Source organism: Brevibacillus borstelensis (genome assembly GCF_003710865.1).
GTDB lineage: Bacteria > Bacillota > Bacilli > Brevibacillales > Brevibacillaceae > Brevibacillus > Brevibacillus borstelensis.
Map to the genome: position 1 here is coordinate 1 of NZ_RHHO01000001.1, position 115343 is coordinate 115343.

Here is a 115343-nt window from a genome sequence, read left to right on the forward strand (position 1 = left end):
GACGAATACTAATCGGTCGAGGACTTATCCACACAATCCTTACAGCATGCATATCCAGTTTTGAAGGCGCGAAGCTGCATGAATTGCGTTAGTGCCTTTATCATTGTTCCTCGGTAGCTCAGTTGGTAGAGCAATCGGCTGTTAACCGATCGGTCGGGGGTTCGAGTCCCTCCCGAGGAGCCATATACGGAGAGTTACCCAAGAGGCCGAAGGGGACGGTTTGCTAAACCGTTAGTATGCGTAAGCGTAGCGAGGGTTCGAATCCCTCACTCTCCGCCATGTTTAACCTTTATAAATAGTGGCGGTGTAGCTCAGATGGCTAGAGCGTTCGGTTCATACCCGAAAGGTCGGGGGTTCGATCCCCTCCGCCGCTACCAACCTAAGTTGCGGTCGTGGTGGAATTGGCAGACACACCATCTTGAGGGGGTGGCGGGGCGACCCGTGCGAGTTCGAGTCTCGCCGACCGCACCATGAAAAAATATGGCCCGTTGGTGAAGCGGTTTAACACAGCAGCCTTTCACGCTGTCATTCAGGGGTTCGAATCCCCTACGGGTCACCATACAAGTGCTTCGCAAATTTTCGGTAACATCCGGGAGTTTTGCGAAGGATTCTGGAGGCTTAGCTCAGCTGGGAGAGCATCTGCCTTACAAGCAGAGGGTCGGCGGTTCGATCCCGTCAGCCTCCACCATATGCTTTATTCGTTGCTATCGGTTACGGGATCTCACCGTGCCGGTTCACCCTCGAAGAAGTTCAAAGGAGTATTGCTCGGGTACTTCAGATCTTGCTCGCATGTGAAGAGTAATCGACGCAGCGTCGCAAGTGGAAGCGATCCCGTCAGCCTCCACCATTTATTTATTAAAATCGTCGCGGGATGGAGCAGTCTGGCAGCTCGTCGGGCTCATAACCCGAAGGTCGCAGGTTCAAATCCTGCTCCCGCAACCAAATTTTCTACTTGTACTACCTCGATATACTTTCCGTTCAAGTAGGATCAAAGTGCTCTTGGGTGCAACCAAATATGGAGCTGTGGTGAAGTTGGAGTTCACGCCGGTCTGTCACACCGGAGGTCGCGGGTTCGAGTCCCGTCAGCTCCGCCATTTTATCCCTAGCGGATATCATTTGCGGATTAGCATTTTTTGGCTCGGTAGCTCAGTCGGTAGAGCAGAGGACTGAAAATCCTCGTGTCGGCGGTTCGATTCCGTCCCGAGCCACCATTATTGCCAACAATATCATGCCGGTGTAGCTCAATTGGTAGAGCACCTGACTTGTAATCAGGGGGTTGTGGGTTCAAGTCCTATCGCCGGCACCACTTTTGGGGTATAGCCAAGCGGTAAGGCAACGGACTTTGACTCCGTCATTCCTAGGTTCGAATCCTAGTACCCCAGCCACTTGTTTGAGCCATTAGCTCAGTTGGTAGAGCATCTGACTTTTAATCAGAGGGTCGAAGGTTCGAGTCCTTCATGGCTCACCAGTTTTTCAAAAATAACAGTTTCTCAATGTGCATGCGGGTGTGGCGGAATGGCAGACGCACCAGATTTAGGTTCTGGCGGGAGACCGTGGGGGTTCAAGTCCCTTCACCCGCACCATAGTGACCTTGAGACTGTTTATACGTTTTATATGTAATCACGATTATGCGGACGTAGCTCAATTGGTAGAGCGTCGCCTTGCCAAGGCGAAGGTCGCGGGTTCGAGCCCCGTCGTCCGCTCCATTTTGTGCCCTTAGCTCAGCTGGATAGAGCGTTTGACTACGAATCAAAAGGTCGGGAGTTCGAATCTCTCAGGGCACGCCATATGTGTAGATTACGACAACAGGGTAGGAATGCATCCTACCCTTTTTTTCATAGTTCATTTCACAATTTTACAAATATTAACGATTTTTTCCTTGTAACTTCAAGCGCATTATCTTACTTTAGGAATAGGTTTCCTCTCCACTGGATGAAGGTATCAGATAAAATGAAGAGAGAGTCGACCATCGGCCGTTCCTATTTGATGAAAAGGCCCTTATTACACGTGATTGCCGAAAAGGTAGAATACGTTGGAACAGGAGTTGTCATCCATGAACTCGATTAAACTCGATCATCCACATCCCTCTGTGGAAAAGTTGATTGCTAATATTGAAAAAGTACTGATTGGAAAGCGCTCCATTATTGAACTATGCGTGGCAGCCATATTGGCAAATGGCCATGTTTTGCTGGAAGATGTCCCTGGAGTCGGTAAAACCATGCTGGTTCGGTCTTTGGCGAGATCGATTGGCGGCGAATTTAAACGAATCCAGTTTACTCCCGACCTGCTGCCGACAGATGTAACAGGCGTAGCGATTTTCAATCAAAAAACGATGGAATTCGAGTTCCGTCCCGGACCGATCTTTGCCAATGTTATTTTGGCTGACGAGATCAACCGTACCTCTCCAAAGACACAGTCATCGCTGCTTGAGGCAATGGAGGAGCGTTCCGTTACCGTTGACGGCAATACCTACCGATTAAACAGCCCGTTTTTTGTAATGGCAACCCAAAACCCTTTGGAGTACGAGGGTACGTTTCCTTTGCCGGAAGCGCAGTTAGACCGCTTTTTGATGCAGCTGCGTCTTGGCTATCCGACCTTGGAGGAAGAGGTGCGGATGTTAAACAGGTTCTCCGGGGAAAACCCGCTCGACAGCCTGGAGCCCGTCGTTACAACAGAAGAGCTGTCTCAAATCCAAAAGCAGGTCGCCACTGTCCGAGTGTCTGAAGGCGTTCAGGAGTACTTGGTACGCTTGTGCATGCGGACGAGAGAACACCATCAGGTGTACCTGGGCGTCAGCCCACGCGGGTCACTTGCCCTTTTCCGTGCGGTCCAGGCGTTGGCTTTCGTGCGTGGGCGAGATTATGTGATTCCGGATGACATCAAAGAACTGGTGCCGGTGACATTTGCTCATCGGATTATTTTGAAACCGGAGGCTCGGCTGGAGGGAGCTACGATCGACCGGATCCTATCGGCGATTCTATCGGAAACGCGTGTTCCGGTTAGCTGAGGCGGTGAACGTGCATGAAACAACAACGCTATGGGAAGATCAAAACCGCTGCACTTGTCCTCATTACGTTTGTGTTTGCCATGTTCCAGGGCGGGTTTGCCAGTTGGTTTTTGTTTTACAGCAGCCTGGTGTTTCTGGCTTATGAATTGTGTGTGTTTTTCATGATGTTCCGCTCGCTAGAGGTCGTCAGGGAAATCGACCGAAACCGCCTTCAGGAAGGCGAAGACGTCGTTGTAACGGTGCGTTTGCGCCGCCGTTTCTGGTTTCCTTTGGGCTGGAACGTAGTGATAGAACCGCTGCCAGACCGGCTGGCTGGTGTATTTGAGCCGCATCGGCAATTAATCTTTCCTTGGTTTAAAAGAGAAATAGAGTTTAAATACGTCATACCCGGACTGCCGCGGGGTTATTATTGTTTGACCGAATGTGTGTTGGGCGGGGGAGACTTCTTTGGATTTGTTGAAAGGAAAAAGACGGTCTCGGTCTTCAATGATTTCCTCGTTTACCCGTCCTATCAGGAGATGACGCATTGGGCACTGGGTGACGGGAGCTTCAGCGGGACTGTACACGTCGCTCATCGCCGTTCTGATGACGTAGCGGCAGTGCGAGGTGTCCGTGAATATCACCGTGGAGACAGACTGAGCCAAATTCATTGGCGCGCATCGGCACGCGGGACCGGTCTCAAGACAAAAGAATTTGAACACCAGGCGATGAACCAGGTGGTCTTTTTTCTGGATGTAGAAAAGGCTCACTACCAGGATCAAACGCCGCAATTGTTCGAGGCCGCCGTAAAACTGACCGCAAGTCTCGTCGCTTATGCCAATCGCAATCAGTATCATTACGGTTTGACGTACAAGCAAAAAGAGCGAATCGCGATACAACCAGCCTGTTCGCATACGCATTTTATCCGGATTTTTGACCAACTGGCACGGGTGATGGCGGAAGGTGTGGACAGCTTTGCCCGGATTGTGGGGCGGGAAGCGTTGGAGCAGCCTCCAGGCGTCACACTGGTCGTGATCACGCCACGCGTCGACAAGGAACTGGTAGCCAGGTTGGTACAGTTGTCTCAAAAAGGGCGGCATGTCCATCTACTGCGGATTCATGCACATGCGGTTCCGGCACCGGAGGAGAAGCAAGCTATTCAAATGCTGATGGCGAGCAAGGTAACGTGCAAATCGGTGCACCTGGATGATGTGGAAGACGGGAAGCGGATAGGAGGTGCCTCGTAATGAGTGTTTGGAGACGCCCCAAAGGAATGGAATGGCTTGCTGCCTTGTTTCTTTTTCTCATGCTGAGGGAGTGGCTGCTGCCTTTAAGCGAGCTGACCGATACCGGAACACTTTGGCCATTCTACATGATCGTTGCAGGTGTTTTGTTACTCGATCTGGTCGTTCCATACCGATGGCTGACCTTTCCTTTCAAGCTGCTCGGTATTTTATGGATCATTCATTCCGACTTTTTCACATCGTCGTTTTTGAGTACGGAATGGCTTTACAACATGTATGCAAGCCTGGTGCGCGATGTGCCGTTGGCTTTTCAGCAGGATTGGATTTCGATGTCTCTGATCTCCCGCAACCTGCTATTTGATCTCATGCTGGCCATACTGATTTCGATGGTCACCTATCTAGTTTTGGAACAGCGGCAGGGCCTTTGGTTTGTCTTTTTGACAGAGCTGTACTTGGCAGTGCTGGATACGTTTTTGCCTTATGAGGCGGACGGTGCGATCATCCGAACGCTGATCTACGGGTTTATGCTGCTGGCTGTCGCCCATCTGACAGCCATATCCAAGCGGGCCCCGATTGCGGGCAAAAAGCGTTGGACGCTGTGGAATACGTTGATCGCCCCGGTATTGATTCTGGCCATCGTAGTAAGTGTCGCCTACGCCGGCCCGAAAAAAGATGCCGTCTGGCCGGATCCGATCGCCTTTTTAACCGGAGGCGAGGAAGGGCCAGTTGGCACCATGAAAAAGGTCGGCTACGACAATAATGACGAAAACCTCGGTGGCCCCTTCCAACAGGATGAGGCGCTAGTCTTTGTTGCTATCACCAATGAGCGGACGTACTGGCGCGGCGACTCCAAGGATATTTACACAGGACGCGGCTGGCAAAAGGGAGAGCGGGAGTATGAGCCTATTTTGAACCTGCAAACCCATCAGTGGAAGCAAATGCTGTTTCATGGAACGGAAACAAAGGAAGTGCGGGCTACAATGGATTTTTCCAGAGGGGAACCGTATTTTACGATGTTTTATCCAGGGCAGTTGAAAAAGGTTGTAAGCATCGAGCCTGATAACGCCACGATGGTTTATGACAGAGCAAGCCAGCAAGTGGAGGTACGGGCCGGCAGAGTAGATATGAGAGCTCCGAGGGAGGAAGCCGAGCCAGAAGAGGGAGGCGTGCCACACCCGGGAGAAGCTCCGACCGGGCAGCCTGCAAGTGGCCAGGCAGTACAGCCGGGAGGAGCTCCGACCGGGCAGCCTGCAAGTGGTCAGGCAGTACAGCCGACAGAAGAACAGGGTGAACAAGCGACAGAATCTCAAAGCACAGGACAGAAGCGATCACTGCCGAGCCGTTTTCTGCTGAAGCCGGAGAAATATGAATTGGAAGCGGAAGTGCCGATTGTCAGCGAAAAGGCAATCATGCAAGCAGGTTCCACCTATCCGATTGACATCAAGCAACGCTACCTGCAGCTTCCTGGCGAGTTGCCCGACAGAGTGAAGGAGCTGGCTCTGGATGTCACCAAGAACGCAAACACTCCGTATGAAAAAGTGCGCGCGATCGAGAATTACCTCCGTACGAGAGGAGATTATAAATACGAGACCAAGGATGTGCCCGTACCGGCACCGGGGCAGGACTTCGTAGACCACTTTCTGTTTGACAGCCGCAGGGGCTACTGCGACCATTTCTCGACCTCGATGGCGGTCATGCTGCGATCGATCGGGATACCGGCACGCTGGGTCAAGGGATTTGCTCCGGGCAGCCGCGTAGGCACTGACAGCAATGGCAACGATGTCATCGAAGTTCGAAACAAGGACGCTCACTCCTGGGTAGAGGTCTACTTCCCTGGACAAGGCTGGATTCCGTTTGAAGCGACCAGCACTTTCTTGTCCCCTGTTCGCATCAAATACGATCTGAACTCATCGGAACAATCGGTAACCCTGCCGGTTCCGAATCTGCAAGAAAATACGGCAGCCGAACGGAGAAACAACCGACTAGACGAGCTTGAGGGCGCCGACAGCCCCACACAGGCAAGCTGGAAAATGCCGTGGCAAGCAAAAGCGGCAGCGCTTGTGTTGCTGGCAGCCGGTGCTTATCTGGCCTGGAGGAAGAAACGGGTTATCACGTATTGGTGGCTTCAGCGTCAAATGAGAAGTCATCCAAACGAGCACTACTCGGATCGATATAAACTGCTGCTTCAGATGATTCAGCATCTGCATTCACGCCGGGAACCGGGTGAGACTTTGCGGGAGTACGTGAAGAGAATTGCTCTGACCGGTGACAAACGTCAAGACCTGCAGTACCTCACTCACCTGTATGAGCGTCTCTATTATGGGTGCAGGGAAATGGAGGAAAAGGCCCGTTCGATTGCACAGCAACTGATTGATCGGCTTACCCAGCAATTGAAGCCTTGAACTATTACCTTCAGTCTGCTAGAATTTCCTTCGAATACTCGTATAGTATCAGGAATTGGCCTGACAGTTTCTACCGCTCGACCGTAAATCGGGCGACTACGAGGTGAGGACTTCGGATTTTTGTACATGCAACCGCAAAAGTGTACACAAACTGGGACTCTGCCTCCGTTTTGTTTTATCGGAGGCAATGGTCCCGGTTTTTTTACAACCTTGGACGGTTGGGAAACGAAAATGCGTTTACGTTCCCAATCTCGCGGTGCATGAGCTTGGCCAAGGTGAAATTATCGGTAACAACCTGGCGGAAACAGGAGAAGGAGGATCACATGAGCAAGCCAATGGAAATGGTCGTCGTACTGGATTTCGGGGGACAATACAACCAGTTGATCGCCCGTCGCGTACGGGATCTTGGGGTGTACAGCGAGCTGGTCGCTTACAATACACCTGTTGAAAAAATCAAGGAAATGCAGCCAAAGGGGATTATTTTCTCCGGCGGACCTGCCAGTGTGTATGAGGAAGGCGCACCGAAAGTAGATCCGGCTATTTTTGATCTGGATGTGCCGGTACTGGGGATTTGCTACGGCATGCAGCTGATGAGCCACATGCTGGAAGGAAAAGTGGAGCGCGCCGGCAAACGGGAATACGGAAAAGCCGAGCTTCGTCTGCAGCAACCGCACAGCCTGTACGAAAAATGGGGAGAAAATGAAGTGGTCTGGATGAGCCACTCCGACAAGGTCGTGGAGCTGCCGGCCGGTTTCCGGATCGATGCAGTCAGCGACAGCTGTCCCGTGGCAGCCATCAGCCATCCTGAGCGCAAGCTGTACGGGGTACAGTTCCATCCGGAAGTGCGCCATACGGTAAAAGGAAACGAGTTCATCGCCAACTTCCTGTTTGAGATTTGCGGTTGCGAAGGCAACTGGAGCATGACCACGTTTATCGACGATGAGATCAAAAAGATCCGCGAGACGGTTGGAGACAAAAAGGTTCTGTGCGCTTTGAGCGGCGGGGTCGACTCCTCGGTCGTAGCGGCTTTGATTCACAAGGCGATCGGCGATCAACTGACTTGCATGTTCGTAGACCATGGCTTGCTCCGCAAGGGAGAAGCGGAAGGCGTCATGGAGACATTCGCGAATAAATTCTCGATGAATGTCATCAAAATTGACGCTCGCGAACGTTTCCTAAACAAATTGAAAGGCGTAACCGATCCAGAGCAAAAACGCAAAATCATCGGTAACGAATTTATTTACGTGTTTGACGAGGAAGCAAGCAAGCTGAAAGACATGGATTTCCTTGCCCAGGGCACACTCTATACCGACATCGTGGAAAGCGGTACGGCTACTGCCCACACCATCAAGTCTCACCACAACGTTGGCGGGCTGCCAGAGGATATGACCTTCACCTTGATCGAGCCGTTGAAAACACTGTTTAAGGACGAAGTCCGCAAGCTGGGAACAGAACTCGGATTGCCGGATGAAATCGTATGGCGTCAGCCGTTCCCGGGACCAGGTCTTGGCATTCGTGTATTGGGCGAAGTTACAGAAGAAAAACTGGAGATCGTTCGTGAATCGGATGCTATCCTGCGCGAAGAGATCGCGAAAGCAGGTCTGGATCGAGAAATTTGGCAATACTTCACGGCACTGCCGGATATGAAAAGTGTCGGAGTAATGGGTGACGTTCGTACGTATTCCTACACAGTCGGGATTCGGGCCGTTACCTCCATTGATGGAATGACTGCAGACTGGGCTCGGATTCCGTGGGATCTGCTGGAGAAAATCTCCACCCGGATTGTCAATGAAGTGGAGAACGTGAACCGAGTCGTGTACGACATCACGTCCAAACCGCCAGCAACTATCGAGTGGGAGTAAATTTTCGTTCGGAATTGGGGACAAGCTGTGAGAATGGCAGGAAGGTCCTCATCTGAAATGCAATAAAACCGGATATTGATTGATCAGAGATTTTTATCGTTCGTATTTTCCGTTGACAACCTCTTTTCTTCCTGCTAAACTTTTCGTTGTGAAAAGGTAAATAAGGAAGGTTCGTATATTCTCGGGAATAGGGCTCGGGAGTTTCTACGAGGTCGCCGCAAACGACCTGGCTACGAACAAGACATCAACGGGGATATTGAAACGTTAAGGTACTCATTTTATTTATGGTTTCCCGTCTGTTTTGTTCGGTAGTCGAGGTGTATGGTTGCGCCTCGGCTTTTTATTTACCGAAAAATATCTGGGGGGACATTCCGGTGCGGAAGTACTTCGAATTTGACAAGCTAGGCACCAATTATCGTCGTGAAACGATTGCAGGTATCACTACATTTCTCGCAATGGCCTACATTTTGGCTGTCAATCCGTTCATCCTCAGCGGGGCCGATCTGCCGCCTGAGCTGAAAGCGAACTATCCGGAATTTGGAGCCATTTTTACAGCCACAGCGCTGGCAGCAGCGATTGGTACACTCGTCATGGCGTTTGTCGGCCGTTTGCCGATCGCCCAGGCGCCGGGGATGGGACTCAACGCGTTCTTTACGTATACAGCTGTTCTGACGATGGGGATTCCCTGGCAGCAGGCCTTGGCGGGGGTTTTTGTCTCCTGTACGATTTTTTTGCTCCTGTCGCTCACTGGCATTCGGGAAGCGATTGTAAACTCCATCCCTCAGGGGCTAAAGTACGCGGTGTCCGCTGGGATTGGGCTGTTTATCGCATTTATCGGTTTGAAAAACGCGGGTATTATTATCGCCAGTGACGCGACAGTCGTGACACTCGGCCATTTGACCTTCCATCCGGATATGGATGCCGCGCAGGTATTGGCTGTGAAAAATGCTTTGCTGGCTGTTTTCGGTCTGGTTTTGACGGCAGTCCTGATGGCTCGCCGGGTAAATGCCGCGATTTTCGTCGGGATGGTTGTGACGGCGATCGTGGGGATGATTTTCGGGATTGTGGAACTTCCGAAACAGGTCGTCGACACGCCGCCAAGCCTTGCTCCAACCTTTGGTGCAGCTTTCCAGTATCTTGGCGATTTTTCTACGTTGTTTAGCGCGAAAATGCTGATTGTCGTTTTCACTTTCCTGTTTGTTGACTTTTTCGATGCGACAGGAACACTGCTTGGAGTAGCGAGCCAGGCAGGCTTGCTGAAGGATGGCAAGCTGCCTCGTCCGGGAAGCGCACTGGCTTCCGACGCGATTGCCGGTATGGCGGGAGCGATCCTCGGAACGTCGACTACGACCAGCTACGTCGAATCGACGGCAGGCGTCGCAGCGGGCGGCCGGACAGGCTTTGCCTCAGTTGTAACCGGGATCATGTTTCTTCTGGCTCTGTTCTTTTTCCCTCTGCTCTCCGTCGTGACGGAAGCTGTGACAGCGCCAGCGCTCGTGATCGTAGGTGTACTGATGGCGTCTCACATGGCCCAGATCGCGTGGAGCGAAATGGACGAAGCGTTCCCGGCGTTCCTGACGGTCCTGATGATGCCGCTGACCTACAGCATCGCTTCCGGAATCGCGGCAGGCTTCATCACTTACCCGGTGATCAAGGTGTTGAAGGGCAAAGGTCGCGAGGTTCATCCAGTCATGTACGCGCTGTTCTTCGTCTTCCTGGCGTATTTTATCTTCCTGAGAGAATAGATGGACAAAAGGTCAACCGGTTGTCGCCTGAGTGGCGGCAGCCGGTTTTTTATTGTGCAGGGGACAAGCTTGATTCTTGCGCCGCGGCTACTGCGTGTTGTATGATAGGAAAAATTCTGCTCAGGAGGGATGGACCGATGATCGGTCTTCGCACATTCCTTCAACTGCATCACCATCATTAGAGCGTTTGTATCTACGGAAATGAAATTTTCCGCAGGTGCAAGCGCTGTTTGTGCTTGGTGCCTGCGGTGGCAGAAGGAAAGCCATGCGGGCATTTGATGTCTCCGCATGGCTTTTTTGCCGTTTCCGGAGAAGGAAAAGAAGCAGACTGGGAAGCAAATGAAAAGGAGGAACAGTTTATGGAAGGGATTTTGCGCAATGTCAAAGGGACAAGGGATTTTATGCCGGAGGAACAGGGGCTTCGCAATACGATCCGGAGGACGCTGGAGGAAGTATTTGCCTCGCACGGCTGCAAGCCGCTGGAGACGCCGATGCTGCAGCATTACGATCTGCTCGCTTCGAAATACGGGGGAGGGGCGGAAATCCTCAAAGAGGTGTACAGGCTGACCGATCAGGGGGAACGCGATTTGGCGCTGCGCTATGATTTGACCGTCCCTCTCGCCAAAGTCGTCGGGATGAATCCTGAAATGCGGCTGCCGTTTAAACGGTATGAAATCGGCAAGGTGTTTCGCGACGGTCCGGTCAAGCCGGGGCGGTTCCGCGAGTTCATCCAGTGTGATGTAGATATCATCGGGACGACCTCCATGCTGGCGGAAGCCGAGTTGATCAGCATGACATTTGAGGCTTTTGCGCGGCTCGGTTTGGACGTGTACATCCAGGTGAACAACCGCAAGCTGTTGTCCGGCTTGCTTCAGGTGATGGGGATCGCGGAGGAGCAGGCAGCAGATGTGATGCTATCGCTTGACAAGCTGGAAAAAATCGGCGTAGATGGCGTCTGCGACGATTTGCGGGAGCGGCAAATCGAGGAGCCGGTAATAGCGAAGATCGCCGATTTTTTGCGCAATGGGGAACGGAGTCTCGATGGATTGGCAAACAGGTACGACGAGCAATTGGTACAGGAGGGCGCAGCCGAGCTGCAGGAGCTGTTTGCCCTTTTGCAAGAAGCGGGTGTGGCCGGAGAGGTTCGGTTTACCCCCTTTTTGGCCCGGGGCCTTAGCATCTACACGGGTACGGTGTACGAAATCTTTTTGAAGGACGGCAGAATCACCTCCAGCATTGGCAGCGGGGGGAGGTACGACAAGATTATCGGCCAGTTTCTGGGGGACGGACGGGAGTATCCGGCCGTGGGCATCTCATATGGACTGGACGTCATTTTGACGGCACTCACGATGGGCGACAGCCCTTTTGAAGCCCGCAGTGCAGATGTCTTTGTCATTCCGCTCGGGACAGAAGCAGAGGCGTTGGGACTGGCAAACCTCATTCGCAAATCGACCAGTCTGCGGATAGAGGTAGAGCTCATGGGACGCCGCTTGAAAAAAGCGCTGGACTACGCCAACAAGGAGCGAATCCCGTATGTGCTGATTTTCGGGGAAAATGAGCGGGCTGCCGGGACGGTGGTCGTCAAGAATATGATCAGCGGCGAGGAGCGGACAATTCGCATCAAAGATGAAAAGGACTGGCCCTCCATTTTTACCCAAATGCAGGCTTAGCGAAACAGTGGAGATCGTGTAGGATAGAAGACAAGAAAAGGGGGAGATGCGGTGAGAAGCCGGGTGGAGAGGCTCGTTTCGGTGAAAGCTGTCTATGTGGTATTGGTCGTCAGTATGAGTTTTGTGGGGATTTTTCCTGCCGGAGGAGCGGCTTTTGCAAAGCGGGCCGCGGCTTCGGCAGGTGCGGGAGATACTCCTGGAGGCACCAGGCTTGCTGCGGCAAAAAATAGCGGTATGAGCGAGAGCGAGAATGCTGCCGACAGCTTGGAAAAGAGCGTTGCCGTGTCCCCGACGGCGGGGCAAGCGACGGAGGACATGACTTCTTATGCGGCTGATGTGAAAATCGATCCGGCAAGCAAGACAGCAACCGGCAGCGTCCACATCCGGTTTGCGCCGAGAGACCCGGATTATGTGTATTTGCACCTGTATCCTTTGGCGTTTACCGAGAAAAAATCAGGGGGGCTTTGGCTAGAAATTTTAGGAAAAAATGCCGTGCCCGGAACGTATCATATTACCAAACTGGTCGTCCAAGGAAAGCCTGCTTCCTATCAGATCGACGGAACGGTCGTGAAGGTAGGGCTCGGAAAGGCTGTCAGCGCTAAAGAAGGCGAACTACAATACGCACAAGCAAGTACACAAGCAGGTTTACAAGCGACTGCCCAAGCGACTGCCCAAGCAACTACCCAACCAATCGACCTGGAGCTGGATTTCGAGATGACGCTGCCCCTCAACATGGGGCGGATGTCGTATGACGAGCATGCGATCTGGCTCGGAAATTGGCTGCCGGTACTGGCGGTGTACGATGCCTCTGGCTGGCATCTGGACCCTTATGGACCGGTGGGTGATCCTTTTTATACGGAAACGGCGAATTACCAGGTACAACTGACGATCCCTGCCGGGTACCAATTCGTCAGTACGGCGACGGACCGGAATATAGCGGGAAAAGAGCTTCAGACGGGTGAAATCACCTACAGCTTGCAGGCAAAGCGGGTTCGAGACTTTTCGCTCGTCATTATGGACAACACCTATCAGCATGCGGAGACGCCTGTAGGGAATACATGGGTACGCAGCTGGTGGCGTCAGGGTGATTCGGCGGGACAAGTGAAGCGGAACCACGAAGCGGCGGTGAAAGCCCTCGCATACTTTCAGGCTCAGTTTGGCGCCTATCCGTATCCGGAGTACGATACGGTGAGAATCGGCGGCAATATCAATGGCATGGAGTATCCAGGCATCGTTTTTCTGGACGGCTCCCACTACCAAGGCGATCACCTGTCATCGATCCCCACAGTTGTTCACGAGACGGCCCATCAGTGGTTTTATGGTCTCGTGGGGAACAATCAGGTAGAAGAGGCATGGCTTGACGAAGGCTTGGCAGAATACGCCTCCCTCGCCTTTATGGTAAATGCCTATCCGGAGCTGGCCGGCGAGCAGGTAGGCCGAATGGTCAGAGGGACGACAGGCTTTTATGACAAAAAAGGGCTCAAGCCGTGGATGGCGCTGTCCCGTTTCCCTGATAACGAGAGCTACAGCAATCTGGTCTATTCCCGGACGACGACCATGCTCTGGCTGCTCCGGGAAGCGTGGGGAGAACAGCGTCTTCACGCAATGCTGAGGCGCTTTGTGGCTGCCCATCAGCACGGGATCGCGACGGGGAAAGGATGGGTGGAAGCGCTGACGGCAGAAGCCGGTGAAGATGCCAGCCCATTTATCAAATACTGGCTGCTGCTGGACAGAAGTCAAGAACAGGCGGCGGAGGCCTGGCTGGATCGGCAGCGGGCAGCAAAGCGGTAAGATATGAGGGGGATCGCTCATGAGACGGAAGGGATGGATGCTCCTGGCAGCAGCAGGGGCAGGTTTGACGGCTCTTCTGTTGGCACAGCCGTGGAAGGATCAGGCGAGGGCCGATACCGTGAAGCCGGAGCAGATTCCGGCGCATACGACGTACACCGGAGACGTCCGGATTGATCCGAAAAATCACACCGTTTCCGGGAAGCTGTCTGTTCGATTTTTTTCAACGGACAGTCAGGCGATGTTTCACCTGTACCCCAATGCGTTTCATCCCCAGGCAGATTTGAGCGATCCCAACTGGCAGCAGATTCTCGGAAAGCAGACAGAACCGGGAAGAATGCGGATCATGGATGTCCGTGCAGATGGAAAGACTGCTGCATTTCGGACGGCGGGACCGACGGAGAACATTTTGCAGGTAGCGTTGCCTGAGACTTTGCAGACCAATGGCGGGCAGACGAATGAAAAGCGGCTGACCAATGAAGAGCAGCAAAGCAATGAAGAGCAGCAAAGCAATGAAGAGCAGCAAAGCAATGAAGAGCAGCAAAGCAATGAAGAGCAGACCAACGCCAGGCAGACCAGCGATAAGCAAATTACACAAGAGCAAGTAAACCCGAACCAGTCCGATGTCAGGTCCGCTGGAACGGTTCAATCCGGCAAGCAAACCTCCCGCCTGAGGGAAGTAGAGATTGAATTTCAGCTCAAACTCCCTCGCAACAATGGGCGCCTGTCCTACAACGGTCACGCCATGTGGCTGGGCAATTGGCTGCCGATGCTGGCAGTGCGCGAAAAGGGAGAATGGCGGTTGGACCCGTACTATCCGATGGGCGACCCGTTCTATAGCGAGATGGCTCATTACCATCTGAAGGTCCATCTGCCGGAGGGCTACCTTTTGGCGACGAGCGGGACGGAAAGCCAGGCTGTCGTCACGCGGAAACGTCCGCAAAAAGAAGCAGCCTACGAGATTGATGCGTGGAATATCAGGGATTTTGCATTGGTCGTGATGGATGACAGCTACAGGCAGACGACCAGTCAGGTGAACGGGACCACCATCCGGACATGGTGGCAGGAGGGGGACGATCCGGAAACAGTAGCCCGTCTTCACGAGACAGCGGCCGAGTCAATCCGCTATTTTGGCCAGCAGTTTGGCAGGTACCCGTATTCGGAATACGACGTGGTCAAGACAGGAGGCTTTTTCGGAGGGATGGAGTATCCCGGGATTTCCTTTATCCAGGGGGACTTTTTTGCTTCACAATATGGTCCAAACGGGATGGGGACAGCGGTAGTGGCGCACGAAACGGCCCATCAGTGGTTCTACGGTCTGGTCGGGAGCGACGAGATTCGCGAGGCATGGGTAGACGAAAGCCTCGCCGATTATGCCACGATGGCGTTCCTGGAGGATGGTCCGGTGTCTGGCGGCGGAAGCTATTTGGCCTACCGGAGGGAACGGGCCAGGCAGTCGGATGCCTACGCAAAACAAGGATTGGATGTCTGGCTGCCGCTGGACCGTTTTCCCGACTGGAAGAGCTACAGCGATCTGGTCTATGCCAGAGGCGGGATGATGTGGTGGACGCTGCGGTCGGAGTGGGGGAAAGACCGGCTGCATCAAATGTTGCGCGAGTACGTCCAAAACCATCAATACAGCCAGGCAACTGGAGGGGAGCTTGTCAAAATGCTCTCAGAAGCTGCCGGAGAGAATGCGGCGCCGTTTGTCGACTACTGGCTCAGGCTGGATTTGGAAAAAAAGAGCGAGGCGGATGCCTGGATGAAAAGAGGAAGGCTTTCTCGGATGTTCTAAAGGCGAATGTTATTTCATTTACCATTGTTTATCGTTCGGTTTGTCTGTTGACAGTCCAGCTTTTCCCCTGTTACACTAAACATGTTGAAAAAGATAGCAAGCCCAGGCGCTCCTGTTCATGATTGTGAAAGGATCGGTTGGGTTTTGTCGTTGAATGGGCGTGAAACGAGTGGCCAAAGTTCATTTCTATGTGAAGCAGTGGCCCCGTTTTCTATGATAAGATAGGACATTGACGGAAGAGGGGCGAAGTAGACAATGGTCAAACCGTTGGTTGGTGTCATCATGGGCAGTACGTCGGATTGGGAAACGATGCAGGATGCCTGCGCTATTCTGGAGGAGCTGCAGGTTCCGTATGAAAAGAAAGTGGTATCCGCTCACAGAACGCCTGACTTGATGTTTGCCTATGCCGAAGGGGCGAAGCAGCGGGGGCTGGAAGTCATTATCGCGGGAGCGGGCGGTGCGGCCCATCTGCCCGGCATGGTGGCAGCGAAGACCGAACTCCCTGTCATCGGCGTTCCGGTCAAATCGTCTACCTTGAACGGACTAGATTCTCTGCTCTCGATCGTCCAGATGCCGGGCGGTGTACCAGTGGCTACCGTTGCCATCGGCAAAGCCGGTGCAGTCAACGCGGGACTGCTGGCCGCGCAAATTCTCGGGATCAAGTACCCCGAAATTCAGGAGCGCTTCGTGGCCAGAAGAGAGGCCGTGCGCGACAAGGTATTGGGGGATAGTGATCTGGCATGATGAAACGAACCGAGACACTACCGAAACAGAACAATCCGATAAAGCCCGGAGCGACCATTGGCATTTTGGGCGGAGGTCAATTGGGACGCATGATCGCACTTGCTGGACGAGCCATGGGCTATCGATTCGTTACGCTGGACCCGACGGAGGATGCGCCGTGCGGACAGACCGCAGACAGACAAATTGTCGCCCGCTACGACGATGTGGAGGCGGCTTTGGAGCTTGCCCAGGCGAGCGATGTCATCAGCTACGAATTTGAAAACGTGGACGCGCAGGTGGCCGAGGTGCTGGAATCCCGTTCCTATGTGCCACAGGGAAGCCGCCTGCTGCGCATTACGCAGCATCGCATTCGCGAGAAGACAGCGATCCGCGATCTGGGCATCCCGGTCGCGCCGTTTCGCGTCGTCGACAGCGCAGACAGCCTGCGGCAGGCCGTAGGGGAACTGGGCTTGCCAGCGGTGATGAAGACGGCAACCGGCGGATACGACGGGAAAGGACAGTGGGTATTGCGGTCCATGGACGAGATTGACACAGCGTACGAAACGCTTTCCAAAGCAGGGACAGAGCTGATCGTGGAAAAATTCGTCCCCTTTGTCATGGAGCTGTCCGTCATCGCCGCCCGCAATCCATCCGGCGAGCTGGCTGTATTCCCGGCGGCGGAAAACGTGCATGTGGACAATATTCTGCACCTCTCCATCGTACCGGCCCGCGTTCCCGAAGAGGTGCGCGTACGGGCTGAAGAGATCGCCCGCACCATCGCGGAAAAGCTCGACGTGGTCGGACTGATCGCCGTCGAGATGTTTCTTTCAGCAAACGGGGAACTCTATGTAAATGAACTGGCGCCTCGCCCGCATAATTCCGGACACTATACGATGGACGCCTGCGTCACATCGCAATTCGAGCAGCATGTGCGGGCCGTCTGCAATCTGCCGCTGGGATCGACGGAGCTCTTGTCACCGGTGGTCATGGCCAATATACTGGGAGAGCACCTGGAGCCTGTGCTGGAGCGGATCGAACGCCTGCCCCGTACCGCCAAGCTGCATCTGTACGGCAAAGCGGACAGCAAGCCCAAGCGGAAAATGGGCCATATCAACGTACTGGCGCCCACAGTGGAAGAGGCGCTGGCAGAAATCGAACGGCTGGAAATATGGACGAATAAAGCGGAGGGACAACAATGATCGAACGTTATTCAAGACCGGAGATGCGTGCCATCTGGACAGAGGAAAACAAATTCAAGGCATGGCTGGAAGTAGAGATTCTCGCTTGCGAAGCGTGGTCCAAGCTGGGCGTCATCCCCGCCGAAGACGTGAAAAAGCTGCGTGAAAACGCCGGCTTTGACATCAAGCGTATTTATGAAATCGAAGAAGAAACCCGTCACGACGTGGTGGCCTTTACCCGTGCGGTGTCGGAGACGCTGGGCGAGGAGAAAAAATGGGTCCACTACGGCCTGACCTCTACCGATGTCGTCGATACGGCACTCTCCTATCTGATTCGCCAGGCAAACGAGATTCTGGAAAAGGACCTGGAGGACTTCATTCAGATTTTGGCAGACAAGGCCCGGGAGCACAAGGATACCGTCATGATGGGCCGCACCCACGGCGTCCACGCGGAGCCGACTACGTTCGGGCTGAAGCTGGCGCTCTGGCACGAGGAAATGAAGCGGAACCTCGCCCGTTTCCGCTCGGCGAAAAAAGAAATCGCGTACGGCAAAATCTCCGGCGCTGTCGGCACCTACGCCAACATCGACCCGTTCGTCGAGAAGTACGTATGCGAGCAGCTTGGCCTGGAACCGGCGCCAATCTCCACCCAGACCCTGCAGCGCGACCGTCATGCGGAGTACATGGCGACACTGGCTTTGATCGCCACCTCGCTGGACAAGTTTGCCACCGAGATTCGCGGTTTGCAAAAAAGCGAGATGCGCGAGGTGGAGGAGGCTTTCGCCAAGGGCCAAAAAGGCTCTTCCGCGATGCCGCACAAGCGCAACCCGATCGGCTGCGAGAACATCTCCGGTCTGGCCCGCGTGATTCGCGGACATATGCTCTCCGCCTACGAGAACGTTCCGCTCTGGCATGAGCGCGACATCTCCCATTCGTCGGTCGAGCGCGTCATTTTGCCGGATGCAACACAACTTCTGAACTACATGCTGCGCCGCTTCATGAACATCGTGAAAAACCTGACTGTATTCCCGGAAAACATGAAGCGCAACATGGACCGCACATTTGGCCTGATCTACTCGCAGCAAGTAATGCTGAAGCTGATCGAAAAGGGCATGAGCCGCGAACAGGCTTACGACACCGTACAGCCGCGGGCGATGCAGGCATGGGAAGAGCAGCGTTCCTTCCAAGCGATTTTGGAGGAGGACGAGACCGTGACCTCGACGCTGAGCAAGGAAGAGCTGGATGATTGTTTCGATTACCGCTACCATTTGAAGCATGTGGATACGATTTTCCAGCGGTTAGGCTTGATTTGAAAAAGAACAAAGTGATTTGAAGACCTGACATAATAAAGAAGAAGGATAAAGACACTCCTGATCAGCAGCCATTGGGTAACCAGTAAGCCACTGCTGCGTTAAGGGGTGTTTTTCATGTTTTAAACGTTCTCTGGCAAAAGGATTTCATCCCGTACATGGTGGGATGATTAAAATCTAGCAAGGATATGTCGAAAAATGATAGAAATTGTAAATAGATGAATAGATTCAATTTATTTACAATTCAGTATTTTTGTACTAGTATAAAAATCAGGGAGGTGAATCATCATGTTCCAAAAAATTTCCAATCTGTTTGGCGTGTCGCCAATGTACGTGCCTTGCGCTGACTCCGGCTTCATTGCTGGCCCGAAGTATGTTTGCGAGTATGTCACTTGGTCCGGTTGCCAAACTACGGGAAACAAAACCTACATCAAGTACACATACGACACCAGAAATGGCGAACGGTGTTCGGAGTCAAAGGTAAGATGCTGCTAGATTTGATTGGATGAGCAAGAGTTGACAGATTTGCTTTCATAGGGAAATTTCATAAGTTGCATTGCTGATGAAAAGGAGAGCCTTCAGATGTGGCCTCCTTTTCATCATTGGCAAGTGGCAACAGCCATTCTTTTGGGGGTAGACATGATCGCTGCGTATATAGGTTTAGCCTTGGGATGGACTCTTTTATCGCTGAATATCTTAAACTATGTAAAAAGATTGAAGCTGGAGATTTCCTACCTTCCGGAACCTGCACAGCAAACGAAAACCGTGAATCACTCTGTAGGCATGCCGATCCATGACGCGATTGAGCTGCCTGATGTCGTAAAAGATACGTACGCGGTCCTTTTGGTTTCATCGCCTACCTGCCATCCTTGTCATGAGGCGTTGGCTGAATTTTTGAAAGAGAATCGGAGTCTGCAAATTCCGTTTGTCTGCCTGGCGGAAGCAGATCAGGCTGATTACTTTGAAAAATTCCGGGCCGACTATAGCAAATGGGCCGAGATTGTTCCGGTCAAGGAAGCGGTTCTAAAAAGATTGGGCATCACGAGGTTTCCCACTTTCTTTGTCATCGATCCAAAAGGGGTTATACAGCGCGAGTTTCTGCTGGTTCATTTTTTGGTGAAGTATGTCGAACAAATTCGCGTCAGCCTTGAGACAGGTGGAAAAGATGGACAATAAATATCTTGCCAAGGCATTACGGTACGTGTGGCAAAAAGGAAAGTGGTGGCTCTTCCTATCTGTCACACTGAGCGTCGTAACCGGTTGTTTCCCGTTTCTCACCTTATGGGTGTCAAAGGAACTGATCAACGAGGTCACACGGTTTATTCAAAGCAGCACGAAGGAATACGCACTTTTGCTCTTGTTGTTGGTTGGACAATTCATGCTGAGTATTCTATCATCAGCAGTTAAAAATATTCGGGAATACCTGGATAAGAAAATGGAATGCACGTTGGATTTCGACGTGCAGCAGATGATTTTGGACAAAACCTCGTCTGTTCCGGTCATGTATTTTGACCTGCCCGACTACCATGATCATCTGCAGCGCATCTCGGGCGGGGGAGCCAGATTTTTATCTCCGGTGCGAAGTGTCATTGATATGTTGCAAGCCGGCATCAGCTTGTTTTCCTACGCGCTTTTTTTGATTGTGATCGATTGGCGCCTGGTGATCCTGAGTCTGGTGGCTACGATCCCTATCTTTTATATCCAGGCGAAGTTCGGCCAGAGGAGATATCGCCTGCATCTCAAGCAAAGCCCGGTAGCCCGTGCGGCAGATTACTACAAGTATCTGTTGCAGGATCGCAAGTCGGCAAAGGAAATCAGATTGTTCGGCCTGGCTTCTTTTTTTCGCGAGAGATGGGCGGAAAAATTTATGCAGAACACGGGAGAAACGCTTCGCCTGGAAAAGAAGCAGCAGGGCTCCGAAGTGGGCTTGGAGGCGTTTTCCGCTTTCTTTTACATGGGAATTGCTGTCTCGGTCATATGGCTGGCCCGGACAGCAAAAATGAACATTGGCGAATTCGTCGCAATCATACAGGCGGTCCAGGGGGCGCAGGAAACGTTCACGAGAATTTCCATGCTGTTTGCCAAACTATATGAAGAAAAGCTGTTTATCAAGGACTTCTATCAATTTTTTGAGCGCGAGGATGAGAGAATCCTGATTGCTGCCGGAAACGAGCCTTTTCCGTCCACGATCCGGCAGGGGATCACATTCAATCAGGTCTCCTTTCGCTATGTACAGGGTGATAAAGAGGTTCTTTCCGACATTTCCTTTCATATCCACCCGCATGAAAAAATTGCGATTGTCGGTCAGAATGGCTCGGGGAAAACCACATTGGTAAAGTGCCTGATGGGGCTTTATCCTCCTACGAGCGGGCAAATCAAAATCGATGGCAGAAGCATTGCGGACATCGACGAAAATGAGCTGCATAAAAATATCACTGTAATTTTCCAGGATTTTATTCGCTATGATGTGTCGGTTCGCGAAAATATCGCGATTGGCAACATCGCGGGGATAGATGATCTGGACCGCATCCGAAAAGTTGCAGAGCTGAGCGGGGCGGACGCCTTCATTCGCCAGCTTCCGGAAGGGTATGAGACTTACTTGGGCAGGCTGCTCGCCGACGGGGAAGACCTCTCCGGCGGGCAATGGCAGAAGGTGGCGCTGTCGCGGGCGCTTTTTCGTGACAGTCAAGTAGTCATTCTGGACGAACCGACAGCGGCGCTGGACCCGATCGCGGAAATGGATATTTTCAGCAAGTTCAAGCTGCTTACGGAAAACAAAATCGCGATTTTTATTTCCCACCGGATGGCCGCCTCGAGGATGGCAGACCGAATCATCGTCATGAAGGAAGGGAAAATCGTCGAAATGGGCACCCACGAGGAATTGATGGCGCTTGGACAGGAGTATTACCAGATGTACCAGATGCAGGCGCAATGGTTCTCATCGGAAAGGGAAGGGGAAAGGGAGGCAGTCGGGTGGACGAGCTGACATTTGTGTTGCGAGTGTTTCTTGGCACGCTTTTTTTAAGTACAGGCATGAGCAAGTGGAAAAACATGCAGGAGCATAGCGTGATCGTGAAAGAGTATCGCATTCTTCCCGCCTCTTCCATCCATTTATTCGTTCGTGCGGAGACAGCGGTAGAGCTTTTGGCGGGGGTATTGCTGTTTTTGGGGTTGTTCCAAACGTTTGGCGCTTCTCTTGCCGTTCTGTTGCTGATCCTCTATTCGTTTGCGATTGCCCTGAATTTGTTTCGCGGACGAAGAGAGATTTCATGCGGCTGCGGCGGTGTGGCTGGCAATCATCGCATTTCGTGGCTTTTGGTTGTTCGCAATCTGCTGTTGATGCTGCTGGCAGGGTGGGTGTTTTTTTCACCGTCCCAATGGGGCAGCATCGAAAGCTTGTGGATAGGCGAGGTTAGCCGGTTATTCAACCTCTCCGTTATCCAAAATGTGCTGATGGCGTGGGTGGCCTTGTTGTTTCTTGCGATGATCAACGGGGTTTGGGAAATATATGTCAAGGTTCGGCTCTTTTTGCGGAGGCAGTAAGCAGAGAAGGGGGATCAAAATGAATAGTCTGGCGATCTCGAATGTATTGCTGTGGGTTGTTGTGTTTGTTCAATCCATCATCTTGCTTTTCTTTATTCGGTTGGTCGTTCAATTTTTAAACCGGTTTCGAATCAGCGACAAACAGGTGGAAATGGCGTCCTTATCCATTGGCGGTTCAGCGCCGTTCTTTCGGGAAAAAAATCAGCAGGGAGACATCGTCGAACTGAATGATCAACAGATAGCACAAACGTTGCTGCTTTTTACCAACGATCATTGCGGGACCTGCAAGGCTGTCATATCGGAGCTGCAGCATGCAAGAAACCAGTACCCGCATGTGAGGATTATTGTGGTCGCAAACCCGATCTACTATGAAAAGGGCATGGAGATTCCGGAGGGTATTCATCTCATCCGTTCAGAGGAGATCATGCAGAAATACCAGATTCATACCGTTCCGACTGCTATTTTGGTCGGTGAAAACAGAATGATCCGTGACATCAAGCAAGTGAAAGACTATCGGGATATCGAATCCATGTTCAATATGCCAGTCGTTAAAGTGGGTTAGGAAGAACGGTCGCGGACTTATCCGGCTGTTGCATGGATCAAAGGAAACCAGGTGGATCAACCTTCCATACATAAGAGGCGCTCCCGACTGTTCTCGGGAGCGTTCACCATTTCTGCCACAAGAGCAGGACGAATAAGGTATTTACAATTTCTGGGGATTGGACTACTCTGCTATTACATGGAAATGAAACAGATGGAAAACAGGTTCCGTATGTGAGCAGTACCTTTGCTTACCGCAATGACCCGATGAAGAGCAATCCGCACGATAAAACCGCATCGGCTTTCCGGAAAATGCGGCCTGAAAGCTACAGATGAAAAAGCAGAGGAGTGTGACGCCATGACCATGACCATCCAAATCAAAAACCTTGCCAAAACCTATAGCGGTGACGGAGTAGCAACCACCGCGCTCCGCGATGTAAATCTTACCCTGCATCATAAAGAGTTTACGGCCATCGTCGGTCCGTCAGGCTCCGGAAAATCCACCTTGCTGCAACTGATCGGAACGCTCGACGTGCCTACTGCAGGGACTATTTTCTACGACGATGTGGATGTCAGCAAGCTGAGAGGAAATGCGCTGGCCGACTTTCGTTTTGCCCAGATCGGCTTTATATTCCAGCACTTTCATCTGCTCCCGACGCTAACGGCTTTGGAGAATGTCATGTCCCCCTTGTTTCCGCGAAAAGTCGGCTACGACAAAAAGGGCAGGGCACAGGAGCTGCTTGATTGGGTGGGCCTATCGCATAAACAGAATGCCTTGCCCTCTCAATTGTCCGGTGGCGAGCAGCAGCGTGTGGCAATCGCCCGGGCTTTGGTCAATCGGCCGAAATGGCTGCTGGCCGACGAACCGACAGGCAATCTCGATTCGAACAACGGGGAGATGGTCTTTCAACTGTTGCGAAAATATCAGCAGGAGCATGGAAGCGGGATTGTCTTTGTCACCCATGACGAGCATTTGGCTGGCCGGACCGACCGGAGGATCGAAATGCGGGATGGCAGTATGATAGCCGACACGATGAGGTGAGCTCATGATTCGTTATATATGGAAAAACTGGTGGCGCCACCCGGAGCGCTTTCTTTTGCTGCTCGTCGGCATGCTCATCATCAGCTCGACGCTCAGCTATTTTGTGGGCGTCACCGAGAGCAACAACGGGACAACCCAGGAAATTTTGCAAAAGCGCTGGAAGGCCGCGTACCATATCGTGGTTCGGCCGGAAGGGACACGCAGCGTGACGGAACAGGACCAACTGCTGGAGCCGAATTATTTGAACGGGTTGTACGGGGGGATCAGTCTTGACGACTACGCCTGGATCAAGAGTTTGCCGGACGTGGAGGTTGCCGCTCCGCTTGCGCCGATTGGCTATTCGGGGACCACATTTACGTATGGAAAAGTAATTGAAAAGCCAAAAGAGCCGGGGATTTATCGCCACGTTATGGTAACCTACAGTAACGACGGAGTGCATGTCATTCCTTCAGTTGAACGTACCCGATATTATACAAATGGACTTTGGAGTATGCCCGGTGACGAAGAAGAAACACGCCGACTTTATGGTGTAGAGTCATGGATCCTCGATCTCTGGGGATTTTTCAATCAACTTCTGGTGGGCATTGATCCCGTGGAAGAAGCGCGTTTGGTCGGATTAGACCAGGCTGTCATGCCAATCGGGGAAAGCCGCTATTTCACAGAGAAAGACAAAGCGGAGACGGACGATGCCGGGGAAGGGCAGAAGGTGACCAAGCTCCCTATTTTGATGAGCAACCGGATAGACGCCGATTTCAGTTTTGTGAGCAGATATGAACGATTGAAGCTGCCGTTTTCCACCAGGGAAGAGGCCGACCAGACCATGAAGGAGGTCGCAAGCAAGGGCGGCGCGTCGTATCTGGATCAGTTAGAGACGGAAGGAGAGCCGATCGAATACGCCTTCGGTTCTAAAGAAGCCCATGCACTGCTGTTCGCAAGTCTTTCGGGAGTTGACATCCAAACGGGAAAACCGTTTCTCCGCTATCAAAATAACAATCGCTGGGCCTACATGAGCAACACGCTAAATGATAAGCCAGGCCCGCTTGCATTTGAAAAGACAGCCAGTCCCTATCCGGAGCGCTGGAACTACGCTTATGGCGTAAAAGCTGTCAAGCCGGAGATTCCCAAGGACATACAAGAGTTTTACGGGTACATGCCGGACGATTTCCGCTATTCCTTTCGCCCTTTCCGGTTCGTGGACAATTGGAACTGGAGCCACCTGATCGAGCCGTATTGGGTAGGCTTTTACGACCCGGAGAAGCTGGCCATTTCCAAAGATCCGATTGACGAGCTGCCGATGGAAACGTATCGGCCTGCGGAGGCTCGCCTGGTCCTGGACAAAGACGGAAGGCCGGTGAATCCGCCTGTTTCCGTTCGTCCTTCGCTCAACCCGTTTGGTTTGCTCACCAATCCGCCCCTGATGCTCACGACCATTGATGCAGCGGCACAGCTGATGGGAGACAAGCCGATCGCATCGATTCGGATCAAGGTAAAGGGAGTGGAGGGTGTCAGCGAAGCCAGCCAGCAAAAGCTGGAGGAAGTGGCCAGGGAGATTGAGCAGCGAACCGGGCTGATCGCCGACATTACGCTTGGTTCCTCGCCGCAGCCTGTCCTTGTGCATGTTCCCGCCAACGGCAGCTATCCGGCAATGGGCTGGATCGAGCAATTTTTTGTGAAGCTGGGCAGCGTGTTTACGCTCTTTCGCGAGGTTTCGCTTGGCTTCTCCGGCATCATGGGCATTGTCATGCTGATGGCTGTCACCTACGTTTTTGCGACTAACCTGGTGACGCTGTACGCCCGTACCAACGAATTCGGACTGTGGCTGGCAGTCGGGTGGCGTCCCGGGCACGTGGCAGGAATCCTGTTTCTGGAGGCTTGCCTCTTGGGAGGCATTGTGACTCTCATCAGTTGGGCCATTGTCGGGATGATTGTTCTGCAGCAGGGAGCAAACGTTCCATTAGAGCGTGTGATCGGCATCGGTTTGTGCGGGATCGTTATTTACGTACTGGCCGCAATTCCGGCTGCTTTTTTCGTGAGCAGAGTTTCCCCGTTGGTGCTCATGCGGACGGGAGAGCTAAAGCCGGGTTCACGCCGCCTGATTCGGGTGCAAAGCAGCTTCTCGCTGGCGCTTGGCCAATTGCTGCTTCGCTTTCGCCGCAGCCTCCTTTCCGTGTTTGCCATCGCGGTGCCGACCGGTCTTTTGGTGTTTTTCGGCTTCGTCACTTTCCGCCTGCAAGGGATGATGTATACGTCATGGCTCGGGCAATATGTGGCAGTGGAGATCGGGCAGGAGCATTACGTGGCGATGGTGCTCGCGCTGGTGATCGCCGTGTTGACGACAGCGGAAATCATTTGGCAGAACGTCATGGATCGAAAAGCGGAGCTGCTGCTGCTCAAAGCGATGGGCTGGCGCAATGGAGCAATATTCCGCCTGATTCTATCGGAAGGGCTGCTCTGCGGGCTATTGGCTGCTATCGGCGGGATCGGGCTGGGAGTGCTCGTGATCGCTATGCTGTACCGTCAGTTTCCGGCGGAAGACATGTGGCTCTTGCTGAGTGCCGGGCTGATTCCCGTCCTCGTAGGGTTGCTCGGGGCGATATTCCCAGCCGTCATGGCCGTGCGGTTCCGCCCGGCAGAAGGGCTGCGCGGTTCTCAGAAAAACCGCAGGCGGACAGAGCGTGTGCTGCGCGCCATGATGGCAGTGCTCCTCATCGGCTGTGTGGCCGGGGCGACGATCAGCGCGATTCGGCTGTGGCAAGCGTCTTCGACTGAGCAAGGGGCAGAGCCCGGGCAAGCACCCGGTGAACAGCCAGTGCCATCTGCAAATCCAGACCCGGCACAGGGAGGGTCCAATCAGGGGAAAGAGGGAACGGGGACGCCGCCTAAGCAGGAGAAAGCAGCTGGCGACCTGACCGGCTTTGCTCCCGAGCCCGTACCGGAGGGCAGCAAGGCCAGCTACCAATTGTTTTTCCGCATGGACAAATCAGGAAGGTTTGCGGCGAAAGCGGACATACGGGTGGAGAACCTCTCCAAAGATAACTGGGATCAGCTGGTGTTTTACTTTATCCCCAACGTTTTTACGAAACAAAACAAGCCTGAAGCGGTGAAGGGCACTGCCGATGTGAACATTGACAAGGTCGAGCTGGATCAAAAGCAGGCGGCATACCAGCTTTCCTCCGATACACTGGCGATCCCGCTGGATAAGAAAATGGCTCCGGGCGAAGTCAGGACGGTGCACGTATCGTACTCGTTTACTGTGCCGGAAGAAGGACTGCGCTTCGACAAAATGGGGCAGCGCTATTTTCTGGCCCAGGCTTATCCGATGCTCGCCACGTACCGCAATGGCTGGAACAAGCAAGAGTACCGGATCAACGGGGAGTCTTATCATACAGGCTACTCCGACTTCACCGTTTCCTACGAACTGCCGCCCGGCTATCAGTTCGTCAGCTCCTCGGACGAAGACCCGGCGGAAGCGCGGCAAAGCGGCGAGGTTGCCATTTCACGCGTCCGGGAAGCATTTGCTGCCGTGGTCAAAGATGTCACGTCCATTTCGGAAACGGTAGATGGCATACAGATACGCGTCATCGGCGAGGAGGCAAATCGGCAGAAAATGGAGGAAGCCCTGCGGACAGCGGCGGAAGCGGTTCCGTTTTTCTCAGAGAAAATCGGCAAGTACCCGCACAAGCAGCTGGACATTCTGCTCGATGGCAGGGTGGATATGGAGTATCCCGGAGTGGTCGCGGTAGCCGCGAACAAGACCGGCTCGTCGCTGGAGCATACCGTCGTCCACGAGATCGGGCACCAGTGGTTCTACGGCATGATCGCCAATGACGCCTATCATGACAGATGGCTGGATGAAGGCTTGACCGAGCTGGCTTCCGCGATGTTTTTCCTCGACTACCGGAAGCAATCGGAGGAGGAAGTGTTTGCCGGCATCAAACAAGCTGCCCGAACTGCCATTGATAAACCGTCAAATTTGCCGCTCGACCAATACGAAGGCGAAACCTATGCTTATTTCTACTCCGTGCCGCCCCTGCGTCTATGGGAGCTGATCTCCACCTATGGCACTGCAGAGGACGGCTGGCGTTTTCTGAAGGCCTACTGCGAGCGGTATTCCTACCAAGAGGTGGATACAAAGGAGTTTGTCCGGTTCGCCACAGCGTATTTTCCGGTGACGGAGACGTATTTTGCGGAGTGGCTCAAGCTTTGAGAAGGTTGTCTTAAGGCAATGTGAAGGAATAAAAGAAAAATATAAACACCCCCGGCAAATGTCGGGGGTAATGTTGACGTTAATACCAGTATGCTTTGCAATTGTTGGAGGTGTCTTTGGTACCAAGGGACACCTCCTTTGCTTTACATTCTGGCGTTGCTATGACAGCTCAAAAAATTGGTTGCAGGCACTAATCTGTATTGTTCTAAAAGGGTGCCTCTTCTACAACAAACCAGTTATCTTTGCCTAGTATCTGTAAAATCGGCTCAATAGACTCTTCTGTAAATTCCTCCAGATTCAACTCCTTCACTACTTCAAAGGGCTTGACATAGAATCGGCCATTCTCATCTTGAACGTATGCTAGGTATTTTCTATCTACTACCTGTTTGCCAATTTGATATTCGAAGTCATACCATCCAATCTTCTTAATCTTTTGAGTAAGAGTAGTAATTTCTGTGGCTGTTTCCAACCATTGGAGCATACTTTTTTTCTCATTTTCTTCAAACCATATCGCGGCTAATTCCGGCTGGGCTTTTATAGAGTCTGAATTGTAAATATGCTCCTGTATGGCGTGTAAGTTTGTCCCCGGAAATTGACTTGCCAAGGATTGGGCGGGTGTCTCTTGTGGGGCATTATTTGGTGTAGTTTCTTGGGAAGTGCAGCCCGATAGGAACAGTACGAATATGAAAATTAGCAAGAGCTTACTTTTCACAGATATTACCTCCCTCATATTGAAAACACCCCTCGCTTATAGCGAAGGGCATGCCTTATTAACTCAATCCCAGTCTGCTCCCCAATATGATTTGAAGAGACTCTGGAACAAATAGTTTCCTCCTTTAATATTTGGAAGTTGCTTAATATCCAGGGTATGAGGCGTGTATTTATAGAGAGCCCATGTTCCATAATTTTTAACCCAGATGTAGTTTTTATAAGTGACACCATTGGAGGTTTTGGTGCTTCCGTAATTGATGTTTTCAAACAGAACGGGGTAACTACCGCCTGGAGATTGATACCACAAATCCTTAAACAGTTTTGTTCCTTTATCGATCTGAACATCAAAACCGCTGGTTCCCTTCAAATCTCCACCATCCGTGGCACCGTACCCCATCGCGTAGTAAAAACGGCGAGACGAGTATGGTTCGCTTCCGGGCTTTGCGGAAACAAGGCTTTGCTCTTTTTGGAGGGTGACAATAACCACTTTCGGATTCATTCTGTGTGTTTGCGCAGCGTCGTAGATAGCTTTGGATGGAAGGATGGTTTTGTTGGTATTATAAACTTTTCCGTTGGAATCTTTCCTCCAAATTTGCACAGGATCCTTCAAAATGGAACCCTTCTCTTCAAAAAACGACTGAATCTCCCTTTCTGTCATAGAGTTATGGTTGATAAATTTGTCTGATGCACCTGATGAGCAGGGGCAAGAACCAGGAACTAGGTTGTTCATAAGGACTCCATTCACAAAATAATCTTCGTAGGTGGTTTTACTTTCGATATGTAAGGAGTCTTCATCGTTTGGTTTGTTTTCCAGATTGATCTGGTTGTCCAATTTTTCTTTCTCACGGTCTTCGTAATCGAGGGTTGTAAATTCCGGAAAATTATAATCGCTCTGAGAAAGACTATGAGTAAAAAGTTCCTTTCCGTTTTCATACTCGGTTATTTCGACGAAGTTGTCCCGCTTTTTGTATCTTTGTGTTCTCCCTTTGTTATCCACGGATTCAGTCATGATCCCGTTTTGATAATGATAAGTCACTTCAAGCCCATCGGCATGAAACTCTTTTTCGATTTTTCCGTCTTCATCGTAAAGCATAATATTTACGCTTTGTTTCGTTGCGAATTGTGGGAGATCCTCAAATGTTGAGGGGGTATCTTTGGCTAGAATCGGTGTACTGCTAAACAAGGAGCTTGCGGAAAGGCCCACTGCTAGTAAAGAGAGTAACGATGCTTTCAAAAAGTTATTTCTCATTAGTACCATCCTTTCAAATATTTTACAAAAATAAATTAACATATTTGCATCATAAAAGAATGTCGCTTTTTGTCATTCACACAGATTTCACGTTTGCGTTTTTAAGCTTCCTCAGCTTAACAGTGATTTCTTTAAGCCCCATGCAAGCGAGTGTCCAAGGAGAATCCCAGTTTGTGAAGTGGAATAACTCTCCGGCCTTCAACGCAGCTCCCACCTTACAAAACTGTAAGGAAGATGAAATGTAACTCGATGGTTCCAATCTCCCGGGCCTTTTACAATAAAGACAATTCATACGAACCTTCATACAGGAAAAAACGAACATACGGGAGCAAGGACCATGAATACTGTGAGAAAACTTGAGTCAACCGACCACGGGCACATATATGAAGAATATTCGGCGAAAATTTACCGCTATTTCCGCTACCGCGTTCGCAATGTTTGGGACGTGGAGGACTTGACGACGACTGTGTTTGTCAAGGTGTACTCCAAGCTCGACCAGTACGACGGACGCCATCCTTTCGGGGCATGGATTTTCCGGATCGCCCACAATACATTGATCGACTACCTGCGCAAAAAACGGGAATATCCGGCGGACCAAGAGGTGTTCTCCAGCCTGGTCACAAGCGAAAAGCTGCCGGAGGAACGGGTATTGAACCAAGAGTCTCATGAAGACCTGTGGAAAAACGTTAAGACGCTGACAGCCGACCAGCGAAATGTAATTTCACTTCGGTACCTGGCCGATTTGAGGATGAACGAAATTGCCGAGATTCTCGGAAAGACGGAAGCGTCAGTAAAAATTCTGCATTTCCGCGGGATCAAAAAGCTGCAAAAAATGATGTCTCGTGTATGAGAGAACGGGAGGCAGCATAGAAAAAACGGGATGGATCACAGGATCTGTCCCGTTTTTTGGAGTTTTTTAAAAAAGGCTGGGATCGGATGGGAGTCGATTCTCGCAACCCATACAGTTGGCTTCGTTCATTGGGGGCTCATCCGATTTTTTGGTATAGTAAAAATAGAGATGACGGAAGTGAGGCGGATGATCAATGTCGACAATCATGATCGTGGAAGACGATCCGAAGATTAACCAGCTGCTTCAAGGGCAGTTGGAAAAATACGGGTACCAAACGATAAACGTGGACCATTTTGACCGGGTGATGGATGTATTTTCCCAGGGCCAGCCTGATTTGGTCCTGCTGGATGTCAATTTGCCCAAGTTTGACGGGTTTTACTGGTGCCGCCAGATTCGCCAGGTGTCGAACTGTCCGATCCTGTTCATTTCCGCGCGGGAAAGCAAGATGGATCAGGTGATGGCATTGGAGAATGGAGCGGACGACTACATTACCAAGCCGTTTGATTACGATGTCGTACTGGCGAAGATTCGCAGTCAGCTGCGGCGCGCTTACGGGATGTACGCTCCCCAGGAAACGGAGCGAACCGTTGAGGTAGCAGGCTTGCGGCTGTTTTTGGAGCGGATGGAATTGATGATGGGGGACGAAAAAGTAGAGCTGAGCAAAAAGGAAGCACTGCTTCTGGAGGCGCTGCTCAATCAATATCCCCGGGTGGTCAGCCGCGAGCGCCTGTTGGAAAAGCTGTGGGATGAGCAGTTCGTCGATGAAAATACGCTCAACGTCTACATCACGCGTGTGCGCGGCAAGCTGAAGGAGCTGGGGCTGGACGGGGCGATTGAAACTGTCCGCGGCTCCGGGTACCGCCTGAAGGTCACGTGGGAGGATGCGGAATGAAGCTGTTCTTGCGCGACCAATGGGCATTTCTGGCGATGTTTTTCATTCAGCTCTTCCTCTTGATCCTGATTTTCGGCCTGGACGGCTACTGGAATCCTTCTTTGATCAGCTATGCGATTTTCCTGTGCGTTTTTTTCGCCGGGTGCTTTTTAGTGATCCGCTATCTGGCCAACCGGTACGTATACAAGCGGCTGAGCACGCCAATTCGAAACCTCGAGGAACTGACGCTGACGCATGGCAATGCTCCGCTCGGACAGGCGATGGATCAAACGTTCCAAAACCAGTACCGGCTCTTCAAAGAGCAGCTCCATACGTATGAGACCAAGCAGCGGGACCATACGACCTTTATCCAGCAGTGGGTCCATCAGATGAAAACCCCGATTTCTGTCATTCACCTCCTGCTGCAGGACGATGACGATCCGCGGATTGAAAGCGTGCGTGAAGAAGTGGACAGGATCAAAAGGGGGCTGGAGACGGTTCTGTACAGCGCCAGGTTGGACCGTTTTGAGCAGGATTACCTGATCGAGCCGGTGTCTCTCAGAAAGCTGGCGCAAAGCGTTGTGTCGGAGAACAAGCGGCTGTTTATACGCAATCAGGTGTATCCCGAGCTGGCTGTAGATGAACACTTGGTGGTAGAGTCGGATGAAAAATGGCTCTCCTTTGTGCTAAACCAGCTGTTGACGAATGCAGTGCGCTACTCGGACAAAAAGGGCAGCAAGGTGACGATCCGCTCGTATACCAGGGGACAGCTTGCAGTCCTGGAGGTAGAGGACAGCGGTATCGGCATTCCGCCGGAGGATATCCAGCGCGTGTATCAACCGTACTTCACCGGAGAAAACGGCCGCAAGTACGCGGAGTCGACCGGTATGGGGCTTTACTTGGTGAAGGAGATCTGCGGACGCCTTCATCATTCCGTAGAGCTGGAGTCGGAGGTTGGTGTGGGAACAAAAGTCCGCATCGTCTTTTCGGCTGTTGTGCCAACCTTACAAGAACGTAAGCTGGATGAAAGCTAATTCGATGGATGAACATGCGCGCTTTCCGTATAGTGGTAAGCAGTAAAGGATGCTACCTAATCTATAAGATCAGGCATGAAATGAAAGGAGAAGCGCACATGGATATGCTGCATGTAAAGCGCCTCAGCAAAATATACGGCGGCAGGGTCACGTATCGGGCGTTGACCGACATCGACTTTACAATTAAAAAAGGGGAGTTCGTCGGCATCATGGGTCCGTCCGGAAGCGGGAAAACCACGCTTCTGAACATGATTTCGACGATTGACTCCCCGACGTCGGGCGAGGTGCTGCTCAATGGCACCAATCCGCATGAATTGAAACGGAACCAGCTCGCCTTGTTCCGCAGAAGAGAGCTGGGATTTGTCTTTCAGGACTTCAATCTGCTCGATACGCTGACAGTTGGCGAAAACATCGTGCTGCCGCTGACCCTCGACGGCAAAAGCGTCGCTGAAATGGACGAAAAGCTTCAGACCGTCGCGGAAAAGCTCGGGATCGTGGACATTCTGGAAAAGCGGACGTACGAAATATCGGGAGGCCAGCGTCAGCGGACAGCCATCGCCCGGGCGATTATTCATACGCCCTCCCTCCTGCTGGCTGACGAGCCGACCGGCAACCTAGACTCCAAAGCATCCCGCAACGTGATGGAAACATTGGAGACGATCAACAAAAACGACGGCACGACGATGATGATGGTCACGCATGACCCGCTTGCGGCCAGCTATTGCCACCGCGTCATCTTTATCAAGGACGGCCAGCTACACAACGAGATGTATCGCGGAGAAAGCAGACAGGCATTCTTCCAGAAAATCATCGATGCGCTGTCGCTTCTGGGAGGGAATACGCATGACCTTTCGTCAATTCGCGTTTAACAACGTTTCCCGGAACAAGCGAACCTATGCCGCATTTTTTCTGAGCAGTGTGTTTTCGGTGATGATTTTTTTCATCTACGCGATGTTCATCTACCATCCTGGCGTTGAAAACGGCGAGATTCACCGCTTTGTCGCCCAAGGGATGGTGGCGGCGGAGTACATTATTTTTCTGTTTGCCTTCTTCTTTCTCTTCTATTGTGTCGGAGCGTTTTTGAAAAGAAGGGAAAAAGAGTTCGGCATTTTAATGATGCACGGCATGACGCAAGGCCAGAGGAACAGGCTGATCTTTATGGAAAACATGATGATCGGATCGCTGTCCATTGTGTTTGGAATCGGGCTCGGGATGGTTCTGGGGAAACTGTTTTTCCAATTTGCCGGGTTCCTGCTCGATGTGGAACCGCTGCCCTTTTATCTTCCGTTGGACGCCATGGTGCTGACCATTGTTTGCTTCTTGTGCCTGTTTGTGGCGATCTCCGTCTTTACGGTGCTGTTTTTGAAACGAAGCAACCTGCTGGAGCTTTTGCAAGGAAGCCAGCGTCCGAAGCAGGAACCAAAAGCATCGGTTTTCTTGTCTCTGCTCGCAGCTGCTCTCCTCGTGATGGCGTATGCGCTGGCGATCTGGGCCAAAGGCGCGTTTGTGATGGTCCTGATGTTTCCAGTCATCGCGCTGACGATCGCCGGGACCTATTTGCTGTTCACGCAGCTCAGTGTATTTTTGATCAGGCTGATGAAGCGCAACCGACATTTTTACTGGAACAAGACCAACCTGGTCACCTTGTCTGACCTGGCTTATCGGATGAAAGACAACGCCCGCATGTTTTTCCTCGTCTGCATCGTCTCTACCGTGGCGTTTTGCGCGATCGGGACACTGGCTGCACTGGCCTCCTCGATCACGGAGACGACAGTGAGGACGAATCCGTATGCGTTTGAATATCTGACCACCGCAGACGCGAAACAGCGGGAAGCGACAACGGCCAGGATTGAGAAAGCGCTGCAAGACGCCGGCTTTCCGTTTGAAAAATGGGAGGTAACAACAAAGTACCTGTCCGTTAACAAAGAAGAGCATCAAGGGGTATCGATTGTCGGGGTCACCGAGTACAATCGCGCGGCCCGTGCCGCGGACGCGGATGAGGTGCAGGTAGGCGACGGAGAAGCTGTCTACTATCAACGCTGGCCGGGCGAGGATGTAAGCGGTGCAGAAGACGGCTCGTTGACAGTCGCCGGTCAACAATTGAAGCCCAGAGGTATCGAAGGGTTTTCGGTAATAAGATCCTTGAGCGGCAATCAGTTGGTGATTGTGGCAGACAGCGTTTATGCCCAAGCAAAAGAGAGCAATTTTGAACACAACTATTTCTACCAAGTGGACAGATGGAAAGAGACGAAAGAACTGAGTGAAAAGCTGGAAGCAGAAATTTCCGAGGAGCATGACGGGGCGTATTCCTTCGGAGCCCGCGCTCCGATCTATCAAGAGTTGAAGCAAATGGCCAACACGAGCTTGTTCATCGGATTGTTTGTCGGCGTTCTGTTTTTCGTAGCGGCAGGAAGCTTCTTGTACTTCCGTTTGTACACTGATCTGGAGAGCGACCGCAGACAATACGGCGCGATTACAAAGATTGGCCTTTCCGAGAAGGAGCTTTCCCGCATCGTGACGACGCAGATCGGGCTGCTGTTCTTCGTTCCGATCATCGTGGCCATCGTACACAGTGCCGTCGCGTTTGTCTCGCTAAACAGCCTTCTGAAGCTGATGATGATCGCGTCCGTGGTAAAGCCGACGGCGATCGTGCTGGCGAGCTTTGTTCTCGTACAATTTGTCTATTTCTGGATTATTCGCAACCGCTACTTGTTCAACCTGAAGCGGTCCATGCAGTAACGTCCAAGAGCTACGATATGCAGGCGTCGCAGCGGAGAGAGGCTCCGCATGCGGCGCCTGCTTTCGTCTGTTCAGGCAGGCGGGCTTATCAGAATTTTAGGGAAAATATTGCGCTTGGGCAGGTTCCATATTATGCTAACTAAAAATCTGATTATCGTCCTTGTCCGGCGCATATCTTCGTGTGATAGGCGCTGATCAAGCGAAAACGAGTAGAAAAAGGCAGGGGGAGCATGTCAACGAGTTTGGAAGGTTCACGATATTTTGAGTTGGACGATTTGGATTACGGTATCGCCAAAGCTTTGCAGGGGAATGCGCGGCTGCCGTTTACCCAGATCGCCAAGGAACTGGGGGTGACAGAGAAGACAGTTCGGATGCGGGTACAGCAGATGCAGGAGGAAGAAGTGCTCAGTCTGATCGGCGTACTGAATCCGGCCAAGGCGGGACTGATGCTGTCATCGTTGATCCAGTTGGCAGTCGAGGCAGGCAGGCTCGATGAAGCGGCAGCCGAGCTGCAGGCTATTGACGAGGTCCGGCAGATCGTCCTGACCTCGGGAGAATATCAGATCATGATCCAGGTATTGCACAGGGATTACGAGGAGCTGTCCGGCTTTTTACTGGGCAGGCTGAACAAGATTTCCGGTATTGTCCGCATGAATGTCATTCATGAATTGAAATTATTGAAATCATCTCATACATATCTTCGTTGAAATGGAAGGCAGAAAACAGAAAGGGAGGACAGCATGATTTATTGGAAGTTGTTTCTTGCCTTTTTTCGAATCGGGATTTTTGGCTATGGAGGAGGACCGACGATGGTCCCCTTGTTTTATACCGAATGCGTGAAGAAATACAAATGGGTAAGCGAAGAGGATTTTACCGACAACCTGGCGATGGCAAACGCGCTTCCAGGCCCGATCGCAACCAAGCTGGCCGCATATATCGGCTACCGCGTAAAAGGCTGGATGGGCGCGCTGGTCGCCAACTGTGCGGTGGTGCTGCCCACTGTGCTGGCGATGATTGCGCTGCTGCAGGTGATCTATCAGTGGAAGGACGCCCCGGGCATATACGGCATGATTCAGGCGATCCAGCCAGTCATTGCTGTGATGACGGCCGTACTGACCTGGGAGTTTCTGCAAAAGGGCTGGCAGGGGAGCAAGAACAAGAGCGGAGCCGCTGCCGCTTTGCTTTTATCGGTAGTGGCTTTGCTGTTTTTTGATCTGCATCCAGGGATCGTGGTGGGCATCGCCCTGATCTTTTCCTTCGGCTACGCCACCTGGGCGGTCCGCAAGCAGCAGAGCGGAGGGGAAGGAGAGGGAGAAGCATGATCTACCTGCAACTGTTTTGGGCGTTCTTCATCTCCAACATCCTCGGGTACGGAGGCGGGCCGCCAAGCATCCCGCTGATTCAGAATGAAGTCGTCGACCACTACGGCTGGATGACGATGCAGGAGTTCGGCGAGGTGCTGGCCGTCGCCAATGCGCTTCCCAGCCCGATCGCGACCAAGCTGGCGGGCTATGTCGGCTACCAGGTGGCAGGCGTCCCCGGAGCGGCGGTCGCCCTTCTCGCTACCGTAGCTCCGACAGCTATCGCCATGATTGCGCTGCTCGGCGCACTCAACCTGTTTCGCGATGCCCCCCAGGTAAAGGCGATGACGCAATCGGTTCGTCCGATCGTGACGGTGCTGCTGGGGATCATGACCTACGAGTTTCTGCTCGGAGCCGTCGAAGGGATCGGGTGGATGCAGACCGCTATCCTTTCGGTCGCCGCTTTTCTCCTCTTGGAAAAGTGGAAGCTGCATCCCGCCCTGGTTATTCTGCTCGCGATGGCGTACGGGTTTTTCTTTATCAGCTGACCAGTTGAAAGGAGCACGTCTTATGACATTCTTTGACCCGATGGAATACCCGTATGCGTCCCGCCGGATGACAGCCTATGCCAGAAACGGGATGGTGGCAACCTCGCAGCCGCTGGCGGCCCAGGCGGGACTTGATATGCTGAAGCGAGGCGGAAATGCCATTGATGCCGCGATTGCCACCGCCGCCTGTCTGACTGTCGTAGAGCCCACCTCCAACGGGATTGGCGGCGACGCGTACGCGCTAGTCTGGACGAAAGGCACGCTTCACGGCTTAAACGCAAGCGGCCCGGCGCCAAACGGCATTTCCATCGAGGCCGTAAAAGCGGAGGGGCATGAGAAAATGCCGACGTACGGATGGCTTCCGGTAACAGTACCAGGTGCGCCGGCAGCATGGGTCGAGCTTTCCAGAAGATTCGGCAGGCTTCCGCTTGCAGTCGTGCTAAAGCCGGCAATCGACTATGCGGAACAAGGCTATCCGCTGTCGCCGACACTCGCTCATTTTTGGGAAGTGGCCTATCACAAATTCAAGCAGCTCTGTACGGGCCCGGAATTCGCCCATTGGTTTTCCACGTTTGCTCCCGCAGGAGGTCCTCCGAAAGCAGGGGAAATCTGGCGCTCGCCCGGACACGCAAAGACGCTTCGGAAGATTGCCGAGACCGAGGGAGAAAGCTTCTACAGCGGGGAATTGGCTGAGCGGATCGACGCCTTTTCCCGCGAATCTGGCGGGTATCTTCGTCTGGCCGACTTGGCTGCGTATCGGCCCGAGTGGGTCAAGCCGATCAGCGTCAACTACAGAGGCTACGATGTGTGGGAAATACCGCCGAACGGTCAGGGGCTGGTCGCGCTTTTGGCGCTGAATATGCTGAAGGGCTTCGATTTTGACGCCAGGGATTCGGCCGAAACCTGCCACAAGCAAATCGAGGCGATCAAGCTGGCTTTTGCCGATGGACTGCGCTACATCACGCAGGAGGACAGGATGAGCGTCAGGGTGGAGGACCTGTTGGCCGAGGAGTATGCAGTGTACCGCCGCAGCCTGATCGGGGAGCATGCCGGAATACCCGAACCCGGCAAACCGGTTGCCAGCGGTACGGTTTACCTGGCGACAGCGGATGGCGAGGGAAATATGGTTTCGTTTATCCAGAGCAACTACATGGGATTCGGATCAGGGATTGTCGTTCCGGGTACGGGAATTGCTCTGCAAAACCGGGGGAATAACTTCTCGCTCGATCCCGCGCACGACAATCGGCTGGAGCCGGGGAAAAAATCGTTCAATACGATCATTCCCGGCTTTTTGACCAAAGACGGGAAACCGGTTGGACCATTCGGGGTCATGGGCGGATACATGCAGCCGCAGGGTCACGTGCAGGTGGTGATGAGCACTGTCGACTTTCATTTGAATCCGCAGGCCGCCTTGGATGCTCCGCGATGGCGCTGGGTGGAAGGAAGAACGGTGGAGGTCGAGCAGCATTTTCCCGAACAGATCGCACAGGAGCTGAAGAAAAAGGGCCATGACATCAAGCGGGTGACGGGCTTCGGCGGATTTGGCCGCGGCCAGATCATCTGGCGGGATGAAAACGGCGTCTTGATCGGCGGGACCGACATGCGGACGGACAGCTGCATCGCGTCGTGGTAAACAAAGTAAAAGGGAGGGGGCGCGAGCAGTCGCGTCCTTTTTTCTGTACAGGATGCGTAGTGCAGAGGAGAGGTGATGAGACTTTGTGGTAAATGCGCTTATCGAGCCGTGGATTTCAAAAAAATAGGATCGCTATTGGAAAGTGAACGACTGACGGCCCTCCGGGAGCCGTCAGTCAAACGTAAAGGTTACGATCTGCCGCGATTCTGTATCAACCCCGACAGCCACGGTATACTGATCGTCTGTAAAATAAAAGTACTGCTTTCGGTCGCCCGTGCTGACGGGAGAACACTTCACCAATTTCACGGCTTGCGGGCTCAAAAGCGCCCGAGAGCGGACGTAATCAGCCGCGATCCGCTCTAGCTCTTCGGTCGACAGCGATGTTGTCTGTGTTGTCTGTTTGTTCATTCGATCTATGGAAAGGGAAAGGATTTGCTTCGTCTTTGGGTCTATAACCGCATGGAAGGCCGCGATTTCTCCGTCCTGCGGCTTTCGCTTGAGAACGGCATGGACGGGCACTCCTCGGTAGATAGGCTGGTGCGTATCGCTGTCAATCAAGGAGTCGGGATCTTCCAAAGTCACTTCCCGGTCCTCTATATCTACTTCGGCTTGAAAGAATTTCTTCACCGCCGCTTGGGCGATGGCGGCAGCCTCAGCCTTTCCAAGGCCCTGGACCTGCTCAGGGGAGGACTGGCGCCCGCAGCCGGTCAGCAGCAACAATACGATACTTATTACGACAATCCCCAACTTCTTCATTTCTTTCGTTTCCTCCACCAAGTGTCAAACTTTCTCTACTAACAAAGGTACTATACAAACAGCCGACAATAAATCGATTTACCTTTCCCTCACCTTACATTTCTGTAATGTGCATATGTTTTGGCATCATCCCGTAATTTGTGGGGAAGAAACAGGTTTTTTGACTAACATTGCAGAAATATTCAAAAAAAGCGACCGGAGGGAAAAGTTATGAGCATACAGCAATTGCGTGAAGCCATCCAATCGTTTATTCGTCCTGACACTTTTCCGGTGGGGATTAAAATTGTCAAAAGCCAGAGCGAGCTGCCTGCAAAAGCAAAGCGCCCGTCACAGGATCTGGGCTATCTCATCACCATCTGCCAGGCGGTCAGCTTTTCCCGTCGCTACGGCTGGACGATTGCCATGAACGGCGCGGATCTCTCCTGTCCGATCGCCCAGGTGGCATTCGGCTATGAGGAACAGCTTCCGTTTTATTCCGAAGGGCATCTCGCCTGTGGCATGTACACGGATTCTCTGGAGGCTGGCGCCAAAAGCGAGCAGGATGTACCCAAGCTTTCGCGGGAAGAGAGCGGGTATTACGTCTCGTTTCCGCTGGAGCGGGCTCCTTTTGACCCGGACGTGGTCGTCATTTACGGAAACTCCGCCCAAGTCATGCGTCTGGTGGCGGGAATGCTGTACAAACGGGGCGGATCGATCCCGTCGACGTTTTCCAGCCGGGCCGACTGCGCCGATATAGCGATCAAGCCGCTGCAGACCGGAGAGCCCCAGGTGATCGTTCCTTGCTATGGCGACAGGCTGTTTGCGCAAACACAGGATCACGAGATGGCTTTCAGCTTTCATTTCCGCGACGCGGCGGAGCTGGTCGAGGGCTTGGAGGGTACGAACCGGGGCGGCATTCGCTACCCGATTCCCACCTACCTTCGCTACCAGGCAGAGTTTCCGCCGACCTATCAGAAGCTGGCAAGCATGTTTCCAGGTGCGGTGTCAGAGGCAAGCGCGGGGGAGGAGCAGGTAAGTCAAGGGAGCAAGCTGGTTCAGACGGAAGGGAAGGAATAAAGCAAAAGTGGCCTAAGCGGGCCTCAAGGGCCAAAAGAGCCAAAAGAGCCAAAAGAGCCAATAAAGCTAAAAGAGCTAAAGAAGCTAAAAAAAGGCAAAGGACCCCCGAAAAGGAAAAAGACCCCGAAAAAAAGCAAAAAGCCCTCAAAAAAAGCAAAAGGCCCGAAAAAAGCCAAAAGAAACGGAGAAGAAAGAGAATAAGAAAGACTGCTCGCCACCTCAAGCGAGCAGTCTTCTGCTGTGTAAAAAAGTTTTACACCAAATTCTCCGGATTCAGACCTTCCAGCTCCGGCAAGACAAACCGTCCGTCTTTACGGATCAGTACATCGTCAAACCAGATTTCACCGCCGCCGTACTCTGGGCGCTGGATTTGCACCAAATCCCAGTGAATCGAGGAGCGGTTGCCGTTGTCTGCCACGGTGTAGGAATTGCCGGGGGTGAAGTGGAAGCTGCCGGCAATCTTCTCGTCGAACAGGATGTCGAGCATCGGGTGCAGAATGTGCGGGTTAAAGCCAATCGCGAATTCGCCGATATAGCGGGCACCGTCATCCGTATCCAGGATTTCGTTCAGGGCCTTCGTGTTGGAGCTGGTGGCCTCGACGATTTTTCCTTTGGAGAACGTAAACTGGACATCGGTAAACGAGATGCCGTGGTAGTTGGAGGCGGCATTGTAGAAGATGGTTCCTTCCACAGAATCGCGGATCGGTGCGGTATATACCTCGCCGTCCGGAATATTGCGCTTTCCGTCGCACTTGATCGCGGGGATGCCTTTGATCGAGAAGGACAGGTCCGTTTTCGGTCCGACGATCCGGACGCGGTCTGTGCGCTCCATCAGCGCTTTGAGCGGGTCCATCGCCTTGGACATTTTGGAGTAGTCCAGGTTGCACACATCAAAGTAGAAGTCCTCGAAGCCTTCGAGACTCATGTTGGACAGCTGGGCCATTGATTTGTTCGGGTAGCGGAGCACGACCCAGCGCTTGTTCGGTACACGCTCGTTCGTGTGAACTGGCTGATACCAGTGGCGGGAATACAGGCCCATCTTTTCTTCGGACACGTCTGCAAATTCGTTGATATTGTCGTAAGCGCGAACGGCGATGTAGGCATCGACGTCCTTCATGCGGGCGAGCTCATGCTTGGCGATCAGCTCCATGTGCTCTTTGCTTGTCCCTTGCTTCAAGGCACGCAAAATCTCCTGATCCTTCAGCGTTACCAAAGGGAGTGCGCCTACAGCGAACGCTTCCCGCACCAGTGCGCGCACCAGCGGCACCTGGATGCCGGTATTTTCAATGAGGACTTTTTCCCCTTTTTGCAGGTTGAGCGAGTAACGGATGAGGCGACTGGCTAGCTCGTTAATGCGCGGATCTGCCATTGTGTGTAACCTCCATAGTAAAAAAATTTTTATCCATCATATTATCGCATAGCCGAAACAGCCGTGCCAGTCGTTAGGACGAGCATATTTACGATTTACCGGGCCGCTAAAAAACCGCTCGTGAGGTATGCATAGCGAAGCGGCCCTTGTCCGAACGCCAGCGTCAGGCGTTTACAAGCATGCTTCGTAGATGGAGATTACATCCTGCTCGGACAGAGGGCGGGAGCTTGGGAGATAGCCGGCTCCTCTGCCGCCAATGACGATCGACTCGCGGGCGAGCTCCTCCAGAGCATGTTTGTCGACGCCGAAGTCGGACAGACGCTGTGTGATGCCCATCGCCTCATACCAACGTTGTACGGCCTTGATCGCTGCCCGCGCTGCTGCCAGCTCATCCGTTTCGGATACGCCGAAGCATTCCCGTCCCATTCGCGCCAGCCGTTCCGGACGGTCTTGCAGAATGATCTGCTCAAAATAAGGCAGCGACAAGATCGCCAGCCCGCGTCCATGAGCCATGTCGTAATGGCCGCTCAGGGGATGCTCGATCTGGTGTAGCGGCATGCCTGCCCCGCGTCCGCCGATGGCAAAGGGGCTGATCCCAAGGGTGCTGGCCCATAGCAGCGTCGCACGGGCCTCTTCGTGATCCGGCTGGCGAATCGCTGTCAGCGAGTGCTCGACGACGAGACGGATGAGCGACTCGGTGATTCCATCCTGCACATGTGTGCCCGGGGCGCTGATCAAATACGATTCAAACATGTGCGAAAAAATATCGGCGCACGCTTCAGCCGTCACATGCGCGGGTACGGTGTACGTCAAGGCGGGGTCCAGGATCGCTACCCGCGGGTACAGGGCAGGCCCGTTGATCGACGATTTTTCATGTGTGTCCCAGTGCGTCAGTACGCTGATGTTGTTGGCTTCGGAGCCGGTCGCCGCGACTGTCGGGATCGCCATGAGCGGCAAGGCCTCCTGTACAGGGACCAGATCCTTTGCGGTTCCGCTCGGATTTCCGCGCATGTAATCGTAAATCGGGCGGCCGGATAAAGCGGCAGCCGCGATCGCCTTCGACGCGTCCATCACCGAACCTCCGCCGAGGGCAATGATAAAATCACAACCGTGCTCGCGGGCAAGGGAAGCTCCTTGATCGACGGTCGAAGTACGGGGATTCGGTTCGATTTTGTCAAAGAGCACATGGGAAACGTGCTGTTCGTTCAAGAAGGCCTGCACTCTGTCCAGCAAGCCCGTTCGCTTTGCGGAGCTTCCGCCGGTGACGAGCAGCGCCTTTTGCCCGAGACTCTTTGCTTCCTGTCCAACCTTTGCGATTTCCCCGGTTCCAAACAATATGCGAGTCGGAAACGACAATTCAAACGGCAACATGACAAATCCCATCCTTTCACGCATTCTTTCTATTAGATAGTGTATCACAAAAAGGGAGCGGGCTTGGAGAACGATGGCACTCAATCATTATGAGGGCGATTATGAGTCGGCTCTTTCTCACACGTGAAAGGCAGCAGAGTTGTCGCCGGACGATCCGGAGCTTCTGGAATATCTCCTGCTGTTTCACGAGCTGCCGGGACAATACATCAGTGGCGAGGAAGCCATAGAAATTCGGAAAAAATTCTGGAGCATGATTCTGGTAACGGTACAGCTTTGGATATCGTGGGACGCAATCGAAACAGATAGGTCGCCAGACTTATCGCAGGGGCTCATTTCAATTCGGAATAAATTAATAGAAGGGGAGATGAAAAAAATGAACAGCTTCAAAGGCTTCCTGCTAGTGGCTTTGATCCTGGCAGGAATCAGCGGATGCGGGGATGCCTCTGAGACGAAGGAAGAAAACAGTGCAGTCGTTGAGAATCCAGTCGGGAAAGAGGCAAAAAATATAATAATCGGAGAGGATACTTTTCCCTTGCATGATTTGAAAGGTGTACAAAATTTCAAAGACCAATTCACATTTGCGTTTGATCCAACGGTTCATCCAGAGATTGCATACTACAAAAGCGGCGAGACAGTTACCATTGATTTTGGCGGTACAGAATTCGATCATATAGCGATTTTGGACGTTCTCCTCGATTCAGAGGGGAAACAATTATATACGGATAAAGAGATCAAGGAGGTGCCCTATACCCATGAAGACAATCACTATCAATTCAAATTAGAGAAGCACTTCGCTTCTGCTCTGGATTCGAATCCTAAGAAGAGTAAAACAGTTTACAGAGGTTTTCGAATCAATGCCTATAAGGATGATCAAGAACACCCATTTGGATTTGTAATCAAAACAGATTCATACTAAACCATTGAAAAGCCCCGTTTCATCCGAAAGGGGCTTTTTGAATCTGACGCGGGAAATTCCCCGCGTTTTTTCTGTTTGCTAAAAAAGCGCATGATCCCCCTGGCCCGCAGAGTCGGTCTGAACGGAGCGCTCAGGCACATACCGCCCGTAATCGGGAAGCGCTATGCTGTCAAAGTCGCGCACCAACCGCGCCAGTCCTTCTGCCAGCTCTTCACCCGAGACGGGCAGACCGTGACCCGTGACGGCTATCGACGGACGCAGCGCTTCTAGCTTTTCAACCGCCTCCCGGGCGGCCTCCCAGTCAGTCGTAAAGTACCGGGGCGGGCCGGTAATCTCGGTCATTTGCGTCAGCACTTTATAGAGAGAATCCTGTCTCACTGTGACAAAAGCATCCCCGGCGATCAGCACCCGGTCCTGCTCCCGAAACAAAGAGACATGGCCGGGGGAGTGGCCGGGCGTATGAATCCAGCGCCACCCCGGCATAAACGGAACGGTTCCGTCTGCCGGCAAGGTCTGCAGCCGGCTGCCCAGATCGATGCCTCCGTTCGGGAACAGCGGCGACAGCTTCGCGACCAGACCTCCTTCTACGCCCGGATCCGGTTCGGGATAATCGGAGGTGCCATCTAGATAAGGCTTTTCCAGCTCGTGGGCATATACAGGGACATCCCACCGATCGGCCAGATCGATCACCGCGCCGACGTGGTCAAAATGACCGTGGGTCAGGACGATTGCCTTTGGGCGCGCTCCCGAACCAAAGCGTTTTTCAGCCGCAGCCGCAATGTCAGGAGCCGACTTGGGCATCCCGGCATCGACGAGCACCCACTGCCCGGACTGAGGTTCTCCGACAAAGCAGAGGTTTACGACCTGTATGCAAAGGGCAAACACGTCAGAGGCGATCTCCTGGCCGATGCCGCTTGCCGCCGAAGTAACCGGAATATAGGTATCCCGCAATGATATTCCCTCCCGATCTGTCCATTTTCCCTCTTACTGTTTGCAGTTGGAAGCGAAATTATCATGACGCAACCCGAAACTTGTCGCTCAGCTCATGCAGGCGGCCAGACAGGGCCAACAGTTCGCTTGCCAGTCTGCGCGACTTTTCGATCGAGGCCAGCTGCTCCCTGGACGTGTGCAGCATCTCTTCCGTACTTGTCCTGGTCTCCTGGGAGACAGCGACGAACGTTTCGAGTGTAGCATCGACTTCATCCAAATCATCTGAGATACCGGACAAGCCTTTGCTTGCAGCCTCCAGTTGTACGGCGGTCCGGTCGATCGTCTGCCTGAGCAGAAGAAAGGCTTTCTCCGCTTCGTGCAGCTTTTCCATGCTTTGCTGCAATTGTCCGGCAGCCTCTGTCGTTTCCGCAGAAACGGAGTGCGCTTCACCCCGGATGCTTTGCATCATGTGGGAGATTTCGACCGCTGCTGTTTCCGACTCCCCGGCCAGCTTGGCTACTTCGTCCGCGACGACGGCGAAGCCCCGGCCGTATTGACCTGCCCTTGCCGCTTCGATCGTGGCGTTCAGCGCCAGCAGCTTTGTCTGCTTGGAAATGTTTTGGATCAGCCCGACGACGGCTCCAATCGATTCAGACTGCTCCCGAAGGGCGGACATCCGGTTGTAAAGCTGCTCGTATCTCCCGGAAAAGCGGCGGATCATGGAGGTTAGATCGTCGATCCTTTCCTGGCCGTTGAGCGCCACTTGCTCCATCTCTTTTCCTGATGCAAGGACAGAGGCGATCTCCTTAAACAGTTCATCCATGTCCGTCTTCATCCGTTGAAAAGAGGCGGTGGCAGATTCTGTGGAGCTGGCCGTTTCCTCGACGCCCTTGTTCACCGTATCGAGGCGCAGGGCCAACAGCGAAGAGCGCTCTCCGGCCTCCTCGGCAGCGAGCCGAATTTCATGACCGTCTCTGTTTAATTCGACAATCATCCGCTTGATCTCGGTCACGATATCCGCCATCTGTTCGACCATGTGATTGAAGCTGTCTGCGATGGAGCGGATTTCCGGCCCTTCATGGCTGAGGTCGGTCCGTTGGGTCAGATCTCCGGAGCTAACCCGGCGCATGTTGGCAATCAGAGTCTGAAAGGGTGCCGTGATGCCGCGAACAATGAACCAGCAAAGAATCAAGGAAAGGATCAGGCAAACTGCGATGGTAAACAAGATAAATTTCCCTGTTTGGTCCAGGGGAGCGAGGTACTGCTTTTGCGGAACGGCAATGATGTAGATGAAATTTTCTTCGGGCGAGTGACTGAAAGCCAGTGTATGTACGGCCCCGCCTGCATTTATATGGGTAACGCCAAAGCGCTGGGCTTGTATTTGCGCGGCGAGCTCCCCGGGAAAGTCAATCGCCCTTTTCGTAATGTTTTCAATCGGTTCGAAAAGGCCGTCACGGACCACAAACTGCTGGATGTCCAATCCTTTTTGGGCCAGACCGGCCTGCTGCTGTCGCAGCTCGTACTGCAGCCGTTTTTTGTATGTTTTGTCGTCGGAGGCAAACGTGAACTTCATCAGCGCGATTTTTTCCGTAATCTTTTCGGTTTCAGAGTCCAGTCTTGCTTCCATCTGGGAGATAATCATCTGTTTGGCTTGGGAATAAAACGCGCCGCCGATGATGATGGAGGAAAAAAGCAGCAGGCACAGCAGCGGAACGGTGATCTTTGTCTGTAGCCGTATGTTCCTGTGCAGGCGGGCGAATGGAGCTGCGAGAGGCGTAAAAACGGATTGTCTCTTGATCATGTTTGTCCCCCTGAAAAATTGCGTAGTCAGATAGTCCCATTTCCATTGTAGTGAAGGAATGTAAAGCTGGTGTGGATGTAATGTAAACGAATATTAAGAGAGAAAATGATGTTTTTATACAATAATTCCCGAACGTTTGTCGAAGGTATATTTGTTAATTTCCGTTGATAATGGCGTATAATTATGTTTAAATGAAATTGAATCGTTCGTGAATTGGTTTGATCAAACCCATATCATCGGGGGAAGGTGGCTCCGGAAGTGGAAAAACGAGAACAACTTTACGAAGGCAAGGCAAAGCGTATCTATCGTACGTCTTTGGACAATCAGTATTGGGTGGAGTACAAGGATGACGCCACTGCTTTTAACGGAGAAAAGAAAGCGACCATCACCGGCAAGGGAGAACTGAACAACCGGATTACCGCAATCTTTTTCACGATGTTGAAACAGCGCGGCATCGACAATCACTTCATACGCCTGTTGTCGCCCACGGAGCAGCTGGTACGGCAGGTGGCGATCATTCCGCTGGAAGTTGTCGTGCGCAACATCGCCGCCGGTTCTCTGGCCAAGCGCCTGGGCATGAAGGAAGGCACTGTGCTTCCTCAGCCGGTCGTCGAGTTTTACTACAAGGACGACGCGCTCGGAGATCCGCTCGTCAATCCTTCTCACATCAAGGTGATGGGTATCGCCAGCGAAGAAGATTTGGCTGCACTGGAGCGTTTGGGATTGATGGTCAACGACGTATTGCAGCCGTATTTGCGGGAGAGGGGCATCCTTCTCGTCGATTTTAAATTGGAGTTTGGTCGTACACCGGAAGGAGAGATTCTCCTCGCCGATGAAATATCGCCGGACACGTGCCGGTTCTGGGATGCCGAGACGGGAGAAAAGCTGGACAAGGACCGTTTTCGCCGCGATCTCGGCAAAGTAGAGGAAGCGTATCAGGAAATGCTCAAACGATTGGGAGGAGAGGCACATGTATAAAGCTGTCGTCTACGTTACATTGCGTCAAAGCGTATTGGACCCGCAAGGCCATGCAGTAAAAGGAGCGCTGCATTCGCTTGGATTCGACGAGGTAAAGGACGTTCGCATCGGAAGGTATCTCGAAGTGGAGCTGGATACTTCCGACCTGAGCAAAGCGGAGGAACGGGTTTCCGAAATGTGCGAGAAGCTGCTTGCCAACACTGTCATCGAAGACTATCGCTTCGAGATTGTGGAGGGCTGAGCGATGCGTGTAGCCGTTATCGTATTTCCCGGTTCCAATGCTGACGTGGATTTGTACAATGCAGTGGAAGACGTGATGGGAGTGCCGGTCGACTACGTATGGCACGCAGAAAACGACTTGTCCCGCTACGATGTCATTTTGCTGCCGGGCGGCTTTTCCTACGGCGATTATCTGCGCTGCGGCGCCGTCGCCCGTTTTTCCCCGGTGATGGAGCAGGTCATCAAGGCGGCCGAGCAAGGCAAGCTGGTCATGGGCATCTGCAACGGCTTCCAGATTCTCACCGAAGCAGGGCTTCTGCCGGGAGCGCTGCTGAGAAACCGTTCGCTCAAATTCCGCTGCAAGCTGTCCGCGCTCCGCGTCGAGAACAATGACACCGCCTTTACCCGCGATTACGCGGCGGGTGAAGTCATCCAGATCCCGATCGCACACGGCGAGGGCAACTACTACTGTGACGAAGAAACACTGGAAAAACTGAAAGCCAACAATCAGATCGTGTTCCGCTATCACGGGGAAAACCCGAATGGCTCACTGGAGGATATCGCTGGCATCTGCAACGAAAAAGGCAACGTGCTGGGCATGATGCCCCATCCGGAGCGCGCTGTTCACGAATGGATGAGTTCTGCTGACGGACGGCGCATGTTTACCTCGATTCTACAGACATGGAGGGAACGAAACAGTGTCCAAGCTCACTCATAAAGAACCGACTGCCGAGCAAATTGCCGAAGAAAAGCTTTATCGCGAAATCGGTCTCACAGACGAAGAATACAAGAGCGTCGTCAACATTCTGGGACGCCAGCCCAACTGGACGGAAACAGGGCTCTACAGCGTGATGTGGTCGGAGCACTGCTCGTATAAAAACTCCCGCCCTGTCCTGCGCCGCTTCCCGACGACCGGCCCGCGCGTCCTGCAAGGACCGGGTGAAGGCGCCGGCATCGTCGACATCGGCGACAATCAGGCTGTCGTTTTCAAGATCGAAAGCCACAACCACCCTTCTGCCATCGAACCGTACCAGGGAGCGGCAACAGGAGTAGGCGGCATCATCCGCGATGTGTTCTCGATGGGAGCGCGTCCGGTCGCTTTGCTCAATTCGCTGCGCTTCGGGGAACTGACAACCCCGCGCGTCAAATACTTGTTTGAAAACGTAGTCGCCGGGATTGCCGGCTACGGCAACTGCATCGGGATTCCGACTGTAGGCGGCGAAGTCAACTTCGACCCTACGTATGAAGGAAACCCGCTCGTCAACGCAATGTGCGTCGGTCTGATCGACCACGACAAGATTCAAAAAGGGGTGGCCAGCGGCATCGGCAACCCGGTCATTTACGTGGGAGCGAGCACCGGCCGTGACGGCATTCACGGGGCTACCTTCGCTTCCGAGGAATTGAATGAAGAATCGGAGAAAAAGCGCCCCGCTGTGCAGGTAGGCGATCCGTTCATGGAAAAGCTGCTGCTCGAGGCATGCCTGGAGCTGATCGACACCGGAATCGTCGTCGGCATTCAGGATATGGGGGCGGCCGGCCTGACCTGCTCCAGCGCGGAGATGGCTTCCAAGGCGGGCAATGGAATCGAGATGAACCTCGATCTGGTGCCGCAGCGGGAGGCGGGCATGTCCGCGTATGAAATGATGCTGTCCGAATCCCAGGAGCGCATGCTCGTCGTCGTGGAAAAGGGCAAAGAAGCAGAGGCAATCGCTCTCTTTGACAAATGGGGATTGGCTTCTGCCGTCGTAGGAAAAGTGACGGATGACGGCCTGCTCAGACTGCTCCATCACGGCGAGGTGGTCGCAGAGGTGCCGGTGAAAACGCTGGCGGATGACGCTCCTGTGTACCATCGCCCTTCCAGGGTTCCCGCCTATTACGAGGCGAATGCCAAGGTGGACCCGGTGGCGGCGATCAGCGAGCCGAAGGATTTGAATGAAACGCTCAAGGCTTTGCTGGCCCAGCCGACGGTCGCGAGCAAAGCATGGGTTTATGAACAATACGATCACATCGTCCGGGCAGGCACAGCCGTCAAGCCAGGCTCCGACGCCGCTGTCGTGATGGTGCGCGGTACCCGCAAGGCGCTGGCGATGAGCACGGATTGCAACGGACGCTACGTGTATCTGGACCCGCAGGTGGGCGGTGCCATCGCCGTGGCGGAAGCGGCGCGCAACGTCGTTTGCTCTGGTGCCGAGCCGCTCGCGGTCACAGACTGCCTGAATTTTGGCAGTCCGGAGAAGCCGGAGGTGTTCTGGCAGTTTGAAAAAGCCGTTGACGGCATGAGCGAAGCCTGCCTGGCGCTGAATTCGCCTGTCATCGGAGGAAACGTCTCCTTCTACAACGAGCGGAGCGGCGATGCCATCTACCCAACCCCGACGATCGGGATGGTGGGCCTGATCACGGATGTGGATCACATCACTACGCAGCATTTCAAGGCTGAGGGAGATGTCGTCATCCTGCTCGGCGAAACCTTTGCCGAGCTGGGCGGAAGCGAGTATCAAAAATATGCGACTGGCGCGATTTCCGGCCGTCCGCCTCAGCTGGACTTGAAAAAAGAGGCGGCTGTGCAGAAGCTGGTGCTGGACGCCATCCGCAACGGGCTGGTCAAATCGGCACACGACTTGTCGGAAGGCGGCCTCGGCGTGGCTCTTGCGGAAGCGTGCTTTGGCGAAAACATCGGCGCGACAGTTTCCCTGTCCTCTGATCTGAGAGCGGATGTGCTGTTGTTCAGCGAATCGCAGTCCCGCATCCTGATCAGTGTCGCCACGGAAAAGGCCGATGAGGTGCTGGCTCTGGCCGGCGAAATGGGCGTGCCTGCGCAGGCAATCGGACAGACTGGCGGAGAGCAACTGGTGGTGAACATCAACGGGGTCGAAGCTGTACACGCACCGCTGACAGCTTTGAAGGCCGCATGGAAGGATGCGATTCCATGTTTGATCGGGTAATCTGGGACAAACTGAACGAAGAATGCGGCGTTTTTGGCATCTACAACCACAAGGAAGCGTCCCCGCTGACGTATCTGGGGCTGCACGCCCTGCAGCATCGCGGTCAGGAGAGCGCAGGCATCTGCGCCTCCGATGGCGAGCGCTGGTACAAACACCGGGGGATGGGGCTGGTGGCGGAGGCGTTTGCCGGTGTGGATCTGCAAACCTTTCGCGGCAACATTGCCATCGGTCATACACGCTACACCACTGCGGGTTCGAGCAAGATCGAGAACGCGCAGCCGCTCTTTTTCCGCTACGCTCACGGCAGCATGGCTGTGGCTCACAACGGCAACCTGGTCAACGCTTCGGTTCTCAGAAAGGAGCTGGAGGCAAAAGGCTCGATCTTTCAGACGACCAGCGACACTGAGGTGATCGCGCACTTGATCGCCCGTTCCAAAAGCAGCGATTTGACCGAGGCTGTCCGCGAGGCGCTGCAGCATATCAAGGGAGCCTACGCACTTCTCGTCATGAATGAAAAACAGCTAATCATCGCGCTCGATCCCAACGGCCTGCGTCCGCTTTCGCTGGGGCGTCTCGGCGATGCGATTTGCGTGGCGTCGGAGACGTGCGCGTTTGACATCATCGGCGCAGAGTACTGGCGGGACGTTCAGCCGGGCGAATTGATCGTGGTCGACGAGGACGGCGTCCGCGAGTCCACATTTGCCGAAAACACCAAACGCTCGATCTGCACATTTGAATATATTTACTTTGCCCGTCCGGACAGCGACATCGACAGCATCAACGTCCACATGGCCCGCAAGCGTCTGGGGAAACAGCTCGCTCTCGAAGCGCCTGTGGAAGCCGACGTCGTGACCGGCGTTCCCGATTCGAGCATTTCTGCCGCAATCGGTTTCGCGGAGGCGACGGGAATTCCTTACGAGCTGGGCTTGATCAAAAACCGCTATGTGGGACGCACCTTTATCCAGCCGACCCAGGAGCTGCGCGAGCGCGGCGTGTACATGAAGCTGTCAGCCGTTCGCAAGGTGGTCGAAGGCAAGCGGGTGGTCATGATTGACGATTCGATTGTCCGCGGGACGACGAGCAGCAGGATCGTGCAAATGCTCCGAGACGCGGGGGCAAAGGAAGTCCACGTCCGCATCAGTTCGCCGCCGGTCATGAACTCCTGCTTTTACGGCATCGACACCTCGACGCGCGACGAGCTGATCGCTTCGTCCAAATCGGTGGAAGAAATCCGCCAATTCATTGGCGCCGATTCGCTCAGCTTTTTGACAATCGAAGGCATGATCGACGCGATCGGCCGCGAGGATGGCTCTCCCAACCGCGGTCACTGTCTGGCATGTTTCAACGGAGACTACCCGACAGAAGTGGAATACGAAGCGGCGCTGCCTTCAGATAAGTGCTGACAGGCAAGCTGCGTGTTTTTGCAAAGCCAACAACCAACCTCTACCGATGGAGGAGAAACCATGAGTGATGCATACAAGCAAGCGGGAGTAGATATAGAGGCGGGCAATCAGGCGGTCGAGCGCATGAAAAAGCACGTCAAACGGACATTCCGGCCGGAGGTGCTCACTGATCTGGGCGGGTTCGGCGCTCTGTTTCGTCTCGATACGACCAAATACAAAAAGCCGGTGCTCGTCTCGGGAACGGATGGAGTCGGCACCAAGCTGAAGCTGGCTTTTGCCATGGACAAACACGACACGATCGGGATCGACGCGGTGGCCATGTGCGTCAACGACGTAGTGGTGCAAGGAGCGGAACCGCTCTTTTTCCTCGACTATCTGGCGTGCGACAAGGTCGTTCCGGAGAAAATCGAAGCCATCGTCAAGGGGATTGCCGACGGCTGCGCCCAGGCAGGCTGCTCCCTGATCGGCGGCGAAACGGCGGAAATGCCAGGCATGTACGCGGAAGGCGAGTACGACATCGCCGGGTTTACGGTAGGCGTGGCTGACGAAGACAAGCTGATTACCGGCGCTTCGGTGAAGCCGGGCGACGTGCTGATCGGGCTGGCCGCAAGCGGAGTCCACAGCAACGGCTTTTCGCTTGTCCGCAAGGTTCTGCTGGCTGACCGCGGCCTTTCTCTGAGCGAGCATATGGACGTCCTCGGCAAAACATTGGGCGAGGAGCTCTTGACTCCTACACGCATCTACGTAAAACAGATGTTGTCGCTGCTGGATGCGGTCGAGGTGAAAGCGATGGCCCACATCACCGGCGGCGGCTTTACGGAAAACATTCCGCGCGTATTGCCGGAAGGGACGCAGGCGGTCATCGACGTCGGGACGTGGCCGGTGCTGCCGATCTTTTCCCTGGTGCAGGAATCCGGGAATATTTCCTGGAGCGACATGTACCGCACTTTCAATATGGGGATCGGCATGATCGCGGTCGTCAAGCCGGAGGATGCCGAGCGGGCGATGGAGACGCTGAAGCAGTCGGGCGAGCAGCCGTACCGGATCGGCCATATCGCTGCCGGGGAACGAAAGGTCGTATACAACGGGGTGGCGTGGTGAAGCGGATAGCCGTCTTTGCATCTGGCAGCGGCTCCAATTTTGAAGCGGTCGTGCAAGCGGCAAAAAGCGGCCGTCTGGCGGGAGCCGAGATTGCCCTGCTCGTATGCGACAAACCGGGCGCCGGCGTTTTGGAACGGGCTGCTCGGCTTGGCGTAGATGCGTTTGTGTTCGATCCGAAAGCATATCCGGACAAGGCCACTTTCGAGCGGGAAATCGTCGCCGAGCTGCAGAAGAGAGAAGTAGAGCTTGTCGTATTGGCCGGATATATGAGGCTGGTCGGAGATACGCTGCTTCAGGCATACGAGGGGCGCATGATCAACCTTCACCCGTCGCTGCTCCCCGCGTTTCCGGGCAAGGATGCCGTCGGCCAGGCACTCTCCTACGGGGTAAAGATAACGGGGGTAACGGTGCATATGGTCGATGCCGGACTGGATACCGGTCCGATCATCGCGCAGACACCTGTAGAGGTGCTGGAGGATGACACAGCCGAGAGCCTGAGCGCCCGGATTCATCAGGTGGAGCATGGATTGCTCGTCGACGTCATCGACAAATTGCTCACAGGCCGGGTAAAAGTGGAAGGGCGTCATGTACGACAAGGAACGAAATAGTGTTTCACTGTACAGTACAATCTGAATAAAATGGGTGTCCCACAAGTCAGATCTGACAATGGGCACCCATTTTTGCGTTGCAGAAGGGGGAAGATGAAAGGGCAGGCTCTTATTCTATCACCATTTGCCACGGGCCCTTCAAGAGGTAGCGCGGTTCCCCGATGAAAAAGGTCAGCTCCTCCATGCCAGGCTGCACCTCCAGCTCCAAGTATTCGATCGCTCCCGTATCTTCGGCTGCTTTCCACATATAGGACATCCGGTCGGCGTTCTGTGTATAGACCTTGAAGCTTTGCAGCGTCTTCGCCAGACCGGAATCAAAGCGGACATTTACGTGCACGCGGACAGTCTCGGAATCGACTCGCTCCACTTTTGTAAAATCGACAGGAAAGCCTGCCAGGAGCACTGTTTGATCAATATTTGCCGATCCTTCCTGTAAAGGAACAGGCACTGTTACCTGCTGTTGCGGTGCATGTTTATCGGCGACGCGAATATACGGGATCGACAAGCGGTAACGCTCTAAATCCTGCGGTGACCCTGTGAAGAAAAACTCGTTCTGATTGGCAAAAATTGAATCTTTTTGGATCTCGAGGTTGCCGCCTCGTTCATTTGTCAGCTTCAGCCTTGTCTCCTCGCTTTTATTGAGCGGATCTATGCCGAAGGAGTCTAGTTCAAGACCGTCAGGCAGGATGGACAGCAGGTTTACCCTGATCCGTTTCTGCGCCATCGGGGTCGTCACTGCCGTAATCGTGACGCCGTTTTTTGCTGCGGTCGGGCCAAGACCGTCTAGATTGCCAGCCTGCTTGGCCAACACAAGCGGCAAGGGACCGATAACAGCCACTGGCAGCTCTACGAATACGGCCTCATGACCGGAAAACGGAATGGCTCCCCGATACGTATATGATGCCTTCCACCCATTGCTTGAGCTGGTGAACGTGCCGTGCTTAAATTCATAGCGCTCCTTATCGGATTGGCCCGTAGACAGGGTGATCTTGTCGGGGGCATGTCCGCCTGTTCCCCTCAGCCTGATCGAGGCTTCCTGCTCCCCGATCATGATGCCGTCCACCTTCCATTCAGAACCGCGCGCTTCTGCCGAGACAGGCTTCTCCAGCACATAGACGGGATGCCCGTTCCCTTCGCTTACTGTGCCAAATCCCGGGAGGAACTGCAGTATCTTTTTGAGTTCTGCCCGTACCTCTTCAGATAAACCGATAGCGGCTCCCAGCAAAACAAGCAGGATGGCTGCAGCGAAAGCCCTTTTATGATAGCGTCTTCGGGGCGTTGCGGGCTTCTTTTGGACAGAGTCGGAGCTTTGGGCATGCGGATGAATGCCCAGCTCATGCCATGTTCTCGTTTTGATCCGGTCCAACGCAGCGTTGTCCAGAGGAAGAGCCGCATGGGAAGGGGGTTCATGCAAATCGTAAAAGTCCGGGAAATCGAGGAAGTTCGGGGATTCTCGGAAGTCCGGGGATTCTCGGAAGTCCGGGAAATCACGGAAGTCCTTGAAGTCACGCCAGTCTTCTTCGCTTATTTGATCAATCAGGTCAAATACGGCTTGTTCATCTCTTCCCTTCATACGTATCCTCCTGTTCCAAAAGGTGCATCTGCTGCCTGAGGGCTTGCCGGGAGCGAAACAGCCGATTCTCGACCGCCTTTTTGGTCAACCCCGTCTCAGCCGCGATGTTCTCCAAAGTCTCGTAGTAAAAATACCGTTTGATAAAAATGCGTCTGTCCGGTTCGGGAAAGGAGCGAATCAGAGCGACAATTTGTGCGGAACGCTCGCGGGAGAGGACAACGGTCTCCAGGTCTGTACGGGAAGTCGGTTCTGCAGCCAATGGCGCTCCATTGCCCCGCTCCTGAAGCTTGCGGCGATAATCCAGCGCTTTGTATTTGGCGAGAATCAGCAGCCACGTTTTCCATGTTCCCCGGCTTTCATCGAATTCGGCAATTTTTTTCTACGCGGTGATAAAAGCGTCGCTTACACACTCTTCGATGTCTTCCCGGCTCCCGATGCCGCCGATGATCCGGTACACGAGGGTGTAGACGTTTTTTCCGTATACGTTCATTGCGTATTCCAAAGCAATCGGATTGCGGTTCTTTAGTTCGCTTGCAAGGTTCTCTTCGCTGATGTTCATTTCGATCCACGCCGGGCCCCTTTCAACGTTCGTTTCATCTATGTATCAATGACTACGTTTCGATTTTGGTAAAACACTCAGACACTCTTCAAAAAACTTTTCGCGATCTCGCTCAAAAGAGCAAACAAGAAGAAGCGGAATGTTCAGTCTTTCCGGTATAATCAAACAAAGTACCTGGAAGGAGAGGAATAACATGGATAAGGTCATACATAAAAGCGTAAAGCTATCTTGCGGCCCTGCGCAAGCCTTTCAATTCTTTACCGGGAGCGAGCATCTGGCCAGCTGGCTGACCAATGCGGCGGAGGTGGAGCCTGTGGCGGGAGGCAAATACGAGCTGTTCTGGGCACCGGACGATCGCGAAAACGACAGCACTATCGGCTGCAAGGTGCTGGCCATCGAGGAGAACAAACTGCTGGTCTTTGAATGGAAGGGGACAAGGCAGTTTGCCTCACTGATGAACGAAGCGCGTCCGCTCACCCATGTCGTCGTATCCTTCATTCCGGACGGAGAAGGAACCAACGTGCAGCTTGTGCATAACGGATGGGGCAGCACAGAAGAATGGGACGCTGCACGCGGCTGGTTTGAGCAGGCATGGAACATGGCGTTGGCCGGGCTTGAAAAGTACGCGAGTGCGCAGCCGGTCGCAAAGTGCTGTGAATAAAAAACGGCGATCCTCTCAGAACGGTTGGACCTATAAGCTGTCCCCCAAAAAAACCGAGCGTATAGACGCTCGTCAACAAAAACTTTTCGCATGCCCCGACATACAGTAAAGGGAAGGTGGAAATAAGGAGGGGCCAAATGAACGGGGACTTCGTAGCCGATCTGTTGGGGAAGCTGAGTAAACGAACGGGTCGGGAGTGGACGATGACCGACATTATGAAGCTTGCGGAGAAACTCCCTAAAAACGGGAACGGAAATATTGAATCCGTCTTGAGTGAGCTGTCGGATATGGGACTTGATCTTTCGGACGAAACGAAAGACAAAGTCAGGCAGCAGGTAAAAGACGGCAAATCCCTTTCCGCGGATACAATCGGGGAGCTCATGACGACCAGTCAGAAGAAGGAATCGGGAGAAAAGAAAAAATCGTCCCCGAAGGGCAGCGGAAAAGTGAAAAACCTCTCTTTGGCGGAACGGATCAAAAAGATGCAAAGCCGCAAAAAGAAGCGGACATGACAGGATAAACGCTGTATCGTATAACGAGAACAAAAAAGATACGCAGCCGACTGTGCCCCGGCACCGAAGGCTGCGTTTTGTTTTGTCCGAACAATCTTGATAAAAACGTACAATTATGTTTTAATGTATATGTAATGTTCGTGTTTTTACAACCTTTTTGAAAAAAGTCAGGAGGTTCTATTCGTGAGTGTGAAAAAAGCACTGATCAGCGTTTCGGACAAAACTGGGTTGGTACCTTTTGCGCGCCGCTTGGCTGCCGCTGGGGTCGAGATCATTTCTACCGGCGGGACAGCTTCTCTGCTCAAGGAAGCGGGCATCCCCGTCATTGGCATTTCAGATGTGACCGGTTTTCCAGAAATCATGGACGGACGCGTCAAGACGCTGCACCCGAATATTCATGGAGGTCTCTTGGCTGTTCGCGACAACGAGTCGCATCTTCAGCAGTTGAAAGAACTGAACATCGACACGATTGATCTGGTCGTAGTCAATTTGTATCCATTTAAAGAAACGATTGCGAAACCCGGCGTTACTTATGCCGAGGCAATTGAAAATATTGATATCGGCGGTCCGACGATGCTTCGCTCTGCCGCCAAAAACCACCAATTCGTCACAGTGGTTGTGGACGCAGCGGATTACGAGAAAGTGGCCGGAGAAATTGAAGCAGCGGGCGATACTACACGGGAAACACGCCGTCTATTGGCTGCCAAGGTATTCGGGCATACGGCCGCGTATGATGCCCTGATCGCGCGCTACCTGAACAATCAGGTGGGAGAAGCATTTCCGGAAAGCCTGACCGTGACGTATGAAAAGGTGCAGGATTTGCGCTACGGCGAAAATCCGCATCAGCGTGCAGCTTTCTATCAGGAACCGCTTGCGGGGATGACTTCTGTCGCTGGCGCTGAGCAATTACATGGAAAAGAGCTTTCCTACAATAATATTAATGATGCGGATGCGGCTCTCGCTATCGTCCGTGAATTTACAGAGCCGGCAGTCGTCGCGATCAAGCACTCCAATCCGTGCGGTGTCGGCATTGGCGGCGATGTCCGCGAGGCGTATCAAAAAGCGTTTGAAGCCGACCCGGTTTCGATTTTCGGCGGGATCGTCGCTGCCAACCGGCCGATCGATAAAGAGACGGCCCTGTTGATGAAAGAAACCTTTTTGGAAATTATCCTCGCTCCCGATTTTACCGAGGAGGCATTGAATGTCCTGACTGAAAAGAAAAACCTGCGCCTCTTGCGCCTGCCGGATCTGGCGCCTGTCCAAAAAGATGCCGCTGTTCTCCGGGTAGCGCCGGTAGCGGGCGGAGCGCTGGTTCAGGATTACGATCTCAAGCAGCTCGCCGATGAGGAGATTCGCGTCGCTACCGACAGAGAGCCTACAGCCGAGGAGCTGGCGCAGTTGAAATTCGCCTGGAAGGTGGTCAAGCACGTCAAATCCAACGCGATCGTACTGGCCGCAGATAACATGACCATCGGTATAGGAGCCGGTCAAATGAATCGAGTCGGTTCTGCCAAGATTGCCATCGAGCAGGCTGGTGAAAAAGCCCGCGGTTCCGTAATGGCTTCCGATGCTTTTTTCCCGATGCCCGATACCGTCGAAGCAGCGGCAAAAGCGGGAATTACGGCGATTATCCAACCAGGCGGCTCTGTACGGGACCAAGAATCGATTGATGCCTGCAACCGTTTTGGGATTGCCATGGTCTTTACTGGTGTGCGACACTTTAAGCATTAGAAGAGAGAGAATACAGGAGGGAATACGATGAACGTACTGGTAATCGGCAGCGGCGGCCGTGAACACGCCATTGTCTGGAAGCTGGCGCAAAGCTCCAAGGTGAAAAAGATTTTCTGTGCCCCCGGCAATGGAGGAACAGCCCTGCTGGCGAAGAACGTGCCGATTCCCGTTCATGATTTTGCCGCACTGGCACAGTTTGCCAAGGACGAAGGCATCGATTTGACGATTGTAGGCCCGGAGGACCCGCTGCTGGGAGGCATTGTCGACTTTTTCCTGGAGCGCAGCCTGCCGATCTACGGACCGACTGCCCAAGCTGCGAAAATCGAGGGAAGCAAATCGTTTGCCAAATATCTGATGAAGCGTTACAACATACCGACAGCGAAGTATGAATCCTTTATCGACTATGAGTCTGCACTTGCTTATGTGCGTGAGCAGGGAGCGCCGATTGTGGTAAAAGCGGATGGACTTGCCGCAGGCAAAGGGGTCGTGGTGGCGGAGACGCTGGAAAAAGCGGAGCGGGCGTTGTACAGCATCATGGAAGAGAACGCATTCGGCCAGGCAGGAGCCCGTGTGGTCATCGAAGAGTGCATGCGCGGAGAAGAACTGTCCCTCCTCTCCTTTGTCGATGGAGAGACGGTCAAGCCGATGATCACCTCCCAGGACCACAAGCGGGTGTTTGACAACGATCAAGGACCGAATACCGGGGGAATGGGCACCTATGCGCCGGTACCGCACATGTCAGCCAAGCTGGTAGATGAAATCGTGGCAAAAATCGTCCAGCCGATGGCATCCGGCATGGTCCGGGACGGCATTCCGTTTCGCGGCGTGCTGTACACCGGTTTGATGATCACCTCGGAGGGGCCGAAGGTTGTGGAATTCAACGCCCGCTTCGGCGATCCGGAGACGCAGGTCATTCTGCCGCTCCTCAAGACCGATCTGGTGGATATTTGCACGGCGACGGTCAACGGCGAACTGGCTTCCCTGGATGTTGAGTGGAAGCAGGAGAGTGCGGTCTGCGTCGTCATGGCTGCTCCCGGCTACCCCGGTGAGTACCCGAAGGGCTCGCTCATCACCGGACTGGAGCAGCAAGCAGAAGGCGTAGCCGTCTTTCATGCCGGCACCAAGCAAACGCCAGAGGGCACAGTCACGAGCGGCGGCCGCGTACTCGGCGTGACCAGCATCGGCAAAGACCTGGAGGAAGCGAGAGCGTCTGCCTACGAGGCGGTACGTTCCATCTCCTTCGAAGGCGCCCACTACCGCACCGACATCGCTGCCAAGGCGCTGGGAAACCGGTAAGGTAAGGGCGTACGAGAAGCGAGAACGGGTCTGTTCGAATGGGCTTGACCTGCTTCCAAAAAGCTGCTGCAAAAGCAAACAAGCCTCCAATCCCGAGAAGCGGATTGAAGGCTTGTCTTGTTTTGTGATAGTCCGGCAAAAGCCAAAAGCCGTAGAGATGAAAATGGAGAAAACGCGAAAGGTCTTTGGGACACAACCCAGGCGGAATGGAAAAAGGGGAACACGCTTTCCCGACCCAACCAACGCTATTAAACCCCAATCTCCTCCCGGGAAGCCGCTGCCTTTGCCCGTCTCTCCAAAAGCTGAGACAGTAAATAAACGACGAGAAACAGCACCATGCACCCTGCAGACAGGCGGTACATCACTCCATAGCTGGATGCCGAAGCGACGGCTCCCAGCAGCATGGCCCCCAGCGCAATTCCCAAATCAATCGAATTGAGAAAAAGCCCGTTGGCCATCCCGCGCTTTGCCGGAGAGACCTGCTTGATCATCCAGGCCTGAATCGACGGCTGAATAATTCCGTAGCCGAGACCGTAAAATAAGGCGGCTGTCAGCAGCGTCGGGACAGAGGATGCTTGGGAGACCAGCACAAGCCCGATCACGGCCAGCAGGGCTCCGGGAGGAAGAACGGCCCAGTGCCCCTTTTTGTCAAATATTTTCCCTGAGACAGGCCGGATCAATACCATGGCAAATGCGTTGCAAAGAAAAAACCAGCCGACGTTGTCGATATGAACCTCTTTTCCGAACAGCGCCAAAAAGCTGATCAGGCCTCCGTACGTGATGGAGAGCAAAAGATTTAAAAAGGCTGGAAGCAAAATGCCCCGGCCGGAAGCTCCACTGGTACCGCTGCCGGTTGGAAATGGCTGCTTGCTGATCTGGTGCTTGCTACTCGGAATCTGTGGCGTGCCGGTTTGATTCGCCTGCCCCTCTTTGCTTTCACGCATGGCATGGAGCGGTGCCGCCGGCTGTATGATCCGCAGCATAGGGATGATGGCGATTACGAGCACAACAGCCGAAGCGGAAAGGGCGACAAACCCGAATTGTCCCAATATCCAAAGTCCGATCACGGGAGCAATCGACATCGCCAGACTGGACGAGAGGCCAAAGTACCCCATGCCTTCCCCCATCCGTTTGGGCGGGATGACATTGGACGCAAGAGTAGGAAAGGTCGTGCTCGTCATCCCGAATCCGACGCCGAATACAATGCGCATGACCAGCAGAAAGGCGATTGTCCCTGCCCAAACGTAACCGGCTGTCGCAAGAATAACGATAGACAGTCCGAGCAGCAAAATCGTTTTGCTGTTTTTCGGTTGCAAGACCTTGCCTGTAAAAATCCGGGCGACCACAGCCGCAAAGGCAAACAGGCTAATCACCAGGCTCACCGTGAAATCACTCGCGCCGAATTGTTCCTTTACATACGCCGGGAATGATGGCGTCATCATTTGCAAATTCAAAAACAACAGCAGGTTGCAAAGCGTCAGGAGGACAAACTTGCCCGTCCATAGCTTTTCATTTGTCTCTGGTTTCTCTTCCACCTATTCCACTCCTACTCCATGATGACTTGGTTGACATTGTTTTGAATGGTCAAAAGAGTGTCCTTCAACAGCTCAAGCCGTTCCGGGTCTATGCCTGCAAGCATTTCATCAATCGCTTGTTTCTCCAGAGGTATAGCCTGCTCGACAAACGATTTTCCTTTTTCGGTCAGATAGATTAAAAAAGCGCGCCGATCAGCAGGACTCACCTTTTTCTCGATCAATTCCTTCCGCAAAAGAACATCGAGTATCCGGGCAGTCGTCGGTTGATCCTTGGCTGTGCGGATGGCGATCTCCTTCTGGTTGATGCCGTCCTGCTCGCACAGCCTGAGCAACACAGCCAGCTGTTCCGGTGTAATATCCAGCTCCTTGAGGCGGATGGTGACAAGATGGCTCACCCGCCGATAAGTGATACCGAGAAGAAATCCGATTGATTGATAGTGAGGCGTAGAAACCATGAGGGACAGCTCCTATCCAAAATGATTGTCATAACAATTATATGTATAACATATTTTCTTGTAAACCAAAATTAACAAAAGGAGATACGCCTGTTATTGGCGGTATCTCCCTTTGTTTTTGCGCGTGTTGTAAAAAAAGTATCCCATCGCCGCCACGCAGGCTATGATGATGGCGATGACAAACACATTGTGGGAAAACCATTCGTACAGGGGAGGGCCGACAATCGTCATAAAGCAGTCCTCCTCTTATGAATAGGTAGGGTACAGATGCTCGTCCCGACTGTACCGTTCCGAAGGTTTTTTCTCCAGATCGCTGTCTTCGTCTTCCATGAACTGATCGGCTGTCGGATAGGTGACGTGTTCTCGCAGGGCTGCTTCCAGTTGTTTATCCTCCTGGGACAGCTCCCTTGTGGCAGTGGCTGCCCCTTTCTCAGGCGACATCCCGGCTGCCATCGCTTGAGACATCTCGGAGGTCATGGCCGCATTCTCGCCTTGCTTGCCGCCTCCCTTTGACCCCGTCATTTGCCGCATGGCTGCGCGGACGCCGGCTTCGGTCATTTTTCCGACAATCTTGTTCATTCCCTTTTTGGTAACTGTATCGGTATTCATCGCATACAGCATCGGACAAAATCGGGTCGCACCCTCCGCTACCTTCATGGCCGACATGGTCATGAGCAGCCAGGGGGTACGATAGGGGCGACGGCTCATTTTGCCGACCCCGTATGCAAGTCCAACAAGTCCGGCAGTGATGCGAATCATGGCATCTACAGTTCCGACGTTCCTTCGCATGTGGATTCCTCCTGTCCAACTTGTATCTACCGGTTAGTGTGTGCGGGTCTTGGGAAAACAGCCAAGGAAAATGTTTCTAAGATGGCGAAGCTTTAAGGTAACAAGAAGGGCATCAGAAGAAATGACTGAAATCGTTTTTAAAGGGAAACAGGAGGGATATTCATGCGAGTTCGTTCGATAGATGAGGCTGCTCATCGAAAGCTTCTGCGGGTGGCAAGAAGGGAAGAGCCGGCAGATATGTGGATCAGGGGAGCAAAAGTATTGCATGTCTATACAAAGGAATGGCGGGAGGTCCACATAGCCGTTTCCGGCGAGAGGATTGCGTATGTCGGGGAAAAAGAGCCGGTGACTTGCGAGGGGACGACGATTGTGGAGGCCGATGGCAAGTGCGCTGTTCCCGGATACATTGAACCTCATGCGCATCCCTTTCAATGGTACAATCCGTTCACGATGGCGGATTTTGCTTTGGCGCGCGGGACGACGACGTTGATATCGGACTCTTTGATGCTTATGACGCTGCCTTTTGCGCAAGTGGCTGACATCATGGAAAAACTGGCGGAGCATCCCGTAAAGCAATTTTTCTGGGCAAGGCTTGATCCCCAGATGAGACGCACAATGGCATCGCCGCCGTTCGACAGAGAAGGCATCGACCGGATGCTGGAGCACCCCCGTGTCATTCAGGGCGGAGAGTTGACCGACTGGCAAGGCGTATTGGCCGAGGATGAAACCTTGCTGTACGGCATCAAGCGAGCACTGGATGTGGGCAAGCGAATGGAGGGGCATCACCCCGGCGCCTCTGTGCAAACGCTGAATGCGGCAGCGGCTCTGGGCATCACTGCCTGCCATGAAAGCATTACGGCCGAGGATGTGCTGGAGCGGCTGCGAGTGGGGATGTACGCGACCCTCCGCCATTCATCGATTCGCCCCGACCTGCCGACTTTGGTGCAAGGGTTGCTGGAAGCAGGGATTCCCTGGTCATCCCGGATGATGCTGACCTCAGACGGCAGCACGCCGCCGATGTACCGCCATGGCCTGATGGATTATACGATCCGCGTGGCGATTGAAGCAGGCATGCCGCCAGTCGAAGCGTATGCGATGGCCTCGCTCAATCCGGCCGTCTACTACGGGATCGACAGCGAAGTGGGCGGCATAGCTCCCGGACGGCTGGCCGATATTCTGCTTCTGACGCAACCCGGGGAGCCGACGCCGGAAGCGGTCATCGCAAACGGACAGCTCTCGGGGAAAGATGGAAAGCTGCTCGTCCCGACGGTCCAGCCAGTATGGACAGACTACGATTTTCCGTCCGTCTCCCGGGAAATGAAGGAAATGCAGGTGAAAACAGAATGGTTCCGCATGAAGGACAAAGGAGTGCCGGTCCCTGTCATTTGCATGCTGAACGCAGTCATCACCAAAATGGAGCAAGCGAGCTTGCCCGTGGATACGCAGGGATATGTTTCGCTGGAAAACGACCCGGAGCTCGCGCTGCTCTGTCTGATTAACCCTGTGCAAAAACGTTTGACCCGGGCAGTCGTCAGGGGATATGGCAGGGATCTAAAGGGGCTGGCCAGCACCTATACGGCATCGAGCGATTGGCTGGTGATAGGACGTTGTGCCCAGTCTATGGCGCAGGCGCTGCAGAGGGTCATGGAAATGGACGGCGGGGTAGCCATGTACGAAAAAGGAAAGGCAGTCTTGGAATGCCCGCTTCCGCTGGGAGGCAAGTTCTCCCCCGCACCGATGGAGGAAGTGATTGACATGGCTGAGAGGTTTACGGGATTGATCCGGGAAAAAGGCCACGAGCATCTGGACCCGCTCTATTCCCTGCTGTTCTTTACGGCTACTCATCTGCCGTATGTGCGGATAACAGCAGAAGGAATCGTGGAGGTAAAGTCGGGGAAGATCCTCGTTCCTTCTGAGTTCTTGTAATGGAAAATACTTACATTCTTTAATGTGACATAGCATTGATATATTCTTTCCTCGCTTGCTTTTTACGATTATGTATTGGAATTATATGTAGCGTAAAAAAATAATTTTTTCTCTTGTAAATTTTCTAATTTCTTTTAAAATGAAAAAGAATCAAGCTGCGTCAATGATATAGGCTGATTGATCCGGTGTTTACATAGGTTCAAACTGGCAGATCAGACAGCTTGATTGATGATGAAGAAAACATAAAGAGAAATAAAAGGGGGATTCAATTGGCATGAAGGGAGATACCGGTAATTCCAGGTAGCGAGCTTACTGAATCTTTTGATATGATAGTGGTAGCTGATTTTTCAGTCAAATCACACTATTTTGCGGATAGAAGCAGGCCATTCGTAATAGGCGAAAAGAAAGGCGACTGTTGCGCAAATGGACAAGATTCGCTTTCGGACTGTATTGGTTCATAGGGCGCGAGGAAACAGCATCATAGACGCATCTGACGAGCCTCATTCAGCAAAAGGGGCGGCACATTCCGTGCGGTCCCTCTTTATTGGCGTTGTCGCATGCAAAAAATTGAAATTCACCACAAGTTTACGAAGGAATGAGGGATGGGAAGCATGCTGCTCAACATTTTGCCTCAGGTGTTGGTTGACGGGTTGACACTGGGATTCATGTACGCCGTCGTCGCTCTCGGCTACACCATGGTTTACGGTATTCTGGAATTTATCAACTTTGCCCACGGGGAAATTTTCATGGTGGGTGCCTTCGTAGGGACAGAGGTTTTGTTGATCTCCGACTCCTTGGGCGCTCTTGAAGGAATGAACCCGTACGTGGCTTTCTTCCTGACGCTCGTCATCGCGATGGCGCTGACAGGGGGACTCGGTGTGCTCATAGAACGGGTCGCTTACAGGCCGCTTCGGGGTGCGCCGCGTCTGGTTCCTCTGATTTCGGCGATTGGCGTTTCCTTTTTGCTGCAAGACCTGGTTCGCTTTACCGAGGCGATTGCCCGCAACGAATTTTATCTGAATACTCCCGCACTTTTCTCGGGCAGCATTTCTCTCGGGATCGCTTCGATTCCGACAAAAGGCTTTATCGTTATCGTTCTTGCCATTGTCATGATGATTGCTTTGACGCTGTTCATCAACAAGACGAAGTGGGGCATCGCAATGCGGGCGGTCGCGCAGGATCAGTCGACGGCATCGCTGATGACAATCAACGTGGACAAAGTCATCATGCTTACCTTCCTGATCGGTTCGAGCCTTGGCGGAGCAACGGGTGTTCTGTTTTCGCAAAACTACGGTACGATTGACCCATACATCGGCTTTATCCTCGGCCTGAAAGCCTTTACCGCTGCGGTTCTCGGGGGTATCGGAAACCTCCGCGGAGCGATGGTGGGCGGCGTGCTGCTGGGCCTTCTGGAATCACTGTCCGGCGCGTATATGGGACCGTTGACCAACGGAGCCTTCGGTGCCGAATACAAGGATGTATTTGCGTTCAGTATTTTAATTCTCGTGCTTCTGTTCAAGCCGGAAGGTCTGTTTGGCGAAGCAGTGAAAGAGAAAGTGTAGGTGAGAATCATGGCAAACATCGGATGGAAGTCGATGAAAGGAATCCCGCTGGTCGTTACACTGATCTGGATCGCTGTCTCTGCAGCAGCCCTGCACTTCATGGAAAAGTCCGTCATCGCGTTTCTGGGAATTTTGTTCTCGATTATTCTGATCTACTATACAAACACGGACAAGCGGGTTCGCCTGATCCTGGGTGCCGCCGTTTTGCTTCTGATCATTCCGCTGGTGGCGGGGGACAACCGCTACTATATGGAAGTGGCTTCGCAGGTGGGCATCTATGTGGCGATGGCGCTCGGCCTCAACATCGTAGTCGGTTTTGCCGGTCTGCTTGATTTGGGTTATGTCGCCTTTTTTGCAGCGGGTGCTTACGCGTATGCAATTTTCTCCACCTCTCAGGCAAACGAGTTTATTCCTGGCGGATTGTTTCCGTTGTCAGGAGACTGGTTCTGGCCATTTCTCATCGTCGGCCTGATCGTGGCGGCTATATTCGGGATTTTGCTCGGTTTGCCGGTACTGCGGGTAAAAGGCGATTACCTCGCCATCGTTACACTGGGCTTTGGTGAAATTATTCGGATTATTTTTAACAACCTGGATAAGCCGATCAATATTACGAACGGTCCCCAAGGGATTACGCCGATTCCGTCTCCGGAGCTGTTCGGGGTCAAGATGGGGACGCCGTTTTACTTCTACTTTATCGTCCTGTTCGTGATCATTTTCATCGTTATCGCCAACATCCGCTTTGAGCACTCCCGTCTGGGCCGCGCGTGGGTGGCGGTGCGGGAGGACGAGCTGGCCGCGCAGTCGATGGGTATTTCCCTGTTGAACACCAAGCTGGCTGCGTTTGCGACAGGCGCCTCTTTTGCCGGTGTCGTGGGAGTCATCTTTGCTGCCAAACAGACGTTTATCGATCCGACGTCCTTTACCCTGATGGAGTCGATCGGGATTCTCGTGATGGTCATTCTCGGGGGCAGCGGCAGCATCCCTGGGGTTATTCTCGGGGCCGCCTTTGTCACAGTGCTTCAGGTACAGCTCTTGAAAGAGTTCTCCAACTTCCTGCATTCGCTGCAGCAATCGGGAGTCATCAATCTGCCCAACCAGCTTGACCCGTCCAAATTCCAGCGTTTGATTTTCGGGATTATGCTGATCCTGGTGGCGCTTTACAGGCCAAACGGGTTGATCCCGGCCAGGCGCAAGAAGAACGATCTGGAGGCCATCAAAGGAAGCAAATACGCTGGAGGCAAGCTTGGCATCTTGAGCAAGCTTACCCAGGGGAAACAGTCGTAGCGAAGAAGGAGGGAGCACGATGGCATTATTGGAAGCCAATGGGTTGACCAAGCGTTTCGGCGGTCTGGTTGCCAATCAGGATGTGACCGTAAAAATCGAACAAGGAACGATTACCGCCGTCATTGGCCCTAACGGTGCGGGCAAGACGACCTTCTTCAATATGGTGACGGGTTTTTACGAGCCGGACGAGGGAGATGTTTTGCTGAACGGGAAAAGCATCAAGGGGCTGCGCCCCGATCAAATCGCGGAGCGCGGGATTACGCGGACCTTTCAAAATATTCGCCTGTTCAAGGAGATGACAGCCCTGGAGAACGTCATGGTGGGCACGCACAGCCGCCTGTCGGCAGGGATCCTGGGCATTATGTTCAATACAAAACGCGTTCGCGAGGAAGAAGAGCGGGCCAAGGTTGAAGCCTACCAGCTGATGGAATACGTCGGCATTGCCCATGTGGCGAACGAAGCGGCAGGCAGCCTGCCGTACGGACTGCAGCGCCGTCTGGAGATCGCCCGGGCGCTTGCGACCAATCCGCAAATCATTTTGCTCGACGAGCCGGCAGCCGGGATGAACCCGCGCGAGACGGTAGAAATGACTGAATTTATCCGCAAGCTGAAGCATGAGCTGGGCTTGACGATTATTTTGATCGAGCACGATATGAAGCTCGTCATGGGATTGAGCGAGTATATTCACGTCCTGGACTACGGACGCAAGATTGCCGAGGGTACGCCGGAACAGATTCGAAACAATCCGAACGTCATCGAGGCTTACCTGGGCAAAAGCGCGACGGAAGTGTCGTAAGAGGGGGAGGAGAAACAATGCCGTTGCTTGAATTGCAAAACGTTCACACCTATTACGGCGGTATCCACGCGTTGAAAGGATTAAGTATTGAAGTAAACGAGGGGGAGGTCGTGACGCTGATCGGCTCCAATGGCGCCGGGAAGTCGACCACCCTGAAAACGATCTGCGGACAGACCCGTGCCCGGGAAGGCCGGATCGTGTTTGACGGCAAGGACATTACGCAGATGAGGACGCACGATGTCGCAGCGATGGGGATCGCCCATGTGCCGGAGGGACGGCGGATTTTTCCCAAGCTGACGGTTCGGGAAAACCTGGAGATGGGTGCATTTTCCGTAAAGGACAAACAGATCATTGAAGAAGGCATCGAGCGTGCATTTCGCTATTTTCCCCGTTTGAAGGAACGGATCGATCAAAAGGGCGGAACGATGTCCGGCGGTGAGCAGCAGATGCTCGCGATTGCTCGCGGTCTGATGATGAAGCCGAAAATCCTGATGCTGGATGAACCGTCTATGGGTCTTGCCCCGATTCTGGTGGAACAAATTTTTGACATCGTGACAGAGCTGAACCGCGAAGGCATGACGATCCTGTTGGTTGAGCAAAACGCCAACCAGGCCCTTTCTGTAGCGAATCGCGGCTACGTCATTCAGACAGGCGAAATCATTCTGCAGGATGAAGCGCAAAATCTGCTGACCAATCCTCAGGTGCGGGAAGCGTATCTTGCTTGATGGAAACGAAGAAAACCCGATGGAGTGTATGGACTTCCGTCGGGTCTTGTTTTTTCTAAAGGGAGTCGCTTCCGGCATACTGACCGACGGCTTTTGGAGGAAAACGAATGTGCAACAAGAATGCGCTCTCCCCATATCTTTATGTTTTTGCTACTATCATCATAAGAAGTAGCTGACCTTCTACGAATGGTCAGATTCCAAAATAGAAAGCGGGTCAGCCTGGAGGTTATTGATGGAGATTCACCCGAATTGGACGAAGGCCGGATCAGGAAAGCTCTACCTGCAGCTCTACGCATACTTTCGCGAGGAAATCCAGACTAGACGGATATTGCCGGGAACCCGGCTGCCCTCGGTTCGATCGATCAGCCGCAATCTTCAACTGAGCAAAACAACGGTAGAAACGGCCTACCATCAGTTGCTGGCGGAAGGATACATCGAGAGCAGGGAAAGAAGCGGTTTTTACGTGGTGGAGTGGGAAGAGGACGAGGTAGCCGTTCCATCCGGGAAGCACGGAGGAAAAGCGGCCGCGAACGGCGCTATGAACGAGATTGGGAATACGGCCGGACAAGCAGCCGAAGCGGAGCCAGCAGGAGTCGGATATAGAGTTGGGGCTGAGGATACAGCCGGAGCCGGATATACGGCTGGAGTCGGGCATACAGCCGGGGCCAAGCATGCGGCTGCACATACGTTACCTGGTACAGGCACGACTCCACTTCCCGAAAAAGCGATCGCCAAAAGTGATACGGCCGGTCTGCCAGCGGGGAAGAACCCGAATATTCTCTACGACTTTCATCAGGCCCGGGTCGATGCCGAGCATTTTCCGTACGGATTGTGGCGCAAGTACAGCAATCAGTGCATGCGGCCGGAAAACAGGAATATTCTCAATTACGGGGACCGCCAAGGGGAGCGCGCCTTGCGGGAGGAGATTGCCCGTTATTTGCAGCGGGCCCGCGGGGTTGCTTGCACGCCAGATCAGATTGTCATCGGGGCAGGAACGCAGGTGCTGATCCAGGTGCTTTGCTTTTTGCTCACCCTGGAGGAACGCGTGGTCGCAATGGAGGAGCCGGGATACGACGGGGTGCGGACTGTTTTCCAGCATCTCGGATATAAAATAGCCCCGATTCCATTGGACGAAGACGGCATCGATGTAGAGGTGCTGGAGGCAAGCGGAGCGCCGCTGATTTACATCACGCCCTCCCATCAGGAGCCTACCGGAGCCGTTATGCCTTACGCAAGGCGAATCAGACTGCTGCAGTGGGCGGCCAGATCGGGCGCGTACATCATTGAGGACGATTACGACGGAGAATTTCGCTATCAGACGAAACCGATTCCCTCGCTTCAGGGACTGGACACGCATGAACGAGTCATTTATCTCGGCACGTTTTCCAAATCACTGTTGCCGTCGATTCGCATGAGCTATATGGTTTTGCCCCCGGCGCTGCTGCAGATCTACGGAAGTCAGCTGTATGAATACGATCAAACCGCATCCCGCATCCATCAGGAGACGCTGGCTCTCTTCATGAAAAGCGGGGAATGGGAGCGGCATATACGCAAAATGCGGACTTTATACAGCAAAAAACATGAGGCCATGCTCAAAAGCTTGCATACGTATTTCGGGGAGCGGATTCATGTGACCGGACAGAATGCCGGATTATCCGTGACGGTGGAAGCAGTATCAGACCTCTCGGCAGAGGAGCTGGCGCAGCACGCGTTATCAGTGGGAATCCGCGTCTATCCTACGACCCGAAAATGGCTGCATCAGCCAAAGGACAGCTTGCCTGCCTTTCAATTTGGCTTTGGCGGCATGTCCGCCGAAGCTATCGAGCAGGGGATATGCCTGCTTGAAGAAGTGTGGAAGCCGTATTTGACCAGCCATGAAAGAGATTGACGCACTTACGCTGATTGAGTCTGCCCGGTATCCCGGACGAAGGTGACAAATGAGCTACTCGTACTCATGGACGATTCCGTACTTGTGGACGATTCGGTACGAAGCCGAGATCCATCCGACCCGAACCCGATCGGCATACAGGTACAGGAACAAGCAGAAGCGCCTTTGCACAGTAATTGACAGAATGTACAGACAATAATAGAGTGGGTGTGTCAGGAGGGTGGACTGCTTGCATTCATCGAAAAATTTGTTCGTACAAGGGATGAAACAAATCCTGCCCGTTGCGTCTGCCGGCATCATTGACGGGTTGGTATTCGGGATCTTGGCCAGACAAGCAGGGCTCGGAATTACGGAGGCCATGCTTTTGTCGTTGCTTGTAAATGCGGGCTCGTCCCAGTTTGCGGCAGTAGGCCTGATCTCGCAGGGAATTGTAGGGTGGCCGATTTTGGTCTCAACCGCGCTACTAAATGCAAGGCATCTGTTATACGGTTTGTCTCTCGGTCCCTATTTTCGCGAAACCCCTCCGTGGAAGCTTTCCTTGATGGCAGGTTCATTAAATGACGAGACCTATGCCTTGAAAATTACGTACCTGACAGCGGGAAACAAGCCGAGCCTTCCGTATTTCGCCGGAGCGAGCATCGCGGATTACGTCATCTGGAATGCCAGTACCCTTGCTGGTGCCTGGTTCGGGACAGTATTTACAGAGACCGAGGCGTTTGGTCTCGACTTTGCCTTTATCGCGACGTTTTTAGGGTTTCTTGCCGTTAACTTGATCTCATCCTTTCACGTGAAGGTAGCTGTATCCGCTTCATTGGTGGCTTGTCTGGCTTACTGGCTGGGAGGAGGGGTGGCTGCGGTGATCGCGGGTACGCTGACGGCTGTAGCTATAGGGGCGGTGAAGCGGGATGGATAACGTCATTCTGTATATTTTGTTGATGGCTCTCGTTACGTATTTGACACGTTTCCCGATGCTGCTGATCAGTACCCGCTGGTCTGTACCCGATTGGTTGAAAAGAGGGCTCGCGATGGTGCCGGTCGGGGTGTTCAGCTCGCTGACGGTACCGCCGATCCTGTTTCATCTGAGAGACGGGCAGTGGAGTCCCGAGTATCTGGCAGCCGGAGTCATTGCCTTGGCGGTGGGATTGTGGAGGAAACACATCGTCTGGGCGCTGCTCGCGGGAGTAGCGGTGCTGATTGGCTGGCGGCTTTTTTTGGGATTGTAGAGGGAAAGTAGCATAAGCAGGTGTTGCAGAGGAAAAACCTTTGCGATTCCTGCTTTTTTCGTTGCCTTTTGCAAAAGGGGATCGTTTCCAGCCTGAATGTTGAGAATAATGATTGAAATCGGCAAAGTCATTCAATATAATAAATTTATAAAAAGGTACAATGGTTCGATTATCGGTACAGTGTGCGAAGGGGGTATGAAGTCGTTGTCTCTGAAAACGTTGGAAAAATCTTTGGAACTGCTCAGATGCTTTTCTGAGGAAAAACCAGCCTGGGGAGTCAGGGAAATCGCAAAAGAGCTCGACATGAGCCATACGATTGTCCACCGCATTTTGGCGACCTTTGAACAGTTTGGCTACCTGAGGCAAAATCCGGAGAACAAGAAGTACGAGCTGGGACTGGAGTTTTTGCAGATCGCCCAGAAAGTCAAGGCACGCATTCAGCCCGGGGATGTTTTGGTTCCGGTTATGAAAGGGCTTTCAGAACAGACGGGGGAATCCGTCTTCCTGAGCTGGCTGGATGGCCTCGAAGGGGTCTATGTAGAAATCGTGGAAAGCTCTCATGTTTTGAAGTATTCCGTAACCGTGGGCAGAAGATTTCCGCTGTACGCCGGTTCGATTGGCCGGGTTATGATGGCGCATCTCCCCGAAGACAAGCAGGAAGAGATTATCTCCAGAGGATTAAATCCGCTTACATCCAGGACGATCGTAAATCCCGAAGTCTTGCGGCAACAGTTGCAGATGATTCGCAAAAACGGCTGGGCCTATTCGGCAGGGGAGTACAACGAAGGGGTTGCGGGGCTGCATATGCCTCTGTTTGACAAAAATGGCAAAATCCTCGGCTCCCTGGGAATCGCCGGCCCGGATCACCGGCTGGCTGAAGAAAAAGTGCCCGAGTTATTGGACCATCTGATGAAAGCACGAGACGAGATTCAACAACTGCTGAATGATTACTCTTTCCGTTACTTGTAAGCAGCTGCATCAACCCAGATAAAAATGGTTCCGTACAACACTTAATCAATTTTGGGGGTAAAAAATATGGAAAAGCAGCCGGAAAACAAAAAGCATCCAAGAGCTCTGGAACCGTTTACGCTTCTCCTTACCATCGGTTTGTCCGTAATCGGGGCCATTATCGGCATGCAGCTGATCGTGACACTCGGCATATCAGCGAACACGGCCATTATCGGGGCACTGATCGCCATGGTCATCTCTCGCATCCCGGTAACTCTCTTTCGCAAATACCGCTCTGTCCATCGACAAAACCTGATCCAGACGGCGATCTCCTCGGCGACTTTCGGGGCCGGGAACAGCCTGATGATTCCGATCGGCATCCCGTTTATGATGGGCCATCACGAGCTGATCATCCCGATGCTGATCGGCGCGGTCCTGGCGATGTTTGTAGACGCCGCCATTTTGTATCGCCTCTTTGACTCCAAAGTATTTCCCGCCAGCGGAGCATGGCCTCCGGGCATTGCCACGGCTGAATCGATCAAAGCAGGCGATCAGGGAGGCAAGCGCGCTGGCTGGCTCGGGCTGGGCGCCCTCGGGGGAATCGCCGGTTCGGCAATGGGCATCCCGATGTCAGCGTTTGGCGTAGCCTTCATCGGAAACATCTGGGCTCTGCTCATGTTTGGGGTCGGTCTTCTGCTTCGCGGCTACTCCGTTCCGCTGTTCGGCGTAGACGTAAACAAACTCTACATTCCCCACGGCTTTATGATTGGTGCCGGTGTTGTAGCACTGATTCAAGTAACGACGATCATTTTAAAGAAAAAGAAAACAGACGCAGCTTCTGCAATGGAAAAAGAAGAGCCGTATACGCGTACAGAGAAAGATACCTCGCGAGCGCTCGGATTTGGATTTATCGCTTATCTGGTGATCGCCCTCATCATCGCGATCATCGGCGGCGTGATTACAAAAATGTCCTTTGGCATGCTTCTTTTGTTTCTCTTGTTTGCCGCCTTTGCCGCATTTGTCCATGAAGTCATCGTCGGCATTGCCGCCATGCACTCCGGCTGGTTTCCGGCTTTCGCAGTCGCGCTGATCACCTTGATCATCGGGATTTTGATCGGCTTCCCGCCGCTTGCTTTGGGCCTTCTGGTCGGCTTTAGCGCCGCTACGGGTCCGGCATTTGCCGACATGGGCTACGACCTGAAGACAGGCTACATTCTTCGCGGCAACGGAGAGGATATGGCGTATGAGCTGGATGGACGCAAACAGCAATTTATCGCCGGGATGATCGCATTTGGCGTAGCGGCGATCGCTGTACTGATCGCATACAAAGGCTACTTTGCCCAAAACCTTGTGCCGCCGGTCGACAAGGTATATGCGGCGACGATTGAGGCAGGCGTCTCCGGCGACATTGCCCGTCAATTGTTCCTGTGGGCGATTCCTGGCGCGATCCTGCAAATCGTCGGCGGTTCCAAGCGTCAGATGGGCGTCCTGTTCGCGACCGGATTGCTGCTGCTCAACGTGCCGGCAGGCTGGGCCGTGCTGGCGGGCATCGTCATCCGCGCTGTCGTGCTGAAGGTGAGAGGCAAGCAGGCTGAGACGACCATGAGCATTCTCGCGGCAGGGTTTATCGCCGGAGATGCGCTGTACAGCTTCTTTAGCTCCGTATTTAAACTGAAAAAACTGTAGGCGGGGGCGGCAAGTCCCTGCAACAACGAACAGGAGGATGAGGAAAGATGTTCGATAAAAGACAGCAAGCTCTGGCAGGAAAGATTCGGGAAGCAGGGGTGGACGCAGCCGTACTGGTTCCCGGTCCCAACCTCTACTACTTTACCGGCCTGCAGCTGAAGCAGAGCGAGCGGCTTACACTCGCCATTGTGACGGCGGAGGGAAAATGGCTGTTCGTGACTCCGCAGGTGGAGCTGAGCAAGGTCCAGTCCACGGTAAAAGGAGATATTTTCTGGTACACCGATGAACAAGGCTCCGCCAAGGCGCTGCAGGAGCTGGTCGATGCCAAGGGCAAGCTGGGCAAGGTCGGCGTCGAGTTCGGTACGATGCGGGTTGCCGAGCTGAAAGCGGTAGAGCAACTGGGCAGCACGGACACTCAGGATGTCAGCAAGCTGTTCGATTCCTTCCGCATGTGCAAGGACGAAGCGGAAATCGAGTATTTGCGAAAAGCGGTAGCAATCGTGGAAGAAAGTCTGGAAGCGACACTGCCGTACATCAAGCCTGGGGCAATCGAGCTGGAGATCGCTGCGCGGCTGGAATACGAAATGCGCAAACGCGGCTCCGAGGGCACGCCGTTCGGAACGATTGTCGCCTCCGGCTATCGCGGAGCACTGCCGCACGGACGCGCTGCCTCCAAGAAAATCGAAGCAGGCGAGCTGGTCGTTCTCGATTTCGGCGCCATCTACGGAGGATATGTGGCGGACATTACACGCACGGTCGCCGTAGGCTCGATCTCGGATGAACTGAAGCTGATCTACGAGACGGTCCGGGAAGCGCAGCAGGCTGCCATTGACATCATCAAGCCGGGCATTACCGCTCACGAGGTAGACGACAAGGCGCGGAGCATTATCAAGAGCAAGGGCTTCGGCACCTACTTTACTCACCGTACCGGACACGGAATCGGGCTGGGAGCGCATGAAGCGCCGTACATGATGCAGAACAACCAGCTCGTGCTTGAGCCGGGCATGGCGTTTACGGTCGAACCGGGAATCTATTTGCCCGACAAAGGCGGCGTGCGGATCGAAGACAACATCATCGTCACCAAGGACGGTTATCTCAATCTCATGACCTCCACCAAGGAACTGATCACACTGTAAACGCCCAATAAAGAGGGAGTGGAATCATGAATATCCAACAGATCAGACAGGATACGCCTCTGCATGAACGCTATGCATACCTGGACACTGCGGCAGCATCTGCACCTCCACGCCAAGTGATTGAGGCCATGACCGACTATTTGCGCAAAACAACAGAGCTGGGCCCCTATCTGCCCTCTTTTCGCAAGGAGACCTACGCCCGGGTGGATGCCATCCGGGAGGCGGCGGCCCGCTACATCGGAGCGGGGGCCAATGAAATCGCCTTTGTCAAAAACGGAACGGAAGCGATCAATTTCGTCGCCAGCGGCCTGACTTGGTCGGAAGGAGATGAAGTGATCATCGCCGATCTGGAATTCCACAGCAATTTTGTACCGTGGCTGCGGCTGGAGCGCGAGGGCAAGATCAAGCTGAAGGTTCTCAAGACGGACAGAAGCGGGGTTATCTCCCCAGCCGCCCTGGAAGAGCTGATCACTCCCCGGACGAAATTGATTTCTGTTTCTCACCTGCCCAATGCTTCAGGCGCCCTCCAGCCGATCGAAGCGATCTGCGAAATGGCCAAGAGGCACGGCGTGCTGACGCTCGTAAACGCCTCGCAAAGCCTGGGGATGGTCCCCATCGATGTGAAAAAGGTGAAATGCGATTTCCTCGCCGCATGTGGCCGCAAAGGACTGCGCGGCCCGGAAGGCTCAGGGATTCTCTTTATCAGAAGCGAATGGATCGAGTCCATCACGCCCGCCTTGATCGGATGGGGCGGAACGAGCTGGGATTTTGACACCAACGAGTACAGCTTCCTGCCCATCGCCAAGCGGGTCGAAGCCGGCTGCCCGATCGTTCCTTCCATTCTCGGTCTGGGAGCGGCTCTGGAATACGCTTCAGCGATCGGCGTCGAAGCGATTTACGAGCGGGTTCGCAAGCTGACGGCGTACGCGGTGGGACAAATGGAAAAGATTCCGGGCATGGTCATCTACGGACCCGAGCGGCTGGAAGACAGACTGGCGCTGATCCCGTTCAACGTAAAGGGCTTGTCGCCCGACCGGATTACACAGTATCTGGAAGAGAACGGCATCATCATCGAATCCGGCACCTTTATGGCCAACACGATGCTGCAGCAGTACGGCATCAATAAAATGGCCCGCGTATCGCTCCATTATTTCAACACCGAAGAAGAGATTGACAAAACGGTGCAGTTGATTCTGGACCTTTTGCAGAAGGAGGGGCAGCAATGAATAAATTCATCATTCAATCTGCTTTCAATGTGATGAAAAACGGGCTGAAGGTGAAGCGGGGCGAAGAGGTCGTCATTGTCGCGGATGACAAGCAAAACGAGCAGCTCGTCGACGCATTCACCACAGCGGGAGCGCTATTGGGAGCGAAAACGGGCAAGGTGATCTATCCGGTTGTCTCCACGCAAAACGAGGAACCGATGGGAATCGTAGCAGAGAGTCTGAAAAGCGCCGATGCGGCCGTGGTGCTGCCCGTTGTCTCGATTACGCATGTCGAGGCCATTCGCCAGGCGCGCAAGCAAGGGACACGCGTGCTCGTCTGCAGCGGTCTGGATGAACGGATGATGACGGGAGCCGTCAACGCCGATTACGAAAAAATGAGCGAATTGACCAGCCAATTCGTCGCTATGCTCGAATCCGCCGAGACCGTTCGCGTGACCTGCCCCAACGGGACGGACATCACCTTCCCGATCAAAGGACGCTCCACGATGGCGGTAGACGGCATCTGCGAGGAAGCAGGCCAATGGAATTTCGCCCCGGCCGGAACGACTGCGACTGCGCCGCTTGAAGGAGCCACCAACGGAACCATGGTGTTTGACGGCAGCCTGGCGCCGTTCGGCATTGTCGACAAGCCGGTCGTGCTGAAAGTGGCCGACGGCATGATCACGGAAATTGAGGGCGGCAACACAGCGGTGGAATTCGAGGCTCTCTTGCGTTCCTTCAACAACCCGAATGTTTACAACATTGCCGAGATCGGTATCGGTACCAATGACAAGGCTGTACTGAGCGGAAAGCTGATCGAGGACGAGCGGATTCTCGGGGCCTTCCATGTCGGGATTGGCAAAAGCTTGAACATCGGTGGGAATGTCGATGCGCCTTTCCATACTGACGGGATGATTCTGAAGCCGACTATGTGGATTGACAATCGGTTGGTTGTGGAGAACGGGACGATTCTGGTTTAGCGAGCCAAGCGGCAGAGACGGCTTGGGAGCTTGAGTGTTTCCCTATGATTCAGATTGTTTGGAAAGCCCTGCGTGCTAGCGGGGTTTTTCGTTTTTCAGGGAATAGGCTTCTTTCTTTCGCAGCCACTTTTTTTGGTTTTTGTGTTGTTGGACAGGCTTTGGGGGAGGAGATGAAAAAGGAGAAAACCGCTCCAGGTTCGGTGGGACACTGCGAGGGGGATTGACTGTCCGGCTCCATTCCAAAAGCAAAACCGCGTCCAAAAGCAGCCTGCTCAAGGAAGCATCTCAGAGTTGGACGCTAAAGGCGTGTTTTGCTTTTTCCATTTCGCCTGGGAGGTGTCCCAAAGACCTTCGCGTTTTTCTCCTTTTTCATCTCAACAGCTGCTGGTTTAAATCAAAAAACCGTTCGGCCCGAACGGTTTTGAGAGAGGCTGCCATGAACCTTGGCCAGCCTTGAAATATCCCACATGCTTTTTAAAGCTGGAAGAAGCAATTCCGCTCGACAGAGAAGCCTGTTTCCAGTCGAAGCGACTAGCGAAGTCCAGCCCAGCGGAGCAGTGATCCCGAGGAAACAGAATCGCAACCCATGAATCCACTGCGTAGCTGCGCGCCGTTTTGCGATTCCCTCGGGATCATTGCGGAGCGGACAGTTTCCGCATCCTTGTGGGACGTAGACCGGAGCAGAGAATGGAAACAGGCTTCTCTTCACCGCAGCAGCTTTCGGAGTGGAAGTGAGAAAAATGCCCCAGTGTTTGTTCAAATGCAGCTGCCCGGTTAATATCTTATTTCATGGGCGTAAGCAACACTCGCAAATCCTCAGCAAAAGGGATCAATTGACATGCGCCAAAACCTTTTTCCCCACGGCGAGCACCAGAATGCTGACAATCACCGCAACCGCCCCCGCATAGAAAGGCACATGCGGCGAATACCATTCGGCCAGCTTCCCTGCCAGCCACGGTGCGATCGCTCCGCCGGAAAAGCGGACGAAGCTGTACGCTGAGGAAGCGACTGCCCGTTCGACCGGGGCTACATCCATCACCGCGGTAGTCAAAACCGTATTGATGATGCCGAGTATGGCGCCGGCGATGACGATGGCGACGACCAGAGTCGTTTGCGATTCTACGCCGAATCCCATAACAGCAAGGACGATGGCCAGCAAGAACAGCATCATGTTCAGCGTCGGGATCGATCCGTATTTCCTTTGCAGCAGCGGCGCTATGATCACCGAGGTAATCGCGAGCATTACGCCCCAGAAGAAAAAGACGAAGCCGAGGCTGTGTTCATCCATGTGCAGGACAAACGGAGAGAAGGCCAGCAGAGTAAAAAATCCGTAATTGTACAAAAGGGCAGTGGCGGCCAGGGTAAACAGTCCCCGGTGAGTCAGGGCCCGCAACGGATCGGCAATCGAGCTGCGCCGTTTGGGAGCTGGGACTTCGTTCAACAGGACAAAAACAGCGAGAAAAGCGATGGCCATCAGTACGGAAACGCCAAAGAACGGTCCCCGCCAGCTAATGCCGCCAAGCAATCCTCCGAGCAGCGGCCCGACGGACATGCCCAGTCCGATCGCCGCTTCGTACAGAACGATCGCTCCGGCCGTACCGCCGCTGGCTACACTGACGATCACGGCAAGTGCGGTGGAAATGAAAAAGGCATTTCCCAATCCCCACCCGGCGCGGTACCAAACGATTTCCGTAACGGAATTCGACATTCCGCCCATAAAGGCAAAGACGATAATCGCCAAAAGACCGAACAACAGCGTAGGCTTTGGACCGATCCGGCTGGATACCCACCCGGTTACGAGCATCGTAATCCCGGTCATCACCATGTAGCTGGTAAACAGCAGGGATACCTGGCTGGGGGTGGCGTTCAGCTTTTCGGCAATCGCCGGCAGGATCGGGTCGACCAGACCGATGCCCATAAAGGCGACGATACAAGCAAAAGCGACAGCCCAGGCCGATTTGGGCTGTTTAAACAAGGTTTGGAAAGAAGCTCCATGACTGCTCACTGATGTTCACTCCTTGCTCTCTTTTTCCAATTCCCGCTTCTTATTCGTAATGCGAGTCAGCTTTTCATCGTATCCCTGCAGCATCTCCGTCAGCTTGTTCAGCTTTTCCTGCAGAACGTCCCGCTGTGCTCTCAGCGTTACCTCCAGCTCTGTCAGCAAGCGCAGCTTTTCGCCCACATGCTGGTCATTCGCATGCTTATCGGAAAAGTAGTCCTGCTTCAAAAGCTCGTAGCGTTTGCCAAGATCCATGATTTCCTTGATTTCCTGCAGGGAAGCGCCGAGGAGATCACGGGTGTTTTTGACGTGCAGAATATGGGTGACGTCTTCGTCCGTGTACAGGCGGTACCCGCTTTCCGTTCGGCCGGACGGACTGACCAGGCCCAATTCTTCATAGTAGCGGAGGGCCCGTTTGGTGAGATTGGTTTTTTTGGCGACCTCCTCGATTTGATACATGAAAGGTTCCTCCAATCACAAATAAAAAATGACATCTCCTATCTTAACAGACATTAACGTTGACGTAAACGTAAAACTATGGGAAAGGTTATGAAACGTGTACTTTTCCTAGTTTTCCTAAAAAAAAGAAGACCAATCATAAGACTGGTCTTGTCAGTTGATACCTGTATCCCAACTCGGCAGACATCTCCTGTACGGTTGTAAGCAACTCATTGCGAATCACATCTTGCTGAGGAAGCACGCGATCTGAAGGTCCAATTACGCTGATCGAGGCAACCACCTCGCCAGTCGAATCGAAGATCGGCGCGGCCATGCCGGTTACTCCGACGTTTCGCCGGTTAGAGCTGAATTCATAGCCGCGCTCCCGGATGTCCTGCAAATTTTGTTTGATTTCTTCGACGGAGGTAAAAGAATGCGGCGTGTAGCCCTTGATCTCCTCCCGCAAAATTTCATCCTGAAATTCTGGCGTCCGGTATGCCAAAAGCACGCGGGAGGCGGAAGTCGAATACATGGGAAAGCGCCGGTAGGTCTCGAGCGTAAACCGGATCGGATGGGGCGAATCCGCTTTGCTCACATAGATGGCGTCTTTTCCATCCTGTATGCAAAGGACAACGAGCTCCTGGGTGCGGGCCAGCAACCGTTGAATATACGGCGTTGAAAATGCGACGATGTCATGGTTTTTGATCACTTTGTCCCCTAATTCCAGCAATGTATAGCCAAGCGTGTACTGCTTGGTTTTTTCGTTTTTCCGGATAAATCCCTCCGACTCCAATGTGGTGAGCAGCTTGTGCACAGCCCCCTTGGAAAGCTGCAGCCTTTTGCTGAGCTCTGTCACTCCCATCTCCGGGGGACCGTCCAGGAACATTTTCAATAGCTTGCAGCCATTTCGTACTGAAGACAAAACCTGATCCATAGGTCATTCCTCCGTAACAGGCATTGATAGTAGTCAAGCATAATCGAAAAGCTTTCAAAAGGAAAGGGGAGAATCCTCCCTCTACTCAGACTATCTTGAATTGTCAGTATACTTATGGTAGTATAACACCAATGTTCTTGAATAGCAAACATCGTTCTCTATTCGTGAACAAAAATCGGAGATACGGGGGATGAAGACAAGTGAAGAAAAAGACATTATCGCTGCTCTCTGTTCTTGCATTGACAGGTTCACTACTCGCAGGCTGTGGTTCGTCCACTTCTGCACCGCAATCATCTGCGCCACAGGGCCAACCGGCAGACAACAAGAGTGCCGGACAAGCCGAGGCTCAATTGGAGGACACGCTGGTCATCGCGGGCAACGGGGCCACTGTCGAAAAGCTGATGAAAGACGTGATCTTCAAAAAGTTCAACGAGAAATATCCGAATGTCAAGCTGACGTACGTGTCTGGCGTTTCCACGGAAATTGTCGCCAAGGTGAAGGCGCAGAAAAACTCGCCTCAAATTGACATGACCGTCATCGAGGGCGGCGAGCAGGAAAAAGGCCGCCAGGAGGGGCTTTGGGAAGCGATCTCCGAAGCGGACATTCCGAATATGAAAAATGTCCCGGATGACTTGAAGATCGCGGAAAACAGCGGCGTAACCGTCAACTTTACCCCGATGGGCATTTCCTACAACAGCGAATTGGTCAAAGAAAAAAATCTGCGGGTACCGGCTTCCTGGAATGACCTCGCCAAGCCGGAAGTAAAAGGCTATATTACGATGACTGATGTAGCCAGCAACTTCGGCCGCTCCGCGATGATCATGATGGCCTATGCAAACGAGGCTCCGAGAAAAACATCGAGCCCGGCTTTGAAAAAATGAAAACGATTGCGGGATATATGCCTACCTTTGCGAAGAGCGCGGCCCAGCTGCAGCAAAACCTGCAAAACAAGAGCGCGGCGTACACTACCTGGACGATGGCTCGCAGCCTGACCCAAAAAGACGCCGGACTGCCGCTGGAATTCGTCTTCCCGCAAGAGGGCGGAAACATCGTTCCGAACGTAGCGACATTGGTAAAAGGGGCCAAGCATCCGAATGCGGCAAAGGCATTTATCGACTTTTTGCTGAGTGACGAGGTACAGACCATGTACGCGACGGAGCTGTACTACAATCCTGCCACTGCTGTGAAGCTTCCGGAGGATGTGGCGAAGCAATTGGAGTTTGACCGCAGCAAGGTCGTAAACTTCGACTACGATGTCATCGGGAAGGAAACGGCCAGTTGGCTGGACCGCTTCAATAAAGAAATCGCACCCATTACAGGAAAGTAGGTGTCTGTTTGAGCAAGGTGATTGATGTCGAACTGCGCAGCCTCATGAAGAAGTTTCAGAACAATATCGTGGTTCAGGACTTCAACCTGCAAGTGGAGCAGGGAGAGTTCGTCTCGTTTTTAGGGCCGTCGGGTTGCGGCAAAACGACCACGCTGAATATGATCGCCGGTTTCCTTGACCCGGATGGCGGCGATCTGCTGATCAAGGGACAGCGGATGAACGGTGTCCCTCCCTACAAGCGTGAGCTGGGAATGGTGTTCCAGACCTACTCGCTCTTTCCGCACATGACCGTAGCGGAGAATATCGCCTACGGGCTGAAGCTGCGAAAAATCAGCAAATCGCAGATCCAGGAGCGGGTGGGACGCGTGCTTGATCTGGTCAAGCTGCCGCATGTCGCAGACCGCTACCCGAAGCAGTTGTCCGGAGGGCAGCGGCAGCGCATCGCCATCGCCCGTGCGCTGGTCATCGAGCCGTCTCTGCTCTTGCTGGACGAGCCGCTCAGCAATCTCGACGCGAAGCTGAGAGAAGAGCTGCGCGATGAGTTGAAACGGCTGCACCAGGAAATCGGCGTTACGACCATTTTTGTGACACATGATCAGGAAGAGGCGCTCTCCCTGTCAGACCGGATCGTCGTGATGAACCACGGCTTCATCGAGCAGATCGGCACACCGAAGGATATTTACAACCGGCCTGCTTCCGAATTTGTCCATACGTTTATCGGCAAGACCAACCGTCTCGAGGGAGAAGTCGCCGGGCATGAAGGCGACTCCTTGATCATCCAGACAATCGGCGGTCTTCTGGTAGAGGCAAAGTCTGCAAACCTGATGCTTCTCCCCGGGCAAAAAGCAACCGTTTTTATCCGTCCGGAAAAAATCAGACTGTCTGCCGATACGGCACCGGAAGGAAGAAATCGGGCCAACGGTCAGTTGAAGCTCAGCTCGTTCCTCGGTTCCTATACGGAATGCGAGGTGCAGGCAAACGGGCACAGCATATCTGTCAAGCTGCAAACGGTCGATAAAGGCGTGGAGCTCGTCCCCGGCAAGGCTGTCTCTTGCAGCTGGGATGCGGAAGATGTGCTGGTCATGCCGGCGGAGAGGGGATGACGATGAACAAAAGGCTGTCGATTCTTCTTTTGACGGCACCGAGCATGATCGTTCTGCTCGGCGTCTTTCTTCTCCCGATGCTGCTCATGCTGCTGCTCAGCTTTCAAAATGACGAGCAAGCCTTCAGCGTGGAAAACTACTTGTTGTTTGCAAAGGACCCATATTATGCGGAGATCATGTGGAGGACGATACGGGTCAGCCTTTGGACCGTACTCTGTTCGCTGGTCCTCGGCTTTCCGGTGGCGATGTTTATGGCTCAGGCGACGGGAAAGATGCGGGGCATCGTGACCATGCTGATCCTCGCTCCCCACCTGATCAGTGTCGTCATCCGCAATTTCGGCTGGGTGGTCGTGCTCGGGGAAAAGGGCTGGATCAACGAGGTTTTGCTTGCGCTCGGACTGATCAAAGAGCCGCTCCGGTTGCTGTACAACGAGCTAGGCGTCGTAATCGGTCTGACGGACTCCTTTATCGCCTATATGGTACTGGCGATTGCGACCAGCCTGTATGCGATTGATCCGTCCTTGTCCAAGGCCGCCTCGATCCTCGGGGCATCCCGGGTGCGGACCTTTTTTACCGTGACACTGCCGCTCAGTCTGCCGGGGCTTGTCGCCGGGACGACACTCGTTTTCAGCCTGTCCATGAGCGCATTCGTCACACCTGCACTGATGGGGGGAACGTCGGTGAAAGTCATGCCGGTAATTGCTTATGAACAGATAATGGCTACGCTGAACTGGCCGCTGGGAGCGGCGCTGGCATTTCTGCTTTTGGGCAGTACGATTTTGCTTGTGACTCTCTACACCAGGCTGATTGAGACCAAGCGATACAAAGAGGTGTTTTCGTCATGACAAAACTGAAACCGCTTGGCCTTATCACCTTTTTTGTACTCATCCTGGTAAACCTGCCGTTTCTGGTTATCATACCGAGTTCATTTACCGCGGCGGGATATCTCTCTTTTCCTCCCGAAGGCTTTTCCTGGCAGTGGTACACGATGATTCTCGAACGGCCGGAATTTATCGAATCGTTCTGGTTCAGCATCAAGCTCGCGGCCATCACCGCTGTGCTGGCAACCCTGATCGGCACGCTGGCAGCGATGGCCCTGCACAGATACAAGTTTCGCGGAAAAGGAATCATCAACGGCCTGCTGCTGTCTCCTTTGACCGTTCCATCGCTCATTATCGGGATTGCCGCGCTGCTGTTCTTTACGCGTATCGGGATAGCCGGTACGTTTACCGGGCTGCTGCTTGCGCACATACTGATTTCCATTCCGTATGTCGTTCGTCTCGTGTTGACCGGATTAAGCACGTTTGACTATACGCTGGAGAAGGCGGGCTACATGCTGGGAGCGCGTCCGCTGCGGGTGTTCTGGGACATTACCCTGCCTCTGCTGCGTCCGGCTATTGTGTCAGGGATGATTTTTTCCTTTTTGACTTCTTTTGACAACGTGACGGTATCCCTGTTCTTAGTGGCGCCTGACACGACAACGCTGCCGCTGGCTATTTTCACCTACATGCAGGAGACGCTCGATCCTTTGGTTGCGTCCATCTCTTCAGTGGTCATCCTGCTCAGTCTTTTGTTTATCGTCATCCTGGAAAAGGTGTACGGACTGGAACGGCTGTTTGGACTCAATTCTCAATCCCACTAAGGAAGAGGCACAATGGACATCCACTTATTATTGCAACAGTATCAACAGCAATTGATCGAGGATCTCAGGCAGTGTGTCAACATGGATTCGCCTTCGCGCAGCAAAGCGCTGGGGGACCGGATGGCAGACTGGTTTGGCAAAAGGTTTGTCGAGCTGACAGGCGGGCAAGCGGAGCGTATCGCCAATGAACAGTATGGAGATCAGCTGCGCTGTGTGCTCGGAAACGGCGAGAAGCGGGTGCTCGTCATTGGACATTACGATACCGTTTGGCCGGAGGGAGAGGCGGACCGCAGGCCATTTGCGATAAAAAATGGCAGAGCGTACGGCCCCGGCGTGTACGACATGAAGGCAGGCGTACTGCAGGCGTTCTACGCTTTGCGGGCCCTGCAGGAGCTGGGGCAATTCCCCGCTGACAAGCAGGTCGTTCTCCTTCTGAACAGCGACGAAGAAATCGGCAGTCCGACCTCGCGACGGTTGGTAGAACGGGAGGCGGAAGGGGCGGTAGCCAGCTTTGTTCTGGAGCCGCCAACAGAACCGCACGGCGCTCTCAAAACATGGCGGAAGGGGAGCGCCCACTTCCAGCTTCGCGTGCACGGGGTCTCCTCGCATGCCGGTGTCGATCACGCCAAAGGGGTATCGGCTATCGAGGAGATGTCCCGGATCATTCAATACTTGCATACCTTTACCGATTACGAGGTGGGCACGACGGTGAATGTCGGGCTTGTCAAAGGAGGAATCGGCTCGAATGTCGTGGCGGACTTTGCCGAGGCAGAGGTGGATGTACGGGTGATGACGCTGGAGGCTGCAAGGCAGATGGAACAGCTTTTCCACTCCTTGCAGCCGAGTCTTCCCGGTACCCGCCTGACCGTGACCGGAGGCATGCGACGACCGCCGATGGAGAGGACAGACAAGATCGGCAGGCTGTTCGCTTTGGCAAAAAGCATTGCCGAGCAAGAAATCGGGATCGAGCTGGAGGAGTCCGGTACGGGCGGTGTCAGCGACGGCAACTTTGCTGCCGCATGCGGTGTCCCAACGCTTGACGGGCTGGGGGCCAAAGGGGGCTATGCCCATTCCCCGGACGAGTTCATCGAGATCGACCAGATCCCAGTCCGGTCGGCTCTCTTGGCGAGATTGATCGAAAGATGCTGATAACAGTCCGGTCGGCGCTTCTGGTAAGATTGGCTGAAAGATGATGACAGACAAACCCCTCATCCTGGCGACAAGGATGAGGGGTTTAGTTTTGGCGGCAGAGGGCCGTTTCGTTCCATAAAAAAAGAAAAGCACCATGTCTTTTTTTTCAAGACAGGTGCTTTTTCGTGTGTCCCCTTAATTTCCTGCTTCGCCCAAAAATTCGGCTTTTTCTTTTCCGTATTGATAGATGTAAACCTGGGAGTGCTTGTTGTCGCCTTTTTCGTCAAAGGTGACCTTTGTAAACAGACCGCTGAACTCGTTCGTGGCGCGGATTGCATTCATGACCTGCTCGCGGGTAGGCTTTTTGCCCCCGTTTTCTTGAATCGCCTTTTCCATTCCGTTCAAGGCGACCAGTGTAGCGTCATAAGCAAAAGGAGAGAACGCGCCTGGCTCTTTGTTGAAGGCTGCCTTGAATTTTTCTACCCATTGCTTGCCTTGCTCCTGCGAACGGATGTCGCTTACGACAGTCGCATAAACGATCCCTTCCGCAGCGGGTCCGGCGATTTTATACATATCCGCCGACTCCAATCCCTCGCCGCCCATGAATTTGCCGGTGAAGCCCTTTTCGCGGGCTTGCTTGGCGATGATGCCCATCTCCGCGTACATGCCGCCGTAGAAGACAAGATCGGGCTTTTTCGCCACCAATTGGTTGACGATTGCGCTGTAATCCTTTTCGCCTGCGGTGACCCCTTCGTAGCCGACTTCGGTTACCCCCAGGTCCTTGAATGCTTTGCGGACCTCGTCGGTCAAGCCTTGGCCATAGGCCGTTTTGTCGTGAGCGAGGTAGACCGTTGCGGCTCCCAACTTGTCTTTTGCGTATTTGGCTGCGGCAGGAGCGATCTGGTCGTTGCGAGCGACGAGCCGGTTTACGCTCTTTCTGTTCGCTTCCGTCAGCTCGACCCCGGTATTTGCAGGGGAGATCATTGCGAGCTTGCCTTCTTCATACTTGACAGAGGACGGGATGGCGACGCCTGTATTGTAGTGGCCGACCACCGCGTACACGTCCGGGTCGGAAATCAGCATTTCCGCGTTGGATACGCCGATTTTCGGGTCTGCCTGGTCGTCCTGCGGGAAGAGCTGGATCTCAAAACCAAGCTTTTTAAACGCTTCGGCACGCTCTTGCACGGCCATTTGCGCCCCGAGCTTGATGCCGTCGCCTTCGAGCGACTGGGCTCCGGACAGCGGACTTTGGGTGGCAATCTTGATCACGTTCGAGCTTCCGCCTCCGGCCCCTCCTTCGGAAGACGGAGCTGATGGAGCAGAAGATGGAGCGGTGGAAGGTGACGAAGCGGTATTCCCGCCGCCGCCCGTACCACATCCGGCAACGAGCGAACTGGTCAGTAGAGCGGAGAGTAAGAGCATCGTTTTCTTTTTCACAATGAGACCCCCAAGTAATTTGTGAATAATATATATTTTTTATAAACATATCAACTGATAGTGGCCGCGTCAACGAATATTCTTTCTAGTTGAAATAATAAAAAAATACAAAACGATAAAATAGAATTATTCCATGCAAAAACAACTCGGCCGCCCCCGGTTAAATAAATGTAAGACCCAAAATAAATGAAAGGCCAAAAAGCTCCGGGAGGTCCGGAGCTTTTCTGCTGGTTTGCTATCTCTTTACGGGTAGCGTAATCGTAAAGCAGGGGCCTTCCGCTTCATTGCGGACAGCGATGCTGCCTTTGTGGGCTTCAAAGACAGCGCGGGCGATGGCCAGACCGAGTCCGTGCTTGCCCGATTTCCCCTTGCGGAACCGCTGGAACAGTTGCGGGAGCAGAGCTTCTTCGATCGGCGGACCGTCATTTGCGATGGTGATGACGACCCTGTCGTCCGCTTGCCGGCCGGTCACGACCAACTGGCTTTTTGCGTAGCGCAGCTGGTTTTCCAGGATATTGACAAAGGCAGTGCTCAACTGCTCGCCATCGCCTTCGAGGATGAGGGCGGGCGGCAGATCAAGCTGCCAGGAAATGTCCGGGTTCAGCACGGAGAGCCGCTGCTCCAGCAATTGAAACATCTCCGTCACATCGACTCTGCCCATCTGCATCATTTGCGAGACGGATTCGATTTTGGTCAAGTACAAGAGCTGTCCCACGACCTTTTCCAGTCGCTTGCTTTCCTGCATGATCGTTTGCAATCCTTTTTCCGCCTGCGGGCCCTGGAAGACTCCCTCCAGCAAGCCCTGCGTGTAGCCTTGTATCGCCATGATCGGTGTTTTCAGCTCGTGGGAAATATTTTGCACAAAATGGCGCTGAGATTCGTCGTGTTCCTTCAACTGATCCTTCATCGTTTCAAAGGAGCGCGCCAATTGGCCGATCTCGTCCCCGCGATCCAGCGTGAGCGGCGTATCAAACTGTCGCCGGGCGATTTTCTGGCAGGATTCGTCCAGCGATCGGAGCGGTTTGCTCAGGTAGCGGCTGAACCAGACGGCCAGCAGCCAGCTGATCAGGAGCAGCACGACAAAGATCATGAGAAACTGCCTGGTCAGCAGCGAGTTGATTTGATTCAGCTCGCGTTCTTTGGAGAACAGCACCATATAGTAGGGAAAGCCGTGGTAGTCCATCAGCCTGCTGACGAACAGATAGTCTTCTCCCCCGCGCTCCAGGGTCCCGTGCTGGAGCTTGTTGCCGGGATAGGAGGCCGCTTTCTTGTAGAGTGCGGCCGCGTCGTTATAGGAAAACCGTTCCCTCTCCGTAATGCGGCTGCCCAGCTCTACGCCGTCGGTCGAAAAGACGATCATGTCAAACGAGTATTCATAACGAGACAGCAGCACCTGCAAAAAGTAAGGGGCGGCTGCCGGTACCGGTAACAGCTCGTTGTGCTCGTTAAAGGAGATGTGGTCGGACAGGGTGTAAAACTCCTGCTCCAGAAGCGAATACGTATTGTTGACCAGGTACTGCTTGACGGCAAAAGGAAAAACAATCCCGACTCCGATCCCCAGCACGCTGGTCAAGAGCATGAACAGGATGAGGATTTGCCGGGAGAGCGGCAGGTTTTTCAGTCGGAATTTGCTCATGTGCGGGTCATCCGGTAGCCGAAGCCATAGACAGTCTCCAGCGGAAACTTGGGCATTTTCTTGCGGATGCGCTTGACCAGATCGTCCACAGCCCGATCGGAACCGATGTAGTCCTCTCCCCAGATTGCTGTCAGGATTTGCTCGCGATTGAGCGCCAGGCCCTGATTGTGGAGGAGGTAGACGATCAGCTCAAATTCTTTAGTTGTCAGCTCGATCTGGTTCCCGTTTTCTTTTACCTGCCGTCCCTTTTCGGAGATCTGGTACGGCCCGATCGTCACCCAGTCCTCGTAGGAAGCCTGAATGGGAGCAGGGACTGCGGCCCCTCCTTTTTCATAGGTGCGCTGCAGCAGCTTTTGCACGCGAATGACGAGTTCACGCGGCAGAAACGGCTTGGCGAGATAATCGTCGCTGCCCAGCTCAAGCCCGATGATTTTGTCCATGTCCTGATCACGGGCGGAAATAAAGACGATGGGCACGTCGGATTTGCCCCGGATCAGGCGCAGCAGCTCATAGCCATCGATGTCCGGGAGCATGATGTCGAGAATCCATATATGGGGCTGCTCCGGTTCTTCCAGGACGGGGAGAACCTCGGCGCCGCTTTGAAACGCGCGAACCTGAAAACCGGCGTTTTGCAGATACGATTGCAATAGCTCCAAGAGGCTGGTTTCGTCATCTACCAGATAGACGAGGTAGGGAGTTTGCATGGCTTCTTCCTCGCTTTTCATCTGAGTTTGCATAAATTGTAGCACAGTCGCGGGCCGGATGTGTGGGAGCGGCGTATGAGAATCGTGGAAAACGTGTGGAAGCAGGATTCTGTTTTCCTTTCAGAGAAAAAAAGAGGGTGCGAGAGAAAACCGGAAAGGAGCGTTTTCATGCAAAGACGCATCACACGAACTCTCATGTTGCTTTCTCTGGCGCTGCTTGCAGCGTGTTCGAACAAACCGGCTGACACGACGCCGCAGCCCGAGCAGCCGCCCGCTCCGATTGTGCAGCCGCCCTCGGCGGAACCGCCAAAGCTTCCTTACACTGCGCCGTTTACCGGCCTGGGCAGCCAGACAAGGCTGGACCAGCGGCCGATTATGGTCATGATCAACAATGCACCGCAGGCCCGCCCGCAATCAGGGATTAACAAGGCGGATCTGGTATACGAAGTGCTGGCAGAAGGGGAAATGACCCGCCTTCTCGCCGTTTTCCACAGTCAAAGGCCGGAAGTGATCGGACCGGTGCGCAGCATCCGTCCCTATTTTATTCAGCTTGGAGTTGGGATCGATGCCATGCTGGTTCATGCCGGCGGCAGTCCGGATGCGCTCAACACGCTGGCTCGTTCCGATTACAGCCACCTCGACGAAATTCCCAACGGCCGCTATTTTTGGCGGGAGAAGTTTCGCCACGCCCCGCATAATCTGTATACCAAACCGGAGCTGATTGAGCAGGCGATGCTGGACAAAGGCATTCGCATGACAGGCGAGCTGCCGTACTTTCCGTTTTTGCCGGAAGATGCCGAGATCACGGAAGGGGAGCCGGCGACAAAGGTCGATCTCGTCTTTCATTCGCTCAACAAAGCAGGCTTTGTTTACGATGCAGAAAAGAAAAAGTACATGCGGCTTACAGAGGGCAAACCGCATCTTGATCTGACGACAGACGAGCAGCTCTCGACGACCAATCTGCTGGTCATTGCCGCAAAGCATCGCGTGCTGGATAGTGAAGGCCGCCGTCAGGTGGACGTCGTCGGTCCGGGAGATGGCTATCTGTTCCAGCAGGGCAAGGCGAAAAAAATCAAATGGAAGCGGGCTGGCGGCGTCATCCGGGCTTACGAGGACGCTTCCATGACCAAGGAAGTGCCGCTTTTGCGCGGCAATACATGGGTTTCGATCGTGCCGAATGCCCCGGCGATGACGAGCTACCTCAAGTTTGAATAGGTTTCGGAGAATAGGGGCTTGCAGGGTGGCCCTGTTTCTTCTAAGATAATCTTGTAAGCTTTAACGCTTAAAAATTTTACAGTGAAAAAACTTCCCTATGACGGGGTGATCCTGATGCAATTGGAAAAACTAAAAGGAAAAGGGATCGAGCAGCTGTTTGAGGCCGTTCTTTCCTTGGAGACGATGGAAGAGTGCTATCAGTTTTTTGATGATCTCTGCACCATCAATGAAATGCAGTCGCTCGCACAGCGTCTGGAAGTGGCACGCATGCTGCGCAAGGGCTACACCTACAATCAGATCGAAGCGGAGACGGGAGCGAGCACGGCGACCATCTCACGCGTCAAGCGCTGCTTGAACTACGGCAACGACGGTTATCAGCTGGCGCTTGAGCGGATCGGAAAATAGGCAGGAGGCAGCACCGTTGATTGATTATCGCAGTTGGCGCCATACCTTTAAACTGGACCCGGATAAAACCATCGGAGACGATGAGCTGGAGGCTTTATGCGAATCCGGTACGGATGCCATTATTGTCGGCGGCACCTATGGCGTGACATATGACAACACGCTTGAGCTGATGTCTCGGATCCGGCGTTATGCGGTACCTGCAGTCCTGGAAATCTCTTCGCTGGATGCGGTTGTACCCGGCTTCGATTCGTATTTTATTCCGCTGGTGATCAACGCGGGGGATGCAGATTGGCTGTTTGCCCCGCACGTCAGCGGCCTCAAGGCTTTCGGCCAGTACATACATTGGGACGAGATCATTGCCGAAGGCTATCTGGTAGCCAACCCTGATTCGGGTGTTGCCAGACTGACAAAAGCCCGCCCGATAGAAGGCGCTGCGGAAGCCAAGGCGTATGCGCAGACAGCCGCAAAAATTTGCCGCCTGCCAATTGTCTATCTGGAGTACAGCGGGGCCTATGGAGATCCGGCTGTAGTCCGGGCATGCAAAAGCGGCGCCGGGGAAGCGCATCTGTTTTACGGCGGCGGCATCCGGACGGCGGAGCAGGCAGCGGAAATGGCGGCCTTGGCTGATACGATTGTCGTGGGCAATGTGATTTACGAAGACTTGCAGGCGGCTTTGTCTACCGTTCGCGCTGTGAAAAGGTAGGCGGAAGGGCTGTAGTTGGAAACAGGCATAGTGTGTTCAGCAGGAGAGACTCAGAAACGGGTCTCTCCTGTTTTGTTGGGGAGCATGTGTTTGAAATTGGAAGCATGCATGTTTCGCTCCATGCAAAATGAAAACGGCCTTGCGTCCATGTGTACAAGGACTAAGGCCGTATAATCGGCTGACGCGCTCGATTCAATCTGCCTTCCGTGACAAACAGGCGCGTTCAGACAAATGAACGATCTTTTGAACAGGTTTTACTTGTGCTTGTTGCGCGGCACGTAATCCGGGTAATCCGTGATAATGCCGTCAACGCCGGCGTCCAGCAGCGGTTCCGCTTCTTCCGGCTTCCGCACGGTCCAGACCGACATTTTCATTCCGCGTTCGCGCACGCGTTCCAGCAATTCCGGGGAAAACATTTTCAGGCTGGGATTCACATAATCTGCATAAGTGGCAAATTCGTCGAGCATCTCATCGGTCAACTGCTCTGGCTTGTTGGTCAAAACGCCGACAGGAATGTCCGGCAAAAGCTCGTGGAATGTTTTCATCGAGTCGAAGTTAAACGATTGCACGATGATCTTGTTATTTGCGGGCTTGTCCATGTTTCGCTCGCGCAAGGCATCCGCTACCATCTCTTCTACGCCCGGATACAGCTCAGGAGATTTTAATTCGATCAAGATGCCGGTTTTGCCGCGGAATTCATCGAGCACCTCTTCAAAAGTGGGGATTTGTTCGCCCGCAAATTCCGGATCGAAGTAACTGCCAGCATCCAGCTCGCGGATTTCTTCAAAGGTCAAATCCTTCACTTTTCCGGTGCCGTCGGTAGTGCGGTCCACGGTATTGTCGTGTATGACGACCATTTGCCCGTCCTTTGTCACTTGCACGTCGATTTCGATGTAGTCAGCCTTCATTTTCACTGCCTTGCGAAACGCCGCCATGGTGTTCTCGGGTGCATAGCCGGAAGCGCCACGGTGGGCGACGGTGTCTACGCGGTGGGCATGTTCATTGGGTGCTGCCATAGCTGCCAGCGGCTGGAGCAATCCGGCAACAAGTACTGCGGCCATCAACGTTTTTCCCAAGCGAATCATGTAAATCTCCTCCTCGACGTTTTTTGGCTCCCACAGGCGATGACAAAGAAAAGAGGGAGCATGGTCTGCAGGCTGGAATATGCGATGGTGTTTTCGGGGCCCCAAAAACAAAAAATCACAGATTCCCCCCAGCGTGTAAGCTGAATGGAATACTGTGAATCTCCTGTTCTCCATCACAATATTCAAAATATTCTGCTGAGTTCCAGTTTACACGAAGTCTTCCCTCAAATCTACACGGTTTGGAAAAATCATCCTTATAGCCTAAACTCTCATGCTGCTGGCATGACGGAAGATAGGGGGGGTGCAGGTCTTTTGAACCTGTTCATCAACAAAAAAGGAGGGGGCTCCATGAGACCGATCAAGCGCAGCCGCTGGAGATTGGCAGCGGGTATCTGCTATTACCGCATCAAACGTTATAGAGAATGGCTCTTTGGCCGAAAAAAGTATGCCAGACTGAGAAAACCGGAGAGACTTCCTTGCCTGCATAAACATCATCAGACCCCTTTGCTAAGGCAACTGCAAAACGTCGAGATGTGGATGCAGCACAACAAAGTAACGAACCTCCGCATTGCGTCGGAGCGATTGGATGGAATCGTCGTCCGTCCGGGAGAGACGTTCTCGTACTGGAAGCTGATCGGAAAGCCGACGCGGCGCAAAGGGTATCTGGAAGGGATGCTGCTGTCGCATGGGCAGGTGCTGGCTGGTGTGGGGGGAGGCTTGTGCCAGCTGTCCAACCTGATCTACTGGATGACGCTGTTTACACCGCTTACTGTGACAGAGCGGCACCGGCACAGCTACGACGTCTTTCCTGACACGAGCCGCACGCAGCCATTTGGCAGCGGAGCGACGTGTTTTTGCAACTACCTCGATCTTCAAATTGCCAATCAGACGAACCAGGCCTTTCAGTTGCGTCTTTCGCTTGGGGGTGGCTGCCTCGTCGGAGAGTGGCTGGGCGAGTATTCGCCGACGCGGCGATACGAAGTATATGAAAAGAAACACGCGATCACTCCAGGGCTCTGGGGCGGCTACGAACGCCGCAACCTTCTGTACCGGCGCGTGTATGACCTGGAGGGCGAACTGATTGGAGACGAGTTTATTGCGGAAAACCGCGCGTATATGATGTATGAGCCGCTTTTGCCCGGCCGCGAGCCTGCAGGGTAAGAATTCAAATGTTTACTCTGTTTGCCAGCAATCCCTCCTCTGGTTTGACTGGAACTCTCCCTCGATCTGTGAGAAAATAGGAACATATGCTTTCGTTCGGGAGCGTTTTGAGAGGCAGGAAAGGTGGAAGTTATACATATGTCTACAGTTGACCGAATTATCGCCGGACTAAATCCGCAGCAGCGGGAAGCGGTCCTCACAACAGAAGGGCCGGTTCTTATACTCGCAGGTGCAGGCAGTGGCAAGACCAAGGTGCTGACCCAACGGATTGCCTATCTGATCCAGGAAAAGCGCGTGGCCCCCTGGAGCATTCTGGCGATTACCTTTACCAACAAGGCGGCCAGGGAGATGCAGAACCGCGTGGCCGCCATCATCGGCCGCGAAGCGGAGGACACCTGGATTTCTACATTCCACTCGCTCTGCGTCCGCATCCTGCGAAAAGATATTGACCGTCTGGGCATAAACCGGAGCTTCTCGATCCTCGACGCCGGCGATCAACTGTCCGTTATCAAGCAATGTCTGAAAGAATTGAACATAGATCCGAAGCAGTACGAGCCGCGCGGCCTCCTGGCGGCGATCAGCGGGGCCAAAAACGAGCTGACAGATCCAATCCGTTACTCGAATCTTGCCGGAGATGCCTACTCGATGGTCGTCGCGAAGGTATACGAGCTGTACCAAAAGAAACTGAAAAACAACCAGTCCCTGGACTTTGACGACCTCATCATGACAACTGTCCGGCTGTTTAAGGAAGTGCCGGAGGTTCTCGAATACTACCAAAAGAAATTCCGCTACATCCATGTCGATGAGTATCAGGATACGAACCGGGCCCAGTACATGCTCATCTCCATGCTCGCGGACAAATTCCGCAACGTCTGCTGCGTCGGGGATGCCGACCAGAGCATTTACAAGTGGCGCGGGGCGGATATATCCATCATTTTGAACTTTGAAAAGGATTATCCGGAAGCGAAATTGATCAAACTGGAGCAAAACTACCGCTCGACCAAAACGATTTTGCAGGCGGCCAACCAGGTGATCGCAAACAACGTCATGCGCAAGGAGAAAAAGCTCTGGACGGAAAACGAGGCAGGGGAAAAAATCACTTGCTTCCAGGGGGATTCCGAGCACGACGAAGCGTATTTCATCGTAGATACGATCCGCAAGCAGATGCCCATTTACAAGCGGTACGACAAATTCGCCGTCCTGTACCGGACCAACGCCCAGTCCCGCGTGGTCGAGGAAGTGTTCATCAAATCGAATATCCCTTACACCATCGTGGGCGGCACGAAGTTCTACGACCGCAAAGAGATTAAAGACATTTTGGCTTATTTGCGGGTGATCTCCAATCCGGATGACGACATCAGCCTGACGCGGATTATCAATGTGCCGAAGCGAAATATCGGCGATACGACAGTGGAAAAGCTGCAGGCTTACGCGAATGCCCATGGCCAATCCCTGTACGGCGCGATCCAGGAGGCGGGCTATATGGGACTGCCGGCACGCACGACCAATGCGATCCTTTCATTTAATGACCTGATCACCAACCTGATGCAGATGACCGACTATCTGTCCGTGACCGAGCTGGTGGAGGAAGTGCTGAAGCGCACCGGATACCGCGAGATGCTGAAGGAAGAAAAAACGCTGGAGTCCGCGGCGCGGCTGGAGAACATCGAGGAGCTTTTGTCCGTTACCCAGGAGTTTGAGCGGAAGAACGAGGACAAGAGCCTGCTTGCCTTCCTGACCGACCTCGCTTTGGTAGCCGACATTGACACTTTGTCGGATGACGGCCAGACCGAGGAGGAGGTATCCGCTGAAGGCCAGGTCGTCCTGATGACGCTGCACAGCGCCAAGGGTCTGGAGTTTCCGGTCGTCTTTCTGGCGGGAATGGAGGAAGGCGTATTCCCTCATAGCCGTTCGCTGTTCGACGACGCGGAGATGGAGGAAGAAAGACGCCTCGCCTATGTAGGGATTACCCGGGCCGAGGAGCGGCTGTATTTGACATCGGCGCGGATGCGGACCTTGTTTGGCCGTACCAATGTGAATGCGCCCTCGCGCTTTTTCAAGGAGATTCCTGCCGAGCTGTTGGAAGGAAGCCCTGTTCAAGAATCAGGCGGGATGCAGGGAGGCTCCTTTGGACAGCGCGGTTACGGCCAGCGAGACGGGTTTGGCCGCTATGGAGCGGGTCAGGCGGATGCGGGGACAAAGTCCGCTTTTGGACAACGCACCGGCACTACAGGCACCTCTGCCTTTTCCCGTCCGGCCATGGCCGCTCCGACCAAATTGCAAGGCCATGGCGGCGGCTCCGGCATCGATTGGAAGGTAGGCGACAAGGTAAAGCACGGCAAGTGGGGCACCGGTACGGTCGTCAAGGTGAAAGGAAGCGGAGACGATACGGAGCTGGATATCGCTTTCCCGAGTCCGACCGGAATCAAAAAGCTGCTGGCAAAATTTGCTCCGATCGAGCGGGGATAGTATTCTATACGGTACAGAATCTTTTGCAAGCAAGCTGAATCACGAAAGCGATTTGCCCGGGAAGCGCTCGGGCTTGATACGGAATAGCAAAGGATGAACGAAATGGATCGATTGACGGCGGAAGCACGAATTCTTGAATTGCGGAAACAAATTGAGCATCACAACCGTCTGTATCATACAGAAGACCGCCCGGAAATTACCGACCAGGAATACGATAATCTGGTAAGGGAACTGCAAGGCTTGGAAGACCTTTTTCCCGACATGGTCACGCCCGATTCTCCGACGCAGCGGGTGGGCAGCGCACCGCTGGCCGCTTTTGAAAAAGTGGTTCACAAAACGCCGATGCTCAGCCTGGGCAATGCCTTTGGCGAGGAGGATTTGCGCGATTTCGACCGCCGTGTGCGCCAGGCGGTAGGCAATCAAAACGTCCGCTATGTCTGCGAATTAAAGATTGACGGCTTGGCGATTTCCTTGCACTATGAGGACGGAGTATTTGTCAAGGGAGCGACTCGCGGCGATGGGACGACAGGCGAGGATATTACGCAAAATCTGCGGACGATCCGTTCGATTCCGCTCCGGCTGACCCGCCCAGTGACTATCGAGGTGCGCGGTGAAGCGTTTATGCCGCGTGCAGCCTTTGAGAAGCTGAACAAGGAACGGGAGGAACGCGGAGAAGCCCTGTTTGCCAACCCGCGCAACTCCGCAGCCGGATCGCTTCGTCAGCTCGATCCGAGGATTGCGGCTTCCCGCCAGTTGGACACCTTCATCTATGCCATCGGCGATTTGCAGGGAGTCGATGTCGAGTCCCACAGCGAAGGGCTGGATCTGTTGGAGTCGCTCGGCTTCAAAGTAAATAAAGAACGGCGCACATTTGACAACATTGATGACGTGATTGATTTTGTGAACAGTTGGGTGGAAAAACGACCGCAGCTCGCATACGATATCGACGGTATGGTCATTAAAGTAGACAGCTACGTTCAGCAGCAGGAGCTTGGCTTTACGGCGAAAAGCCCGCGCTGGGCGGTGGCGTACAAATTCCCGGCAGAGGAAGCGATTACCGTATTGAAAGGGATCGAAGTATCTGTCGGACGCACTGGTACGGTTACTCCTACCGCGATTTTGGAGCCGGTCAGTCTGGCTGGCACCACGGTAAAGCGGGCCTCGCTGCACAACGAGGACATCATCCGGGAAAAGGGACTGTTGATCGGCGACCATGTCATGGTCAAAAAAGCAGGCGACATCATCCCGGAAATTATCGCTGTCCTGCCAGAGAGACGCGACGGAAGCGAGACGCCTTTTGCGATGCCCACGCACTGCCCTGAGTGCGGCAGCGAGCTGGTGCGCCTGGAAGAAGAGGTGGCGCTCCGCTGCATCAATCCGATGTGTCCGGCGCAAATCCGCGAAGGCATCATTCATTTTGTCTCCCGTCAGGCGATGAACATCGAGGGCTTGGGAGAAAAGGTCGTCGCTTCCCTTTTTGAAAAGGACATCATCCGCAGCGTAGCCGACCTGTACTATCTGCACCAGCAGCGCGACGTTTTGCTCGGGCTGGAGCGGATGGGGGAAAAGTCGGTTGACAACCTGCTTACCGCCATCGAGACCAGCAAGGAAAATTCCCTGGAGCGGCTGCTCTTCGGACTGGGCATTCGCCTCGTGGGTGCCAAGGCGGCGCGCGTACTTGCCGAGCACTTTGGCGAGATGGACGGCATCATGGCCGCAAACGAAGAAGATTTGACCGTGATTGATGAGATCGGACCGAAAATGGCGTCCAGCATCGTAGGCTACTTCCGCCAGCCGCAGGCCCAGGCGGTAATCGAGCGGCTGAAGGCTGCCGGTGTCAATATGAGCTACAAAGGCATTCGTGTCGAGGCTGGAGCGGATTTGCCGCTTTCCGGCAAGACTGTCGTATTGACTGGTACGCTTGCGACGATGACGCGGCAGGAAGCCGAAGAAGCGATTGCCCGTTTGGGCGGAAAGGTGACGGGCAGCGTGAGCAAGAAAACGGACCTGGTCATCGCCGGTGAAAAGGCAGGCTCCAAGCTGGAGAAAGCGGAAAAGCTGGGAGTGTCTGTCATGGATGAAGCAGGCTTTAGAGAATTGCTGGAGAGTCAAGGATAAGACCTGGCTAGTGGGAGAGAACGGGAAGGGGTGTAGTCGGCATGAAAGGCTTGCTGCGATGGGGAATGATCTTGATGGCAGGGGCACTTTTGGCAGGTTGCGGCGAAAGCGGGCGGAGCAAGCCGATACAGCCGCCCGTAACTGCCGCGGCTCTGCCCGGAGATTTGACCTATCAGGATGTTCTGCAAAAGGGCGAGGTCGTACACAACTTATCCATGACTCCGGATGCCCAGCACATCTGGGTAGGAACACATGCCGGACTTTATCATTCGGCAGGCGGAGGAGTCTGGGGACTATTGTCTCCCGAGCTTGAGCAGAAGGACGTGACAGGCTGGTTTGTCGATCCGAATAATCCCCAGCACATTTTTGCCGCTGGAAACAACGGTGTGCTGCGCTCGACTGACGGCGGGAAGAAGTGGGCCAAATTGGGGAAAGGCTTGCCTGAGCCTGCCGAAATCCGCAGCTTTGCAGGCATTCGGGAAGGCGATCAGATCCGCCTGTTCGCATTTGTAACGGGTGAGGGGATTTACCAGTCGTCGAACGGGGGCAACGAGTGGAGCCTATGGCTGCCGCTTGATCAGGAAGTGTATGCGATGGATTACGATCCGATGGAAAACCGCCTGTATGTGGCTGCCCAATTCAACCTTCTCTATCATGAAGATGGGCAGTGGAAAACAGAAGTCGTCCCGAATGCCCAGCAGGTATATTCGCTCACGGTGGACAGAACGAGCGGAATCCTCGCTGTCGCAACAGATCAGGGGATTATGGAAAAAATAGATGGCAGCTGGCAGCAGCTGGATGCCAAGTCTCCTGAGACGCTGATCGTGATCTCTCCCGGCGCCGGTGATTACAGGTGGGTCGGGATCGGTGAGTCGGCCTTTGTCTATACATTGTCGAACGGCAAATGGAAGAAATGGAATTGATAAAACATGAAGAGGCTTCGGCCTCTTTCGTTGTGTAAGGAGTTTGGATGGATGAAAGCAAAACGATGGATGTACATGTTGCCGCTGACGTTGATTTTGGCCATGACGGCTGCAGGCTGCTCGCTTCTGCCAGGAGGAAAAGGTCAAGAGGAATCGCAGCCCGCAAGCCCTTCGCTTTCCCCTGTTGTGGAAGTTTCGGAGGATTATTACGGCAGCATTCCGCCCTACCAACCAAACCAAACGCGCGGAATACTGGCCAGCACGATTTATCGGATCGACTTCAGCCACCTGGAGCTCGGACTGATGGAGATTGCGCGCGATACCTTCCCTACGTCCGATTATTTGTTCCAGGAAGGCCAGTTCATCACAAAAGATCAGGTAAGGGACTGGATCGCGCAAGAAAAGGCCGGGGGTCCCAACGGCAAGGGGAAAACCAGCAGCCTTGTTCACGTGCTTGAGCACGATTATCTGAGCAAGGACAAGCAGCAACTGGCCGGAATGGTACTCGGACTCTCCCTGTCCCCGGTTTACCAGGATGCGACGGGGCAGGAGAAAACCTATACGACGGACGAACTGCGGGCAAAGGGACAGCAGTTGGCGTCAAAAATCGTACAGAGTGTTCGAGCCAACTCTACAGAAGTCCCGATTGTAATCGCTTTGTTCCAGGTGCCAGAGCCAAATTCCACGCTGATTCCGGGCAAGTTCATCATGTCCGGTACGGTGAATGCAGGTGAGTCTTCAATCGGAAAATGGCAGCCCATTGACGAAGAATTCTACCTGTTCCCGAGCAGCGACGCCGAAAAAGCATATCCCCAGCAAGCCCTGCAGTACGACAAGCTGAAGCGTCAAACGCAGTCTTACTTCAAAGAGTATATCGGAATGACCGGAATCGGCCGTTTTATGGGCGGCAGACTCACCGAGTTGACGATTACGGCTACGGCTGAGTACGATTCCCGGACGCAAGTCCTGCAATTTACGCAATTTGCAGCTTCCGCAATTGAACAGACCTTTGACAAGAACGTCCACGTCAATCTGTATGTTCAGACGATTAATCAGCCGCTGGCCTTGTATGTTCGGCCAACCAGCGGGGAACCATACATGCATATTTACAGAAAATAACAAAGAGCAAAAACGCCCTTTCCTTTTCATTCGGAACGGAGAGGGCGTTTTTTCGCGTAGAATGACAGATGATATGAACACATTTGTTTATAAGTGTTCAGTGATTTGGACACGAATGTTCATAACCCGATACATAAGAAACCCTGTTGTTTTTCGAGAAAAATGCAAACACTAACACGGCGAAAAGAATCCAGCCAAATTGGTATGATCCTTGCATATAAATTTGGATGACAAGAATGGAAGAATGATAAGGAGGTTTTCCAGATGCAAGTCGAATTCAAAAATGAACCGTTTACCAATTTTAGCTTGCCGGAAAATAAAAAGGCATTTCAAGAGGCGCTCGCAAAGGTAGAGAGCGAGCTGGGCCGTGAATACGACATCATCATCGGCGGAGAGCGCATCAAAACCGAAAAGAAATCCCGCTCCATCAACCCTTCCAATAAAGAGCAAGTAATCGGCGTAGTATCCCAGGCTGACCAAGCCCTGGCTGAAAAAGCAATCCAGACTGCCGCTCAGACATTTGAAACCTGGAAGGCTGTACCGCCGCAAGCGCGTTCCCGCTATCTGTACAAAGCGGCTGCCATCCTTCGTCGCCGCAAGCATGAATTCTCTGCTTGGCTGGTAAAAGAGGCAGGCAAAAGCTGGGCGGAAGCAGATGCCGACACGGCTGAAGCAATCGACTTTATGGAGTACTACGGCCGTCAAATGGATAAGCTCGCCGAGCGCCATCCGCTGACCCGCATCCCGGATGAAGACAACGAGCTGTATTACGTACCGCTTGGCGTAGGGATTGTCATTCCGCCTTGGAACTTCCCGCTCGCGATCATGGTAGGGATGACGACTGCAGCTCTGGTAGCGGGAAATACTGTCGTGCTGAAGCCGGCGTCCACCACTCCGGTAATTGCTGCGAAATTCATGGAAATCCTGGAAGACGCAGGCGTACCTGCAGGGGTTGTCAACTTCGTACCAGGCTCCGGCGGCGAAATCGGCGACTATTTGGTTGAACATACGCAAACCCGCTTTATCAGCTTCACAGGCTCCCGTGACGTCGGTCTGCGCATCAATGAACTGGCTGCGAAACACCGTCCGGGTCAAAAATGGATGAAGCGTCTCGTAGCGGAAATGGGCGGAAAAGACTCCATCATCGTAGACAATGACTGCGATCTGGAAGCGGCTGCTCAAGCAATCGTTGCTTCCGCATTCGGTTTCTCCGGCCAAAAATGCTCTGCTTGCTCCCGTGCCATCGTTCACCAGGACGTGTACGACAAGGTCCTGAACCGGGTGGTTGAGCTGACCAAGCAGCTGACTGTCGGCGATGTGGTAAACCCTGATTTCTACACCGGTCCGGTTGTGGATGAAAAGGCGTACAACAAAATTCTCGAGTACATCGAGATCGGGAAAAAAGAAGGCAAGCTGATGGCAGGCGGAGAGAAAGGGCCAGAAAACGGCTACTATATCATGCCGACCGTATTTGCTGATGTAGAGCCGCAAGCCCGCATCATGCAAGAAGAGATCTTCGGACCAGTCGTGGCCTTCTGCAAAGCAAAAGACTTTGATCATGCGCTGGAAATCGGCAACAACACCGAATACGGCCTGACCGGCTCCGTGTTCAGCCGCAACCGTGCACATCTGGAGAAGGCACGCAGCGAATTCCACGTAGGGAACCTGTACTTCAACCGCAAATGTACAGGCGCACTGGTGGGCGTGCATCCGTTCGGCGGTTTCAACATGTCCGGTACGGATTCCAAAGCTGGCGGCCCGGATTACCTGCTGCTGTTCACGCAAGCAAAGCTTGTTTCCGAAAAACTGTAGTTCGTTCTGCTTTACAAAAAGCTGCCTGTTTTACGGGCAGCTTTTTTATGTTGCGCCTGTGACCCAATCGCGATTTGCATCGCTATTTCATCCCGTTTTTGTTCACACTAAGCAAAAATGGTCTAGGTGGGTGAAAGGCATGCTATCTTATTTGGTCCCGGGGGTAGCGGTGTTTTTTCTGGTTTGGCTGCTGATGCCTGCAGCCAGAGCCATAGCATGGAAGACAAAGCTGCTCGATATTCCCCAGGGACGGAAAGGTCATACCCGGCCAATGCCGTTGTCCGGGGGACTGGCGATGTTCGTCGGAGTCGCAGTGGTGACCATTTTTTTTGCAGGACTGCAAAAATTGGTGGCAGTTTTGATCATTGGCAGCTTGCTCCTGATGGCGGTCGGCTGGGCCGATGACGCGTATAAGGCGCGTAGAAAGGAATTCCCTGCTCTGCCCAAGCTGTTGGTACAGGTATTGGTAGGTTTGCTGGCTTTCGTCTGCGATATCCGTTTTCGCGGCATATCCTTTCCGTGGCTGGGCGGTGACACGGGTGACTATTATCTGTTTCCCGTCTGGCTCTCCTGTCTGGCAACAGTGATCTGGATTACGGGCTTGATCAACATGGTCAACTTCCTGGATGGCGTTGACGGTCTGGCTTCCGGAGCGACGGTCTTTTCCGCGATCACGCTGTTTTTTCTCGCATATGTTAAAGGACAGGGCCTTACAGCTTTGATTGCCGTCGTTCTGGCAGGTGCCGCGCTTGCCTTTTTGCGATTCAACTTTTTTCCTGCACAAATGTTCATGGGGGATATGGGCTCGATGTTTCTCGGATATGCCCTGGCTCTGATTTCTCTGGAGGGTGCGATGAAGGGAGCGACTCTGATCACACTGGTCGTGACGGTCCTCGCATTGGGACTGCCGGTCGTTGATACCGTCCAAGTGATGATCAGCCGAGCATTGGCAGGGTCGCCGATGTACCAGGCCGACCGTAGGCATGTGCACCATCGTTTGATGTCGCTTGGCTTGTCCGCCAAACAAACGGTTGTCGTCCTGTATGTGGTGAGCTTTATCTTTTCTGCGCTTTCGCTGCTGTTGTTCTTCTGGATTATTCCGTAGGAGCAGAGTAAAAACAAAATTGGTTGCGTCCGGCTTCCTTGGCTCGGTAAAGGGCTTTGTCTGCGTGGCGGAGGAGCTGGGAGGAATCTGGGCCGTCATTTGGAAAAAGGGCAATGCCGATGCTCATCGTCAAGTGAAAACGATGCTGCTGAATCAGAAAAGGCTTTTTCAACGCCTCCAGTACGCGGCTGGCCACTTTGGCTGCCTCCTCGGCCGTATCCAAAGAGGTGAGCAAAAGGACGAATTCATCCCCGCCCAGCCTGGCAACAGTATCCACATCCCGTACACACGAGGTGAGCCGTTTGGCGAGTACGCGAAGAAACTCATCTCCCACGTCATGTCCCCAGGTATCGTTGATTTCTTTAAAGTAGTCGCAGTCCAGGTAGAGGACGGCGAGCTGATTGCCTTTTCGGGTCGCCTGAGACATCGCCTGCTGCATCCGATCCAGCAAAAGGCGGCGATTGGGAAGGCCAGTCAAAACATCATGGTACGCCATGAATTCAAGCTGGGTCTCCAACTGCTTGCGCTCTGTAATATCCCGGGTCACAGCAAACACATGGGTACAGACACCCTCACTGTTATAGATCGGGGTGAGAACGGACTCGCCAATGATTTCGTCGTAAGTCGTATAATGTGTCGGTTTGCCGCTTGCCACTGCCTCCCGATACATGCTGTTCAAATTGGCTGCTTTTTCGTCGGAATACACTTCTTCGATCAGCCTGCCGTAGGCTTCTTCTGTCAGCCGGGCGGCCTGCATGGCAGGAGGGTTCATCAGGACGTAGCGAAAACGGGTTCCCTCTTCTACCGACATAAGAAAAACCATATCGGACATATATTGAAAAAAGCAGGATAATACATCGCCGTATTGATGGATGAGGTTCTCAATATCGCGCTTTGTCATGATTGTCTCTCCTGTAAGTCATGCTGTATTTCCATCTTAGTATAGCAAATGAAGGACAAGAAAATGATGAGGCCATAGTCGGAGTGGGCTTTACTGGCGGTACCCCGAGATGGTACAGTATGGATAGATTTTGAACGGAAAGAACAAGGGGATGCTTATGAACAAGAAAATCCTTCCCGGACTCATTCATCGGCTGCCGCAGAACGTCATGTCGCGGACCATGGGCAAAATTACCGCTTCGCGTTTCAGCCGGTTGGCGATCCGCCACTATATACGACATTACAATATCGACCCCTCGATCGTTGAAAAGCCGATACGTGAATACAGATCGTTAAAAGAATTTTTTGCGCGCAGGCTGAAGCCCGGAGTCCGGACGATTGCTCCTGGCGACGACGTAGTAGCCAGTCCCGTCGACGGTACGGTTTCACAGATGGGAGATATTCACGAAGGTACCTTGATCCAGGCAAAAGGAAAACAGTACAGTCTGGCTGATCTGCTCGGAGATACGACGGAAGCGGCCCAGCGCTTTTACGGCGGAAAGTTTATTACCATTTATTTAAGCCCGCGCGATTACCATCGGATTCACATGCCGGTGGAAGGAGACCTCATCCGTTACACGTACGTGCCGGGCCGACTCTACCCGGTCAATCAGCTCGGCATTGAGCACGTCGACAAGCTGTTCGCCCGCAATGAGCGCCTCGTCACTCACGTCCAAACAAGCGAGCTGGGGCGAGTAGCCGTCGTCAAGGTCGGCGCCCTTTTTGTCGGCAGCGTCAAGGTCATGTACAACAAAGCGACGACCAACGTCAAACGCGGCTGCAAAACCAGCGAGGACATCCCCGGAACCCCACACTACCAAAAGGGAGACGAGCTCGGCTGGTTTGAATTCGGCTCCACCGTCATCCTGCTGTTTGAATCCAGACAACTGGAATGGGCCGACGACGTAAAGATCGGCAGCCCGGTTCTCATGGGCCAAAAGCTGGCACAACTGAAACCAAGCGAATAACCAGGCGTAAACGTTAACCGACAACCAGAGGGCCCAAGCAAGCAATTTGCGTTTGCAAAGGCCTTTTTGGTTCCACAAAATATGCAATGCAAAGCGCATGCCAATGATGGCATGCGCGCTTCTATGACTAAAACGTCCCTATTTACTTTTTGACCGACTCTGCATACTTTTTGAAATTGTCTAAAATCGCTTGCCAGCCGGCTTGCTGCATCTCGATTGTGTGGGTTTCTTCCGCATCGAACGATTCGATGATTAGCGTGTCGTTACCTTGGCGAACAAAAGAGATCTGCACTTTTCTGCCGTCGGGCATCGTATAGGCTATACGCTCGTTTACGCTCACTTCGTCGTATACCCCGCTGAAATCAAATCCAACACTGCCGTCTTTCGCTTCCATTCTCGAAACAAACTTGCCGCCGGCCTTTAGATCATTCTCGGCATATGGCGTGTGCCAGTCATCCGAAGCCGAATTCCATTGCGTGATATGCTTCGGGTCTGTCCAATACTCCCACACCAATTCCACGGGGGAATGAACGACCGCTTCTACTGTTATCGTTGCCGGATTCACATTTGCCATGAAAAAAGCCTCCTTTATATGGAAAGTGTAATAATGCCTTCCGTAATAGATGAAGAACAATCTGCCTACACCTATCATAACCGAAAGCCGCAAACGAGATTTCTTTTCGATTGCTATTCTGAAAATCAGCCCGTAAGAAGGCAGGGACACTGAACGATCCGCAGGCAGCTTTGCTTGGGTTGTCTGAATGAATATCAGCGTACTGCGAGGCGGCAAACGGTTTGGGCAAACGGGTTTGTAAGCAAACTGTTTTCCTTTACATTCCGCACGAGCCTCAACTATCCTGCTGTCACGTGTCAAAAATTTTAATATCTTCGGCTACTGGCCAGGCCGGTGATCCTTAACAAGGAGTATCGGCACGCAAATCATAATGTAACGTTGTTCGACTTCTAAAGGCTTTAGAGATTGTATCCGCTTTGAATATGCTTTCTTTCATAGAGATCGAATGAAACCAATCAGCTGTAGAGATGAAACAGGGAGAAAACAGCGAAGGTCTTTGGGACACTCCCCAGGCGTAATGGAAAAAGCGGAACACGCTTTCAGCGTCCAACTCTGAGACGCCTCCGGAAACGGCTGCTTTTGGACGCGGTTCCGCTTTTGGAATGAAGCCGGCCAGTCCAGCTCCCAGCAGTGTCCCACCGAACCTTGAGCGTTTTCTCCCTGTTTCATCTCCTGCACTATAGCTCGACCAACGTCACAACCGAAGCCCGATAACATCACGCAAAGAACCGGTCTACGCAAAACGTAAAACCCGACCAGCGTTATACGAAAAGCCCGACCCACATATCACCAAAGGAAGAAATCCCCCCGAAAATTGACTGCACCCGCTCTTTTCAAGTAAGATCAAAATTATGTGATAGATTCGGAGGTGGAACCATGAGTGCGATCAGCCGCAAGGAAGTAGAGCACGTAGCCAATCTCGCCCGCCTGAACCTTACAGAAGAAGAAGCGGAGCGGTATACCAAGGATTTGAACTCGATTCTGCAATTCGCAGCCAAGCTGAATGAGCTGGACACGTCAAACGTCGTCCCGACCAGTCATGCAACAGACGTGAAAAACGTCATGCGCGAAGATGTCAATCGTCCAAGCATTTCCAATGAAGAAGCGTTGAAAAACGCCCCAGAGCATGAGGAAGGCCAGTTTAAAGTACCGGCTGTGTTTGAATAGACGAAACGGTTATCACCTGAAGGGAGGACACCCACGTGTCGCTGTTTGACAAGCGATTGTCGGAAATACATAGCGCACTGCGCTCAAAGGAGCTGTCCGTTGCTGAACTGGTGCAAGCGTCCATCGCCAGCATCAAGGAGCACGACGGCGAAATCAAATCGGTCCTGCATGTGGACGAGGAAGGCGCTCTTTCCCAAGCAAAGGCATTGGACGAGCGTCTGGCAGGATCAGGCGAAGAGATGGGGCTGCTGTACGGTTTGCCTGTCGGTTTGAAAGACAACATCGTAACCCGCGGTCTGCGTACGACCTGCGCCAGCAAATTTTTGAGCAATTACGATCCGATCTACGATGCGACCGTCTCCAAGAAGCTGAAGGACGCCGATGCGCTGATCGTCGCCAAGCTGAACATGGACGAGTTTGCCATGGGCGGTTCCAATGAAAACTCCGGGTTTTACCCGACCAAAAACCCGTGGAATACCGAATACGTGCCAGGCGGCTCCAGCGGCGGCTCTGCAGCTGCGATGGCTTCCCGCCACTTCTTCTTTACGCTCGGCTCCGACACGGGCGGCTCGATCCGCCAGCCGGCAGCTTTTTGCGGAGTCGTTGGATTGAAGCCGACATACGGCCGCGTCTCCCGTTTTGGTCTGGTGGCGTTTGCCTCGTCGCTTGACCAGATCGGTCCGATCACGAAAAACGTGGAGGATTCCGCTTACGTATTGCAGGCGATTGCCGGACACGACGAGTACGACTCCACGTCCGCCAAGGTAGACGTTCCCGACTACCTGTCTGCTTTGACCGGCGATGTCAAAGGGCTGCGGATCGGCGTTCCGAAAGAGCTGATCGGCGAAGGAATCGACAGCGAGGTGCGCGATGCCGTGCTGGCCGCTTTGAAGCAGCTGGAGAGCATGGGCGCCACCTGGAGCGAGGTGTCGATGCCGCATACGGAATACGCGGTACCGGCTTACTACCTGCTCTCGTCCTCGGAGGCATCCTCCAACCTGGCCCGTTTTGACGGGGTGCGCTACGGCGTACGTGCGGACAACGCCGAGAACCTGATTGAAATGTACAAGGAATCCCGCAGCCAAGGCTTCGGACCGGAAGTAAAACGCCGCATCATGCTCGGCACGTACGCGCTGTCGTCCGGCTACTACGATGCGTACTACAAAAAGGCACAGCAGGTACGTACGCTGATCATCCAGGATTTCAACGATGTCTTTGCCCATTACGACGTCATTTTGCATCCGACCACGCCGACCACGGCTTTCAAGATCGGCCAAAACGTCGACGATCCGGTGAAGATGTACCTGGAGGATATTTGCACCGTTCCGGTCAACCTGGCGGGCTTGCCAGCCATCAGCGTTCCGTGCGGATTTGCGCAAAACGGAATGCCGATCGGCATGCAGATCGTCGGGAAGGCGTTTGACGAATCCACGGTATTGCGCGTCGCTCATGCCTATGAGCAAACGGCTGGATTTTACCAGCGCAAGCCGGAATGGGTGAGGGGGTAAGAGTCATGAGCCAGTTTGAAACCGTCATCGGCCTTGAGGTTCACGCCGAGCTTTCGACGAATAGCAAAATCTTTTGCGGCTGCCCGACCGAGTTCGGCGCGCCGCCAAATACACATGTATGCCCGATCTGCCTCGGACATCCGGGCGTTTTGCCTGTGACCAACAGGCAGGCGGTGGAGTTCGCGATGAAGGCGGCGCTTGCGCTCAACTGCGAAATCTCCAGAGAGACAAAATTTGACCGAAAAAACTACTTTTATCCAGACTCGCCAAAAGCGTACCAGATCTCGCAGTACGACCAGCCGATCGGCTATAACGGCTGGATTGATATTGAGGTCAACGGGGTGACAAAGCGGATCGGCATTACCCGCCTCCATCTTGAGGAAGATGCGGGCAAGCTGACGCACAGCGATTTCGGCGGCGAATCCCTGGTCGATTTCAACCGTGTGGGCGTGCCGCTGATCGAGATCGTTTCCGAGCCGGACCTCCGCTCGCCTGAAGAGGCTCGCGCGTACCTGGAAAAGCTGAAAGCGATCATCCAGTACACCGAGGTATCCGATGTCCGAATGGAGCAAGGCTCGCTGCGCTGCGATGCCAACGTATCGATCCGTCCGGCAGGCCAAGCGGAGTTCGGTACCAAAACCGAGCTGAAGAACATGAACTCGTTCCGCAACGTACAGGTGGCATTGGAATATGAAGTCGAGCGGCAAAAAGAGGTGGTGACCTCCGGCGGAAAAATCGTGCAGGAGACACGCCGCTGGGACGAGGCCAACAAAAAAACGATAAGCATGCGGTCCAAGGAAGAAGCGCACGACTACCGCTATTTTCCGGACCCGGATCTGGTGCGGATGCAAATCTCCGAGGAGTGGATCGAGGCGGTCCGGGCTACGATTCCCGAGCTTCCTGACGCCCGCCAGGCCCGCTATGTCAACGAGTACGGCTTGCCGCAAAGCGATGCCGGCGTGATTACGATGTCCAAGGATACGGCCGACTTCTTCGACGAAACCGTCAAGACAGGGGCTGATCCTAAAGCGGCAGCCAACTGGCTGATGGTCGAGCTGCTCGGTTATTTGAATGCTGGCAACCTGACGTTGGCTGATGTAAAAATCACGCCGCACGGCTTGGGCGAAATGATCAAGCTGATCGAAAACGGCACGATCTCCTCCAAGATTGCCAAAACCGTTTTCAAGGAAATGGTCGAGACAGGCAAAGAGCCAAAGCAAATCGTCGAGGAAAAGGGGCTCGTCCAGATCAGCGACGAGGGCGCTCTGCTCGCCATCGTACAAGAAGTGGTGAACAACAACCCGCAAGCCGTGGCCGACTACAAGGCAGGAAACGACAAAGCAGTCGCTTTCTTCGTCGGACAGGTGATGAAGCAAACCCGCGGAAAAGCCAACCCGCCCATGGTGAACAAGCTGCTTGTAGAAGCACTGAAAAATATGTAGCAGAAGCAAAAAATCGCAACACGAAAGCCCGCTTTGCCAAAGATACGGCAATGCGGGCCTTCTTTCATTTGGGCCAACGGCCAAAGCTTTTGACTTGCGGCTAAAGCCTTTAACTTACGGCTAAATCCTTTAACTTGCAGCTAGAGCCTTTAACTTGCGGCTAGAGCCATTTCGTATTTGATCTGCTGTGCAAATTTTTTTGCATATGCGTATGACTTGCTGCGTGGCTATCTGGCGTTCGCCTTACACCGAAAGCTTCTCTTGCATTTGCTCTAGCACAGCGACAGCCTGTTCCTCCAGCTTTTTGATCCTATCCAGCACCTGTACGGCTTCCCGGGACTCATCGGGATCATTGGGGTTGCCTCCGGTTGGAAACGGGAACCTATGGGCAAGAGTGGCGTATTCATCCGCGATTTGGGTGTAAAGCTCACCGGCGTCCTTTACTAGCGGGCGAATCTTGTCAAACTGGGCGTCGGTCCAGGTTTCCGCGATTTCCTTCCAGAAAAGCGAAGCGTGACGGCGAGCGTCTCCGACCACAGCGGTCGTGTAGGCGTTGCCGTTTGGCTCGATGCCTTTTTGCAGGTACGCTTCCCGCCAAGCATCGTAGGCGGCCAATCCGTGAGCGCAGGCAGGCCCGCTCGTCTCTTGACGATAGTGATGCAGGATCGTTCTGAGTGCGTTTGCCAGCATCGTCTTTTGGTCGATGTCCAGCTGCTTGTCGATGGCCAGCACAAACAGTTCTTCAACCAGACCGCGTCCGAGATGGTCGTAGGCAATGGGCTTATCATGCCCGCAGTTGTCTCCCGCCTGAAATTGGCGGGTCTCGGTGTCATAGCCGTAGATCAGGCCGAATTCGGGTATGAACAAATCCCAGGAAAGCACGGCATGTCCCCGGTCGATGGCGTCGTGGATGAGCGAAAGAGCTTCAGGCAATACCTCGGGAAGCCTTCTTTTTTCACGCGCCGCCGCCGTCAACAAGGATGGGTCCGCCTGATTGGCATTAGGACCGGGGGCCATTTGCGTATGCTGTTGAACGACTTTTACCTCAAAGCCGAGATTCCGCATTCCTTCCGACAGCACATTGTCAAAGTCGAACATGGTTGGTCCGGCAATGTGAATCTCGCCGGGAACGACATTGATCCGAAAAGCGTGCCCGGTAAGTCCCATCACCATGGGCAGGGAAAAGCGTTTTTCCGTGTATTCCGTCAGTCCATACATCGCTGCTGCAGCAGTCGTCCATACGCGCTGCGAGAATGCTTCGGGCTTTTTCAACGTGACCTTATTCATGAGTCCCTCATCCTTTCGATTGAGTATGTATTGGTCAACAGCGAGACGAATTTTTTCCCGCAAGAGCTTTTTCCGTGAGCGGGACAGAATCTGGTAGACATTGGCCTGCGACATGCCAAATACTCCGGCAATCTCCTGTGGGGAGAGATGGTCGAAGAAATGGGACTCGAAGATTCGCCGCTCCTTTGGATTCAAGCACCGGAGCATGTGCATGATCGTCTCCAGCAGCTCCCGACGCATCAAGGTCTCCTCTGGAGCAGCCGTTTGCTCGCGGAGCGACTGGGCATGCTGCCGGCCCAACCGGTAAAGGATGCTGTCGAGGCTTTGCCAGTCCGTTTCTCCCTCCTCCTCAGCAGGTGAATGCCAGGAAGAAAATACCTGCTCCTTGGCTTGAGGCGCCGCCTTCAGACGGGTGTATGCCTGATTGCGGACGATCCGGTGCAGCCAGGGCAAAAACCGGCGGCTGTCGACCAGTGTGCCGAGATGGAGGAACGCCCGGATGAGCGCATCCTGGACGATGTCCTCCGCCAAAAACGGCTCCTTTGTAAACGAGCGGGCATACCCGTACACCTTGGCCCGGTGCCTTCTGACAAGCTCACCGAAGGCTTCCCTGTCCCCATTGCGGGCTTTTTCGACCAAAGCCGAATCTTCCTGTTCCTCCCGCGCTTCAATCATTTCGGATTGGAAAAGCTCCTTTTGCAAAACAAACACCTCGCAAGTAAGTTGACCTACGACATAGACTCCTCGAAAGAAGAGTTTCTGACAAAATGACTGCGTTCTATCAAAAATAATGAACAAAATCGTGCGTGTTTTGTCATTTACAGAAACTTTCAGTTCTGACATGATTGTATAGGAATTCATCACAGGATGAAACAGGGAGGTATGGCTCGATGAGTCATGGTCCAATCAAGCTTGTTTCGCTCAATGTAGGAAAGCCGGAGCGCTTTTTTTACCAAGGCAAAGAGGTTTTGACGGGAATGTTTAAACAGCCGGCAGCGGAGACACTCTTCCTCTCGGCTGTAAACCTGACGGGAGACGGACAGGCTGATCTCGTCCACCACGGCGGACCGGAAAAGGCGGTCTGTGTATACGCTCATGAGCATTATGCGTACTGGGAGGAACGCTTGAACCGCAAGCTGCCATACGCCGCTTTCGGAGAAAATTTGACGGTTGCAGGCATGCTGGAAACGAACGTGTGCATCGGAGATACCTACCAGCTTGGCGAAGCGATTGTGCAAGTAACCCAGCCGCGACAGCCCTGTCACAAGCTGGCAAAGCGCTACGATTTGCCACAGCTGGCCTTGTGGGTCCAGGAGACGGGATATACCGGCTTTTATTTTCGTGTACTGCAAGAAGGAAACGTATCTCCGGCCAGCGAGATCACGTTGATCGAACGCCATCCGGCGGGCATCACCGTGGCGGAGGCAAACCATATCATGCATCGGGACAAGAATAACCGGGAAGCGGCCGAACGAATCCTGGCAGTGGCGGAGCTGTCCGAAAACTGGCGCAAGACCTTTCAAAAGCGCCTGAACGGCGACGAAACAGACCCGGCCAAGAGACTGTACGGGTGAGATTGTTTCGTTTGTAAGAATGGAAGTGCTCCCCTATAATGGAAAGTAGATTGCGTGGAGGAGGTTTCTAAAGCATGAAAATCCTGTCTGTGGCGGGAGAAAGCGTGCCGCCGAGCAAGGGCGGATCGCCTGCCGATACCTTTGAGCGTTCGATGGCCAGCTATGAAAAAGTCGGCCAGCAAAAAAGCATAACAGTCACGTATGTGCGTTATTTTGAAAAAGTGTTGGCGGAAAAAGGCATCTACGACCAGGAAGCCGAAGGGGTGCCGGTCAACCGACTGGTGGCCATCCTCTATCTGGAGCACCACGGCGAGGCCAGGGAAAACCGCCATTACATCAATGATACAGAAGCGTTTTTGAAGCTGTTCTCCGGCTTCTCGCTAAGCAAATGGAAGGAGAAATACCCGGTTCTCTCCCTCGCTTAGGGAGGAGAAATGAAAGTGTTTGCAAGATTCTGATTTTGTTTGGATATGGGTAGACTATAAGAGCAGGATCTCCTCTTTCGGGAGCGAGATCTTTCTTTTTGA

Annotated in this window: 96 protein-coding genes, 15 tRNA genes, 1 pseudogene and 2 riboswitches; of the genes and pseudogenes, 88 read left to right on the plus strand and 24 right to left on the minus strand. The window is 53.5% G+C overall.

Translation table 11 applies throughout. The annotated features are described in order from the left end of the window. Positions 1 to 107 precede the first annotated feature (107 nt). From EDM54_RS00005 to EDM54_RS26810, 32 genes are all read left to right on the plus strand, one after another. Positions 108 to 183, plus strand: a tRNA-Asn gene (locus EDM54_RS00005). A 5-nt stretch (positions 184 to 188) separates the two neighbouring features. After that, a tRNA-Ser gene (locus EDM54_RS00010) sits at positions 189 to 279 on the plus strand. 21 nt (positions 280 to 300) lie between these two features. Continuing rightward, positions 301 to 377, plus strand: a tRNA-Met gene (locus EDM54_RS00015). A 9-nt stretch (positions 378 to 386) separates the two neighbouring features. After that, positions 387 to 471, plus strand: a tRNA-Leu gene (locus tag EDM54_RS00020). 11 nt (positions 472 to 482) lie between these two features. After that, positions 483 to 559, plus strand: a tRNA-Glu gene (locus tag EDM54_RS00025). A gap of 53 nt (positions 560 to 612) precedes the next feature. Then, positions 613 to 688, plus strand: a tRNA-Val gene (locus tag EDM54_RS00030). A gap of 177 nt (positions 689 to 865) precedes the next feature. Then, positions 866 to 942 (plus strand) — tRNA-Met (locus tag EDM54_RS00035). Positions 943 to 1017: 75 nt separating this feature from the next. Next, positions 1018 to 1094 (plus strand) — tRNA-Asp (locus EDM54_RS00040). A 41-nt stretch (positions 1095 to 1135) separates the two neighbouring features. Then, positions 1136 to 1211: transfer RNA gene (locus tag EDM54_RS00045), tRNA-Phe, on the plus strand. Positions 1212 to 1230: 19 nt separating this feature from the next. Next, positions 1231 to 1306: transfer RNA gene (locus EDM54_RS00050), tRNA-Thr, on the plus strand. 4 nt (positions 1307 to 1310) lie between these two features. Then, positions 1311 to 1385: transfer RNA gene (locus EDM54_RS00055), tRNA-Gln, on the plus strand. Between the two features lie 7 nt (positions 1386 to 1392). Then, a tRNA-Lys gene (locus tag EDM54_RS00060) sits at positions 1393 to 1468 on the plus strand. Between the two features lie 33 nt (positions 1469 to 1501). Next, positions 1502 to 1583: transfer RNA gene (locus EDM54_RS00065), tRNA-Leu, on the plus strand. A 47-nt stretch (positions 1584 to 1630) separates the two neighbouring features. Next, positions 1631 to 1706: transfer RNA gene (locus tag EDM54_RS00070), tRNA-Gly, on the plus strand. A gap of 4 nt (positions 1707 to 1710) precedes the next feature. Further along, positions 1711 to 1787, plus strand: a tRNA-Arg gene (locus tag EDM54_RS00075). A gap of 266 nt (positions 1788 to 2053) precedes the next feature. Then, a complete protein-coding gene (locus tag EDM54_RS00080; protein WP_024984798.1) occupies positions 2054 to 3007 on the plus strand; it encodes an AAA family ATPase in 954 nt (317 codons plus the stop codon). Positions 3008 to 3021: 14 nt separating this feature from the next. Next, positions 3022 to 4233, plus strand: coding sequence for a DUF58 domain-containing protein (locus tag EDM54_RS00085; RefSeq protein WP_122957551.1), 1212 nt, complete (start codon positions 3022 to 3024; stop codon positions 4231 to 4233). Then, positions 4233 to 6632 (plus strand): transglutaminaseTgpA domain-containing protein, encoded by a 2400-nt coding sequence (locus EDM54_RS00090; protein ID WP_122957552.1) that lies wholly within the window; start codon positions 4233 to 4235, stop codon positions 6630 to 6632. Before EDM54_RS00085 ends, EDM54_RS00090 begins: the two co-directional genes overlap by 1 nt. Positions 6633 to 6650: 18 nt before the next feature. Beyond that, a riboswitch (purine riboswitch) is annotated at positions 6651 to 6751 on the plus strand. A gap of 204 nt (positions 6752 to 6955) precedes the next feature. Continuing rightward, positions 6956 to 8494, plus strand: a complete 1539-nt coding sequence (gene guaA, locus EDM54_RS00095; protein WP_003389498.1) for a glutamine-hydrolyzing GMP synthase — start codon at positions 6956 to 6958, stop codon at positions 8492 to 8494. 151 nt (positions 8495 to 8645) lie between these two features. Then, positions 8646 to 8747: riboswitch (purine riboswitch) on the plus strand. A 121-nt stretch (positions 8748 to 8868) separates the two neighbouring features. Next, positions 8869 to 10239, plus strand: coding sequence for an NCS2 family permease (locus EDM54_RS00100; protein WP_122957553.1), 1371 nt, complete (start codon positions 8869 to 8871; stop codon positions 10237 to 10239). 359 nt (positions 10240 to 10598) lie between these two features. Continuing rightward, the gene (locus EDM54_RS00105; protein ID WP_122957618.1) at positions 10599 to 11909 is read left to right on the plus strand and encodes a histidine--tRNA ligase; all 1311 of its coding nucleotides are present in this window, start codon (positions 10599 to 10601) and stop codon (positions 11907 to 11909) included. Between the two features lie 51 nt (positions 11910 to 11960). Beyond that, positions 11961 to 13700 carry a M1 family metallopeptidase gene (locus EDM54_RS00110; RefSeq protein ID WP_122957554.1) on the plus strand — a complete coding sequence of 580 codons (1740 nt, stop codon included), beginning with the start codon at positions 11961 to 11963 and terminating at the stop codon, positions 13698 to 13700. A 19-nt stretch (positions 13701 to 13719) separates the two neighbouring features. Then, on the plus strand, positions 13720 to 15492 hold the full coding sequence (locus EDM54_RS00115) for a M1 family metallopeptidase (RefSeq protein ID WP_122957555.1): 1773 nt from the start codon (positions 13720 to 13722) through the stop codon (positions 15490 to 15492). Between the two features lie 255 nt (positions 15493 to 15747). Beyond that, on the plus strand, positions 15748 to 16236 hold the full coding sequence (purE, locus tag EDM54_RS00120; protein ID WP_003389491.1) for a 5-(carboxyamino)imidazole ribonucleotide mutase: 489 nt from the start codon (positions 15748 to 15750) through the stop codon (positions 16234 to 16236). Beyond that, the gene (gene purK / locus EDM54_RS00125) at positions 16233 to 17414 is read left to right on the plus strand and encodes a 5-(carboxyamino)imidazole ribonucleotide synthase (protein WP_003389490.1); all 1182 of its coding nucleotides are present in this window, start codon (positions 16233 to 16235) and stop codon (positions 17412 to 17414) included. Before purE ends, purK begins: the two co-directional genes overlap by 4 nt. Continuing rightward, complete coding sequence (gene purB, locus EDM54_RS00130; RefSeq protein WP_122957556.1) at positions 17411 to 18706, plus strand: adenylosuccinate lyase; 1296 nt, start codon at positions 17411 to 17413, stop codon at positions 18704 to 18706. Before purK ends, purB begins: the two co-directional genes overlap by 4 nt. Before the next feature lie 579 nt (positions 18707 to 19285). Further along, a complete protein-coding gene (locus EDM54_RS00135) occupies positions 19286 to 19879 on the plus strand; it encodes a TlpA family protein disulfide reductase (protein WP_003389488.1) in 594 nt (197 codons plus the stop codon). Continuing rightward, a complete protein-coding gene (locus EDM54_RS00140; RefSeq protein ID WP_122957557.1) occupies positions 19869 to 21689 on the plus strand; it encodes an ABC transporter ATP-binding protein in 1821 nt (606 codons plus the stop codon). Before EDM54_RS00135 ends, EDM54_RS00140 begins: the two co-directional genes overlap by 11 nt. After that, positions 21677 to 22246, plus strand: a complete 570-nt coding sequence (locus EDM54_RS00145; RefSeq protein ID WP_024984808.1) for a MauE/DoxX family redox-associated membrane protein — start codon at positions 21677 to 21679, stop codon at positions 22244 to 22246. The genes EDM54_RS00140 and EDM54_RS00145 overlap by 13 nt, the downstream gene beginning before the upstream one ends. 19 nt (positions 22247 to 22265) lie before the next feature. Next, positions 22266 to 22808: a TlpA family protein disulfide reductase gene (locus tag EDM54_RS00150; protein WP_170208345.1), complete on the plus strand. Its 543-nt coding sequence runs from the start codon at positions 22266 to 22268 to the stop codon at positions 22806 to 22808. Between the two features lie 336 nt (positions 22809 to 23144). Continuing rightward, positions 23145 to 23828, plus strand: a complete 684-nt coding sequence (locus EDM54_RS00155; RefSeq protein ID WP_122957559.1) for an ABC transporter ATP-binding protein — start codon at positions 23145 to 23147, stop codon at positions 23826 to 23828. Positions 23829 to 23832: 4 nt separating this feature from the next. Next, positions 23833 to 28035, plus strand: coding sequence for an FtsX-like permease family protein (locus EDM54_RS26810; RefSeq protein WP_122957560.1), 4203 nt, complete (start codon positions 23833 to 23835; stop codon positions 28033 to 28035). A gap of 205 nt (positions 28036 to 28240) precedes the next feature. Here the strand turns inward: EDM54_RS26810 and EDM54_RS00165 are convergent, their stop codons facing one another. Continuing rightward, positions 28241 to 28747: a hypothetical protein gene (locus EDM54_RS00165; protein WP_024984810.1), complete on the minus strand. Its 507-nt coding sequence runs from the start codon at positions 28745 to 28747 to the stop codon at positions 28241 to 28243. 63 nt (positions 28748 to 28810) lie between these two features. Next, the gene (locus EDM54_RS00170; protein ID WP_122957561.1) at positions 28811 to 29995 is read right to left on the minus strand and encodes a hypothetical protein; all 1185 of its coding nucleotides are present in this window, start codon (positions 29993 to 29995) and stop codon (positions 28811 to 28813) included. A 337-nt stretch (positions 29996 to 30332) separates the two neighbouring features. Between EDM54_RS00170 and EDM54_RS00175 the strand changes: the two genes are divergently transcribed. The 9 genes from EDM54_RS00175 to EDM54_RS00215 all read left to right on the plus strand — a co-directional run bounded on the left by EDM54_RS00175 (position 30333) and on the right by EDM54_RS00215 (position 38971). Next, entirely contained in the window at positions 30333 to 30845 is a 513-nt protein-coding gene (locus tag EDM54_RS00175; protein WP_003389478.1) for a sigma-70 family RNA polymerase sigma factor, read from the plus strand. A gap of 193 nt (positions 30846 to 31038) precedes the next feature. After that, positions 31039 to 31737: a response regulator transcription factor gene (locus tag EDM54_RS00180; RefSeq protein ID WP_003389477.1), complete on the plus strand. Its 699-nt coding sequence runs from the start codon at positions 31039 to 31041 to the stop codon at positions 31735 to 31737. Then, positions 31734 to 32750, plus strand: coding sequence for a sensor histidine kinase (locus EDM54_RS00185; RefSeq protein WP_039070064.1), 1017 nt, complete (start codon positions 31734 to 31736; stop codon positions 32748 to 32750). Before EDM54_RS00180 ends, EDM54_RS00185 begins: the two co-directional genes overlap by 4 nt. Before the next feature lie 98 nt (positions 32751 to 32848). Then, the gene (locus EDM54_RS00190; protein ID WP_003389475.1) at positions 32849 to 33619 is read left to right on the plus strand and encodes an ABC transporter ATP-binding protein; all 771 of its coding nucleotides are present in this window, start codon (positions 32849 to 32851) and stop codon (positions 33617 to 33619) included. After that, a complete protein-coding gene (locus EDM54_RS00195) occupies positions 33594 to 35489 on the plus strand; it encodes an FtsX-like permease family protein (RefSeq protein WP_122957562.1) in 1896 nt (631 codons plus the stop codon). Before EDM54_RS00190 ends, EDM54_RS00195 begins: the two co-directional genes overlap by 26 nt. A gap of 230 nt (positions 35490 to 35719) precedes the next feature. Beyond that, entirely contained in the window at positions 35720 to 36196 is a 477-nt protein-coding gene (locus EDM54_RS00200; protein WP_122957563.1) for an Lrp/AsnC family transcriptional regulator, read from the plus strand. A 33-nt stretch (positions 36197 to 36229) separates the two neighbouring features. Further along, on the plus strand, positions 36230 to 36811 hold the full coding sequence (locus tag EDM54_RS00205) for a chromate transporter (protein ID WP_122957564.1): 582 nt from the start codon (positions 36230 to 36232) through the stop codon (positions 36809 to 36811). Continuing rightward, positions 36808 to 37338, plus strand: a complete 531-nt coding sequence (locus EDM54_RS00210; RefSeq protein WP_003389471.1) for a chromate transporter — start codon at positions 36808 to 36810, stop codon at positions 37336 to 37338. Before EDM54_RS00205 ends, EDM54_RS00210 begins: the two co-directional genes overlap by 4 nt. Before the next feature lie 22 nt (positions 37339 to 37360). After that, entirely contained in the window at positions 37361 to 38971 is a 1611-nt protein-coding gene (locus tag EDM54_RS00215; protein ID WP_039070061.1) for a gamma-glutamyltransferase family protein, read from the plus strand. Between the two features lie 171 nt (positions 38972 to 39142). Here the strand turns inward: EDM54_RS00215 and EDM54_RS00220 are convergent, their stop codons facing one another. After that, a complete protein-coding gene (locus EDM54_RS00220; RefSeq protein WP_039070060.1) occupies positions 39143 to 39727 on the minus strand; it encodes a hypothetical protein in 585 nt (194 codons plus the stop codon). Positions 39728 to 39937: 210 nt separating this feature from the next. Here EDM54_RS00220 and EDM54_RS00225 point away from each other — a divergent pair, with 210 nt between their 5' ends. Then, positions 39938 to 40783, plus strand: coding sequence for a DUF169 domain-containing protein (locus EDM54_RS00225; protein ID WP_039070059.1), 846 nt, complete (start codon positions 39938 to 39940; stop codon positions 40781 to 40783). 253 nt (positions 40784 to 41036) lie between these two features. Here the strand turns inward: EDM54_RS00225 and EDM54_RS00235 are convergent, their stop codons facing one another. Beyond that, the gene (locus EDM54_RS00235; protein ID WP_122957565.1) at positions 41037 to 42152 is read right to left on the minus strand and encodes an aminopeptidase; all 1116 of its coding nucleotides are present in this window, start codon (positions 42150 to 42152) and stop codon (positions 41037 to 41039) included. Between the two features lie 171 nt (positions 42153 to 42323). Further along, positions 42324 to 43523, minus strand: a complete 1200-nt coding sequence (locus EDM54_RS00240) for an iron-containing alcohol dehydrogenase (protein WP_003389466.1) — start codon at positions 43521 to 43523, stop codon at positions 42324 to 42326. Between the two features lie 139 nt (positions 43524 to 43662). On the opposite strand from EDM54_RS00240, the gene EDM54_RS26815 reads away from it, so the two are divergent. Beyond that, positions 43663 to 44439 carry a hypothetical protein gene (locus EDM54_RS26815; RefSeq protein WP_003389465.1) on the plus strand — a complete coding sequence of 259 codons (777 nt, stop codon included), beginning with the start codon at positions 43663 to 43665 and terminating at the stop codon, positions 44437 to 44439. A 78-nt stretch (positions 44440 to 44517) separates the two neighbouring features. Here the strand turns inward: EDM54_RS26815 and EDM54_RS00250 are convergent, their stop codons facing one another. After that, positions 44518 to 45390, minus strand: coding sequence for an MBL fold metallo-hydrolase (locus tag EDM54_RS00250; RefSeq protein ID WP_122957566.1), 873 nt, complete (start codon positions 45388 to 45390; stop codon positions 44518 to 44520). Positions 45391 to 45451: 61 nt separating this feature from the next. Next, positions 45452 to 47170: a methyl-accepting chemotaxis protein gene (locus tag EDM54_RS00255; protein ID WP_003389463.1), complete on the minus strand. Its 1719-nt coding sequence runs from the start codon at positions 47168 to 47170 to the stop codon at positions 45452 to 45454. 258 nt (positions 47171 to 47428) lie between these two features. Here EDM54_RS00255 and purC point away from each other — a divergent pair, with 258 nt between their 5' ends. The 7 genes from purC to purN are packed head-to-tail and all read left to right on the plus strand — an operon-like array spanning position 47429 to position 54421. Continuing rightward, a complete protein-coding gene (gene purC / locus EDM54_RS00260; RefSeq protein WP_003389460.1) occupies positions 47429 to 48148 on the plus strand; it encodes a phosphoribosylaminoimidazolesuccinocarboxamide synthase in 720 nt (239 codons plus the stop codon). Continuing rightward, complete coding sequence (purS, locus tag EDM54_RS00265) at positions 48141 to 48389, plus strand: phosphoribosylformylglycinamidine synthase subunit PurS (RefSeq protein WP_003389459.1); 249 nt, start codon at positions 48141 to 48143, stop codon at positions 48387 to 48389. The genes purC and purS overlap by 8 nt, the downstream gene beginning before the upstream one ends. Positions 48390 to 48392: 3 nt before the next feature. Further along, positions 48393 to 49085: a phosphoribosylformylglycinamidine synthase subunit PurQ gene (gene purQ, locus EDM54_RS00270; RefSeq protein WP_003389458.1), complete on the plus strand. Its 693-nt coding sequence runs from the start codon at positions 48393 to 48395 to the stop codon at positions 49083 to 49085. Continuing rightward, positions 49066 to 51309: a phosphoribosylformylglycinamidine synthase subunit PurL gene (gene purL, locus EDM54_RS00275; protein ID WP_003389457.1), complete on the plus strand. Its 2244-nt coding sequence runs from the start codon at positions 49066 to 49068 to the stop codon at positions 51307 to 51309. Before purQ ends, purL begins: the two co-directional genes overlap by 20 nt. Continuing rightward, complete coding sequence (purF, locus tag EDM54_RS00280; RefSeq protein ID WP_003389454.1) at positions 51294 to 52712, plus strand: amidophosphoribosyltransferase; 1419 nt, start codon at positions 51294 to 51296, stop codon at positions 52710 to 52712. Before purL ends, purF begins: the two co-directional genes overlap by 16 nt. 60 nt (positions 52713 to 52772) lie before the next feature. Further along, positions 52773 to 53813, plus strand: a complete 1041-nt coding sequence (gene purM, locus EDM54_RS00285; RefSeq protein ID WP_003389453.1) for a phosphoribosylformylglycinamidine cyclo-ligase — start codon at positions 52773 to 52775, stop codon at positions 53811 to 53813. Then, positions 53807 to 54421 (plus strand): phosphoribosylglycinamide formyltransferase, encoded by a 615-nt coding sequence (gene purN, locus EDM54_RS00290; protein ID WP_035989871.1) that lies wholly within the window; start codon positions 53807 to 53809, stop codon positions 54419 to 54421. The genes purM and purN overlap by 7 nt, the downstream gene beginning before the upstream one ends. Before the next feature lie 109 nt (positions 54422 to 54530). Here purN and EDM54_RS00295 read toward each other — a convergent pair whose 3' ends face one another. From EDM54_RS00295 to EDM54_RS26820, 3 genes are read right to left on the minus strand one after another with little or no spacing between them, the layout of a single operon-like run. Beyond that, the gene (locus tag EDM54_RS00295) at positions 54531 to 55994 is read right to left on the minus strand and encodes a hypothetical protein (RefSeq protein WP_003389451.1); all 1464 of its coding nucleotides are present in this window, start codon (positions 55992 to 55994) and stop codon (positions 54531 to 54533) included. Then, the gene (locus EDM54_RS00300; RefSeq protein WP_255320298.1) at positions 55978 to 56367 is read right to left on the minus strand and encodes a sigma-70 family RNA polymerase sigma factor; all 390 of its coding nucleotides are present in this window, start codon (positions 56365 to 56367) and stop codon (positions 55978 to 55980) included. Before EDM54_RS00300 ends, EDM54_RS00295 begins: the two co-directional genes overlap by 17 nt. A gap of 6 nt (positions 56368 to 56373) precedes the next feature. Then, the gene (locus EDM54_RS26820; RefSeq protein ID WP_255320295.1) at positions 56374 to 56553 is read right to left on the minus strand and encodes a hypothetical protein; all 180 of its coding nucleotides are present in this window, start codon (positions 56551 to 56553) and stop codon (positions 56374 to 56376) included. A gap of 193 nt (positions 56554 to 56746) precedes the next feature. Between EDM54_RS26820 and EDM54_RS00305 the strand changes: the two genes are divergently transcribed. The 4 genes from EDM54_RS00305 (at position 56747) to purD (ending at position 60753) form a co-directional block, all read left to right on the plus strand. Continuing rightward, positions 56747 to 57214 carry an SRPBCC family protein gene (locus EDM54_RS00305; RefSeq protein WP_003389449.1) on the plus strand — a complete coding sequence of 156 codons (468 nt, stop codon included), beginning with the start codon at positions 56747 to 56749 and terminating at the stop codon, positions 57212 to 57214. 137 nt (positions 57215 to 57351) lie between these two features. Continuing rightward, positions 57352 to 57726 carry a hypothetical protein gene (locus tag EDM54_RS00310; RefSeq protein WP_122957567.1) on the plus strand — a complete coding sequence of 125 codons (375 nt, stop codon included), beginning with the start codon at positions 57352 to 57354 and terminating at the stop codon, positions 57724 to 57726. Positions 57727 to 57909: 183 nt separating this feature from the next. Then, entirely contained in the window at positions 57910 to 59457 is a 1548-nt protein-coding gene (gene purH / locus EDM54_RS00315) for a bifunctional phosphoribosylaminoimidazolecarboxamide formyltransferase/IMP cyclohydrolase (RefSeq protein ID WP_031932031.1), read from the plus strand. 27 nt (positions 59458 to 59484) lie between these two features. Then, positions 59485 to 60753 carry a phosphoribosylamine--glycine ligase gene (purD, locus tag EDM54_RS00320; RefSeq protein ID WP_122957568.1) on the plus strand — a complete coding sequence of 423 codons (1269 nt, stop codon included), beginning with the start codon at positions 59485 to 59487 and terminating at the stop codon, positions 60751 to 60753. Positions 60754 to 61001: 248 nt separating this feature from the next. On the opposite strand, the gene EDM54_RS00325 is transcribed toward purD, so the two are convergent. From EDM54_RS00325 to EDM54_RS00335, 4 genes are all read right to left on the minus strand, one after another. Beyond that, positions 61002 to 62288: an MFS transporter gene (locus tag EDM54_RS00325; protein WP_122957569.1), complete on the minus strand. Its 1287-nt coding sequence runs from the start codon at positions 62286 to 62288 to the stop codon at positions 61002 to 61004. Positions 62289 to 62299: 11 nt separating this feature from the next. Further along, complete coding sequence (locus tag EDM54_RS00330; protein WP_003389443.1) at positions 62300 to 62743, minus strand: MarR family winged helix-turn-helix transcriptional regulator; 444 nt, start codon at positions 62741 to 62743, stop codon at positions 62300 to 62302. A gap of 93 nt (positions 62744 to 62836) precedes the next feature. Beyond that, positions 62837 to 62974, minus strand: a complete 138-nt coding sequence (locus EDM54_RS26285; RefSeq protein WP_003389442.1) for an EYxxD motif small membrane protein — start codon at positions 62972 to 62974, stop codon at positions 62837 to 62839. A gap of 15 nt (positions 62975 to 62989) precedes the next feature. Further along, a complete protein-coding gene (locus EDM54_RS00335; protein ID WP_081924285.1) occupies positions 62990 to 63532 on the minus strand; it encodes a YgaP family membrane protein in 543 nt (180 codons plus the stop codon). A 162-nt stretch (positions 63533 to 63694) separates the two neighbouring features. Between EDM54_RS00335 and EDM54_RS00340 the strand changes: the two genes are divergently transcribed. The 13 genes from EDM54_RS00340 (at position 63695) to EDM54_RS00400 (ending at position 78891) form a co-directional block, all read left to right on the plus strand. Further along, complete coding sequence (locus EDM54_RS00340) at positions 63695 to 65458, plus strand: adenine deaminase C-terminal domain-containing protein (RefSeq protein ID WP_122957570.1); 1764 nt, start codon at positions 63695 to 63697, stop codon at positions 65456 to 65458. Positions 65459 to 66069: 611 nt separating this feature from the next. After that, positions 66070 to 67020: a branched-chain amino acid ABC transporter permease gene (locus EDM54_RS00345; protein ID WP_024983545.1), complete on the plus strand. Its 951-nt coding sequence runs from the start codon at positions 66070 to 66072 to the stop codon at positions 67018 to 67020. A 9-nt stretch (positions 67021 to 67029) separates the two neighbouring features. Continuing rightward, positions 67030 to 68304: a branched-chain amino acid ABC transporter permease gene (locus tag EDM54_RS00350; protein WP_024983546.1), complete on the plus strand. Its 1275-nt coding sequence runs from the start codon at positions 67030 to 67032 to the stop codon at positions 68302 to 68304. A gap of 19 nt (positions 68305 to 68323) precedes the next feature. After that, positions 68324 to 69100: an ABC transporter ATP-binding protein gene (locus EDM54_RS00355; RefSeq protein ID WP_003389436.1), complete on the plus strand. Its 777-nt coding sequence runs from the start codon at positions 68324 to 68326 to the stop codon at positions 69098 to 69100. A gap of 17 nt (positions 69101 to 69117) precedes the next feature. Further along, the gene (locus tag EDM54_RS00360) at positions 69118 to 69825 is read left to right on the plus strand and encodes an ABC transporter ATP-binding protein (protein WP_024983547.1); all 708 of its coding nucleotides are present in this window, start codon (positions 69118 to 69120) and stop codon (positions 69823 to 69825) included. A gap of 232 nt (positions 69826 to 70057) precedes the next feature. Further along, positions 70058 to 71713, plus strand: coding sequence for a MocR-like pyridoxine biosynthesis transcription factor PdxR (gene pdxR, locus EDM54_RS00365; RefSeq protein ID WP_122957571.1), 1656 nt, complete (start codon positions 70058 to 70060; stop codon positions 71711 to 71713). A 229-nt stretch (positions 71714 to 71942) separates the two neighbouring features. Further along, positions 71943 to 72626, plus strand: coding sequence for an AzlC family ABC transporter permease (locus tag EDM54_RS00370; RefSeq protein WP_122957572.1), 684 nt, complete (start codon positions 71943 to 71945; stop codon positions 72624 to 72626). Beyond that, positions 72619 to 72936: a branched-chain amino acid transport AzlD family protein gene (locus tag EDM54_RS00375; protein WP_122957573.1), complete on the plus strand. Its 318-nt coding sequence runs from the start codon at positions 72619 to 72621 to the stop codon at positions 72934 to 72936. Before EDM54_RS00370 ends, EDM54_RS00375 begins: the two co-directional genes overlap by 8 nt. Positions 72937 to 73131: 195 nt before the next feature. After that, entirely contained in the window at positions 73132 to 73905 is a 774-nt protein-coding gene (locus EDM54_RS00380; RefSeq protein WP_227277834.1) for an IclR family transcriptional regulator, read from the plus strand. A gap of 66 nt (positions 73906 to 73971) precedes the next feature. Then, positions 73972 to 75570: an OPT/YSL family transporter gene (locus EDM54_RS00385; protein ID WP_122957574.1), complete on the plus strand. Its 1599-nt coding sequence runs from the start codon at positions 73972 to 73974 to the stop codon at positions 75568 to 75570. A gap of 47 nt (positions 75571 to 75617) precedes the next feature. After that, a complete protein-coding gene (locus EDM54_RS00390) occupies positions 75618 to 76706 on the plus strand; it encodes a M24 family metallopeptidase (RefSeq protein WP_122957575.1) in 1089 nt (362 codons plus the stop codon). A 26-nt stretch (positions 76707 to 76732) separates the two neighbouring features. Beyond that, a complete protein-coding gene (locus EDM54_RS00395; RefSeq protein WP_122957576.1) occupies positions 76733 to 77932 on the plus strand; it encodes an aminotransferase class V-fold PLP-dependent enzyme in 1200 nt (399 codons plus the stop codon). After that, complete coding sequence (locus EDM54_RS00400; protein WP_122957577.1) at positions 77929 to 78891, plus strand: aminopeptidase; 963 nt, start codon at positions 77929 to 77931, stop codon at positions 78889 to 78891. The genes EDM54_RS00395 and EDM54_RS00400 overlap by 4 nt, the downstream gene beginning before the upstream one ends. A gap of 829 nt (positions 78892 to 79720) precedes the next feature. Here EDM54_RS00400 and EDM54_RS00410 read toward each other — a convergent pair. The 3 genes from EDM54_RS00410 to EDM54_RS00420 all read right to left on the minus strand — a co-directional run bounded on the left by EDM54_RS00410 (position 79721) and on the right by EDM54_RS00420 (position 82262). Next, positions 79721 to 80896, minus strand: coding sequence for an MFS transporter (locus tag EDM54_RS00410; RefSeq protein ID WP_122957579.1), 1176 nt, complete (start codon positions 80894 to 80896; stop codon positions 79721 to 79723). A 6-nt stretch (positions 80897 to 80902) separates the two neighbouring features. Next, on the minus strand, positions 80903 to 81349 hold the full coding sequence (locus EDM54_RS00415; protein WP_122957580.1) for a MerR family transcriptional regulator: 447 nt from the start codon (positions 81347 to 81349) through the stop codon (positions 80903 to 80905). A 136-nt stretch (positions 81350 to 81485) separates the two neighbouring features. Then, complete coding sequence (locus EDM54_RS00420) at positions 81486 to 82262, minus strand: IclR family transcriptional regulator (RefSeq protein WP_003389421.1); 777 nt, start codon at positions 82260 to 82262, stop codon at positions 81486 to 81488. 200 nt (positions 82263 to 82462) lie between these two features. Here EDM54_RS00420 and EDM54_RS00425 point away from each other — a divergent pair. From EDM54_RS00425 to EDM54_RS00445, 5 genes and pseudogenes are all read left to right on the plus strand, one after another. Next, a pseudogene (locus EDM54_RS00425) lies at positions 82463 to 83589 on the plus strand (ABC transporter substrate-binding protein). Positions 83590 to 83597: 8 nt separating this feature from the next. Next, a complete protein-coding gene (locus EDM54_RS00430) occupies positions 83598 to 84692 on the plus strand; it encodes an ABC transporter ATP-binding protein (RefSeq protein WP_003389419.1) in 1095 nt (364 codons plus the stop codon). A gap of 2 nt (positions 84693 to 84694) precedes the next feature. Beyond that, the gene (locus tag EDM54_RS00435) at positions 84695 to 85537 is read left to right on the plus strand and encodes an ABC transporter permease (RefSeq protein ID WP_003389418.1); all 843 of its coding nucleotides are present in this window, start codon (positions 84695 to 84697) and stop codon (positions 85535 to 85537) included. Beyond that, complete coding sequence (locus EDM54_RS00440) at positions 85534 to 86334, plus strand: ABC transporter permease (RefSeq protein WP_003389417.1); 801 nt, start codon at positions 85534 to 85536, stop codon at positions 86332 to 86334. Before EDM54_RS00435 ends, EDM54_RS00440 begins: the two co-directional genes overlap by 4 nt. 12 nt (positions 86335 to 86346) lie before the next feature. Continuing rightward, on the plus strand, positions 86347 to 87483 hold the full coding sequence (locus EDM54_RS00445) for a M20 family metallopeptidase (protein WP_122957581.1): 1137 nt from the start codon (positions 86347 to 86349) through the stop codon (positions 87481 to 87483). 177 nt (positions 87484 to 87660) lie between these two features. On the opposite strand, the gene EDM54_RS00450 is transcribed toward EDM54_RS00445, so the two are convergent. The 3 genes from EDM54_RS00450 to EDM54_RS00460 form a co-directional block, all read right to left on the minus strand. After that, positions 87661 to 88902 (minus strand): branched-chain amino acid ABC transporter substrate-binding protein, encoded by a 1242-nt coding sequence (locus EDM54_RS00450; protein ID WP_039070048.1) that lies wholly within the window; start codon positions 88900 to 88902, stop codon positions 87661 to 87663. A gap of 235 nt (positions 88903 to 89137) precedes the next feature. Further along, positions 89138 to 90538: a sensor histidine kinase gene (locus EDM54_RS00455; RefSeq protein WP_122957582.1), complete on the minus strand. Its 1401-nt coding sequence runs from the start codon at positions 90536 to 90538 to the stop codon at positions 89138 to 89140. Then, the gene (locus EDM54_RS00460) at positions 90535 to 91242 is read right to left on the minus strand and encodes a response regulator transcription factor (protein WP_003389411.1); all 708 of its coding nucleotides are present in this window, start codon (positions 91240 to 91242) and stop codon (positions 90535 to 90537) included. The genes EDM54_RS00455 and EDM54_RS00460 overlap by 4 nt, the downstream gene beginning before the upstream one ends. Before the next feature lie 168 nt (positions 91243 to 91410). On the opposite strand from EDM54_RS00460, the gene EDM54_RS00465 reads away from it, so the two are divergent. The 3 genes from EDM54_RS00465 to pcrB all read left to right on the plus strand — a co-directional run bounded on the left by EDM54_RS00465 (position 91411) and on the right by pcrB (position 93565). Then, on the plus strand, positions 91411 to 92457 hold the full coding sequence (locus EDM54_RS00465; protein WP_031932046.1) for a DUF3048 domain-containing protein: 1047 nt from the start codon (positions 91411 to 91413) through the stop codon (positions 92455 to 92457). A 114-nt stretch (positions 92458 to 92571) separates the two neighbouring features. Further along, positions 92572 to 92862 carry a YerC/YecD family TrpR-related protein gene (locus tag EDM54_RS00470; RefSeq protein ID WP_003389409.1) on the plus strand — a complete coding sequence of 97 codons (291 nt, stop codon included), beginning with the start codon at positions 92572 to 92574 and terminating at the stop codon, positions 92860 to 92862. A 16-nt stretch (positions 92863 to 92878) separates the two neighbouring features. Further along, positions 92879 to 93565, plus strand: coding sequence for a heptaprenylglyceryl phosphate synthase (gene pcrB / locus EDM54_RS00475; protein WP_003389408.1), 687 nt, complete (start codon positions 92879 to 92881; stop codon positions 93563 to 93565). A 254-nt stretch (positions 93566 to 93819) separates the two neighbouring features. Here the strand turns inward: pcrB and EDM54_RS00480 are convergent, their stop codons facing one another. Next, on the minus strand, positions 93820 to 94650 hold the full coding sequence (locus EDM54_RS00480) for a glycerophosphodiester phosphodiesterase (protein ID WP_003389407.1): 831 nt from the start codon (positions 94648 to 94650) through the stop codon (positions 93820 to 93822). A 348-nt stretch (positions 94651 to 94998) separates the two neighbouring features. Between EDM54_RS00480 and EDM54_RS00485 the strand changes: the two genes are divergently transcribed. From EDM54_RS00485 to EDM54_RS00515, 7 genes are all read left to right on the plus strand, one after another. Then, positions 94999 to 95811, plus strand: a complete 813-nt coding sequence (locus EDM54_RS00485; protein WP_122957619.1) for a VanW family protein — start codon at positions 94999 to 95001, stop codon at positions 95809 to 95811. 138 nt (positions 95812 to 95949) lie between these two features. Next, positions 95950 to 98280 (plus strand): DNA helicase PcrA, encoded by a 2331-nt coding sequence (gene pcrA / locus EDM54_RS00490; RefSeq protein WP_024983561.1) that lies wholly within the window; start codon positions 95950 to 95952, stop codon positions 98278 to 98280. A gap of 102 nt (positions 98281 to 98382) precedes the next feature. Beyond that, positions 98383 to 100398, plus strand: coding sequence for an NAD-dependent DNA ligase LigA (gene ligA / locus EDM54_RS00495; RefSeq protein WP_122957583.1), 2016 nt, complete (start codon positions 98383 to 98385; stop codon positions 100396 to 100398). Between the two features lie 41 nt (positions 100399 to 100439). After that, positions 100440 to 101321, plus strand: a complete 882-nt coding sequence (locus EDM54_RS00500; RefSeq protein WP_003389401.1) for a hypothetical protein — start codon at positions 100440 to 100442, stop codon at positions 101319 to 101321. A 51-nt stretch (positions 101322 to 101372) separates the two neighbouring features. Beyond that, on the plus strand, positions 101373 to 102440 hold the full coding sequence (locus EDM54_RS00505) for a CamS family sex pheromone protein (protein ID WP_003389400.1): 1068 nt from the start codon (positions 101373 to 101375) through the stop codon (positions 102438 to 102440). Between the two features lie 264 nt (positions 102441 to 102704). Continuing rightward, a complete protein-coding gene (gene pruA / locus EDM54_RS00510; protein WP_003389399.1) occupies positions 102705 to 104252 on the plus strand; it encodes an L-glutamate gamma-semialdehyde dehydrogenase in 1548 nt (515 codons plus the stop codon). Between the two features lie 139 nt (positions 104253 to 104391). Continuing rightward, entirely contained in the window at positions 104392 to 105357 is a 966-nt protein-coding gene (locus EDM54_RS00515; protein WP_003389398.1) for an MraY family glycosyltransferase, read from the plus strand. Here the strand turns inward: EDM54_RS00515 and EDM54_RS00520 are convergent. Continuing rightward, on the minus strand, positions 105347 to 106258 hold the full coding sequence (locus EDM54_RS00520; protein WP_003389397.1) for a diguanylate cyclase domain-containing protein: 912 nt from the start codon (positions 106256 to 106258) through the stop codon (positions 105347 to 105349). The genes EDM54_RS00515 and EDM54_RS00520 overlap by 11 nt on opposite strands. A gap of 157 nt (positions 106259 to 106415) precedes the next feature. Here EDM54_RS00520 and asd point away from each other — a divergent pair, with 157 nt between their 5' ends. Further along, positions 106416 to 107264, plus strand: coding sequence for an archaetidylserine decarboxylase (gene asd, locus EDM54_RS00525; protein WP_122957584.1), 849 nt, complete (start codon positions 106416 to 106418; stop codon positions 107262 to 107264). Positions 107265 to 107406: 142 nt separating this feature from the next. Here the strand turns inward: asd and EDM54_RS00530 are convergent, their stop codons facing one another. Beyond that, a complete protein-coding gene (locus EDM54_RS00530) occupies positions 107407 to 107838 on the minus strand; it encodes an SRPBCC family protein (protein WP_122957585.1) in 432 nt (143 codons plus the stop codon). Between the two features lie 876 nt (positions 107839 to 108714). On the opposite strand from EDM54_RS00530, the gene gatC reads away from it, so the two are divergent. From gatC to gatB, 3 genes are read left to right on the plus strand one after another with little or no spacing between them, the layout of a single operon-like run. Next, positions 108715 to 109005, plus strand: coding sequence for an Asp-tRNA(Asn)/Glu-tRNA(Gln) amidotransferase subunit GatC (gene gatC, locus EDM54_RS00535; protein WP_003389393.1), 291 nt, complete (start codon positions 108715 to 108717; stop codon positions 109003 to 109005). Between the two features lie 35 nt (positions 109006 to 109040). Further along, complete coding sequence (gene gatA / locus EDM54_RS00540) at positions 109041 to 110513, plus strand: Asp-tRNA(Asn)/Glu-tRNA(Gln) amidotransferase subunit GatA (RefSeq protein ID WP_024983566.1); 1473 nt, start codon at positions 109041 to 109043, stop codon at positions 110511 to 110513. Positions 110514 to 110518: 5 nt separating this feature from the next. After that, positions 110519 to 111955, plus strand: a complete 1437-nt coding sequence (gene gatB / locus EDM54_RS00545; protein WP_003389391.1) for an Asp-tRNA(Asn)/Glu-tRNA(Gln) amidotransferase subunit GatB — start codon at positions 110519 to 110521, stop codon at positions 111953 to 111955. Between the two features lie 243 nt (positions 111956 to 112198). Here the strand turns inward: gatB and EDM54_RS00550 are convergent, their stop codons facing one another. Further along, positions 112199 to 113944 (minus strand): RNA polymerase sigma factor, encoded by a 1746-nt coding sequence (locus EDM54_RS00550; RefSeq protein WP_371862592.1) that lies wholly within the window; start codon positions 113942 to 113944, stop codon positions 112199 to 112201. Positions 113945 to 114132: 188 nt separating this feature from the next. On the opposite strand from EDM54_RS00550, the gene EDM54_RS00555 reads away from it, so the two are divergent. Beyond that, positions 114133 to 114816 carry an MOSC domain-containing protein gene (locus tag EDM54_RS00555; RefSeq protein WP_003389388.1) on the plus strand — a complete coding sequence of 228 codons (684 nt, stop codon included), beginning with the start codon at positions 114133 to 114135 and terminating at the stop codon, positions 114814 to 114816. A gap of 74 nt (positions 114817 to 114890) precedes the next feature. Then, complete coding sequence (locus EDM54_RS00560) at positions 114891 to 115241, plus strand: hypothetical protein (protein WP_122957586.1); 351 nt, start codon at positions 114891 to 114893, stop codon at positions 115239 to 115241. Positions 115242 to 115343 lie beyond the last annotated feature (102 nt).

What these genes read in the sequence shown, in the direction of transcription:
- EDM54_RS00235 (WP_122957565.1), bottom strand. Translation starts at nt 42,152, where the DNA reads ATGGCAGATCCGCGCATTAACGAGCTAGCCAGTCGCCTCATCCGTTAC.
- EDM54_RS00170 (WP_122957561.1), bottom strand. Translation starts at nt 29,995, where the DNA reads ATGAGAAATAACTTTTTGAAAGCATCGTTACTCTCTTTACTAGCAGTG.
- EDM54_RS00520 (WP_003389397.1), bottom strand. Translation starts at nt 106,258, where the DNA reads ATGACAAAGCGCGATATTGAGAACCTCATCCATCAATACGGCGATGTA.
- EDM54_RS00455 (WP_122957582.1), bottom strand. Translation starts at nt 90,538, where the DNA reads ATGAGCAAATTCCGACTGAAAAACCTGCCGCTCTCCCGGCAAATCCTC.
- EDM54_RS00345 (WP_024983545.1), top strand. Translation starts at nt 66,070, where the DNA reads ATGCTGCTCAACATTTTGCCTCAGGTGTTGGTTGACGGGTTGACACTG.
- EDM54_RS00220 (WP_039070060.1), bottom strand. Translation starts at nt 39,727, where the DNA reads ATGAAGAAGTTGGGGATTGTCGTAATAAGTATCGTATTGTTGCTGCTG.
- purQ (WP_003389458.1), top strand. Translation starts at nt 48,393, where the DNA reads ATGCGTGTAGCCGTTATCGTATTTCCCGGTTCCAATGCTGACGTGGAT.
- EDM54_RS00515 (WP_003389398.1), top strand. Translation starts at nt 104,392, where the DNA reads ATGCTATCTTATTTGGTCCCGGGGGTAGCGGTGTTTTTTCTGGTTTGG.
- EDM54_RS00350 (WP_024983546.1), top strand. Translation starts at nt 67,030, where the DNA reads ATGGCAAACATCGGATGGAAGTCGATGAAAGGAATCCCGCTGGTCGTT.
- EDM54_RS00340 (WP_122957570.1), top strand. Translation starts at nt 63,695, where the DNA reads ATGCGAGTTCGTTCGATAGATGAGGCTGCTCATCGAAAGCTTCTGCGG.
- EDM54_RS00400 (WP_122957577.1), top strand. Translation starts at nt 77,929, where the DNA reads ATGAATAAATTCATCATTCAATCTGCTTTCAATGTGATGAAAAACGGG.
- EDM54_RS00105 (WP_122957618.1), top strand. Translation starts at nt 10,599, where the DNA reads ATGGAAGGGATTTTGCGCAATGTCAAAGGGACAAGGGATTTTATGCCG.
- EDM54_RS00210 (WP_003389471.1), top strand. Translation starts at nt 36,808, where the DNA reads ATGATCTACCTGCAACTGTTTTGGGCGTTCTTCATCTCCAACATCCTC.
- EDM54_RS00380 (WP_227277834.1), top strand. Translation starts at nt 73,132, where the DNA reads ATGAAGTCGTTGTCTCTGAAAACGTTGGAAAAATCTTTGGAACTGCTC.
- EDM54_RS00460 (WP_003389411.1), bottom strand. Translation starts at nt 91,242, where the DNA reads ATGCAAACTCCCTACCTCGTCTATCTGGTAGATGACGAAACCAGCCTC.
- EDM54_RS00395 (WP_122957576.1), top strand. Translation starts at nt 76,733, where the DNA reads ATGAATATCCAACAGATCAGACAGGATACGCCTCTGCATGAACGCTAT.
- EDM54_RS00240 (WP_003389466.1), bottom strand. Translation starts at nt 43,523, where the DNA reads ATGTTGCCGTTTGAATTGTCGTTTCCGACTCGCATATTGTTTGGAACC.
- EDM54_RS00530 (WP_122957585.1), bottom strand. Translation starts at nt 107,838, where the DNA reads ATGGCAAATGTGAATCCGGCAACGATAACAGTAGAAGCGGTCGTTCAT.
- EDM54_RS00205 (WP_122957564.1), top strand. Translation starts at nt 36,230, where the DNA reads ATGATTTATTGGAAGTTGTTTCTTGCCTTTTTTCGAATCGGGATTTTT.
- purB (WP_122957556.1), top strand. Translation starts at nt 17,411, where the DNA reads ATGATCGAACGTTATTCAAGACCGGAGATGCGTGCCATCTGGACAGAG.
- EDM54_RS00385 (WP_122957574.1), top strand. Translation starts at nt 73,972, where the DNA reads ATGGAAAAGCAGCCGGAAAACAAAAAGCATCCAAGAGCTCTGGAACCG.
- EDM54_RS00200 (WP_122957563.1), top strand. Translation starts at nt 35,720, where the DNA reads ATGTCAACGAGTTTGGAAGGTTCACGATATTTTGAGTTGGACGATTTG.
- guaA (WP_003389498.1), top strand. Translation starts at nt 6,956, where the DNA reads ATGAGCAAGCCAATGGAAATGGTCGTCGTACTGGATTTCGGGGGACAA.
- purK (WP_003389490.1), top strand. Translation starts at nt 16,233, where the DNA reads ATGATGAAACGAACCGAGACACTACCGAAACAGAACAATCCGATAAAG.
- purM (WP_003389453.1), top strand. Translation starts at nt 52,773, where the DNA reads ATGAGTGATGCATACAAGCAAGCGGGAGTAGATATAGAGGCGGGCAAT.
- EDM54_RS00185 (WP_039070064.1), top strand. Translation starts at nt 31,734, where the DNA reads ATGAAGCTGTTCTTGCGCGACCAATGGGCATTTCTGGCGATGTTTTTC.
- EDM54_RS00305 (WP_003389449.1), top strand. Translation starts at nt 56,747, where the DNA reads ATGGATAAGGTCATACATAAAAGCGTAAAGCTATCTTGCGGCCCTGCG.
- EDM54_RS00445 (WP_122957581.1), top strand. Translation starts at nt 86,347, where the DNA reads ATGGACATCCACTTATTATTGCAACAGTATCAACAGCAATTGATCGAG.
- purE (WP_003389491.1), top strand. Translation starts at nt 15,748, where the DNA reads ATGGTCAAACCGTTGGTTGGTGTCATCATGGGCAGTACGTCGGATTGG.
- EDM54_RS00080 (WP_024984798.1), top strand. Translation starts at nt 2,054, where the DNA reads ATGAACTCGATTAAACTCGATCATCCACATCCCTCTGTGGAAAAGTTG.
- EDM54_RS00310 (WP_122957567.1), top strand. Translation starts at nt 57,352, where the DNA reads ATGAACGGGGACTTCGTAGCCGATCTGTTGGGGAAGCTGAGTAAACGA.
- EDM54_RS00195 (WP_122957562.1), top strand. Translation starts at nt 33,594, where the DNA reads ATGACCTTTCGTCAATTCGCGTTTAACAACGTTTCCCGGAACAAGCGA.
- EDM54_RS00505 (WP_003389400.1), top strand. Translation starts at nt 101,373, where the DNA reads ATGAAAGCAAAACGATGGATGTACATGTTGCCGCTGACGTTGATTTTG.
- EDM54_RS00465 (WP_031932046.1), top strand. Translation starts at nt 91,411, where the DNA reads ATGCAAAGACGCATCACACGAACTCTCATGTTGCTTTCTCTGGCGCTG.
- EDM54_RS00435 (WP_003389418.1), top strand. Translation starts at nt 84,695, where the DNA reads ATGAACAAAAGGCTGTCGATTCTTCTTTTGACGGCACCGAGCATGATC.
- EDM54_RS00115 (WP_122957555.1), top strand. Translation starts at nt 13,720, where the DNA reads ATGAGACGGAAGGGATGGATGCTCCTGGCAGCAGCAGGGGCAGGTTTG.
- EDM54_RS00085 (WP_122957551.1), top strand. Translation starts at nt 3,022, where the DNA reads ATGAAACAACAACGCTATGGGAAGATCAAAACCGCTGCACTTGTCCTC.
- EDM54_RS00190 (WP_003389475.1), top strand. Translation starts at nt 32,849, where the DNA reads ATGGATATGCTGCATGTAAAGCGCCTCAGCAAAATATACGGCGGCAGG.
- EDM54_RS26810 (WP_122957560.1), top strand. Translation starts at nt 23,833, where the DNA reads ATGATTCGTTATATATGGAAAAACTGGTGGCGCCACCCGGAGCGCTTT.
- EDM54_RS00415 (WP_122957580.1), bottom strand. Translation starts at nt 81,349, where the DNA reads ATGTATCAAATCGAGGAGGTCGCCAAAAAAACCAATCTCACCAAACGG.
- EDM54_RS00255 (WP_003389463.1), bottom strand. Translation starts at nt 47,170, where the DNA reads ATGATCAAGAGACAATCCGTTTTTACGCCTCTCGCAGCTCCATTCGCC.
- EDM54_RS26285 (WP_003389442.1), bottom strand. Translation starts at nt 62,974, where the DNA reads ATGACGATTGTCGGCCCTCCCCTGTACGAATGGTTTTCCCACAATGTG.
- EDM54_RS00090 (WP_122957552.1), top strand. Translation starts at nt 4,233, where the DNA reads ATGAGTGTTTGGAGACGCCCCAAAGGAATGGAATGGCTTGCTGCCTTG.
- EDM54_RS00390 (WP_122957575.1), top strand. Translation starts at nt 75,618, where the DNA reads ATGTTCGATAAAAGACAGCAAGCTCTGGCAGGAAAGATTCGGGAAGCA.
- EDM54_RS00150 (WP_170208345.1), top strand. Translation starts at nt 22,266, where the DNA reads ATGAATAGTCTGGCGATCTCGAATGTATTGCTGTGGGTTGTTGTGTTT.
- EDM54_RS26820 (WP_255320295.1), bottom strand. Translation starts at nt 56,553, where the DNA reads ATGAACATCAGCGAAGAGAACCTTGCAAGCGAACTAAAGAACCGCAAT.
- pruA (WP_003389399.1), top strand. Translation starts at nt 102,705, where the DNA reads ATGCAAGTCGAATTCAAAAATGAACCGTTTACCAATTTTAGCTTGCCG.
- EDM54_RS00180 (WP_003389477.1), top strand. Translation starts at nt 31,039, where the DNA reads ATGTCGACAATCATGATCGTGGAAGACGATCCGAAGATTAACCAGCTG.
- EDM54_RS00330 (WP_003389443.1), bottom strand. Translation starts at nt 62,743, where the DNA reads ATGGTTTCTACGCCTCACTATCAATCAATCGGATTTCTTCTCGGTATC.
- EDM54_RS00555 (WP_003389388.1), top strand. Translation starts at nt 114,133, where the DNA reads ATGAGTCATGGTCCAATCAAGCTTGTTTCGCTCAATGTAGGAAAGCCG.
- EDM54_RS00135 (WP_003389488.1), top strand. Translation starts at nt 19,286, where the DNA reads ATGTGGCCTCCTTTTCATCATTGGCAAGTGGCAACAGCCATTCTTTTG.
- EDM54_RS00140 (WP_122957557.1), top strand. Translation starts at nt 19,869, where the DNA reads ATGGACAATAAATATCTTGCCAAGGCATTACGGTACGTGTGGCAAAAA.
- EDM54_RS00295 (WP_003389451.1), bottom strand. Translation starts at nt 55,994, where the DNA reads ATGAAGGGAAGAGATGAACAAGCCGTATTTGACCTGATTGATCAAATA.
- EDM54_RS00420 (WP_003389421.1), bottom strand. Translation starts at nt 82,262, where the DNA reads ATGGATCAGGTTTTGTCTTCAGTACGAAATGGCTGCAAGCTATTGAAA.
- gatC (WP_003389393.1), top strand. Translation starts at nt 108,715, where the DNA reads ATGAGTGCGATCAGCCGCAAGGAAGTAGAGCACGTAGCCAATCTCGCC.
- pcrA (WP_024983561.1), top strand. Translation starts at nt 95,950, where the DNA reads ATGTCTACAGTTGACCGAATTATCGCCGGACTAAATCCGCAGCAGCGG.
- EDM54_RS00440 (WP_003389417.1), top strand. Translation starts at nt 85,534, where the DNA reads ATGACAAAACTGAAACCGCTTGGCCTTATCACCTTTTTTGTACTCATC.
- ligA (WP_122957583.1), top strand. Translation starts at nt 98,383, where the DNA reads ATGGATCGATTGACGGCGGAAGCACGAATTCTTGAATTGCGGAAACAA.
- EDM54_RS00335 (WP_081924285.1), bottom strand. Translation starts at nt 63,532, where the DNA reads ATGCGAAGGAACGTCGGAACTGTAGATGCCATGATTCGCATCACTGCC.
- EDM54_RS00375 (WP_122957573.1), top strand. Translation starts at nt 72,619, where the DNA reads ATGGATAACGTCATTCTGTATATTTTGTTGATGGCTCTCGTTACGTAT.
- asd (WP_122957584.1), top strand. Translation starts at nt 106,416, where the DNA reads ATGAACAAGAAAATCCTTCCCGGACTCATTCATCGGCTGCCGCAGAAC.
- EDM54_RS00480 (WP_003389407.1), bottom strand. Translation starts at nt 94,650, where the DNA reads ATGATTCGCTTGGGAAAAACGTTGATGGCCGCAGTACTTGTTGCCGGA.
- EDM54_RS00355 (WP_003389436.1), top strand. Translation starts at nt 68,324, where the DNA reads ATGGCATTATTGGAAGCCAATGGGTTGACCAAGCGTTTCGGCGGTCTG.
- EDM54_RS00500 (WP_003389401.1), top strand. Translation starts at nt 100,440, where the DNA reads ATGAAAGGCTTGCTGCGATGGGGAATGATCTTGATGGCAGGGGCACTT.
- gatB (WP_003389391.1), top strand. Translation starts at nt 110,519, where the DNA reads ATGAGCCAGTTTGAAACCGTCATCGGCCTTGAGGTTCACGCCGAGCTT.
- EDM54_RS00175 (WP_003389478.1), top strand. Translation starts at nt 30,333, where the DNA reads ATGAATACTGTGAGAAAACTTGAGTCAACCGACCACGGGCACATATAT.
- EDM54_RS00215 (WP_039070061.1), top strand. Translation starts at nt 37,361, where the DNA reads ATGACATTCTTTGACCCGATGGAATACCCGTATGCGTCCCGCCGGATG.
- pdxR (WP_122957571.1), top strand. Translation starts at nt 70,058, where the DNA reads ATGGAGATTCACCCGAATTGGACGAAGGCCGGATCAGGAAAGCTCTAC.
- EDM54_RS00485 (WP_122957619.1), top strand. Translation starts at nt 94,999, where the DNA reads ATGAGACCGATCAAGCGCAGCCGCTGGAGATTGGCAGCGGGTATCTGC.
- purD (WP_122957568.1), top strand. Translation starts at nt 59,485, where the DNA reads ATGAACGTACTGGTAATCGGCAGCGGCGGCCGTGAACACGCCATTGTC.
- EDM54_RS00560 (WP_122957586.1), top strand. Translation starts at nt 114,891, where the DNA reads ATGAAAATCCTGTCTGTGGCGGGAGAAAGCGTGCCGCCGAGCAAGGGC.
- EDM54_RS00360 (WP_024983547.1), top strand. Translation starts at nt 69,118, where the DNA reads ATGCCGTTGCTTGAATTGCAAAACGTTCACACCTATTACGGCGGTATC.
- EDM54_RS00470 (WP_003389409.1), top strand. Translation starts at nt 92,572, where the DNA reads ATGCAATTGGAAAAACTAAAAGGAAAAGGGATCGAGCAGCTGTTTGAG.
- purS (WP_003389459.1), top strand. Translation starts at nt 48,141, where the DNA reads ATGTATAAAGCTGTCGTCTACGTTACATTGCGTCAAAGCGTATTGGAC.
- EDM54_RS00155 (WP_122957559.1), top strand. Translation starts at nt 23,145, where the DNA reads ATGACCATGACCATCCAAATCAAAAACCTTGCCAAAACCTATAGCGGT.
- EDM54_RS00225 (WP_039070059.1), top strand. Translation starts at nt 39,938, where the DNA reads ATGAGCATACAGCAATTGCGTGAAGCCATCCAATCGTTTATTCGTCCT.
- purF (WP_003389454.1), top strand. Translation starts at nt 51,294, where the DNA reads ATGTTTGATCGGGTAATCTGGGACAAACTGAACGAAGAATGCGGCGTT.